Origin of the sequence: Mesorhizobium sp. M0522 (assembly GCF_040321085.1) — a bacterium.
Taxonomy (GTDB): Bacteria; Pseudomonadota; Alphaproteobacteria; order Rhizobiales; family Rhizobiaceae; genus Mesorhizobium.
On the sequence record NZ_JAMYQW010000031.1, the window covers coordinates 1 to 85,597 of the forward strand.

Annotated in this window: 75 protein-coding genes, 1 tRNA gene, 1 other RNA gene and 1 pseudogene; 46 read left to right on the top strand and 32 right to left on the bottom strand. The window is 60.3% G+C overall.

Features of this window, described 5'->3' with window-relative positions:
• Positions 1-117 precede the first annotated feature (117 nt).
• The 4 genes from NKI58_RS26315 to ffs form a co-directional block, all read right to left on the bottom strand.
• Positions 118-1,056 (bottom strand): cell wall hydrolase, encoded by a 939-nt coding sequence (locus NKI58_RS26315; RefSeq protein ID WP_352703399.1) that lies wholly within the window; start codon positions 1,054-1,056, stop codon positions 118-120.
• A gap of 289 nt (positions 1,057-1,345) precedes the next feature.
• Entirely contained in the window at positions 1,346-1,669 is a 324-nt protein-coding gene (locus tag NKI58_RS26320) for a YbaB/EbfC family nucleoid-associated protein (RefSeq protein ID WP_023676870.1), read from the bottom strand.
• Between the two features lie 31 nt (positions 1,670-1,700).
• Entirely contained in the window at positions 1,701-3,539 is a 1,839-nt protein-coding gene (locus tag NKI58_RS26325) for a DNA polymerase III subunit gamma/tau (protein WP_352703397.1), read from the bottom strand.
• A 104-nt stretch (positions 3,540-3,643) separates the two neighbouring features.
• Positions 3,644-3,740, bottom strand: an RNA gene (gene ffs, locus NKI58_RS26330) — signal recognition particle sRNA small type.
• A gap of 360 nt (positions 3,741-4,100) precedes the next feature.
• Between ffs and NKI58_RS26335 the strand changes: the two genes are divergently transcribed.
• The 3 genes from NKI58_RS26335 to NKI58_RS26345 are packed head-to-tail and all read left to right on the top strand — an operon-like array spanning position 4,101 to position 5,828.
• The gene (locus NKI58_RS26335; protein WP_023676868.1) at positions 4,101-4,520 is read left to right on the top strand and encodes an HIT family protein; all 420 of its coding nucleotides are present in this window, start codon (positions 4,101-4,103) and stop codon (positions 4,518-4,520) included.
• Positions 4,521-4,558: 38 nt separating this feature from the next.
• Positions 4,559-5,500, top strand: coding sequence for an NAD(+) diphosphatase (gene nudC, locus NKI58_RS26340; protein WP_352703395.1), 942 nt, complete (start codon positions 4,559-4,561; stop codon positions 5,498-5,500).
• A 25-nt stretch (positions 5,501-5,525) separates the two neighbouring features.
• Positions 5,526-5,828, top strand: coding sequence for a Dabb family protein (locus tag NKI58_RS26345; RefSeq protein ID WP_023676866.1), 303 nt, complete (start codon positions 5,526-5,528; stop codon positions 5,826-5,828).
• A gap of 25 nt (positions 5,829-5,853) precedes the next feature.
• Here NKI58_RS26345 and NKI58_RS26350 read toward each other — a convergent pair whose 3' ends face one another.
• From NKI58_RS26350 to NKI58_RS26375, 6 genes are all read right to left on the bottom strand, one after another.
• Positions 5,854-6,795 (bottom strand): 2-hydroxyacid dehydrogenase, encoded by a 942-nt coding sequence (locus NKI58_RS26350; RefSeq protein WP_352455091.1) that lies wholly within the window; start codon positions 6,793-6,795, stop codon positions 5,854-5,856.
• Positions 6,796-6,890: 95 nt separating this feature from the next.
• Positions 6,891-8,522, bottom strand: coding sequence for an ABC transporter ATP-binding protein (locus NKI58_RS26355; protein WP_352783799.1), 1,632 nt, complete (start codon positions 8,520-8,522; stop codon positions 6,891-6,893).
• The gene (locus NKI58_RS26360; RefSeq protein ID WP_352570302.1) at positions 8,519-9,658 is read right to left on the bottom strand and encodes an ABC transporter permease; all 1,140 of its coding nucleotides are present in this window, start codon (positions 9,656-9,658) and stop codon (positions 8,519-8,521) included. The genes NKI58_RS26355 and NKI58_RS26360 overlap by 4 nt, the downstream gene beginning before the upstream one ends.
• Positions 9,658-10,752, bottom strand: coding sequence for a microcin C ABC transporter permease YejB (locus NKI58_RS26365; RefSeq protein ID WP_352570300.1), 1,095 nt, complete (start codon positions 10,750-10,752; stop codon positions 9,658-9,660). The genes NKI58_RS26360 and NKI58_RS26365 overlap by 1 nt, the downstream gene beginning before the upstream one ends.
• A 30-nt stretch (positions 10,753-10,782) precedes the next feature.
• The gene (locus tag NKI58_RS26370; protein WP_352577505.1) at positions 10,783-12,651 is read right to left on the bottom strand and encodes an extracellular solute-binding protein; all 1,869 of its coding nucleotides are present in this window, start codon (positions 12,649-12,651) and stop codon (positions 10,783-10,785) included.
• Positions 12,651-14,534 (bottom strand): extracellular solute-binding protein, encoded by a 1,884-nt coding sequence (locus NKI58_RS26375; protein WP_352570296.1) that lies wholly within the window; start codon positions 14,532-14,534, stop codon positions 12,651-12,653. Before NKI58_RS26375 ends, NKI58_RS26370 begins: the two co-directional genes overlap by 1 nt.
• A 356-nt stretch (positions 14,535-14,890) precedes the next feature.
• Between NKI58_RS26375 and NKI58_RS26380 the strand changes: the two genes are divergently transcribed.
• The 6 genes from NKI58_RS26380 (at position 14,891) to NKI58_RS26405 (ending at position 20,100) form a co-directional block, all read left to right on the top strand.
• Positions 14,891-16,312 carry a tyrosine-type recombinase/integrase gene (locus NKI58_RS26380; RefSeq protein WP_352853913.1) on the top strand — a complete coding sequence of 474 codons (1,422 nt, stop codon included), beginning with the start codon at positions 14,891-14,893 and terminating at the stop codon, positions 16,310-16,312.
• Complete coding sequence (locus NKI58_RS26385; RefSeq protein ID WP_352853914.1) at positions 16,309-16,830, top strand: hypothetical protein; 522 nt, start codon at positions 16,309-16,311, stop codon at positions 16,828-16,830. The genes NKI58_RS26380 and NKI58_RS26385 overlap by 4 nt, the downstream gene beginning before the upstream one ends.
• Positions 16,831-16,917: 87 nt before the next feature.
• Entirely contained in the window at positions 16,918-17,187 is a 270-nt protein-coding gene (locus NKI58_RS26390) for a hypothetical protein (RefSeq protein WP_352853916.1), read from the top strand.
• Complete coding sequence (locus NKI58_RS26395) at positions 17,187-17,420, top strand: hypothetical protein (protein WP_352853918.1); 234 nt, start codon at positions 17,187-17,189, stop codon at positions 17,418-17,420. Before NKI58_RS26390 ends, NKI58_RS26395 begins: the two co-directional genes overlap by 1 nt.
• Before the next feature lie 49 nt (positions 17,421-17,469).
• Positions 17,470-17,784, top strand: coding sequence for a hypothetical protein (locus NKI58_RS26400; RefSeq protein ID WP_352853920.1), 315 nt, complete (start codon positions 17,470-17,472; stop codon positions 17,782-17,784).
• A gap of 129 nt (positions 17,785-17,913) precedes the next feature.
• The gene (locus NKI58_RS26405; protein ID WP_352853922.1) at positions 17,914-20,100 is read left to right on the top strand and encodes a hypothetical protein; all 2,187 of its coding nucleotides are present in this window, start codon (positions 17,914-17,916) and stop codon (positions 20,098-20,100) included.
• A gap of 153 nt (positions 20,101-20,253) precedes the next feature.
• Here NKI58_RS26405 and NKI58_RS26410 read toward each other — a convergent pair whose 3' ends face one another.
• Together NKI58_RS26410 and NKI58_RS26415 are read right to left on the bottom strand one after the other, a co-directional pair.
• Positions 20,254-20,895 (bottom strand): hypothetical protein, encoded by a 642-nt coding sequence (locus NKI58_RS26410; RefSeq protein ID WP_352853924.1) that lies wholly within the window; start codon positions 20,893-20,895, stop codon positions 20,254-20,256.
• Between the two features lie 48 nt (positions 20,896-20,943).
• Positions 20,944-21,195, bottom strand: coding sequence for a hypothetical protein (locus tag NKI58_RS26415; RefSeq protein WP_352853927.1), 252 nt, complete (start codon positions 21,193-21,195; stop codon positions 20,944-20,946).
• Positions 21,196-21,563: 368 nt separating this feature from the next.
• Between NKI58_RS26415 and NKI58_RS26420 the strand changes: the two genes are divergently transcribed.
• The 4 genes from NKI58_RS26420 (at position 21,564) to NKI58_RS26435 (ending at position 25,844) form a co-directional block, all read left to right on the top strand.
• Entirely contained in the window at positions 21,564-21,824 is a 261-nt protein-coding gene (locus NKI58_RS26420) for a hypothetical protein (RefSeq protein WP_352853929.1), read from the top strand.
• A 127-nt stretch (positions 21,825-21,951) separates the two neighbouring features.
• Positions 21,952-23,112: a cyclophane-forming radical SAM/SPASM peptide maturase GrrM/OscB gene (gene grrM / locus NKI58_RS26425; protein WP_352853931.1), complete on the top strand. Its 1,161-nt coding sequence runs from the start codon at positions 21,952-21,954 to the stop codon at positions 23,110-23,112.
• 362 nt (positions 23,113-23,474) lie between these two features.
• Positions 23,475-24,263 carry a hypothetical protein gene (locus NKI58_RS26430; protein ID WP_352853933.1) on the top strand — a complete coding sequence of 263 codons (789 nt, stop codon included), beginning with the start codon at positions 23,475-23,477 and terminating at the stop codon, positions 24,261-24,263.
• Positions 24,264-25,031: 768 nt separating this feature from the next.
• On the top strand, positions 25,032-25,844 hold the full coding sequence (locus tag NKI58_RS26435) for a caspase family protein (protein ID WP_352853935.1): 813 nt from the start codon (positions 25,032-25,034) through the stop codon (positions 25,842-25,844).
• Positions 25,845-25,954: 110 nt separating this feature from the next.
• On the opposite strand, the gene NKI58_RS26440 is transcribed toward NKI58_RS26435, so the two are convergent.
• Entirely contained in the window at positions 25,955-27,334 is a 1,380-nt protein-coding gene (locus NKI58_RS26440) for an ankyrin repeat domain-containing protein (RefSeq protein WP_352853938.1), read from the bottom strand.
• 9 nt (positions 27,335-27,343) lie between these two features.
• Positions 27,344-27,679, bottom strand: a complete 336-nt coding sequence (locus NKI58_RS26445) for a lipoprotein (RefSeq protein WP_352853939.1) — start codon at positions 27,677-27,679, stop codon at positions 27,344-27,346.
• 654 nt (positions 27,680-28,333) lie between these two features.
• On the opposite strand from NKI58_RS26445, the gene NKI58_RS26450 reads away from it, so the two are divergent.
• Entirely contained in the window at positions 28,334-28,720 is a 387-nt protein-coding gene (locus NKI58_RS26450; protein ID WP_352853941.1) for a hypothetical protein, read from the top strand.
• On the opposite strand, the gene tnpA is transcribed toward NKI58_RS26450, so the two are convergent.
• Positions 28,665-29,216, bottom strand: coding sequence for an IS66-like element accessory protein TnpA (gene tnpA, locus NKI58_RS35625; protein WP_502898845.1), 552 nt, complete (start codon positions 29,214-29,216; stop codon positions 28,665-28,667). The genes NKI58_RS26450 and tnpA overlap by 56 nt on opposite strands.
• A 1,100-nt stretch (positions 29,217-30,316) precedes the next feature.
• On the opposite strand from tnpA, the gene hsdR reads away from it, so the two are divergent.
• The 6 genes from hsdR (at position 30,317) to NKI58_RS26485 (ending at position 40,492) form a co-directional block, all read left to right on the top strand.
• A complete protein-coding gene (gene hsdR / locus NKI58_RS26460; RefSeq protein WP_352853943.1) occupies positions 30,317-33,715 on the top strand; it encodes a type I restriction-modification system endonuclease in 3,399 nt (1,132 codons plus the stop codon).
• A gap of 23 nt (positions 33,716-33,738) precedes the next feature.
• A complete protein-coding gene (locus tag NKI58_RS26465) occupies positions 33,739-35,316 on the top strand; it encodes a class I SAM-dependent DNA methyltransferase (protein ID WP_352853944.1) in 1,578 nt (525 codons plus the stop codon).
• Positions 35,316-36,956 carry a restriction endonuclease subunit S gene (locus NKI58_RS26470; protein ID WP_352853946.1) on the top strand — a complete coding sequence of 547 codons (1,641 nt, stop codon included), beginning with the start codon at positions 35,316-35,318 and terminating at the stop codon, positions 36,954-36,956. The genes NKI58_RS26465 and NKI58_RS26470 overlap by 1 nt, the downstream gene beginning before the upstream one ends.
• On the top strand, positions 36,956-38,587 hold the full coding sequence (locus tag NKI58_RS26475) for an AAA family ATPase (RefSeq protein ID WP_352853947.1): 1,632 nt from the start codon (positions 36,956-36,958) through the stop codon (positions 38,585-38,587). Before NKI58_RS26470 ends, NKI58_RS26475 begins: the two co-directional genes overlap by 1 nt.
• Positions 38,584-39,438, top strand: coding sequence for an HNH endonuclease family protein (locus tag NKI58_RS26480; protein ID WP_352853948.1), 855 nt, complete (start codon positions 38,584-38,586; stop codon positions 39,436-39,438). The genes NKI58_RS26475 and NKI58_RS26480 overlap by 4 nt, the downstream gene beginning before the upstream one ends.
• Before the next feature lie 124 nt (positions 39,439-39,562).
• Entirely contained in the window at positions 39,563-40,492 is a 930-nt protein-coding gene (locus NKI58_RS26485; RefSeq protein ID WP_352853950.1) for a DUF5655 domain-containing protein, read from the top strand.
• A 1,496-nt stretch (positions 40,493-41,988) separates the two neighbouring features.
• Here the strand turns inward: NKI58_RS26485 and NKI58_RS26490 are convergent.
• Complete coding sequence (locus NKI58_RS26490; protein WP_352570294.1) at positions 41,989-42,648, bottom strand: c-type cytochrome; 660 nt, start codon at positions 42,646-42,648, stop codon at positions 41,989-41,991.
• Between the two features lie 191 nt (positions 42,649-42,839).
• On the opposite strand from NKI58_RS26490, the gene NKI58_RS26495 reads away from it, so the two are divergent.
• Complete coding sequence (locus tag NKI58_RS26495; RefSeq protein ID WP_023676856.1) at positions 42,840-43,568, top strand: 3-deoxy-manno-octulosonate cytidylyltransferase; 729 nt, start codon at positions 42,840-42,842, stop codon at positions 43,566-43,568.
• Positions 43,569-43,601: 33 nt separating this feature from the next.
• Positions 43,602-44,465 (top strand): prephenate dehydratase, encoded by an 864-nt coding sequence (locus NKI58_RS26500; RefSeq protein ID WP_023676855.1) that lies wholly within the window; start codon positions 43,602-43,604, stop codon positions 44,463-44,465.
• A gap of 7 nt (positions 44,466-44,472) precedes the next feature.
• On the opposite strand, the gene NKI58_RS26505 is transcribed toward NKI58_RS26500, so the two are convergent.
• Together NKI58_RS26505 and NKI58_RS26510 are read right to left on the bottom strand one after the other, a co-directional pair.
• The gene (locus tag NKI58_RS26505; RefSeq protein WP_023676854.1) at positions 44,473-44,829 is read right to left on the bottom strand and encodes a hypothetical protein; all 357 of its coding nucleotides are present in this window, start codon (positions 44,827-44,829) and stop codon (positions 44,473-44,475) included.
• Between the two features lie 55 nt (positions 44,830-44,884).
• A complete protein-coding gene (locus NKI58_RS26510; protein WP_352635808.1) occupies positions 44,885-45,829 on the bottom strand; it encodes a methyltransferase domain-containing protein in 945 nt (314 codons plus the stop codon).
• Between the two features lie 107 nt (positions 45,830-45,936).
• On the opposite strand from NKI58_RS26510, the gene NKI58_RS26515 reads away from it, so the two are divergent.
• A complete protein-coding gene (locus NKI58_RS26515) occupies positions 45,937-46,947 on the top strand; it encodes a ligase-associated DNA damage response exonuclease (protein ID WP_352448565.1) in 1,011 nt (336 codons plus the stop codon).
• 241 nt (positions 46,948-47,188) lie between these two features.
• Entirely contained in the window at positions 47,189-48,790 is a 1,602-nt protein-coding gene (locus NKI58_RS26520; RefSeq protein ID WP_352783801.1) for a cisplatin damage response ATP-dependent DNA ligase, read from the top strand.
• A 102-nt stretch (positions 48,791-48,892) separates the two neighbouring features.
• On the opposite strand, the gene NKI58_RS26525 is transcribed toward NKI58_RS26520, so the two are convergent.
• Complete coding sequence (locus NKI58_RS26525; RefSeq protein WP_352783803.1) at positions 48,893-50,056, bottom strand: hypothetical protein; 1,164 nt, start codon at positions 50,054-50,056, stop codon at positions 48,893-48,895.
• 353 nt (positions 50,057-50,409) lie between these two features.
• Between NKI58_RS26525 and NKI58_RS26530 the strand changes: the two genes are divergently transcribed.
• Positions 50,410-50,485 (top strand) — tRNA-Thr (locus NKI58_RS26530).
• A gap of 36 nt (positions 50,486-50,521) precedes the next feature.
• On the opposite strand, the gene NKI58_RS26535 is transcribed toward NKI58_RS26530, so the two are convergent.
• The 5 genes from NKI58_RS26535 to NKI58_RS26555 form a co-directional block, all read right to left on the bottom strand.
• Positions 50,522-52,117, bottom strand: coding sequence for an indolepyruvate oxidoreductase subunit beta family protein (locus tag NKI58_RS26535; protein WP_352703367.1), 1,596 nt, complete (start codon positions 52,115-52,117; stop codon positions 50,522-50,524).
• Positions 52,110-54,263 (bottom strand): thiamine pyrophosphate-dependent enzyme, encoded by a 2,154-nt coding sequence (locus tag NKI58_RS26540; protein ID WP_352783805.1) that lies wholly within the window; start codon positions 54,261-54,263, stop codon positions 52,110-52,112. The genes NKI58_RS26535 and NKI58_RS26540 overlap by 8 nt, the downstream gene beginning before the upstream one ends.
• Before the next feature lie 42 nt (positions 54,264-54,305).
• Positions 54,306-54,785 (bottom strand): MarR family winged helix-turn-helix transcriptional regulator, encoded by a 480-nt coding sequence (locus tag NKI58_RS26545; protein WP_023676846.1) that lies wholly within the window; start codon positions 54,783-54,785, stop codon positions 54,306-54,308.
• Positions 54,785-56,356 carry a phytoene desaturase family protein gene (locus NKI58_RS26550; protein ID WP_352703363.1) on the bottom strand — a complete coding sequence of 524 codons (1,572 nt, stop codon included), beginning with the start codon at positions 56,354-56,356 and terminating at the stop codon, positions 54,785-54,787. Before NKI58_RS26550 ends, NKI58_RS26545 begins: the two co-directional genes overlap by 1 nt.
• A gap of 149 nt (positions 56,357-56,505) precedes the next feature.
• Complete coding sequence (locus NKI58_RS26555) at positions 56,506-57,297, bottom strand: cyclase family protein (RefSeq protein WP_352703360.1); 792 nt, start codon at positions 57,295-57,297, stop codon at positions 56,506-56,508.
• A 117-nt stretch (positions 57,298-57,414) separates the two neighbouring features.
• Between NKI58_RS26555 and NKI58_RS26560 the strand changes: the two genes are divergently transcribed.
• The 16 genes from NKI58_RS26560 to NKI58_RS26635 all read left to right on the top strand — a co-directional run bounded on the left by NKI58_RS26560 (position 57,415) and on the right by NKI58_RS26635 (position 74,324).
• Positions 57,415-58,989 (top strand): phytoene desaturase family protein, encoded by a 1,575-nt coding sequence (locus NKI58_RS26560; RefSeq protein ID WP_352783809.1) that lies wholly within the window; start codon positions 57,415-57,417, stop codon positions 58,987-58,989.
• Positions 58,990-59,096: 107 nt separating this feature from the next.
• Positions 59,097-60,623 carry an ABC transporter substrate-binding protein gene (locus NKI58_RS26565; RefSeq protein WP_352703356.1) on the top strand — a complete coding sequence of 509 codons (1,527 nt, stop codon included), beginning with the start codon at positions 59,097-59,099 and terminating at the stop codon, positions 60,621-60,623.
• A gap of 64 nt (positions 60,624-60,687) precedes the next feature.
• On the top strand, positions 60,688-61,695 hold the full coding sequence (locus tag NKI58_RS26570; protein ID WP_023676841.1) for an ABC transporter permease: 1,008 nt from the start codon (positions 60,688-60,690) through the stop codon (positions 61,693-61,695).
• Complete coding sequence (locus NKI58_RS26575; RefSeq protein WP_352703354.1) at positions 61,688-62,536, top strand: ABC transporter permease; 849 nt, start codon at positions 61,688-61,690, stop codon at positions 62,534-62,536. Before NKI58_RS26570 ends, NKI58_RS26575 begins: the two co-directional genes overlap by 8 nt.
• Positions 62,533-63,423: an ABC transporter ATP-binding protein gene (locus NKI58_RS26580; protein WP_352703352.1), complete on the top strand. Its 891-nt coding sequence runs from the start codon at positions 62,533-62,535 to the stop codon at positions 63,421-63,423. Before NKI58_RS26575 ends, NKI58_RS26580 begins: the two co-directional genes overlap by 4 nt.
• Positions 63,416-64,246, top strand: a complete 831-nt coding sequence (locus NKI58_RS26585) for an ATP-binding cassette domain-containing protein (RefSeq protein ID WP_352703350.1) — start codon at positions 63,416-63,418, stop codon at positions 64,244-64,246. Before NKI58_RS26580 ends, NKI58_RS26585 begins: the two co-directional genes overlap by 8 nt.
• Before the next feature lie 80 nt (positions 64,247-64,326).
• Positions 64,327-64,926, top strand: a complete 600-nt coding sequence (locus NKI58_RS26590; protein ID WP_352703347.1) for a VOC family protein — start codon at positions 64,327-64,329, stop codon at positions 64,924-64,926.
• A 143-nt stretch (positions 64,927-65,069) separates the two neighbouring features.
• A complete protein-coding gene (locus NKI58_RS26595; RefSeq protein WP_352853952.1) occupies positions 65,070-67,364 on the top strand; it encodes a bifunctional salicylyl-CoA 5-hydroxylase/oxidoreductase in 2,295 nt (764 codons plus the stop codon).
• Positions 67,361-68,134: an SDR family NAD(P)-dependent oxidoreductase gene (locus NKI58_RS26600; protein WP_352783810.1), complete on the top strand. Its 774-nt coding sequence runs from the start codon at positions 67,361-67,363 to the stop codon at positions 68,132-68,134. The genes NKI58_RS26595 and NKI58_RS26600 overlap by 4 nt, the downstream gene beginning before the upstream one ends.
• The gene (locus NKI58_RS26605) at positions 68,128-68,598 is read left to right on the top strand and encodes a MarR family winged helix-turn-helix transcriptional regulator (protein ID WP_023676834.1); all 471 of its coding nucleotides are present in this window, start codon (positions 68,128-68,130) and stop codon (positions 68,596-68,598) included. The genes NKI58_RS26600 and NKI58_RS26605 overlap by 7 nt, the downstream gene beginning before the upstream one ends.
• Entirely contained in the window at positions 68,595-69,407 is an 813-nt protein-coding gene (locus NKI58_RS26610) for an enoyl-CoA hydratase family protein (RefSeq protein ID WP_352703345.1), read from the top strand. Before NKI58_RS26605 ends, NKI58_RS26610 begins: the two co-directional genes overlap by 4 nt.
• 224 nt (positions 69,408-69,631) lie before the next feature.
• Entirely contained in the window at positions 69,632-70,780 is a 1,149-nt protein-coding gene (locus NKI58_RS26615; protein WP_352787724.1) for an acyl-CoA dehydrogenase family protein, read from the top strand.
• A 71-nt stretch (positions 70,781-70,851) separates the two neighbouring features.
• Positions 70,852-71,247, top strand: coding sequence for a RidA family protein (locus NKI58_RS26620; RefSeq protein ID WP_023676831.1), 396 nt, complete (start codon positions 70,852-70,854; stop codon positions 71,245-71,247).
• 178 nt (positions 71,248-71,425) lie between these two features.
• Complete coding sequence (locus tag NKI58_RS26625) at positions 71,426-72,217, top strand: ABC transporter substrate-binding protein (protein WP_352570264.1); 792 nt, start codon at positions 71,426-71,428, stop codon at positions 72,215-72,217.
• Between the two features lie 109 nt (positions 72,218-72,326).
• Positions 72,327-73,001 carry an amino acid ABC transporter permease gene (locus tag NKI58_RS26630; RefSeq protein ID WP_292656040.1) on the top strand — a complete coding sequence of 225 codons (675 nt, stop codon included), beginning with the start codon at positions 72,327-72,329 and terminating at the stop codon, positions 72,999-73,001.
• A gap of 30 nt (positions 73,002-73,031) precedes the next feature.
• Positions 73,032-74,324 carry a cysteine desulfurase-like protein gene (locus NKI58_RS26635; protein ID WP_352783815.1) on the top strand — a complete coding sequence of 431 codons (1,293 nt, stop codon included), beginning with the start codon at positions 73,032-73,034 and terminating at the stop codon, positions 74,322-74,324.
• Here NKI58_RS26635 and NKI58_RS26640 read toward each other — a convergent pair.
• Positions 74,255-75,127, bottom strand: coding sequence for an NAD(P)H-dependent oxidoreductase (locus NKI58_RS26640; protein ID WP_352591258.1), 873 nt, complete (start codon positions 75,125-75,127; stop codon positions 74,255-74,257). The two genes, NKI58_RS26635 and NKI58_RS26640, sit on opposite strands and share 70 nt — an antisense overlap.
• Positions 75,128-75,220: 93 nt before the next feature.
• On the opposite strand from NKI58_RS26640, the gene NKI58_RS26645 reads away from it, so the two are divergent.
• Positions 75,221-76,141, top strand: coding sequence for a LysR family transcriptional regulator (locus NKI58_RS26645; protein ID WP_352455059.1), 921 nt, complete (start codon positions 75,221-75,223; stop codon positions 76,139-76,141).
• A gap of 22 nt (positions 76,142-76,163) precedes the next feature.
• On the opposite strand, the gene NKI58_RS26650 is transcribed toward NKI58_RS26645, so the two are convergent.
• Genes NKI58_RS26650 through NKI58_RS26670 form a run of 5 tightly spaced genes read right to left on the bottom strand, consistent with a single transcriptional unit; the run spans position 76,164 to position 81,448 of the window.
• Positions 76,164-76,994 (bottom strand): dipeptide ABC transporter ATP-binding protein, encoded by an 831-nt coding sequence (locus NKI58_RS26650; protein WP_023676825.1) that lies wholly within the window; start codon positions 76,992-76,994, stop codon positions 76,164-76,166.
• Positions 76,991-77,866 carry an ABC transporter ATP-binding protein gene (locus NKI58_RS26655; RefSeq protein ID WP_352703337.1) on the bottom strand — a complete coding sequence of 292 codons (876 nt, stop codon included), beginning with the start codon at positions 77,864-77,866 and terminating at the stop codon, positions 76,991-76,993. The genes NKI58_RS26650 and NKI58_RS26655 overlap by 4 nt, the downstream gene beginning before the upstream one ends.
• A gap of 4 nt (positions 77,867-77,870) precedes the next feature.
• Positions 77,871-78,788 carry an ABC transporter permease subunit gene (locus NKI58_RS26660; protein ID WP_023676823.1) on the bottom strand — a complete coding sequence of 306 codons (918 nt, stop codon included), beginning with the start codon at positions 78,786-78,788 and terminating at the stop codon, positions 77,871-77,873.
• Between the two features lies 1 nt (position 78,789).
• Complete coding sequence (locus NKI58_RS26665) at positions 78,790-79,797, bottom strand: ABC transporter permease subunit (RefSeq protein WP_023676822.1); 1,008 nt, start codon at positions 79,795-79,797, stop codon at positions 78,790-78,792.
• Positions 79,798-79,855: 58 nt separating this feature from the next.
• Complete coding sequence (locus tag NKI58_RS26670) at positions 79,856-81,448, bottom strand: ABC transporter substrate-binding protein (protein ID WP_023676821.1); 1,593 nt, start codon at positions 81,446-81,448, stop codon at positions 79,856-79,858.
• A 13-nt stretch (positions 81,449-81,461) separates the two neighbouring features.
• Between NKI58_RS26670 and NKI58_RS26675 the strand changes: the two genes are divergently transcribed.
• The 4 genes from NKI58_RS26675 to NKI58_RS26690 all read left to right on the top strand — a co-directional run bounded on the left by NKI58_RS26675 (position 81,462) and on the right by NKI58_RS26690 (position 84,604).
• Positions 81,462-81,731, top strand: coding sequence for a hypothetical protein (locus NKI58_RS26675; protein WP_352570256.1), 270 nt, complete (start codon positions 81,462-81,464; stop codon positions 81,729-81,731).
• 126 nt (positions 81,732-81,857) lie between these two features.
• Positions 81,858-82,076 (top strand): hypothetical protein, encoded by a 219-nt coding sequence (locus NKI58_RS26680; protein WP_352577487.1) that lies wholly within the window; start codon positions 81,858-81,860, stop codon positions 82,074-82,076.
• A 61-nt stretch (positions 82,077-82,137) separates the two neighbouring features.
• The gene (locus NKI58_RS26685) at positions 82,138-83,883 is read left to right on the top strand and encodes a long-chain fatty acid--CoA ligase (protein ID WP_352577486.1); all 1,746 of its coding nucleotides are present in this window, start codon (positions 82,138-82,140) and stop codon (positions 83,881-83,883) included.
• An 85-nt stretch (positions 83,884-83,968) separates the two neighbouring features.
• On the top strand, positions 83,969-84,604 hold the full coding sequence (locus NKI58_RS26690; protein ID WP_352703590.1) for a class I SAM-dependent methyltransferase: 636 nt from the start codon (positions 83,969-83,971) through the stop codon (positions 84,602-84,604).
• 64 nt (positions 84,605-84,668) lie between these two features.
• Here NKI58_RS26690 and NKI58_RS26695 read toward each other — a convergent pair whose 3' ends face one another.
• Together NKI58_RS26695 and NKI58_RS26700 are read right to left on the bottom strand one after the other, a co-directional pair.
• The gene (locus NKI58_RS26695) at positions 84,669-85,094 is read right to left on the bottom strand and encodes a hypothetical protein (protein ID WP_352703334.1); all 426 of its coding nucleotides are present in this window, start codon (positions 85,092-85,094) and stop codon (positions 84,669-84,671) included.
• A gap of 124 nt (positions 85,095-85,218) precedes the next feature.
• A pseudogene (locus tag NKI58_RS26700) lies at positions 85,219-85,431 on the bottom strand (HAD family hydrolase); the annotation flags it as partial.
• Between the last annotated feature and the right edge of the window lie 166 nt (positions 85,432-85,597).

Genomic DNA, 85,597 nt, shown 5'->3' on the forward strand with positions numbered 1-85,597 from the left:
TCCGCCATCCCGAATCTCCCTGCTTCGACCATCATCACAGAATCACCAATCGGCTTCTGTGCAAAGGTCTCCTTGTGGGAGAAGGGAAGGCCGACGTCGCGGCCAGTGCTGCCGCCCTCAGTTTTCTTCCAGTGGCCGGGTCTGGCCGGCGATCATCGCGCCGATGGCGTCGGTGTTCTCGGGCGTCGCCTCGAACGACATTGTCGGCTCTGCCGGCGCGGCCTGGAAGGAGGTGACAGGCCGCTCGCTCACGGTTCCGCCAAAACGGGCCGCATCCGGCTCCTGCATTGGTTCCTGCAGCGCCACAAGCATCGGCTTTTCCGCCGTCGCCTTCTCCGGGGTCGCCATTCCGGCGGTCACCCTTGTCTGCTTTGCCGGCAGCGATGCAGCGGCGGTCACATAGGTTGCCCTGGCGAATGTCGGCTTGACCTCGCGTGCCGGCTCCGCCGAGGCGACAAGTATGGCCTGAGCGGCAGGCGCTTGCGGCTTGGCCTGGGCCATGGCGACCACCGGTTCGTCCGGCAGCGGCTGCCAGTTGCGGCCGCGCTTTTCATAGAAGGCATTGCCGCCGGCGACCATGGTGTAGTGCATGTTCTTGTAGGGGAAGCGCAGGCCGGCGGTGTGGAAGAACATGGTGTTCTTCAGCTTGGCTTTGCGCTCGCCCTTGAGCACCGCCTCGGCGGCTTCCTCGACGTCGGGCATCGCCTTCGAATTCATCGGCCGTGTCATGACGCCCGGCGCGAACTGCCCGCGCTCGCCGACGACCTGGCAGATGGTGTTGCCGTGATTGCCGGACCGCAGCCGGTTCATCACCACCGTGCCGACCGCAATCATGCCGTCACGGCTCGACCGGTTGGACTCGAAGAACATTGCCCGCTCCAGGCACTCCTTTTCCTTCGGCGTGGAATTGTAGGAGCGCGAGCTCAGGAAACTCGGCGTAATAGCATCGGTCAGGCTGGACATGCCGTGCGAGGCGGTCTGACTGCAAGCGGCCAAAAACAGCGGCGAGATAACGACGCCGAGCCGCAACGGCGTCTTCCATCGGGTAGAGATCAACAGGTGTCCCCTCAATTCTGCTGCCAGCCCGCCCCTGGTTGCGGCAAGAATGAGACACTTTCAGGCAAAAAGATGGCTAAAGCGTTATTAAGTGTGGGGAGTTGCCTAATAGACACAGCTGGCGGTAGAGCGAGCACTGGGCCGCTGCACTCTTCGGCCACTGTAACGGCATACCGATTGACTAGCGCGTCGCGTTCGACCGGCCTCATGCGACGCGCTTTAGGTTCTTGTTTTGATGCATGTCGTTATCGCAAAACCGCTGCACACTTTTGCGCGACATGCACTAGCCTTAGAACGGCAGTTTCATTCCCGGCGGGATCGGTAGGCCCGCGGTCAGCGCCCTGGTCTTCTCCTGCATGATCTGCTCGACCTTGGTCCTAGCGTCGTTGTGGGCAGCGAGAAGCAGGTCCTCGAGAATCTCGACCTCGTCTTCCTTGAACAGCGACGGGTCGATCTTCAGCGACTTCATCTCGAATTTGCCGGTCAGCGTGACGCTGACCAGGCCGCCGCCGGCCTGCCCGGTGGCTTCCAGCGTGGCGATCTCATCCTGCATGGCCTGGAACTTGGCCTGCATTTCCTTTGCCTTGCCCATCATGCCGAGAAGGTCTTTCATCGCACTGTCCTTTGCAGCTGGTCCTGGTTGTTCAGGTTTCGTCGTCGTCGGCCGGCGGCTCGACCGGCACTTCGGCCTCGTCGGCTTCCGGCGCGTCGGGAATGCGCACGTCGATGATCTTGGCACCGGGAAAGCGCGCCAGGATGGCGGCGACCGTCGGGTCGCTCTTGGCATCGAGGAAGGCGTTTTCGCGCTTTGTCGATTCCAGCTCGGCCAAGGTCTGGCCGCCCTCGTCCTTCGACAGCGACACCAGCCAGTTGCGGCCCGTCCAGGCGCGCAGCTTGGCGGTCAAATCATTGAGCAACATCTTCGGCGCATCGTCGGTCAGGCTGACGTCGATACGACCGGGCTCGATGCGCACCAGGCGCACGCAACGCTTCACCAGCACCTTGAAGGCCATGTCGCGCTGGACGTCGGCAAGGGCGACAATGTCGGCCAGCGATTTCACCGGCACCGGCGGCGCCTCGACCGCCGGCTCCGGCGGAGCAACGAAGTTGGTCGGCACGGGCTCGGCCTCGACCAGGCGCATCGTCTCGACCAGGCGCATTGTCTGGGCGCCGCCATTGGCGGTCGGCATCCGCGCCTGCGCCACGGCGCCGGCACCACCGCTTGCAGGCGCATGGTTTGCCGGGCCGGGGCTTGCCGGCGTGCCATTCACGCGCGGCGCAGCGCCCGGCAGGGTACCGCCGTTCTCCAGCGATTTCAGCGCCTCGTCCAGCGTCGGCAGGTCGGCGGCATGCGCCAACCGGATCAGCACCATCTCGGCGGCGCTGACCGGGCGGTTGGAGGTCTGCACCTCGGGAATGCCTTTCAAGAGCATCTGCCATGTCCGCGACAGCACCTTGACCGACAGCGTGCTGGCGAAATCGGCGCCGCGCCGGCGCTCGTCCTCGGACAGCGAGGCGTCGTCGATGGCAGCCGGCACGAAACGCAGACGGGTGACCAGATGGTTGAACTCGGCAAGGTCGGTCAGCACCGCGGCAGGATCGGCGCCGGTATCGTACTGGGCACGGAATTCGGCGAGTGCGGCGGCGACGTCGCCCTTCATGACATGTTCGAACAGGTCGACGATGCGGGCACGGTCGGCAAGGCCGAGCATAGCACGCACCGCTTCGGCGCTGACCGCGCCGCCGCCATGGGCGATCGCCTGGTCGAGGATCGACTGCGCATCGCGCATCGAACCTTCCGCCGCGCGCGCGATCATCGCCAGCGCATCGTCTTCGACTTCGATGCCCTCCAGACCGGCTATCCTGGCAAGGTCGGCCTTGATCATTGCCGCATCGATGCGCCTGAGGTCGAAACGCTGGCAGCGCGACAGGACGGTGATCGGCACCTTGCGGATTTCGGTGGTGGCGAAGATGAACTTGACGTGCGGCGGCGGCTCTTCCAGCGTCTTCAGCAGGCCGTTGAAGGCCTGGTTGGAAAGCATGTGCACTTCGTCGATGATGTAGACCTTGTAGCGCGCCGACACCGGGGCGTAGCGCACACGCTCGATGATGTCCCTGATGTCGTCGATGCCGGTATGCGAGGCGGCGTCCATCTCGATGACGTCGACATGCCGGCCTTCCATGATCGCCTGGCAATGCTCGCCGAGCACGGCAAGGTCGACTGACGGCTGATCGACGGTCGATGTTTTGTAGTTCAGGGCCCGCGCGAGTATGCGCGCGGTCGTCGTCTTGCCGACGCCACGCACGCCGGTCAGCATCCAGGCCTGGGCGATGCGGCCGGTGGCAAAGGCATTGGTCAAGGTGCGGACCATCGGCTCCTGGCCGATCAGTTCGGAGAAATTCGACGGTCGGTATTTGCGCGCCAGCACGCGGTAGGCGGCAGGCTTGTCCAATTTCCCGGCCTCGTTTCCGGCTTCGCTCATTCGCCCGTTAAGCTCCAAGGGCTGCCACTGGAGGCGGCCGATTCCTGCGCATAGTTTCGCCCGTACGGCTTGGCGCCGTCAATGTCGGGGCAAAAGGCGAAGAGGCGGGAGGCTGGAACAATGACCCGTTCCGGGCTCGTTAGGGCTGCTTCCTTCCGGACCTGACCCGGTTGGCGAGTGGACCGTCCACCACCAACCTCCCAGCCTCCATATCGGCAATCCGGCGATGAAATGCAAGTGCGGATGATAGGGGCCTTGAGCGACGGCGAAAGCTGAAACCAAAAAACCCGCCTCGGCGGGCGGGTCGTTGGTGCGAATAATCACCATAGCGAGATTAGTAGCATAGCTGCCGGCACAAAGCAAGAACAAAATGTGGCCGCGATCAAAATCGTCGACCTCGGCGGGGCAGCGCCAACCTGATGCAATTTGCCCGGGCCCTCACTTCTTCGCGCACAATCAGCGCCGCGACGGCCAATGTTGCTTGCTGCCCCTTGCGGCCCTTCGGAAGCCGCTCTAGCGTCGATGGAGGTCAAAAAACGTCAAAAAGTGTGGGAAACGCCAATGCTGCCGGGCCTCAAGGCCGGATTCACGCTTGACGCCCAGCTGGAAGCCGACAGCGAACAGCTGATGTGGCTCGGCCTGTGCGAATTGCGCGTCATGAACGACCGCCGCTGGCCATGGCTGCTGCTGGTGCCGCAGCGGCCGGGCATCGAGGAAATCCACGACATGACGCCGCTGGACCAGGCGATGCTGACCTTCGAGACCAACATGGTGGCGCTGGCGCTGAAGCGGGTGACCGGCTGCACCAAGATCAACACCGGCGCACTCGGCAACATCGTGCGCCAGCTGCATGTACACGTCATTGCGCGCTCGGAAGGCGATCCCGGCTGGCCCGGCCCGGTGTGGGGGCACGGCCTGCGCGAGCCCTATCAGCGCTCCGACCTTCGCAAGTTTGCGGAAAAGATCAAGGCAGCGCTATAAGCCTCTCCGGTGTCCACCTTGAACCTTCCCGAGTCTGCATGAGCTTTCGCCTGTATGACGCGCCCTTGCGCGAGCCGAGCCAGTTCGTCGGCTTCGCCGGCAACATTATCGACCGGCAGTCCGAAAACCGCGCCGACGATTCCGTCGAAAAGGCACTCGCCGATCCCTCGGCGCGGCTTTTGCTGATGCGTGGCGGCCGGCTCTATTTGAAGCTTGCGCAAGGCGCATTCGACCCCTGGTTCGGCGTGTCCGAATGCCGGCCGCTCGAAGCATCGCTCGAAAACGGCGTCCTGCTCGGTTTTTCCGAAGGCGGCCCGGTGCTGGCGGTGCCGGCCGGGGTCGAGCCCGAGCAGCTTCCCGAGACGATCAAGGCGATCGACTATCGCTCGGTCTATATGCAGGGGCTGATCGACGAAGCGGCGGCCGGCGCGCTGGCGCAAGGGGCGGCGCTGCTCGCCTGGCATGCCAGCCATCGCTTCTGCAGCAAATGCGGCACCGAAGCCGAGATGCGGGCGGGCGGTTACAAGCGGCATTGCCCGGCCTGCGGTACGGAGCACTTTCCGCGCACCGACCCGGTGGCGATCATGCTGACGGCAACACGCGAAAAATGCCTGCTCGGCCGCGGCCGGCATTTCGGGCCCGGCATGTATTCGGCGCTCGCCGGTTTCATCGAGCCGGGCGAGACGATCGAGGCGGCGGTGCGCCGCGAAACGCTGGAGGAAGCCGGCATCAGGCTCGGCCGCGTCGTCTACCACGCCAGCCAGCCCTGGCCGTTTCCCTATTCGCTGATGATCGGCTGCTTCGGCGAACCGCTCAACGACGATATCCACCCCGACCTCAACGAGCTGGAAGATTGCCGCTGGTTCTTTCGCGACGAGGTGCTCTCGATGCTGGCCCGCGAGCATCCGGGCGGCCTAGTGACACCGCCGAAGGGGGCGATCGCCTATAACCTCATCCGCGCCTGGGCTGACAGCGCGTGACACGAAGACATCGCAGGAGCAAAAAATGATCCGTCACACCGTCGTGTTCACGCTGAAACACCCGCCGCATTCGCTCGAGGAAAAACGGTTCCTCGCCGACGCCAAGAGGATTCTCACGGCGATAAAGGGCGTCACGCATTTCGAGCAGTTGCGGCAGGTCAGTCCCAAGAACGACTACCGCTTCGGCTTCTCGATGGAGTTCGCCGATCAGCGGGCCTATTCCGGCTACAACGACCATCCCGACCACGTCGCCTTCGTCCGCGACCGCTGGATCCCGGAAGTCGAGGCGTTTATGGAGATCGACTACGTGCCGCTCGGCTGGGGCTGAGACTGGAAAGCGGCGCTCTAAAAAATTAATACCCGGCGTCGCGATCCACCACATTTTCCAGCGCTTCGCCGCGCTCGAAAGCATCCATCTGACGCAGCATGATCGGCGCCAGGTGGACCGGATCGGAGGTTGCCGCCGCGTGCGGCGTCACGAACACTTTCGGATGGCTCCATAGCGGGCTGGTCTTCGGCAACGGCTCGACCTCGAAAACGTCGAGGCTGGCTTCCTTCAGCGTGCCGTCGTCCAGCGCGCGCAAAATGTCGGCGTCCTTCTGCAGCCTGCCGCGCCCGGCATTGATCAGCACTGAGCCGCCGAGGCCGTTGCGCTTCCGCAGCTCCTTCAGCACGCCGTGGTTGATGATACCGTGCGTCTGTGGCGTCAGCGGCAGCAGCACCACCAGGATGTCGGTGGCGTTTAGGAACGGGATCAGGCCGGCCTCGCCCGCGTAAGTCGAGACACCTTGCATCGGCCGATCGCTGCGCGACCAGCCATTGACGGGAAAGCCGAGCGACAACAGCACCGATGCCGCCGCGCGGCCAAGCGTGCCGAGCCCCATAATGCCGACCGAGATGTCGCTGGCCGGCCGCTGCTGCGGTTCATGCCAGATCTTCTTCTGCTGCTGGGCGCGGTAGAGCATGCCTTGGCGATGGTGGTCGAGCACCCGCCAGACGACGTATTCGGTCATGTACTGGGTCAGGTTGTCGGCCACCACCTTGACGACCGGTACGTCGGGCAAGGTGGGATCGGCGAAGATGTGGTCGACGCCGGCGCCGATCGAGAAGATGGCGCGCAGATTGGGCAGCGACGACAACAGGTTCGGCCGCTGTTTCCACACCACAGCATAGGTAATCGAGGGATCGCCGGCGCCATTCGGCTCGAGCACCACCTCGCGCTCCGCCGACAGCAGTTCGCGCCAGCGCAGCGGATGAATACCGGTGAGGGCAAGCAGGATGCGGCCTTTTTCCATTGCGGATTGTTTTTCCCTTTTTACCAACAGCGTTCGCGTCCCGACGCGCAAGGCGCGGCAGCGTTTTGATTTTGTGCATGATCTCTGGCGAAAATCTACTCGCTGACGATGCCGACCGGCGCCGTTTCGATCTTGAAGGCGGCCGAGATCAACGCCTTTGTATAGTCGGTCCGCGGGTTGCCGAAAATCTGTTCGGAAGGACCGGCCTCGACGATCCTGCCGTTGCGCATGACGATGACTTCGTTGGCGAGCGCGCGGATGACCCTCAGATCGTGGCTGATGAAGAGGTAGGCGAGGTCGTGCTTGGCCTGCAGGCTGCGCAAGAGGTCGACGACCTGCGCCTGCACGCTCATGTCGAGCGCCGAGGTCGGCTCGTCCAGCATGACGAAACGCGGGTTGAGCACCATGGCGCGCGCGATGGCGACGCGCTGGCGCTGGCCGCCGGAGAATTCGTGCGGATAGCGGTTGCGCGTCGCCGGATCGAGGCCGACTTCCCCGAGCACGTCGACGACACGCTCGTCGCGCCCATCAGGAGACAGCTTCGGCTCATGGATCTTCAACCCTTCCTCGATGATCTCGGCGACCGACATGCGCGGACTGAGCGAACCGAACGGATCCTGGAAGACGATCTGCAACTCGCGCCGCAACGGCCGCATTTCGTTGAAGGACAGCTGATCGATGCCGCGTCCGTTGAACTGGATGGTCCCGGTCGACGAGATCATCCTGGCCAGCGCCAGGCCGAGCGTCGTCTTGCCTGAGCCGGATTCGCCGACGACGCCAAGCGTCTGGCCGGCCCGCACGGTGACGTCGATGCCGTCGACCGCCTTCACATTGTCGACGGTGCGCCGGAAGAAGCCCTTCTTGATCGGAAACCAGACCTTGACGTCCTTGCCGACCATCACCGGCTTGGCGGCCTGGTTGGCCGCCGGCGGCTTGCCTTTCGGCTCGGCGGCAAGCAGATGCCGCGTGTAGGCGTGCTGCGGATTGGCGAATATCTCCTTGGTCGGGCCGGTCTCGACGATCTTGCCCCTGGTCATCACGCAGACCCGGTCGGCGATCTTCCTGACGATGCCGAGATCGTGGGTGATGAACAGCATCGACATGTTCTTGCGGCTTTTCAGGCCGGCGAGCAGCTCGAGGATCTGCGCCTGGACGGTGACGTCGAGCGCCGTCGTCGGCTCGTCGGCGATCAAAAGTTCAGGCTCGTTGGCCAGCGACATGGCGATCATGACGCGCTGGCGCTGGCCGCCGGAAAGCTGATGCGGATAGGCGTCGAGCCGTTTTTCCGGTTCGCGGATGCCGACCTCGTGCAGAAGTTCCAGCGTGCGCGCCTTGGCTTTGCGATCGCCCAGGCCCTGATGCAGCTTCAATACCTCGACGATCTGCTGCTCTATCGTGTGCAGCGGGTTGAGCGAGGTCATCGGCTCCTGGAAGATCATGGTGATCTTGTTGCCGCGCACGCGGCGCAGGTCTCTCTCGTCGGCGGCAAGCAGGTCGGCGCCGAGGAACAGGATCTTTCCCGACGGGTGGCTGGCGGTCGGATAGGGCAGCAGCTTCAGAACCGACAGCGCGGTGACCGACTTGCCGGAGCCGGATTCGCCGACCAGCGCCACCGTCTCGCCCCTGGCGAGGTCGAAGGAAATATGGTCGACGGCGATCGACTGGTCGCCGCCTTGCGTGAAGGCGACGCTGAGATCCTGGACCGAGAGCAGCGGGGTGTCGCTCATCTGAACGTCTTGCGCGGATCGAAGGCGTCGCGGGTGGCCTCGCCGACGAAGACCAGCAGCGACAGCATCAGCGAGATGACGACGAAGCCGGAAATGCCGAGCCAGGGCGCGTTGAGATTGCGCTGTGCCTGCTTCAGCAACTCACCCAGCGAGGCGGCGCCGGGCGGCAGGCCGAAGCCGAGATAGTCGAGCGAGGTCAGCGTCGAAATCGAGCCGCTGAGCAGGAAGGGCAGGAAGGTCAGCGTCGCCACCATGGCGTTGGGCAGCAGATGCCGGAACATAATGGTGACATTGGATACGCCGAGCGCGCGCGCCGCGTTGACATATTCGAAATTGCGGGCGCGCAGGAACTCGGCCCGCACCACGCCGACCAGTGCCACCCAGGAGAACAGCAGCATCAATCCGAGCAGGATGAAGAAGCCGGGCGGCAGGATGGCGGCGACGATCAAGAGCAGATACAGCACCGGGATCGCCGACCAGATCTCGATGAAACGCTGGAACAGGAGGTCGGTCCAGCCGCCGAAATAGCCCTGCAGAGCGCCGGCCGCCACGCCGATCAGCGCCGAGCCGGCGGTCAGGATCAGGCCGAACAGCACCGATATCCTGAAGCCGTAGATGACGCGCGCCAGCACGTCGCGGGCCTGGTCGTCGGTGCCCAGCCAGTTCCAGTTGCCGACGTTGCAATTGGGGTCTGCCTCGCCTTTCGGATACTGGTTGCAGCGCGTCTTCTTGTCGTAGAGCCAGGACGGCTTGGTCGGTGCTGCTTCGGGAATAGCGTTGTTGACGGTCTGGTAGGAGTAGCGCACCGGCGGCCAGACCATCCAGCCATTGGCGTTGATCTCGTCCTGGATCACCGGGTCGCGGTAGTCGGTGACCGCATAGAAGCCGCCGAACTTCTCCTCGGGATAAGCGACCAGGACCGGAAACAGGATCTCGCCCTTGTAGGAGGCGATGATCGGCTTGTCGTTGGCGACCAATTCCGAAACCAGCGACAGCACGAACAGGAACAGGAATATCCACAACGACCAGTAGCCGCGCCGGTTGGACTTGAAGTTCTGCAGGCGCCGCTGGTTGAGCGGCGACAGAAAGGGCCGCGCGATCCGTGCCGGCGCCGTTTCGGCTGTGGCCTGCGCCATCAGACGTCTCTCCGCTCGAAATCGATGCGTGGATCGACCCAGGTATAGATCAGATCGGACAAAAGCCCGACGAACAGGCCAAGCAGCGAGAAGATGAAGAGATTGGCGAACACCACCGGATAGTCGCGCTGCACCACCGAGTTGAAGCCGAGCAGGCCGAGGCCGTCGAGCGAAAATATGTTCTCGATCAGCAGCGAGCCGGTGAAGAAGGCCGAGATGAAAGCACCGGGAAAACCGGCGATGACGATCAGCATGGCGTTGCGGAAGACGTGGCCATAAAGCACCTGCCGCTCCGACAGGCCCTTGGCGCGGGCTGTGACCACATATTGCTTGCGGATTTCCTCGAGGAAGGAATTCTTGGTCAAAAGCGTCGTCGTGGCGAAGGCCGACAATACCAGCGCGGTCAGCGGCAAGGTCATATGCCAGAAATAGTCGACGATCCGCGCCGGCCACGACAGCTGGTCCCAATTGTCGGAGGTGATGCCGCGCAGCGGAAACCAGTCCCAGAACGAGCCGCCGGCAAACAGCACCATCAGCAATATGCCGAACAGAAACCCGGGAATGGCGTAGCCGACGATGACGACGCCGCTGGTCCAGACGTCGAAGGTGGAGCCGTCCTTGACCGCCTTGCGGATGCCGAGCGGGATCGAGATCAGATAGGACAAAAGCGTGATCCACAGCCCGATCGAGATCGACACCGGCATCTTTTCCAGGATCAGGTCGAGCACCGATATGTCGCGGAAATAGCTGTCGCCGAAATCGAAGCGGAGATAGTTCCACAGCATCATGCCGAAGCGCTCGAGCGGCGGCTTGTCGAAACCGAACTGCTTCTCCAGCTTCTTGATGAATTCCGGGTCGAGCCCTTGCGCGCCGCGGTATTTCGAGCCGACGTCGCCGGCGACGTCGAAATTGGCGCCGCCAGCATCACCGCCGCCGCCGCCGAGGCGATCGCTGCCGCCCTGGTTGGTCAGCCTGGCGATGACCTGCTCGACCGGCCCGCCCGGCGCGAACTGGATGACGGCGAACGACACCGCCATGATGCCGAACAGGGTCGGGATCATCAGCAGGATACGGCGCAGTATATAGGCGCCCATCAGGCTCTCTGCCTCGCTTGTGCGAAAATCTCAGGCTTTGCCAATTTTTGCCGCCTTGTCTTTGTCGAACCACCACAGCGTCTCGACCGGAAAGTCGTAATCCGGCTTTTGAGCGGGAAAGCCGAACATATCCCAGAAGGCAGCCCGGTGATTCGCCAGATGATATGTTGGAATCCAGTCTAGCCGCGCGCGCAAGACCCGATCGAGCGCGTTGAGCGCGGTGACGAGTTCGATCCGGCTCTGCGCCTTGCCGGCTGCCTCGATCAGCGCGTCGATGGCTTTGCTTTCCGTACCCGGATAATTGCGCATCCCCGGCGTTTTCGCCATCCGGGAATTGTAGAGGATTTCCAGGCCGTCGGCAGTAGGCGTCGCCCCGATCAACCAATGTAGCATGTTGAAATCGAAATCGTAGTTGCTTTGCCGCGCTTCAAATTGCGTCGAATCGACCTGCCGGATCGAAGCGTCGATGCCAATCGCCTTCATATTCTCGGACCACGGCGCGAAAATGCGAACGAGACCCTCGTCCTCGGCCAGCATTTCCACCCGCAGTCGCTCGCCCTTCTCATTGACGACGAAATTGCCCGCTCGCTTCCAGCCGGCTTCGGCAAGCAGTCTCGAAGCTTCGCGCAGCACCTTACGGTCGTGACCGGAACCGTCCGAGACGGGTTGCACCACCGGTTCGCCGAAGGTTTCCGGCGGCAACTCGGCTCGAAACGGCTCCAGCAGTTTCAATTCCTGGGGCGAGGGCGGGCCCTCGGCCTTGTAGTCCGATCGTTCGAAGTTCGATTGCGAGCGCTCGTAGGAGCCGAAAAACAGTACCCGCTTGGTCCATTCGAAATCGAAGCAATAGGCGATCGCCTGTCTCACGCGCACATCGCGGAATTGCGGCCGGCGCTGGTTCAGCGCGACAGCCTGCATGTCGGGCGATTTCTCGCCGGGAAATTCGCGTTTGACGACCCTGCCATCCTTCAGCGCTGGAAAGTCGTAGCCGGTCGCCCATACGCGCGCGGTGAACTCCTCGCGAAAATGCGTATCGCCTTTCTTGAACGCTTCAAACGCTGCCTGGCGATCAAGGTAGAAATCGATACGGATACGGTCGAAATTATTAAGCCCGCGGTTCACGGCGAGATCGCGCCCCCAATAATCGGCGACGCGTTCATATTCGATAGTCTGCCCGGCCACGACCCGTCCCATCTTGTACGGCCCGGAGCTGAGCGGCGGGGTCATCGTCGAGGCGTCGAAATCATTGGCCGTATAGAAGGCTTTGGACACGATCGGCATTACGGCGATCGCGAGGATATTCTGCGCCGACTGTTTGCCGTTGAAGGTAAGGCTGACAGTAAGCGGATCGATTGCGACCGCATCCGTCATATGCCGCAGCGCTTGGGAAAGGTTCGGGTGTCCCCGGTCTTTGTAGAGGTTCAAGGCGAAGGCAACGTCCTCAGCCGTCAGCGGCGAGCCGTCATGGAAGCGCGCTTGTGGCCGCAGGCTGAAGCGGAAGCCGTTGCGGTCCTGCGACAAGGTAACGAATTCGGCAAGCACGCCGTAGACCGCATCCGGCTCATCGAGCGCCCTTGCCATCAGCGAATCGAAACAGAGCTCGGTGCGCGGCGGCGAATCCCCCTTCAACACCAGCGAGTTCAACGTGTTGAAAGTCAGAAAGCTCTGATTGAGGGTGGAGTTCGGCGGGCCGAAATTCATCCGGCCGCCCTTGGGAGCGTCTGGATTGACATAGTCGAAATGCGTGAAATCCGGAGGATATTTGAGATCGCCGAAGGCAGACAGCCCGTGCAGTTTCACGCCGGTCGGGATGGCGGCGAAAGCCCGGCCGGGCAGCAGCGCTGCAGCGGCGGCCGCACCGCCAAGGGCGAGGAAATCGCGACGGGGCAGCGCAGCCATCAATTGCCACTCTTATATTTGGCGGCCAGCGCTTTTTCCTTGTCCGGGTCGATCCACCAGGAATTCTGGTCGACGCCGCTATAGGCGGGCTGTTTCTCCGGCATACCGAACTTGTTCCAGTAGGCCAGCCAAACCACGGCGCGGTAATATTGCGGCACGACATAGTAGTTCCACAGCAGCACCCGGTCGAGCGCATGGGTGGCGGCAACCAGATCGTCGCGGTCGGTGGCAAAGATGATGCGGTCGACCAGCGCATCGACGACCGGATTCTTGATGCCGGCGTAATTGCGCGATCCCGGCGAATCGGCGGCCTTGGAACTCCAGAAATCGCGCTGTTCATTGCCGGGAGAGTCCGACTGCCCGAGTATCGAAGTGACCACGTCAAAGTCGAAGTGGGTGACTCGGTTGATATACTGGGTTTGGTCGATCAGGCGCAGCGTTGCGTCGACGCCGATTTTGCGCAGATTGGCGATATACGGGCTGGCGATGACCTGGTCGGTGTCGTTCCAACCGAGGATCTCGAATTTGAACGGTTCGCCGGTCTTGGCGTTGACCATCTTGCCGCCCTTGATGATCCAGCCTGCCTTGGCGAACAGATCGACCGCGGTCTTCAGGTATTTGCGCTCAGCCTGCGGGTTGTCGTAGACCGGCAGCTTGAATTCCTGGGTAAAGACTTCAGGCGGCAGCTTGTCACGGTACTGCTCGAGGATTTCGAGTTCCTTGCCCTGCGGCAGGCCACTCGACGCCAGTTCGGTGCCCTGGAAATAGCTGCTGGTGCGGGTGTTGGAACCGAAGAACAGGGTCCGGTTCATCGTCTCGAAATCGAACGGATACATCAACGCGGCGCGCACCAGGCGATCCTGGAACAGCGGGCGCCTGGTGTTGAGCATGAAGGCCTGCATCGGTTCGGGCGACGCGGTCTTGAATTCCTTCTTGATGACGTCGCCGGCCTGAACTGCCGGGAAATTATAGGCCGTGTTCCAGCGCCTCGAACTGTTCTCCGGCTTGATGTCGTCCAGCCCGCCCTTGGTAAAGGCCTGCCAGGCGGCATTGTCGTCGAGAAAATAGGTGAAACGCTGCCTGTCGAAATTCTCGCGGCCGATTTTTACGGGCAGCTTGGCCGCCCAGTAATCGGGCACGCGCTGCCAGATGATTTCGGAGCCAGGCTTGAAGCTGGCGATCTTGTAGGCGGCGGAGCCGAGCGGCGGCTCCTGCGTCGGCTTTGTGACGTCGCGCTTCTTGCCGTTGGCGTCGGTGCCTTCCCACCAGTGCTTGGGCAGCACAACGAGATCGCCGATGATCTTCGGTAGCTCCCGGTTGCCCTTCTGGCTGAAGTGGAATTCGACCTCGCGGTCGGACACCGCGACGGAGTCGGTGACGTTTTCGAAATAGCGGCTGTACATCGGGCTGTTGGCCTTCAGCACCTGGAACGACCAGATCACGTCCTCGGTGGTGATCGGCTGGCCGTCATGCCATTTCGCCCGCGGATCGAGCCGGTAGGTCGCCGAGGAATAGTCGGCCGGATATTTGTAGGCGTCGGCGATCAGCGGATGGCTGGTGCTGCCCTCGTCGGTCGCCTGCTCCATCAACGTGTCGTAGAGCAGGCCGCCGCCGAACTGCGCGAAGCCGGCGGCCGGCGAACCCTGCACGATATAGGGGTTGAAGCTGTCGAACGTGCCGAGCACCACTGAGTTCACTGTGCCGCCCTTCGGCGCATCCGGATTGACGTAGTCGTAGTGCTGGAAGTTGTCGCCGTATTTGGATTCGCCGATCAGCGAGGAGGTCGTACGCCATTCGTCCGCGAAGGCCGCCTGCAATCCGCCGGCAAAAGCGGCCAGCATCAGCACTGATTTCAGAAGCGTCCGCGCTCGGCCAACCGTCATGCGTTCTCCTCTTCGCGATATAGCGCCGTCACCATAGCGTCTGGGCCCAATCTAGATCATTTGGCGGCGCTGAAAACCGCAACCGAGCGGCTTTGTCGTCGCATATGCATTTTTCCTAACGAAAAAGCCGGGCTGAACCCGACGAAAATATGTCCGGCGGTATCCATCGCTATTCATCGGTTTGCGTCGGTTCGGCTCGCTTTTCGCCAGCTAAGTGATTCAATTAATTAGTCAATTTGGTTTGACGCATCTTCCCTTCGAGCGCGGTTCACAACTATATTGCTCGCTATCAGACGGTAACAGCCGATCGAAAACGGTGTCTGATTCGGTCCCTAGTTTTAGCGAGGTCAAATGTCATGAGTATTCAGTTTAGCGTTCCGAAAGCCAAGGACGGTCTGACCGTCAAATCGATCGCGGGCTTCAAGCCACGGCCCGATGGCGGCTTCTATGAGGTCTCCGATATCGGTGAGACGAAGGCTCTCCATGTACGAGTGTCAGCCAGGGCGAAAGTCTTCTACATGAACGCGCGCTGGAAGAAGGGCGCCACTTCCGCGACCTCCCGCGCCATTGGCGAGTTTTCCGAGATCGACCGTGCTGGCTTCGTGACCCTCGCCCAAGCCCGCGACAAGGCCCGCGAATGGGAGGCTCTGCGCCGCGCCGGGATAGACCCTGCGAAGCAGGCCGCGGAAGAGAAGGAAGCCCAAGAGCGCGCTAAAGCCAAGGCGGAGGCCGACGCCGTTACCGCGCAAGCCGGAGTGTTCTCCGCCGTGGTCGAGGCCTATCTAGCCGACGCTGAGTTTCGGAAGCAGCGCCGGTTGACCGCGTCAGAAAGGGAAATTCGAACCGAATTGCTCGACCCGGAACGCAATGCATGGATGTCGAAGCTAATGCCCGAAGTCGAGGATGAGGACGTGTTTGCGCTCGTCGCGGCGATCCGGGACCGCAAGCGCACATATAGCTCTGGCCGCGAGAAGCTTGGTGCGCCTTATCAAGCCATCAATGTCTTCGATCATGTGAAGCGGATTTACGCTTGGGCGATGAACCCGGAGCGGCGGAAGAAGTTCGGCCTTCGATACAATCCGATCGTGCATTTGCAGAAGAAGGATTTCAAACTGAAGAAACATCCGCGTCAGAGGGTCCTTACTCCTGACGAAATCCGTGCCTTTTGGCTCGCGACCAAGGAGCTTGGATACCCTTATGGCCCGATGTACCGGCTCTTGCTCGTCACAGGTCAGCGGCTCAACGAGATCGCGCAGGCGTCTTGGCCGGAGTTCGATCTGCGCGAGAGTGTGTTGGTGGTCCCTTCCGAGCGTTTCAAAAGCAAAGCCATCCACCGTGTTGCGCTGAGCGATCTCGCGCTGGAAATCCTCGCCACCGTCCCGCGCTTCGAGAAAGGCAGTTTCCTCTTCTCCCTCAAGAACGGTCGCATACCAGCGCGCGCTTTCGGCACCACGAAGAAGAAGCTGGATGAATTGATGCTGGTGGAGTTGAAGAAGATCGCGGCTGAACGCGGCGACCCGGAACCGGCGTCCCTGACACCATTCGTGAATCACGATTTGCGCCGATCGGTCCGCACCCAGCTAGCCGCCCTGAAGGTTCCGTCTCTCGTCGCGGAAATGGTAATCGGGCACGATGTGAAGGGACTGGAGAGAGTGTACAATCAATATGAGTTTGAGAAGGAGAAGCGCGAAGCTCTCCAACTCTGGGCGGATCGGCTCCGGCTTATCGTTGATCCGCCGGCTGCGCCGAATGTCGTGCCGATGAGGAGGGCGTCTTGACCAGCATCGAGAAGACGCATGAGGCAATTCGGAAGCTCCTTGCGCCATGTCCCGATCGCGAGGAAGAGTTTCGAGGGGCGATCGTCGACGCCTTCGCCGGGACGATTTTGCGGCAGGCTGGCCGCGATAATGCCGCAGGCCCAACGTCGAAAGCCGTGAAGCTGAAAGCCCGGAAGCTGGCGAGCGACATTTTACGTGTCGAGCGTTCGGCTAAGGAGTTCGGGAAGTTCACCCATTTTGTAGGGCTGACTGGCGATTGGACCAGTTTCCTCCCCGCGCTGGTCGAGGTCCGGAAGCGTGCCGAGAAGGTCGCCAACACCAAGTCACCCCTGCCCAAACCCGACGCGAGCCGGAGACGGGAGGCTGAGCGCGAGGCAGACAACCTCATTTCGCAATTCCCCTTCAAGTCAGATCAAGGCGGAAAGAAGCGGGGCAAGTTGATTGAACTACTGTATGGCGGCCCGCTACCAAAGCGCCACGAGCGTAGCGACAAGGGCACTAAACGCGGATCAAGATAGTTCCCGATTAGCTCTCCGGCCGCGCGTACCTTCGGATCAAAGCGATATCGAACGACTTCGCACGCTTTTGATCGAAGGAGAAACGACATGGAAGCAGTAGCGGCATCTACCTCGCTGCCACAACGCGAGATGGTAGACCCACTCGCACCCGGACCAGATGACGACATCCCGAACATAACCCGCCACGACCTTCCCAAGTACGGTTACGACTGGGGAGACACTCAGCTTCGCGCTCTCATCAAGGCGGGCAAGTTCGTGGCTCCCTACCGGCTTTCAGCGCACAAGCGGCGCTGGACAAAACGCCTGCTCCGAGAGTTCCGTGCCACCACAAAGCCGAAGGGCGGAGGCGTGGCTTAATGTCCGAGACTGTCGCCACCACCGCTATGGGTCCCGACTATGTTGCGCATATCGCCGCTTGGCGCGCCACTTTTTGGAGATGTCTGTTTGCCGCCGACATCGCTGCCGCGCAACGACGTTATCGATTGACAGATGACGACATGGCCGCCGCTCGCGAGAAGGCGCTCGTCTTCCGCGAAGAGATGAAAGCCGCCGCGAGCCGGCAGCAGTCACCGCCTATCAATTTGCCCTAGCCGCGAGCCGAATGCGCGCTGCGGCCGATGCGCCACCGAGGATCAAGAAATGAAACCTGATGATGAGTTGGGGACCATCTATGGTCTGAGCGGGAAGGAGCTTCGCTCGACGCTGTCTCATCCGCTTAAATTGAAAGCGTTTTTGTATCGACTACAGATTGAGATCACTGGACCAAACCGTCACGAGGAGATCGGCGAACTTCATCGCCAAATCCGAAAGGCGACGGACTACTGCGGCACCGGTGGCTCGATGTTTTCATGGTGCGTGTACGGCGCGCATATCGATGCCTTCGAATTCTTCAGAGAGAAGTACGAAGCGTCACAAAATAAAGCCGCCGGAATAGAAAAACTGCCGGGACAGTAGATGCCACCCCGGCAGTGAACGTCTCTCGATAAATGCAGGTCAATGCGGCTCTGAATCTATCGGCTTTACTGAGGAGAGTAAAGCTGAGACGAAGAACGCCGCGCCTTAAGTGAATTGGATGCGGCGATAATGAATGACAATTATTTTGCGAGAACCCCTGCTTGGACAGCAGATACTAAAGTCGACGCCACTTATTATTACAAAGACCGGTTCGGAAACATCTCCTACCGGAAAGAACGTGGCCTTCCGAAGACATTCCGCGTTAGCCGGCCGTCGACCGAGCGTGGGCCAGAATGGGTTGACGGTTTAGATGGCACAGAGCGGTTGTTGTACCGCTTTCCTGAATATCTGGCCGCGCCCACCACTGCTCCCGTTTTCATAACGGAAGGGGAGAAGGACTGTGATGCGGTTCGAGGCATTGGCTGTGTCGCCGTGACTTGCGATGGGGGAACTGCGCCCGGAGTCTGGCACGACGAATTCTCCAAGGAGCTTGCTGGACGCGATATCATCATCCTGCCTGACAACGATCAGCCAGGGAAATGGCATGCCGAACGTGTCGCTCGATCAGTCAAGCGACATGGTGCGAAGAGTGTTCGCGTCTTGGAGCTCCCGGAACTACGGGATGACGGGGGTGATGCTAGCGATTGGATAGAAGCCTGTCGCGGCGAGTTCGGATACAAGAAGGGAAACCGGAAGAAGGACGGCAATACTTCAGCAGCCAATATTGCGATCAAGAAGGAACTGATGTCCTTGGCCGATCGCTGCGTGCCTTGGAAAATGACCATCGTCATTGCAGCCGGTAAAGAAGATCGGATGCTCGCTGACGCGGAGGAGGCGCTTAGCATAGAGCGACTGCCCGTATTCGATCGCGGCGGCATTCTGGTCACCCCTCGCATTGAAACGATCAAGGCGAGACGCGGCGGCACAGCAAAGGTTGGCCGTGCGGTCAAGCTGTCGGCCGTGAATCTAGCTGTCGAGTTCCTATCACCTGCCGCAAACTGGATCCGCTACGACCTCAAACAGAAGAAGTTTGTTCCTGCCAATCCGCCCCATCGAACTGCCGAAGCTTTGATCCAACGGAACGGTAGCCACAAGGTTCGCAAGCTCGCTGGCGTTATCTCGCATCCGACGTTCCGACCGAACGGCACCATACTAGGTGATGCCGGCTATGATCCAGATACGCAGTTGTTCCTAATTGACCCGCCGCAAATGCCACGCATTCCAGATAGGCCGGCTAGGAAGGACGCTGAGGAGTCGCTGTCACTACTAAGCAGCCTCCTTGTCAAATTCCCTTTCGTGGACGATGCGTCGCGATCTGTGGCGCTATCAGCAATCCTCTCAGTGATAGCTCGCGGGGCATGCGCTGCTGTTCCCATGCACGTATTCAATGCTCCCGTCGCAGGTACCGGGAAGTCCGTACTTGGCGATACGGTCGCGGCCATTGCGTTTGGCCAGCCTAGCCCCGTTATCTCCGCCGGATGGAATTCGGACGAACTCGAAAAGCGCATTGCGGCAGAAATGATTGCCGGCCAGGAGATAGTCTCGATCGACAACCTGAATGGAATTTTGCGGGGCGACGCCCTTTGCCAGATGCTCGATCGGCCTTCGGTTAACATACGGCCGTTGGGCCGGTCGGAGAGCATCACAATCTTGAACAGCTCGACGGTGCTCGCCAATGGCAACAATCTTGTTCTTTCCGGTGACATCGTACGGCGGGCAATTTCCTGTATGATGGACGCCGGCATGGAAGACCCGAACTTTCGAACATTCAGTTTCCATCCCGTGACGCGGGTGCTTGAAGATCGAGGCAAATACATTGCAGCGGCTCTGACCGTGGTGCGGGCATATTTCGTAGCTGGGATGCCTGAGCGATTGCCAAAACTCGGATCGTTCGAAGAATGGTCTGACCTCATAAGATCGGCACTCGTCTGGCTGGGCAAAGCCGATCCTTGCGCTACGATAGAAGCAGCTCGTGACAATGATCCCGAACGTTCAAACTTCGTCAGCGTCATGATCGCTCTCCGTGATGGTGTAGGATTCGAAAAGCCACTCAGCACAGGTGAATTGATTGGGGAAGCTATAGGCTCAGCATCCGGCCTCTTTGACGGGACGGTCACACGTGAGGCGATGAGGCTTGGTAAGCCGGCGTTGCGTGCCGCGCTGATGGTCATAGCGGGCGACCGTGGCGGCATATCGAACCTTCGCCTTGGGCATTGGCTAGCGCGCCACCATGGACGAATTGTTGATGGATGCCGTCTGGAAGGAATTACCGATAAGGTTGCCAACCAGAAGCGATGGAAAATCGTGCAGGTCTAAACGCCTTTGGCCAACGCTTCGGAATGAGATGACAGTTACCGGGGTTCCGGGGTTACCGGGGTTTTTTCGAGCGGGCTTTGGAATTTAGCTCCTCTCCCTTTTCTCAGCCTATGACCATAAATTCTCCGGTAACTCCGTATCTCCGGTAGTTCGTTACAGCCTCTCGGCTTCTGGAAAAACGCTGGTCATAAACCATGACTTAATGTCCGCCTGCAGGGCGGAATTTTCACATGATTCAAGATCGAAGAAATCGGTGCCTGCACCCTTGGCCCTCGCGGAGAGCAGGTGGCTCCGGGAAGGTACGGGTTCGTGGCGGGCCGGGTTGCGGTCCGCGCAGGCGCGCCGACCTGTCAGCGGACGCGACCATAATTGCCAAGGCAGTAAGCGATCAACAGGGTTGGGTAGCCGACTCAAATCGAAGAGATCTGTGCCTGGCAAATTGTTAGTGATCTTTTGCCTCAACGTGTCCAGGTCGCGTGCCAGAACTTCAGCCTGCTGCCTTCTCTCCTCGGCGAACTGCCTGAACTGTTCCCAATCTATGCTCGAGGGGTCCCGCATCCCTTTTTGTAATTGCTGCAATAGGATGTTCGTCAGCTCCTTAACGGCATTAAAAGCCTTCATCGTCTGCTCGAAAGCTAAGCGGGCCGCCTCTTCCTGTTCGTTCATATCGGCCGCTTTTGGATCCATCACGTCGCCGTTTTCCCATAGTTCTCCTATGAAGATGCAATCCCAAAACATCGATTTGCCCGAAGCGTCGGCGTCATCGGCTGCGCGCTCCCACATCCGCTCCCACATCCATTGTGTTCTAGGATGATTGTCTTCGGCCTTTATCGGAGGGCACTTTTACAGAGCTAGCTCAATCATCCTCTCCGACGACCTATGCGCCACATACTCGAAATACGGATTATCGCCTTCCTTCTTTCCACCCTCTTTGCGATCCACTATCCATGCGACGGCATTGTTGAGTTCTTCACTGCCGAAGCCCCATTCTTCGAGCATCATGACCTCAACCATGGTGTTATGGCGAGAGAACCCTTTGGCATTCATCGTTGCATTGATATTTGTGATGATGCCGGCCAGTCTAGTTTTTGCCACTAATAGCTGGTCAAGTTTGCAGTGTTTCGAAGATATTGCCGGGCTGACTTCCGGTAAATTCTCGCACGCTGCCAGCTAAAAATCGCATGGTCTGTTACCGGCTTTTCTTTCGACCTGCCTTGAGGGTGGCAGCCGGTTTGGATGAAGGCTGACGGATTGCCAAATCAAACATCTGATCGTCGGCGCAAGCTGTGCTTTGAAGTAGCGACCCCTCTGAATAATGGCAGCTGTTGTCTTTTTTTGCAACCAAAATCCAACAGTTAGCCGAAACGATCAATTTAAGTCGCACGAAAAGCACACTGCTACTTCGTGGTCCAGTTGCTTTGAAACACGCGGCGTGGTAACCTAACACAACGGAGGGTTTCACCATGTCGACGACGGGAAGCAAGGTGTTGATTGGAACGTTGGTTGCCGGTCTTGCTCATCCGATGGCAATCTCCCGAGCTGAAGCTTTGGCGTTCTCGCCGGATGACCGCCAAGCAACGTTTTTATCGCGAGTTGAAACTCTCCAGAAGGCATTTGAACAAATGCTTCCCGGAGAGACAGGGACAGATGTATCGCAGTTTAGAGACTTGCCGTGGTCTGATTTTCAAAAATGGGCGCAGTGCGGAACTGACGTTGTTTGTTAAACGAAAAAACTTTTTAAAGTGATTCTGTTCATAGGAGTGATTCTGTTCATAGGGCGGAAATTCTGGATTCGTGTTTGTATCATTTACGGCGCTCGGAAAGTGGGTATTTTTTTAGATAGGCATCAACGTGAGACGGCATCTTACCGTATTGCAGCCGACGCCATTCTGCAATATTAATTGCAGTTATTGCCACTTACCGCTTCGAAATACTCGCGGTAGAATGTCTTTTGGTATATTGAGGTCAGCCTTCCGATTTGTTTTGCGAGGTGGATTGAATTTCACTGAGTACGCGATGCTTTGGCACGCTGGAGAACCGACTACCGTTGGAGTCGACTTCTATAAGACTGCGACATCCATCCTTGAAGAGGAGGTACAGCCCGGTCAGCGTGTAGTTCAATCTATACAGACGAATGCCACACTGATTTCCGATCAATGGGTTGATTTCTTTCGCTCTGCAAATATTGAAGTCGGCGTAAGTATAGACGGGCCAAAGTTTCTTACAGATTTGCATCGAGTTAGGCGCAATAACGTTGGAACCTACGACGAGTCTGTAGCGGGTCTACGAATGCTTTTGGCAGGTGGCGTGCCTACAAGTGTCATAGCCGTTCTGACGCTCGATTCCATGAACCATCCTGATGAGATCTATGACTGGTGCCTTGAAGAGGGAATCACATCAATTGCATTCAATCCTGAAGAGACCGAGGGAGTGAACAAAACCAGCCTCCATGCGCCTGAGGCGGAATCCAGATACGCCGGATTTTTGTTCAGGTTCCTCGATCGATCGCGCGCCGATAGTTTTCGGATTAAGGTTCGGGAATTCGTCGGGTGTAGAAGTCGAATACTCGGGTATGCAAGTGACCGGTCGATCTTCAATCACCAGGTCGAGCCGTGGGCTATCATAAACATAGATTACCGGGGGAACGTATCGTCTTTTTCTCCTGAGCTTTTGGGGCATAAGGATAAACATTTTAGTGATTTCATCTTCGGAAACGTAGGCGATACCGACCTGGAAACCTGTAGAAAATCAGAAAGCTTTGAAAAGTTGGCGACCGCCATCGCACGAGGGGTCAGCGAGTGTTCTAATTCTTGCCAGTACTTTCAGTTTTGTGGAGGTGGCGCGCCTTCGAATAAATACTTTGAGGGGGGTGGATTTGAGATCACTGAAACGGTCGGTTGCCGGTTTGGGCAGCAGATCCCATTGGAGGTGATGCTGCAATTTCTCCAAGGACACATTTCAGAGCCAGCACTTGTGACCTTGGCACCGCGCGTTGGCGGAACGAGAATTTAGTCGAAGGAGATTACGGAGCCGCGGACTGGCTTAGAAAGGAGCGTCGACCTGGCTCGCAGCTCTGCCGACGTACGCGAAAACGGTCGTAATATAAAGCTGTCGGTCGCAACGCTGGAAAGCTCCGCCAGCAGAGTAGGGCGCCCAAGTCCACGAGTGCGAAAGTCTCCTAGTACGCTAAGCCGCGGACTCGACTTTCAGTTCAAGGCATGCTTAGGTAGATGTGAATTCTTCCCGATTGCAATGGAGGTGCGCTTCCTATGTATACGTCACGTCGGTCATTGCTTGGTGGATCGTTGGCTCTCGCTGGTACGACTTTAATTAGGTCGACCCGACAGTCCAGCGCGCAGGATGCCAATGTGTTGATGGCGGATGTCCCGCCTGACGTTACCTCTTTACTTGACTCTGGCGATGCGACATTTCCAATTAAAGTGCAGTTGGATCGAGTAATTGAGTTCGGATCCGCGTTGTATTACGTATTTATTTTGTTGCAAGAAGAACAGGGTCTGGGTGAGCCTCTGCTTGTTAAAAGACCCATTAACGGCGAAGCCATCATTATTGACGATTTCGAGGGTCTGCCGCAGATCCCCGTTCCCGCCAGCTTTGACGACGCCCAGAGCGTCGACCTTAGCCTGTTTGCGCTAAGCAGCGAGGAAGCGCTCGCAACTAGGCCACCTGGCCCAGTTATGGCAGACGCATCTGAGCGCCAGGACCGTAAACTCCGGGATGCAGCTGCGACGGCTATTGTTGCCGGGAGCGAACTGATTTCAAAGCAAGCCCGAGGAACCAACGGCGGACGATTGGCCTGCGCATGGGCCGTAAACCGCGTTGTAGAAAGAGCATTGGGCCGACCCATACTTGCCGGCCCGAGCGGCTTGGCAACCGCCAATCTGGTTAAGGTTCTTCGGGCAAAACATGTAAAAGTTCGCGAACCGGTTCCGGGATGCATCGTTATATCTCCAACACAATACCATCCTAGAGCGAACATAGGTCATGTGGGGGTCGTAGGAGCGAATAACGACATATTTTCCAATAGCTCACGGCAAGCTAAATGGGTTAGAAATTTCACAGTAGATTCTTGGAATAGGTATTATGGTGACCGAAAAAAACTCCCGGTTGAGTATTTTCGGCTGGACGAGGTGTATTTTCCGTAGAACATTCTTATTCACGATTGCGATGCTGGTAGCCAGCGAGGTGCTCTTTAGTGTTGTTTTGTTCGCGGAAGGTGCATTGGCTCAGAAGGCAGATAGACTAGATCGAATATCTATGCTTGGTGTAAGTTTTTATTTCGGAGATCCGCCCAAGTGCGAGGCCGGGGAGACCGAAGTGCGAATTGAGGCCACTGTGGGGCATTTTCAGCGTCAATTTGCATTGGAGGAGGTCTTGCAGGAACTAGCGCGGCAGGCGCGATCGATCTTTCGGGAATCCGGCGGACCTCCCATCGCTATTCATTCGATAACGATTATTGATGCTACGCCCGGGTTTCAGATAAACGCAGCTGCGCTTGCTTTGCGTTGCGTATCCGGAGAGTCACCCGATAACAACTTACTCGAGTCGATCAATAACTCCGACAGCGCGATAGTCTATAGCCTCTCTGGCCTCAGTCCCGACTCGATAGCGCTGTCAGTAGACCGCGCTAGGAAATTGGAGATTGGGCGTATTAATGTAGACAATGAACTTAGCAGGGTAATGTCCATTGTACGTCGAACGATGGGCAAGACCGACGAGGTATCTAGACCATGTCCATTTATACCCGACTATGGCATATATTTCGATACTGGCCCGTGGTTTTTGGTTTCGACTACATGCGAGTCGGGAGCAATCGCTCAGGAGACCGACGACTGGCGCGAGCTCAAGCAGCATTCACTAGTCGACCTAGACATAGCGTGGATTAAATCATTCACAGATAGAGGGTCAATAAAATGAAGTGGCTTGCATGTGCAGCGTTTGCCTTCTATTCATTGATGACAAACTTCGTATTTGCACAATCAATATCAATACACGCCGTATTGATAGGGGACACGCAAGACCCCACTATTGGACCGGGTGTGGCAGCCAATTTGTTGCAAATTAGCGCACTCCTAGCTGCAGCGCGAACCGAAGGAGGACTAAACATTAACGTTAGCATCGTTAAGGACGACAACTTTGATTGCGTGAACATACAGAAGGCCATCGACGATATCGTAGTTGAGAAGACTGACACTGTATTTATTTACTATGCCGGGCATGGCTTTCGGCGCTCAACAAGCCAGACGCAGTTTCCAGAGTTTGACTGCAGGCGTAGCAAGGATCCAGCCCGTGTGGAGCTTGCAAGGGTAGCTGACGGGTTGTTGCGCCCAGGAGGATCGGAACCACCACCGCGACTGCTCATCGTACTTGCCGATACCTGTAATACGCCGATACAGGAAGGACCACCTGCTCAGGCGCGCGGTCCAGCTTCGGTTGCTGATAGGCACGAGTCTTTCCGACGCCTATTGGTGGACTACTCGGGAACTATTCTAATGTCCGGATCTTCGCCCGGAGATCCCTCATGGTATCTGAGCTCCGGAGGCTTCTTCACTAAGCAATTCGTTTCCGCGTTTGCCGAGGAACTCTTGTCTCCTATCAACGATGTAAGGTGGGAGGATATCGTTACGCAAGCTACTCGCGATATATTTATTCCAACAACTACACCAACTGTGCAGAAACCTCAGGCAGTAACACTTGACCTGTTCGTCTCTGCTATGGCGCAGTAGGTTGCCTTTTCGCAGTGAGTTAACGATTTTGCTTTCGTGACGTTTCAGCTCGTTTGGGAATTACCAGCTGACGGGACAATGCGGATCTACAGCTGGCTAGCTCATAGATACTATTGCGGAGACTCACGCTTCCTCTCGAGCAATATTTTGATATTCGAGAAATCATTCCTTGCTGCAGAATAGTATTCTACGCTGTTTCCCAATAGGTCAATTCGTTTTGTATCGGCCCCCCTCGAAATAATATCTTGGATAACAGAAATATCCAGCCCATCTCTAGCAGCGATGGCTAGAATCGGGGTGCCATTTTCATCCGACGCGTTGCAATCACCGCCGGCATCCAACAGGAGCTTTATGATCTCGCCGCTCTTTTTCTTCAGTGTCACTTTTTCAAGTTCGCTCATTGCTCCGTATAAGCGAAGGGTCGCACTCTCGACTAACGCTCTATCAATCAGGGGTTTCAGGTTGCACTCACGATCACACCTTTTTCCTAGCGCTAACAGGAAGGAGACATTCTCAACCGCCTTTCCCCTAGACGCCAAACTTAGTGGGCTGTCGCCGCTTTTCGTAAGGCTCTCTAAGATCGGCTGAAGGCCATGATCAGCGACTCCTTCGAGAAGTTGGGCCAAGATCTCATTATCGTCATCCGCTGAAGCGTGGTGTATCGCACTCCAACCATCTGCATCAGTTACGTCGAGACGCGCACCCGCGTCCATTAGAAGGTCCATCGCAGTGATTTCGTGAACGGCAATCGCCAGCATGAGTGGCGTAAATCCATCCCAACCACCGCTTACCGAGCCAACCGCCGCTTGGGCGTTCAAATCCGATCCTGCTTTAATTAGTAATTGGATTATTTCAGTTCTCCGCTCGAGCACAGCAACGTGAAGTGGCGTCCTCCCTGAATACTTCGCGCCGCTTTCACCAGAGCTCGGTAGGGTATCCTCCCGCAGGTTCACATCAATTCCAGACGCAAGGATACGAGAGACACCCTCTAGGTCGCCAACGGCAATCGCATCAAAAAAACTACGCCGACTATCATTAGCGGGTACCCTATACCTTCCTCGCTCGAGAAAGCACCTTAGGGAGGACTGTCCTAAAATACTACTTTGAACAGTTGCCTTTCTCACGCCCTCTGGGAGTATCGAGTTTATAGGTTCAATGAGACCTATTGCATTTGGCATTAAACATATGGACTTGTCGTAAGCGCCGGCATCAACCAACTTATAGACTATGTCTTCTTCATTCATTACAACAGCTATAGACAAGGCTGACGCATCAACCTGACCACCGGCAAAGTTTATATATATTACCGCATGGGGATTCGCCCCGTTTTCAATTGCCTCTTGGACTCCATTTGCGTCTCGTCGAAGAATGGAGACTATCATACTTCTGTCGACGTCCGCATTATTTTCCACCGCATTCAACATAGCGGGAGAATATATTATAGGCAATAAAATACCTGCTCCAAATGCTATCCTAGAAAAGATCCGCACTTGGGGCCATCATTCGGTTGCGGCAGAATTTTTGGCGAAGGCCCCGCTCACCCGCTGACCATCAACTTCGACGGTGAAAGCCTTTTTCTCACCGGCAGGAACGGGAGTGCTTTGAACCTTTTCGCAAATTTTAGCCGCAACCGCCGAGAAGGCCGCTACACCGGCTGTGGCCGAAGGGACAAGCGACCCCAACGTCTGAGCGACCGGCAGCCAACCACATGAATCCAACACCGCCTTCCGAAGCCGAGCGTTGGGGTCCTCGGTAGCGGGTCCGACCGGGGTGGTGGAGCTGCATGCGGCCAAAAAAACAAGAGCAGATAGTGTGAATATGGCTTTGCGCATCATCGCACGCTCCTTAACCAAAGCCCTCATCAATTGTCCAACTGGGTTGGCCAAGTGCGCGGCTGCAAACCTGAGGTACATGCTCAGCTACCAAATGCGGGGTACAGTATCAGAGTTCTGTCGATTGGCAATGGTCCGTCTCTGATTTGTGACTTCTGTTGAGAGGTGTTGGGACAACTTTTCTGGGAATATTGCAATGTTGGACAGTGTAGGTACGTATAGCCGTGTAGATATTCATCGTCGAGCAATTTCAGCAACCTGCTGTTTTCGTCAGTGAGTTTCTCGATGAACGCGTCTATATCTCTCCAAATTTGCATAAATCAGGTACCGCGACGTAAGTATTTCGGTTGTAAGCTTAACATTATTCGGAACGGTCTCAATAGTAACATTCTCTCCTGTCGACCCTAATGTCACCCAATCACTCGCCACCGAAAGCCGTCTTGTGCGCGAACGCCTGAGAGATTGTCGTCACCGATAAATAACGGACTTCGATCTGCTTACCGGTTCCCCGATTTTCCGTTTTCATCAGTTTCTCACGTTCACCTTTGACGTTTGGCAGTGCTGCTGACGGCGATCCTCGCAGCTCTCAAAGATATCTCCATGTATTCCAGCCTACCAAACTCGTGTGGAGGGTCTGGTCAATATGAAAGAACCACAATGTCACAAGCAGCCCACGCAATCACACCACGTCAAATCCAGGATCAATATATCGCCTGGTTTGAAAACCTGATCGAACAGTTCACCACCAGGCAGCAAATCGAGGTTCGAGACGTCGAGATGTGCCGCGCCAAGAACGGAGTCTTCATCACGATCTCATTCGATCAAAATGCCATCGGGCAGGGTGACGATGGCAAGCGATGCACTGAGTTGGAGCGGTTCGCAGATATGTTCAATCGTGTGTGCCGGTCGATCGTTGGGAGGAATTTTCACAGGCCTTTATTCAACGGCCAACAGCCACTAGCAATCGGATGCCTGGACGGCAACGGGACTAGATATTGGAAGTCGATGGGCGAGATTGAAAACGTTCATGTTCATTCGATCTGACTGACGACGAATAAGACGGCAGGGAAGTTTCGGGAACTACTTTTCCGATCAACATTGGCTCGCATCGATCACAGGCAGACACTCGGTCCACAACGTCGATGTTCAACGTTTTAAGAGTGTCGATCAGCAAACAGGCACTGTGGTCGGATGCCCTCAGCGCACGGATCACCGCTGCAACCGTCTTCGAATCCGCCCCACGACCCACCCGCATTGCGATGCCGTCGATCTCGAGCTCGATCACACCCGCGTCTCGAGCCGGCTCCCGCTTCCTTGGCTGTGGCCGATGCTTCGCCGCAGGCTTCGGAGGCGCTGCCGTCACCACCGCCGGCACGAACATGGATTCCGATATCGCTGGCTCCCCCATCGGCCGGCGAGCAGCCCGACGCCAGGTGAATAATTGCTGCGGGGAAAGTCCATACCGGCGTGCCACAGCACAAACCGTCTCGCCCGCCTCGTAGCTCTCCGCCACTATCCCGGCGTTTCCTCCGGCGGCCACTCACGCCGCCGACCCGAACCAGTGAAGATCTCCAGCCGACGGATCGGCTCCTCGTCCTTGGACTTAAGCGTAAACTCTGAATCGTCATGCCGAAGCCCTCAAAGGCCTCGAACATCGCCCCTTACATCCACGCGCGAAAGGTGCCGCCGGGACAGCGCTTACTCTGGAAACTGAGTCCCAAAGGAGCACCAGCGCCCCAAAATTTGGCTGCGCCGGCCGCTCGGTGGCGATTTCCGCGCGGCTAACCGGTTAGGAACCGGTAGTTTTCGAATCGACTTTCTGTTTTAAATCAATGGCTTGTCGTGACTTAGTTCCTGTTGGCGCAGGTCTTAGACACCGCTTTTGACACCGGTCCCGGCCTTGAATGATAACGGGAGGGGAACGATAAGCTCGCGCGCGGGCGCGCGGGCGCGCGGTAGCGTGGATTGAACGTGGCGTGTCTCCGACGAGTCAAGGCGGTAAAGGCCTCGCCGTTGTCCGCTAGGGGCGGGATGTACCCAGCCTGTACTCAGCGCCCTTCCTTTGTTTGAGGATTGCAAGGGATCATTCCCATCACTAGATTCAACATCACCTCTGGCCCTGGTTGGCCCCGCCTTCGGAAAGCGGTCACTTCAGCTGGGAACACCCTGAGGCGCGTGCTTGGGCATGCGAAGGTCGAAGGCAGCGCCCTCGATGAGCGGAGCACCTCAGGTTCGAACGGGGTCTAGTGGAAGCGGTTCGAAACCCGGAAACTGGTCCGATGCTGCCATGAAGGCCGGGTAAGTCCGTCGATGGTGCGCTTCACGCAACCCCTAATGGGCTGCGCCGGCGTGGTCCAGAAAGGGCGTCCACAGATGTGGAAACGCACCACTGTGATCATCAGCGTCTAGATTAACTTGGCGGCTTGCCTTCTCGGCGTTGCTGCTATCTCAAGGTCTTGATCTGAACTTACAGGGAGGCGCTGAAAGAAATCTCAGCGCTTTCCTTATGGGCTGGCTTTGCATAGGCGAGAGAGCACGGTCGCCGCTCGTCGCGCTTTCGGTGGTATTAAAGGCGTCCCGCTTTCGATAGTGTCCAGCGAATGCGGAACGCTCTCCAGCCAAGTAGTGGTGCTAACATATATGCGATCGGCAAACTTTGAGTTCTTAGAAGTTTATCACGAGCAGCTGGTACAGCTCGGATATTTCGCCGAACGCTTTTTCGCCGAAGACCCAAACACCTCGTTGATCAAGTCGCGACAGTTCGCGGAACTCATCACCAAAGAAACTGCCGCTAGAACGGCAAACTATGCGTTGGGCGATAGAGAAGCATTCTCAGAACTGCTGCGGCGATTGCGAACTGATCGTGTGATCCCTCAAGAGGTGTTGGAGATCATCCACGCCATCAGAAAGCAGGGGAACACTGCCGTCCACGAATTCACTGGCAGTCACAGCGAAGCGCTGTCAAACTTAAAGCTTGCCCGCGCATTAGCCATTTGGTTCCACAGGACATTCGGCGGCGACCCACGCTTTAAGCCGGGGCCGTTCGTACCGCCACAGTCCCCCAAGAATGACGAAAAATCAGTGCAAGTCGAGCTGCAGCGATTGCGTGACGCAGTGATCAACGCAGAAGCAGAGGCGCGCCAGCACGCCGAAAACAGCGAAGAGCACAAGAAGGCGCTTCAGGCTGTCTCTGAGATCGCGAAGCAAGCGACGGAAGAGAGCAGGATATGGCAGGAACTGGCCGCCGAACAGGAGAGGCAGCAGTCGGTTCTCAATAAACAATTGCGCAAACTGCAGGAGGAAGCGGAAGCGGCGCCAGTTCAAACAACCTTGTCCTTCGTCACCGCCGCCCACAATGCGGGTGATGCAATCGAACTCGATGAGGGTGCGACCCGCGCGCTAGTTGACGTGAAGTTGTCGGAAGCAGGCTGGGAAGTCGACAGCCGACTGATCCGACACGCTGCGGGTTCACGACCTGCGCCAGGAAAAAATAGGGCGATTGCCGAATGGCCGACGAGCTCGGGGCCTGTCGATTATGCCCTATTCGTCGGTCTCAGATGCGTGGCTGTTGTTGAAGCAAAGCGCATCGCTAGGGATGTGCCAGCCGTTCTCGAACAAGCGAAGCGTTATGCTCAAGATGTCATTTTAGATCGAGAATGCGTAGACCCAGAGTCGCCATGGCAGCATGGACTGGAAAAGCCGTTTCAAGTTCCCTTTGCGTTGGCGACCAACGGCAGGCCATACATCCGGCAATTCGCGAACAAATCCGGGATATGGTTTTGGGACGGACGTCGGGAGACCAACCATCCGATTGCGCTTCCTCAATGGTTTTCTCCACAGGATTTAGCCTCGAAGCTGGAGCAAAATCATCAACCGACAGCATACGAGTTGGCCGAAGACACAATCGGCTTTGCGGCGCTGCGTCGGTATCAACAAGCCGCAATAAGCGCTGTCGAAGAAGCGATACAAAATGGCCAACAGCAGATCCTCATCGCCATGGCTACCGGGACTGGCAAGACGCGTACATGCATCGGCCTGATGTACCGACTGCTCAAACAGAAACGGTTCCGACGCATACTGTTCTTGGTGGACCGGACGGCTTTGGGCGAACAGACAACCGATGCGTTGAACACCACTGAAATCGAAGGATTCCTCAATTTCTCGCAAATTTACAAAGTCGCCGGGTTACAAAAGCGGCTGCCCGACAAAGAGGATCAAGTGCACGTTGCAACCGTGCAGTCCTTGGTCGCACGAATTCTGAATGAGGATGATCCAGAAAAGCGGCCAACTCCTGGCATGTATGATTGCATCATCGTTGATGAGGCGCACCGAGGCTACACGCTTGACGCCGAGTTGATCGAGACCGCAAGCAGTTTTCGAAACATTGCCGATTATCTCTCGAAATACCGTCAGGTTCTCGAGTACTTCGACGCGTTCAAGATCGGGCTCACCGCTACGCCAGCAATCCATACAACGGAAATCTTTGGTCGCCCGGTTTTCAGCTATTCCTATCGACGAGCGGTGATTGACGGCTGGTTAGTCGATCACCTTCCGCCCAAACGGATAACAACTGCTCTTTCCGAAGCAGGCATACGGTTCGAAGGCGGCGAAGAGGTGGAGATCATTGATCCGAAAAGCGGACAGATCGACCTGTTTGCCTTGCCAGACATGGTCGAGTTCGAGGTCGAGCAATTCAACAAACGAGTCTACTCGGAGTCATTCAACCGCGTTGTTTGCGAGGCCCTAGCCTCGGAAATTGATATCGACCATCCGGGTAAGACACTGATCTTCGCGGCCCGGGATGACCATGCGGACACTGTGGTACGACTCCTCAAGCAAGCGTTGCAAGCCGAGCACGGGGCGATACCGAATGACATGGTGATGAAAATCACCGGCTCTGTCGACAATACCCAAGACAAGATTCTCCGGTTCCGCAATGACGCCCTCCCCAAATATGTGGTCACCGTTGATCTGCTGACCACTGGGGTCGACATTCCCAAAATCTGCAATTTGGTTTTCCTCAGGCGCGTGAACAGCCGCATTCTCTATGACCAGATGATCGGCCGTGCGACCCGCTTGTGCCGCGATATCGGCAAAGAGCATTTCCGGATTTTCGATGCGGTCGATCTATACGCGCATCTTCAGGAACTGTCGGACATGCGGCCGATCGTGACCCAGCCGAAAGTTCCCCTAAGCGAACTCATCGAAGATCTACGAAGCGCTTCTTCCCCAGATGACCAAAGGTGGATTGCTGACCAGATCATCGTCATTGTCAGGGCAAAAGCCCGCCACCTCGATAAGGGTCAGGCGGCGCTGGTGCAATCCGTGGCAAAGCTTCCAGCCACCGGTCTTGCCGACAAACTCAACAACATGACTCCAGAGGAAATGAAGGCGTGGTTCGCGGCGCATCCGAGCGTCTCGCAAGTTCTTGATGCAAGACCTGCAAGCTCGGGTCGACCGGGCGGGATCATGATTTCCGAGCACCGCGATGAACTGATCAGCGTTGACGACTATTTTGGGAACAATGCCACACCGGAAGATTACATCGACGGGTTCGAGCGGTTCATCAGGCAGAACATGAACACCGTCCCGGCAATTGTGGCCGTGACCCAAAAACCGCGTGACCTGACGCGCAAGGAACTCCGCGATCTGGCTACGCTTCTCGATGACAATGGATACTCCGAAACGAGTCTCCGCACCGCATACGGCCGCGCGCGCAATTCTGACATTGCCGCGCATATCATTGGCTATGTGCGCCAAGCTGCGCTCGGCGACCCTCTAGTCCCTTACGAAACACGCGTGGAAAATGCCCTGCGCAGGATCGAAGGCTCTCGGCCTTGGAACGCGTCACAGAAGCGTTGGCTGAAGCGTATTGGCCGGGCGCTGAAGGAAACGCCTGTCGCTGATGTCGATACGCTCAACGAGGGAGCATTTGCTGGACAGGGCGGCTTCGTTCAGATTCAAAGAGAGTTCGGCGAAGAGCTTGAATCGGCACTTCGCCAAATCAACGAAGCCATTTGGTCGACACCGGCTGCATGAAGCGGTTGCTGAGGGAACGGAAAATGAACGCGAATGACATCGTCGGCAAGCTTTGGCGCTTATGCACGATCCTGCGAAAGGATGGCATTACCTACCAGCAATATGTGACCGAGCTCACATACCTGCTTTTTCTCAAAATGATGAAAGAGCTAGGTAAGGAGGAAGAGGCGAAAAATGACCGGAAGCTCGTCAATATTCCCAAGGGAATGCGCTGGGAAGACCTGTTAAGAGCCAGTGGCATGGAGCAACTCCAGCTTTACCGCGAGATGCTCACTGCGCTCGGAAATCCGCGCTCTCGTGTGTCGAGCAATGGCAAGCTGGTATTGCCCCCAAATGCAGAGGTTGAATCATCGGAGGGGGAGAAGGCCAGGAAGGAATACGAAAAGGCACAGGCGCTACCGCGTACCGTGCAAGCGATCTTCTCCAATTCATCAACCTTCCTCCGCGAACCGGCAAATCTGAGTGAGTTGGTCCACGAGATCGACAAGCTCCACTGGTTCTCGACTGAACGCGACCAGTTTGGCGACCTCTACGAGGGCTTGCTCCAAAAGAACGCGGAAGAGACCAAGCGCGGTGCCGGGCAGTACTTCACGCCCCGCGTCCTGATCGATGCCATCGTCGAGTTGATGAAGCCGCAACCGGGCGAGATCATCCAAGACCCGGCGGCCGGGACGGGTGGATTCTTAATCGCTGCTGACCGGTACATGAAAGCTCGAACGGACGATTATTTCGATCTAGTGCAGAAGGCCCAATATTTCCAGGCTACACAAGCCTTTCATGGCATGGAGAATGTCGCTGGCACTTATCGTCTACTCTTGATGAATCTCTACCTACACGGCATCGATCCGGCCCATGTCGACCTTGGCGATACACTGTCACCCAAAGGCGCGGACATGGAGGCCGCGAAGGTAATCCTCACCAATCCGCCATTTGGGCCATCGGGCGGCAAGCCAACACGCGACGACCTTTCGGTCACCAAGACCGTATCGTCGTATCAACTGCCGTTTGTCGAGCATTGTATCCGTAATCTCCAGCCGGGCGGTCGAGCGGCCATGGTGCTGCCTGACAATGTGCTGTTCGAAGATGGACGAGGAAAGCAGCTGAGGCAGAAGATGATGCGCGAATGCAATGTACACACGATTCTGCGCTTGCCGACCGGAATTTTTTACGCGCAAGGCGTCAAGACCAATGTCGTCTTTCTCCAGCGGGGTACGAAAGACATCGCTCGGCTTAAGGAAGACGAGACCAAGGCGGTCTGGATTTATGACCTGCGCGCGCGAATGCCTCAGTTCGGTAAGACAACGCAGTTCTCGGCGGCTCATCTCCAGAGCTTCATCAAAGCCTATGGCGACGATCCAAATGGGGGGGCAAAGCGCAAGGACGAAGGACCGGAAGGCCGATTCTGCAAATTTAATCGTGACGAGATCGTTGTGCGCGGCGACAATCTCGACATCAAATGGCTAACCGACGCCGAAGATGTGGACGAGGATATGCTGACCGAGCCAGTCGACATCGCGGCAAAGATCGTGGGTCATCTCGGAAACGCTATGGTCGAGATTCAGGCGCTGCAGGACGAGCTGGCAGGCGAGGAGGCGTCCTAATGGCAGAGCTGCCGAGGGGATGGGTGGAAACCAATTTGGGGGAAGTAGTTGAGCCCGTTCAAACTATGCACCCCCTAGAACTAAGCCGCTCTACCTTCCGATACGTCGACATAGGTTCGATCGATAATAAATCAAACCTAATTGTCGAACCGAAAACAGTTTCCGTGGGCGAGGCTCCCTCCCGTGCGCGACGATTGATCCGCTCTGGTGACGTGCTTTTCTCGACCGTAAGGACTTATCTCAAAAATATCGCTATGGTCGACGAGGCGCTCGATGGTGAAATTACATCTACAGGCATCGCAGTTCTTCGAACGAACGGCGGTATCGATCCTCGATACCTGTTCCACTATGTTCGCAGCGACGACTTCATCGCACGAATGAGCCGCAAGCAAGATGGAACACTCTACCCTGCCATTACCGACAAGGATCTCCTGGCAAGCGAGATACCTCTCCCTCCGTTGGCTGAGCAAAGACGCATCGCTGCTAAGGCGGACGGTTTGCTAGCGCGCATCACCAGTTCCCGGGGGGAATTGAACCGGTGTCAGGTGCTTCTGGAAAAAGTGCACGAACAAACGCTTTACGCAGCAGTCTCAGGTGAAATCACTGCGACCTGGCGTCGGGCCGGAAAATTACCTGAACCACAAAGAGTGCGACTGGACGATTTCGTTCGAGATACTTCTTACGGAACTGCTGCTAAGTCCGGGCGAAGTGGTGACATACCCGTATTGCGTATGGGAAACATAAAGAATGGTACACTCGATTGGTCTGATCTGGTCTATACGTCCAATGCGCCTGAGATCAACAAATATGCCCTCGTAGAAGGGGACGTGCTCTTCAATCGAACGAACAGTCCCGAGCTTGTTGGAAAGTCCGCGTACTATGATGGTTCTCGGCAAGCGATATATGCTGGCTACCTAATCCGCATCCGTTGCTCGAAAGAGCTAGACCCACGCTATCTCACCTATTGCCTAAACAGCCCACAAGGCAGGAACTATTCGTGGAAAGTGAAAAGCGACGGCGTAAGCCAATCCAACATTAATGCGAAGAAGTTGCGTGCGTTCGAGTTTGTTCTGCCATCGATCAGAGAGCAGCGAGCAATCGTTCGGCTGCTGGAGCAGAGCCTTAAGCGCGTGAACACAGTCAGAAGGGAGATCGGCCTGGCTGCTGGAGCACTTGAGAGTATCGAGCAGCAAATTCTCACCAAGGCCTTTCGCGGCGAGTTAGTACCCCAAGACCCTAATGACGAGCCGGCGAGCGTGTTGCTGAAACGCATCAATGCGGAACGCTCTGGAGGCAAGCGAATGCGCATTGAGGCAAGCAAGGAAGCATTGCCCCCTGCCAAGAAACCATTCCGAAGCCGCAAACCAAGGACCGAGCCGATGCCGAAGAACCGCGCTGATGACGACGTTTGGCACCAGCCCTATTTGGCTGGGTTGCTGCGCATGGAAACCCTTCTCGAGGACATCGACCTGTCGGCTGAGCTTGGGCATGAAAACGATGCACCGCGCAGCGCGGAAGCGATTGCCCGAGCCCTGTTTAAGAAATCCAGTTTGGAGATCGCCGATTTCTACAAACAGCTCGCATGGGAAATCCAAGCCGGGCACATTCTTGAAATCGACGGAAGGCTGAAGGCAGCCTGATGCGCCTCGACCGCGTTTACATAGACGGGTTTAAGAACCTCAAAGGGTTCGAAATCGACTTCGACGAGGAGCAGCTGACAGCTGTGATTATCGGCCAGAACGGTTCCGGCAAGTCGAACCTCATCGAGGCGATAGCGACAGTCTTCCACGATGTCGATCTCAACCGGAAAACCCGGTTCACCTACGAAGTCGATTATTGGCTCAACGGGCGAAAAATTCGGTTGAGCAACCGGCAAGGACGCGCCAGCATTTTCACTGTAGACAAAACCTCCGATTGGAGTGACGCCACCACGCTTAGTCGCAAGGAATTCGAAACTGGCAAGGATAACTACTTTCCGGCTCTAGTGTTTGGTTACTACTCAGGTACCAGTAGACGTCTTGAAGCGATTTTCGATGATCACCAGAAGAGGTATTACGACAAAATCAAGAGAGAAGATGAATTGGACGCTTGTACGCTGGCAGAAAGAGAGCGGCGTATGTTTTATTGTCGAACAATCCATGGGTCTTTTGCGTTATTGGCATTGCAGGCGAAAACAGAACTGCAGCACGTCGATGTTGCCGACTTTCTTCAGGATAAGCTTGGTATCACAGGTTTCCACTCTGCGCTTGCGGTTTTGAAACAACCATCTTGGTTCGATCCTTCGAAGGAAGGCCGTGGGCGCCGCAGCTTTTCGACGCTTGAAAAGCAAGCAGAAGCACTATGGGGCGCGTTGGGCCCGGCAGGTAAGTTTGTCCGAAGTCTGAAGGAAAATTCTTTCCTACCTATTGCGTTTCAAGCCGATGAGATCGACGACTACCGAAAGAACGCGCGCAAAGAATCCCAGTATGCCTGCTTCATTCGCGATGGCCACGCACTCATTAATTTGGCTGAGCCCTACGATGATCGCGAGCTCTTTACTGCACTTGAAGCAGTGGACATCTCGGATCTGATCCGCCGTTTTGAAGTGTGGGTATCCCGCGGTGACGACAAATCCGGCGACGTCGGTTTCAGTGATCTTTCCGAGGGCGAACGCCAGCTTCTCATGGTGCTCGGGTTAATCCGGATTTGTCGCGGAAGGGACGCGCTCTTTTTGCTAGATGAGCCGGATACTCATTTGAATCCCATTTGGCAGCACACGTACCTCGATCTTATAAGCGAATGGGCAGGTCTCGCGTCTGATGCGCAGAATTTGCACATCGTGCTAACTTCCCACAACCCCCTCACCATCGCGGCTCTAGAAAAGCGGCAGGTTCGTATCCTCAGCCGCGACGACGAAGGCAAGACCACCTCCGCAGAGCCTTATGTGGACCCTCGCGGTATGGGATTTACCGCCACATTGACCGAAATATTTGGGCTGCCCACCACTCTCGATACGGGAACTCAAGAGCTCGTTGATCAGCGTAATGTATTGGCGCGGATCGACAAAAGAACTGAAGCACAGGACGCTAACCTGTTGCAGATCACCGACAAGCTAAATCGGCTGGGTTTCATGCTGGAAGACAGAGAGCCACTCTATCAGGATTTTTTACGTGCTTGGAGCGACGTGAAATATGCAAATCGCCCTCCCATGACACCCGAACAGGCAGACCTCCGCGCACGGGCAATGCGAAACCTTATTACAGAACTTACAAGTGACAAGAGCAAACATTGATCTACGTTAGAATCGACTCCAGTCTCATCCCGGAAAAAATATTAAGGGTAGCTGCGCGTGCTAAGGCAACGCTCGAAGGGTTGCCTGAGGATCAACGCGCGGAATTCATAAAAAAGAAATCGCATATCTGGCGAAGCTTCGCAAAATACTTGCGTAAAATGTCCCACGGAAAGTGCTGGTATTCAGAAAGCGATGATCCGCAATCGTTTTTCGATGTCGATCATTTCCGCCCAAAGCTAGAGGCAATACGTGATTACAAAAATACCGATGGCGGTTACCCTTGGCTAGCTTTCTCCTGGAATAACTTTCGGTATGCAGCCGGACGATCAAACCGCCTAAGCTCCCATGAAGAAACAGACGAGGTTTTTGGGAAAGGGAGTTGGTTTCCACTTGTAGAAGGGAGTCCTACAGCAACTTGGAGTGATCGCTGTATTGGCGACGAAAGACCGCTTTTGCTCGATCCCATAAGTCGAGACGACGCCGATTTGCTAGCGATCGACGTAAAAAACAAAGTCGGTCATATCTCACCGAGCACGCTTTGTGTCGGCAAGACGTCTCTGGCTCGCGTTGAGCGGACTGCCCAGTTGTACGGACTCGACCTACCCAATCTGATCGCCGCGCGCAAACGCGTCATGCGCGAGGTCGCCGACCTATACGACACCCTTCTCGAGCTGCTTGCTGTGGGCACGGCGCACCCCGTCGCAGGCGACATGTTGCCAGTGCATAAGCTAAAGAAATCTATCAAAGAGAAAACCATGCCGAGCTCACGGTTTTCGAAGGCGGCACGAGCCCAACTTTGGTTGTTGCCGGGCGGTGCCGAACTTTGTGCCCAACCAGAAGAGTTCGCATGAGGGATAGGCAATCTAAGGCACAGCTGGTCCGACCGGTGCCGAAGTATCGAATCGGCCGCGGACCGGAGGCCGACCGTCTCATCGATTTCCTTCAAGAAGTCGCTCGAAATTGGGGAGCCGAAGAGTGAGCGACATAAAGCTTTTCCGCACCGACAGTAGTGCCGTAGCCGAACTCCGTGGCAGCGCTGTCACGCTTGAAAGGTCGCTCCAGACCCTTATTGAACGCAATATGGAAGCGTTTCTCGGCGTCCGCTTCCTGGCCACTGAGTTTTCGACAACGAACGGCGGGCGTATGGACTCGCTCGGCATCGACGAGAATGGCTCGCCCGTAATCATCGAATACAAGCGGGCCAGCAACGAAAACATAATCAACCAGGGCTTGTTTTACCTCGACTGGCTAATGGATCATCGGCGCGATTTCGAATGGCTGGTGATGGAACGCTACGGTGCAGATCAGGCGAAAGTGGTCGACTGGGGTACCCCTAGGCTGATCTGCATCGCCGGAGACTTCACCAAATACGACGCCCATGCCGTCAATCAGATGAACCGCAATATCGAACTCGTGCGCTATCGCCGCTTCGGCGAAGAGCTTTTGTTGTTCGAACTTCTGACCTCCGCTTCGGAGCGCTCCACCAGAGAGATTCTAAACGACGGCGAAATCGGTAGCGAGCCGCTGTTGCAGCGTCCTCGTTCCCGACAGAAGACGGTTACACAATATCTCGCGGACGCTGATCAAGGCCTTCTCGACCTCTACGAGGCGATCAAAGCGTATCTGCTTGCGCTCGGCGACGATGTACAAATCAAGACGTTGGACAATTATGTCGCCTTTCGGCGCCTAAAGAACTTCGCCTGTGTCGAGGTGAAGCCCCAGATTAGGCACATCAAGGTTTTCGCCAAGGTCGACCCCGGCAGCATAAAGCTTGAGCCTGGGTTTACGCGCGATGTCCGCAACATCGGTCACTTCGGAACCGGCGATCTCGAAATCATTGTGACTGATACGGCGACATTCGAGAAGGCAAAGACCCTAATGGATCGCAGCTATGATGGCGCTTGATCGGGCGGTCTGCACCTGAGTCGCCGCTATTTACTATGCTCGAAGCTGTCGCTGTGGCGCGGTGAATGTGATTCCTTGCCGCGGTCGCTGCAGTGGACGACCATATCGGTGACCGACTCGGCGTGGGCGGAATGTCAGAGCCAGTCCGCACTAGACGAAGATCGCCATCAGGCCCAGGTCTGCAGGACAAGCGCGGCCGACCGGCGCACCGAAAGGCTGGCGAGAATGCCCTACCAGAATCAAGGTCACATTTCGTCCCGGATTATCGTCATGCCGTGTGCAGAATGGGTGTTGCTCCCGATTGGCGGAGCGACATCACGGAGTGAAGAAATGCAACCTTATAGAAATGAATGGGTCCGCGCCAAGGTGGAGCTCGTAAACGGATGGAACTCCAACCACTAGAACCACACCACCGTCCGCTACGCTATCGTCGACTGCGACAAGACACGGCCGGCGTCCGGGTGGCGGGGAGTTGCCGGAGCCGTCATCGCGGCTGCAAAGTCCAAGAAGGGCCGCACAGCGATCAACGATGCCATAGCGCGCATCGAGACAATTGGGCCTGCCTATTTAAAGGCGCGTGACGAAGGGCTGATAGACACCGTATCGAACAATGACCTTTGGCACGTCTCCCAGCTCGTCGCCTTCTACGCTGGCATCTCTTACCGGATCGGCTTGGAGTGGGACGACGCCAGCTATTCCCCAACCAGCACTGCTTACGGCATATTGAGCTCTAAATTCGACGGCGAGGTGAGTGTTGACGAAGCGGAACTAGAAGCCGAAGCCGCCTAGCCTCTCCTTCGTAACTCTCCTCAGCCCCCGCCTGCCTAGGACGCGCGCGGGGGCTGCTCCGCACCCGATACGCTAGCCGCGACCTCGCACACGCCTACGGCCCTCCCTGCAAACGAAGAAGGCCGCTTTTGAGGGCGGCCTTCGACGTTACAGCGAGGTCATCAGGAGAGTGACGACCGTTAGGACGAACCGGGCACTGACCCGGATTCTGATCCCCTTCCCATACAGGACAATGACGTCCATCGGGCTGGCTCCATATGAGAGCCGGGCGCGCTCCAGCTGTTAAACTGGGCACAGATCGATCGTGCGATGAAATTCCTTCCGCTTTTGCTTCTGCTGCTGCTGCTGCGGTGCTTACTCAAACCGCGTTTGATGCGGTCTATCTCTCTTCCTCACCCGCGTTTGATGGCGGGGATTGCTCGTCGAGCTTCTGACTGTGGTTGGCCTCGCGATTGGCGGTTGAAAGCTTCGCGCCGGCTCCGTTCTGATGCTCTCCGAGTTCGAGTATCAATATACACGATTGCGCATAAGAACAAAACCGGAATATTGGTCGGTGTATAAATCGGTCCCTAATCGGCCAATCTCGGAAGAGGGCGAAAAACTCCGCCCCATATAAATCAACAACTTAGGGCGATTTCGCAGCGGATCCGCCATGAAAAAAGCCGGGCTGAACCCGGCTTTTTCAAGGATTATGCCATACAGTTTTGTTATTTTGCGGGCGCAGCCGGCGCCGGAGCGGCTGGCGCCGCGCCTTCTGCCGGCTTGGCAGGGGCCGCACCTTCGGGCGGCTTGGCGGCCTCATTTTCGGCCGAGGCGCCGGGCGCCGGCAGCGGCTTCGGATTGTCCGACAGCGTGCGCAGATAGGCGATGACGTTGGCGCGGTCCTCATCCTTCGGCAGACCGGCGAAGCCCATCGCGGTGCCCTTTACGAACTTCTTCGGCGAGGTGATGAAGTGGTTTAGATTGTCGTAGGTCCACTTCTCGCTGCCGCCCTTGGAGAACTCCTTCATGCCGGCCGAATAGGCAAAGCCCTCATGCTCGGCGACCGGACGGTCGATGATGTCCCAGAGATCGGGGCCGACCTTGTTGGGGCCACCCTTTTCGCCGGAGTGGCAAGCCTGGCATTTCTTGAAGATGGCGGCGCCCGCTTCGGCGTTGGCAGTGGTCAGCAGCTCGGCAATCGGCTTCACGGCCGCGGCGGGAGCGGCCGGGCCGCCTTCGGCGGGCTCGGTCGCCTCGATGGCGAAGCCGGGCTTTTCCGGCGCCGGCGAGGCAAACAGCGCGTCGGACACGATGCCAACGGAAAAGACGATGAACACGGTGCCGAGGAGACCGGCGAGCAGCTTGTTGACTTCGTTGGAATCCATACGCCCCAGGCTCCCTTTCCGGCGGACCGATCCGTCCACTCCGTCCGTCGGTATCGTGAACCACCCTGCGAGGCGGTCAAATCGCGCGGAAACTAGGTCTTTTGCTCCGGCGTTGCAACACCTATAAGGGCGCTGCCAGTGAGACCTTTTGCCACTTTTGTCCTCCTCTTTTTCGAGCCCCTGCCCGCCTCATGTCCACCCTCATCCTGATCCCGGCCCGCATGGCCTCGACCCGCCTGCCGGGCAAGCCGCTCGCCGACATTGCCGGCACTCCAATGATCGTCCACGTCGCCCGCCGCGCTGCCGAGGCCGGGCTCGGCCGGGTCGTCGTCGCCACCGATACGCAAGGCGTTGCGGAGGCGGTGCGCGCGCATGGTTTCGAGGCGGTGATGACGCGGGCGGACCACGAAACCGGTTCCGACCGCATCTTCGAAGCGCTGACCATTCTCGACCCTGGCAACAGCGTCGAGACCATCGTCAATGTGCAGGGCGATCTGCCGACCATCGACCCCCTTGTTATCGGCGCCGCGCTGAAGCCTTTCGAGAACGCAGCGGTCGACATCGCCACGCTCTGCGTCGAGATCGTACGCGACGAGGAAAAGACCAATCCGAACGTCGTCAAGCTGGTCGGCTCGCCACTCTCGACGACGCGGCTCAGGGCGCTCTATTTCACCCGCGCCACCGCCCCTTGGGGCGAAGGCCCGCTCTACCATCACATCGGCCTCTATGCCTATCGCCGCGCCGCACTCGAACGCTTCGTTGCGCTAAGGCCGTCGCCGCTGGAGCGCCGCGAGCGGCTGGAGCAGTTGCGGGCGCTGGAGGCCGGCATGCGCATCGATGCGGAGATCGTCCAGTCGGTGCCGCTTGGCGTCGATACGCCGGACGATCTCGAACGCGCCAGGGCGCTCCTTTCCAACTAAGAAATTCTTCCCCCAATTCCCGAGACTCTGCGCATGCCTGAAAAGACCAACAAAATATCCTTCCAGGGCGAGCCGGGCGCCAATTCCGACACCGCCTGCCGCAACATGTTCCCGTCGATGGAGCCGTTGCCGTGCCCGACCTTCGAGGACGCCTTCAACGCCGTCGAGACCGGCAAGGCCGATCTGGCGATGATCCCGATCGAGAACACCATTGCCGGCCGCGTCGCCGACATTCATCACCTCTTGCCGGAATCGAAGCTGCACATCATCGGCGAATACTTTCTGCCGATCCACTTCCAGCTGATGGTGCTGCGCGGCGTCAGGCGCGACGAGATCAGGACCGTGCACAGCCACATCCACGCGCTCGGCCAATGCCGCAAATACATCCGCAAGAACGGCTGGAAGGCGACGGTTGCCGGCGACACCGCGGGCGCCGCCAAGATGGTCGCCGCGATGAAGGACCGCACCATGGCCGCGCTGGCGCCGGCGCTGGCCTCGACCCTCTACGGACTCGACATCATCGAGGAGAATGTCGAGGACACCGACAGCAACGTCACCCGCTTCGTCGTGCTGACCAAGAACAAGCAATGGGCCGAGCGCCCCTCGGCCGACGCCAGGATGATGACGACCTTCATCTTCCGCGTCCGCAACGTGCCGGCGGCGCTCTACAAGGCGATGGGCGGGTTTGCCACCAACGGCATCAACATGACCAAGCTGGAAAGCTACCAGCTCGGCGCGTTTACGGCGACGCTGTTCTACGCCGACATAGAGGGCCATCCCGACGATCCGCTGGTGAAGCTGGCACTCGACGAGTTGCGCTTTTTCTCGCGCGAAATGCGCATTCTCGGCGTCTATCCCGCCAGCGCCTCGCGCGAGCAGTGGAAGGTGGCGGATTAGGATCCGGTCAGGTCAGGCCGAGCTTGTTCTGCTTGGCCGGCTTGCCGCATTCGCGGCGGGCAATCGACCGGTTCATGGCGTCGATCTTGCCGCTTGCCTGGTCGGCATCGCGCTTGGCTTTCGAGCGCATATCCGGCGTGAACGGGCCAAAGCCCGTCGCCGGGTTGGAGAAGGACGGCTTGGCGTCCACCGGCAGATGATATTGCTGCGCCAGGCCGTTTCGTTGCGCCAGCAATTGATCGCAAGGCACCTTGTCATATTGCAGCGAGGACTGGACGTTTTCGTCCTGCCGTTCGGACATCGAATTGCCGACGCAGCCGGCCATCGCCAGGCAAGATGCCAAGACCGTCATGTTCCAGCGCATGAACGTGCTCCTTGTCGTTCGCAGCTGCGGCTTCTCATGCGCAGCGGCAGAAGTCTTAGCCAGATTTTACGCTGCCGGAAAGCAAGCTTGCCACTACGGCCAGCCCTTCGACCGGTTGGCGGCGATCCTGCCGGATGATCGTTGCCTGCAGCGACAGGACTGAAAAGCCGTCGGCGTCCAGAACCCGCTCTACATAGCTTTGGGAATGCGCGTAGCGGCGGGACGGCAGCAGGGCGAAGCCGGCGCTGTCAGACGATTCTCCGCCCGGGAGCGTCTCGACGGAGAACGCAAACAGACCGCCGCCGGCAAGCATTCCGGCAATCTTGTTCACCACCTTTTCGAGTGCGCCGACATAGATGAACACATCGGCCGCCGTCACCAGATCGGCTTTCGGGCCAGAATAGCAAAAATCCTGCAGGTCCGTCTTGACGAGCAGATCGTAGACGCCTTTGGCGCGCGCCTGCCTCAGCATGGCGGCCGAGATGTCGTAACCCTCCAGCCGGTCGGCGATCGGCCGCAGCTTCTGGCCCATGAGGCCGGTGCCGCAGCCGAGATCGAGCGCCAGCGAAAACCGGCCCGGCCGTGCTGCCTGGATGGCGCGGTCGAGGCATTCGGGCAGACGATAGCCGAGCCTGTCGACCAGTTCAGCCTCGAAACTCCCGGCATAGTGGTCGTACAGCGTCTCGACAAAGGCGCTGGGCGGCGCCTGGGCCGCCGCTGCCCTGCCGATCAATTGCAGCTTGAGCACCGCGCCGAGCCTGTCCGCCGGGTCGAGCCGCAGTGCCGTCGTCCAGGCCTGCGCGGCACGATCGCGCGCGCCCGCCGCTTCCTGCATCTCGCCGAGGCGGAACCAGCCGGCTGGCCATTGCGGCGCCAGTTCGAGCGCGCCGAGCAGCAATTCCGCCGCTGCCGCATGATCGCCGGATGCATAGAGCATTTCGGCATAGTCGGCGCGGCGGTCGGCGGTCAAATCGCCGGACGAGGTCTGGAGCGGTTTCATGCGATCGGGTTCCGCCGGGTGTTTGCAGCCGGCTTGCGCTCTATGCTGGAGTCAGCAGTGACATACAACAGGCTTCCCGCGCCGGAATTAGCGCCTATCTTGGGGCCATGCGCGCCAGCGACCTGCTTCATCCCCGGCCGGAAGGGCTGTATTGCCCGCCCGGCGATTTCTTCATCGACCCGGTGCGGCCGGTCAACCGGGCGCTGATCACACATGGCCATTCCGACCATGCCCGCTCCGGCCACCGCTCGGTGATGGCGACGCAGCAGACGCTCGACATCATGGGGCTGCGCTACGGCGACAGTTTTGCCGGAACGACGCAAGCCGCCGTGCTCGGCGAGACGATTGCGCTTGGCGGTGTGGCCGTCAGCTTTCACCCGGCTGGTCATGTGCTTGGCTCGGCCCAGATCAAGGTCGCGCATCAGGGTACGTGCATCGTCGCGTCCGGCGACTATAAACGCCAGAAGGACGCGACCTGCGAGCCGTTCGAGCCGCTCAAGTGTGACGTCTTCATCACCGAGGCGACGTTCGGTCTGCCGGTGTTTCGGCATCCGCCCGATACCGAAGAGATCGCCCGGCTGCTGAAATCGACCGAGCAGTTTCCCGAGCGAACGCATCTGGTCGGCGCCTATGCGCTGGGCAAGGCGCAGCGCGTCATGCGGCTGCTGCGCGATGCCGGCTACGAAAAGCCGATCTACATCCACGGCGCGCTGGCCAAGCTCAGCGAGTATTACCAGAGCCAGAATATCGATCTCGGCACATTGGAACCGGCGACCGTCGAGACCGGCCAAAAAAGCGACTTTGCCGGCGCCATCGTCGTCGGCCCGCCATCCGCCTTCGCCGATCGCTGGGCGCGGCGTTTTCCCGATCCGATGTCGTGCTTCGCCTCAGGCTGGATGCGCATCCGCCAGCGCGCCAAGCAGGGCGGCGTCGAGCTGCCGCTGATCATCTCCGATCACTCCGACTGGGACGAACTGACGGCGACGATCAAGGAGACCGGCGCCGAGGAAATCTGGGTAACGCATGGCCGCGAGGAGGCGCTGGTGCGCTGGTGCGAACTCGAAGGCATCGCCGCCAGGCCGCTGCATCTCGTCGGCTATGAGGACGAGGGCGATTGATGGTGTTTTTGAATCCAGCAATCGCCGGTACGGCGCTCTGCGGCGCCCCCCTCTGTCCTGCCGGACATCTCCCCCTCAAGGGGGGAGATCGGCAGCTTTGGTTTTGCCGCTCATCCTGCAACGTTGGAAATTGGCGAAAGCAGTCGCGACAGCAAATCTCCCTCCTTGAGGGGGAGATGTCCGGCAGGACAGAGGGGGGCGCGACAGAACGCAAGCCTTTCCCATTGGCGTCGCTCCTCCGATGAACCGCTTCGCCGAGCTTCTCGACCGGCTGGTGCTGACGCCGTCGCGCAACGGCAAGCTGACGCTTTTGACCGACTATTTCCGCAGCGTCGAGGATCCGGACCGCGGGCTGGCGCTGGCGGCCATCACCGGCGATCTGTCCATCGCCGCGGTCAAGCCGGCAATGCTGCGCACTCTGGTGATCGAGCGCATGGATCCGGTGCTGTTCGGCTATTCCTACGACTATGTCGGCGACCTGGCCGAGACCGTGTCGCTGGTCTGGCCGCAATCGCCTCTCGACATTGCGAACCACGCGCCGACGCTGGCCGAGGTGGTGGCCAAGCTGCAGGCGGCGAGCCGCTCCGACGGGCCGCAGGTGCTGGCCCGGCTGCTCGACAGCGCCAGCACGTCGGCGCGCTTCGCCATCATAAAGCTGGTCACCGGCGGCCTGCGCATCGGCGTCTCGGCGCGGCTGGCCAAGCAGGCGCTGGCCGATTTCGGCAAGGTCGATATCGCCGAGATCGAGGAACTCTGGCACGGGCTGACGCCGCCCTATATCGGGCTGTTCGCCTGGCTGGAGGGCAAAGCGGAAAAACCCAGGAAAACGGCACTGGCGCTGTTCAGGCCAGTGATGCTGTCGAATGCCGTCGGCGACGGCGACCTCGAAAAGCTCGACCCGGCCGACTACGCGGCCGAATGGAAATGGGACGGTATCCGCGTCCAGGCGGTTTGCGAAGGCGGCATTCGCCGGCTCTATTCGCGCACCGGTGACGATGTCTCCGGCGCTTTTCCGGATCTTGCGGAGGCGATGGATTTTTCAGGCGCCCTCGACGGCGAGCTTCTGGTCGGTGACCCCAGGCAGGCGACGGGCACGTTCTCGGACCTGCAGCAGCGGCTGAACCGCAAGAGCGTGTCACCCAAGATCCAGCAGCAATACCCCGCCTTCATACGCTGCTACGATGCGCTGCAGATTGGTGACGAGGATTTGCGCGGACTTCCCTTCCGCGAACGGCGCGGCCGGCTCGAGGCCTTCGTCAGGACACTCGATCCGGGCCGCTTCGATCTGTCGCCGCTGGTCGAATTCACCAACTGGCAGGCACTCGAGGAATTGCGCCGCAAGCCGCTGCATCCGGTCATCGAAGGCGTCATGCTGAAGCGCTGGGATTCGCCCTATGTGGCCGGGCGGCCGAAGGGCCCGTGGTTCAAATGGAAGCGCGATCCGCACACGGTCGACGCGGTGCTGATGTATGCCCAGCGCGGCCACGGCAAGCGTTCGAGCTTCTATTCCGACTACACATTCGGCGTCTGGTCCGGGCCGGAAGGATCGGAGGAGCTGGTGCCGGTGGGAAAGGCCTATTTCGGCTTCACCGACGAGGAACTGAGGCAGATCGACAAATATGTCCGCGACAATACGATCGAGCGCTTTGGCCCGGTCCGCTCGGTGCGTGCCGACCGCAGGAACGGGCTGGTGCTTGAGGTAGCCTTCGAAGGGCTCAACCGCTCGACGCGGCACAAATCCGGCGTTGCCATGCGCTTTCCGCGCATTTCGCGGTTGCGTTGGGACAAGCCGGCAGCCGAAGCCGACCGCATCGAGACGCTGCAGGCGCTGCTCGATAGTTAATGCATGTCGCGCAAAAAGTTTGCAGCGGTTTTGCGGTAACGACATGCATCAAAACAAGAACCTAAAGTGCGTCGCATGAGGCCGGTCCGAACGCGACGTGCTTTAGGGAACGACTGAAACGCGGATCTCGTAGATGTCGACCGACTTGCCCTGCTTGTCGAAGTCGGAATTGATGGCGATGGTGCCGGCAGCACCCGGACGCTTGTCGGGAAAGCGCACGTCGAACAGATATTCATTGCGCTCGCGACCGACGGCATAGCGCTTGCGGCCGCAGTCGCCGAGTTCGCCGAAATTGCAATCGACGGAAATCTGCGTCTCCTGCCCCTCCTCGGAGCGCGCGATGATGTCGAATGTGGCATGCTTGCCGGCTAGTTTTTCCAACACGCCTTGCCCGACGTCGAAGCTGATGCCCGAGCCGGATGCACCCGAGCGGATGCGCAGGAAGGAACCGCTTTCGTCCTGGATGACGTCGGCCTTGGCGTCCGACGGTGCATTGACCTGCGTCGGGTCACCCGGCGAAAAAACGTTGATCCAGTCGCGCGCCTCGTCCTGCTCGCCCTGCTTCGGCGGCGAAGCGGTGTCGTCCGGCGTGAAATCTTCGCCGTCGACCGTTGGCGGCGCTTCCGGTGGCGCTGTGTCGAGCTCGGTCGCCGATTTGAAGACGCCGGTCTGGTTGGCGAAATAAAGGCCGATGCCGGCGGCTGCGAGCAGCGTCACACCGAAGAAGATCGCGGTCAAGGGCAGGCGCCGCCGTCTCGCCCGCCGGTCGTCGCGGTCGGGCGTCACTTCCGCGTCGTCGGTTTCGACGTCGGCTTCGGTCGGAACCGAGGCCCCCATGTCGATCACCGGCACCTCGGGAACAGGCGCGTCGGGCATGATGTCGGGGACGACCGGCAGGACGCGCGACCGGGGCGCTTCGGATTCGGGCGGCTGCGCCGGACCGTCAACGACGACATCGGGCGACGGCGCGGGCTCGGCTTCGGTTTCAGTTTCAGCCGGAGACTCCACCGCCGGTGCTGCCTGCAAACTGTCGGTCGGCGCGGCGACGTCGGCAACCGCCGGCAGGAATTCCGATTCGATTTCGGTGATCTTCGCCTGGACCGCCTTGCGGCGCTTGATGGCGACCTCCACGGTGACGTTTGGATTGGCCTGCAGGGCACGGTCGAGTGCCGCGAAAGCCGATCGATAGACCCGCTCGCGAAACGCCCGGTCGTCGGCATTGCCTTTCTCGAAGGCATTGCGGATCGCTTTTTCGATCGCGTCCAAGCGAATTCCCTCTGCAATTTCACTCACTTTGTCATGATCGTTAGCCGCAGGCGACCAATCAATCAACAAGCGAGCGGCCGCATTCTGCCTTGCCGAGGGGTACAAAACCGATTTCGGCGGTTTTCGGTAAAGGAATCAACATTTTTCGCTGATTTTCCGGTCACGGCCAACGTGGCGGTCGCGCGGCGTGCCGATGCGGCATCACGCGGCCAATGGTAGATCCGCGCGGCGGCTGCCCTTACGCCCGGCCGGAGGCGGCACGAATTGCCTCGTCCTGAAATCGCGACTGCCATCTTGAATTCGCGGCCGGTTGCGTCTATCACGCAGCCCATCCTGGAAGCTCGGCTTCCCGGGCCGCTTTAGCTCAGTTGGTAGAGCACATCATTCGTAATGATGGGGTCAGGTGTTCGAGTCACCTAAGCGGCACCAAAATTCTCGATGAATTAAACGGGACCATTTCACAGATCAACTCGATGGAACGTCGCTATCACCCAGCGACGCCACGGTCTTCAGCGCGCCGTCGAGCATGTCGCCCTTCTCGTCCTTCAGCGCGGCTTCGCGCAGGCGCCGGATCCAGTCGGCGGCGTCCGGGCGGCCCTTGACCAGGTCGAGTGCCGACAGCACCCGGTCGAATTTCGACTGCGCGCGGGCGTGGGTGTCGCTGTAGCCCTTGATCAGCCGGCGGCAGTTGAGGATCTCCGTGCCAAGCGCGTAGTCCTGGCCGACTTGGCCCAGCGCCAGCGCATACCAGCGCTCGAGATGCGCGGTCTCGACCTTGTGGCGCAGCAGGCGGCGGCGCCAGCGGCGCAGGCCGCCGATGAACCACAAAGCGGCAAAGCCGGCGAAACTGTCGGTGCGGATATGGCGGCCGCGGTTGATGCGGCGGTCGAGGAAGGCGGCGAGCTTCGGCCGCGCCTCGATGTAGCTGCCGAGCCCGGCCGGCAGCGTGCCGCAGAATTCCTCGATGCGCGGATGGAAATATTCGGTCACCTGCAGGACCGAGCCGTCCTTGACGCCAACCTCACGGCGTACGCGTCGGTCGCGGCTAGAGCGCGTCTTCAGGTCGGCGACGCGGATCATGTCGTCGTAGCACATGGCGTTGGCCAGATGCTTGGCGGCGGCGATCGACAGCGCGTAGGCGTGTTCGGCATCGTCCAGAGCGACGACCCGGTCGAGCCTATCGAGATACTCGCCGCCATAAGCAACGTCCTGATAGTCGACCACTTTTTTCAGGCCGCGAAGCGCCATGTCGGCGACAGGAGCCGGCAAAGCATCGACCCGGGCGGCCAGTTGCTGCCAGCCTCGCAAGAGACTTTGCGGGCCGCTCACCTTTGCCGTTGCGCCCGAGCCGGTTTCAGCGGCTGCCGGCCCTGCAGTCTTGTCGCCCGAAGGCGCACTCGCGATGCCGCGCGCCCGATCGTAGGCGGCGCCGAAGGCGGCGAGGCTGGCCTTGACACCACGGCCGCCGGCGCCGATCGCCTGCTCGTAGCTCTCGCGTGTAAACGGCAAGGCGTCGGAGCCGGCCAGCGCGCCGAGCAGGCTGGCCGAGATCATCGAGCCATTGTCGGCGGCGATCTTCTCCATATCGAAGGCGATGAAGCGCTTGGCCGCGGCTTCCGCCGTGGCATGCACCTTGGAGGACGAGGCGCGGCCGTCGCCGGGCTCGATCTTCTCCGAGACCGCGGCGATGCGGTGCGACGAGGCGATCAGCGTGGTGCGCTCGGGCGTGACGAAGCCGCGGATGATGGCGCGGCCGGCCTCCATCAGTTCGGCGGCAATCAGGATGTCGACGTCGCCCTGCGACGGCGACAGCGCGAAGACCGGCAGGCGGCCGGTGTCGCGGCACATTTCGACATAATAGATGGTGGCGCCGGTGCGCTGGGCGACGCCGGCGACCGAGGTCGATTGCGCGACGTAGCCGTTGCGCTCGGCGACGTCGGTGATCCAGTCGGCCAGCACGCCACCGCCCTGGCCGCCGACCGCCAGCACGGCGAGCTTGATGACGCGCTCGTCGTCCGGCGCGCCGGCCTTTGAACGGGTTGATGGAACGGCGTCAAGCATCGGCGAATATCAGGCGCCGGCTTTCACGGCGCCGCTGCAAGAGACTGATCGTGGCGCGACGCGCGGCTTCAAGGAAACGGTCCCAGCGGCTCGGATTGTGCACGACATCGGCGCGGTAGAAAGACGGGCACAGCACCGCAGCATCGGCAACCTCGCCGCAATTGCCGCAACCGACGCAGCTCTGGTCGATATGCGCCACCGGATCGTCGCGCAGCGGATCGTCGAGCGACTTCACCGAAAGCGACGGACAGCCGGACAGCCGCATGCAGGCATGGTCGCCGGTGCAGATGTCCTCGTCGACACCGAATTTCGGCTTGACTATGCGCGTCCCGCCCTTGATCGCCTTGTCGACCAGCGGCTTTTCGCGGCGCTGCCGGTTGAGCATGCATTCGGACGAGGCGACAATGACTTTCGGGCCCTTCTCGTCCGTCGTCAGCGCCTCGCGCAGCGTGTCTTGCATCTTGGTTACGTCGTAGGTGCGGTCGATGTGGCGCAGCCATTTGACGCCCATGCCCTTCACCGCCTCGGTGATCGGGTGCTTGGTCGACTTGGTCTTGTTGCCGGCGCGGGACGACAGGATGTCCTGCCCTCCGGTCGCGGCCGAATAGAAATTGTCGACGATGACGATGACGCCGTCGTTCTTGTTGAACACGGCATTGCCGACCGAGGAGGTCAGGCCGTTGTGCCAGAAGCCGCCGTCGCCGACGAAGGAGATCGAGCGGCGCTTGGCATCGGGCGAATTGAACGCCGAAGCCGAGGCCGGCCCCAGCCCGTAGCCCATGGTAGTGGCACCTAGCTCGAAAGGCGGCATGATCGAGAACAGATGGCAGCCAATGTCGGAGGCGATGTGGTGCTTGCCCAGCTCCTGCTCGACCAGCTTGGTGGCGGCGAAGATCGGCCGCTCCGGGCAACCGACGCAGAAGCCGGGCGGCCGGCCCGGGACGACGTTGATCAGGTCGGCGGTGTCGAGCCCGTCGCCGATCTTGTTCGGCGCGCGGACCTCGCTTGGCAGCAGATGCGGGATGGTGGAACGCAGGAACGATCCGATGCCGTCGAGCATCACCTGGCCGGTATATTCGCCGGCCATAGGCAGATGTTCCTTGCCGACGAGCTTGGTGCCGCGGCCGGCCTTGTGCAGCATCGCGGCAAAGGCCTGTTCGATGTAGTTGGGCTGGCCTTCCTCGACGACGAGAACGGCGTCCTTACCCTCGCAGAAGGACAGGAACTCGTCATCGACTAAGGGATAGACGGCGTTGAGCACATAGAGCGGCACGTCGGTATCGCCATAGGTGTCGGCGAGGCCGAGCCGCTGCAGCGCCCGGATGACGGAATTGTACATGCCGCCCTGCATGACGATGCCGACTGCGCCGTGCTCCGGGCCGAAGAATTCGTTGATCTTGTTGGTGCGGATGAAATCCACCGCCGCCGGCCAGCGTTTCTGCACCTTTTCCTTCTCGTGCAGGAAGGACGCGGGCGGCAGCACGATGCGGCCGGTGTCGCGGCGCGGCGCCTCGAGCGCATCGGCCACAGTCATTGCCGGGTTCTTGTTGTCCTTGGCGATGAAATGGCCGTGGACATGGCAGCAGCGGATGCGGACCTGCAGCATGACCGGCGTGTTGGAAACCTCGGACAGCTCGAAGCCGTCCTCCACCGCCTTGACGATCGACGGCAGGTTCGGCCGCGGGTCGAGCAGCCAGACCTGGCTTTTCATGGCAAAGGCGTGGCTGCGCTCCTGCATGATCGAGGAGCCTTCGCCGTAATCCTCGCCGACGATGATCAATGCACCGCCGGTGACGCCGCCGGAAGCGAGATTGGCGAGCGCGTCGGAGGCGACATTGGTGCCGACCGTCGACTTGAAGGTCGCCGCGCCGCGGATAGGATAATGCACCGATGCCGCAAGCATGGCGGTGGCGGTCGCTTCCGAGGCGCTCGCCTCGAAATGCACGCCGAGCTCGCCCAGGATATCCTGCGCGTCGGCCAGCACGTCCATCAAATGGCTGATCGGCGCGCCCTGATAGCCGCCGACATAGCCGACGCCGCATTGCAGCAGCGCCTTGGTGATGGCGAGAATGCCTTCGCCGGAAAACTCCTCGCCGGCGCCGAGCCTGAGCTTTTCGACTTCCTTGGCAAAAGACCGTTCGGCCATTTTGGGCTCCTTCCGTTACCGCCCCGATGGCGGCGCGTAAGATCAGATGTCGTGCTTGCGAATGTTCTTCAGCATCTTCTGCAATGTCGCGATCAGCGCCGCGTATTCGGCATCGTCGACATCGTCGAACATTGCCTCGAAAGCGTCGTGCATGGCCGGCCAGGCGCGCGCGAACTCGGCGCGGCCATCGTCGGTCAGGAACACATGGCGGATACGGCTGTCGGTGACCCCCTGCTCGCGCCGCACAAACCCTTGCCCCTCCAGCGTGTCGAGCGTCCGGCTCAAGGTCGACTGCTCGATGACGGTATAGACCGAGAGATCGTTGACGGTGACGCCATCGGTGACCGACAACACGGCCAGCGTGCGCACCTGCGGAATGGTCAGGCCCTGCCTGCGGAAATTGTCGCGCAAGGTGGCGTTGTAGCGGCCCATGATGCGGTTCATCAGATAGGGCGCGAATTGCTGCAGGCCGATCTGGCCCAAAGTCGAGATGCGCTGGCGCTTTTCAACCTTCTGTTCCATCACAGCCTCCCCGCCAGGAGAAAGCCGGAGCCGCCGCCCAAGCCAGCACCCGGATGGGTCGAGGCACCGATGTGGTAGAGACCCCTGACCTCGGTGGCGTGATTGCGGCTCGTCTTGAACGGCCGCCACAGAAACGACTGGTCGATGGCCGAGGAACCGCCATAGGGGTCGCCGCCGACCAGATTGATGTTCATCGCTTCCAGGTCGGCCGGCGAACAGGCGCGGCGTGCGATGACGCTGTCCTTGAACCCATCGATATGGCTGGCGAGGATCGCTTCGGCACGGTCGGCATAGGCTTCGCGCAGCGCCTCGGTCCAGCGACCGTCTGCCGGTGTTTGCAGTTTGCCGGCGGCATCGCCCTTGATATGCCGTGGGGCCTCGGGCAGTTGCAGCCACAGGACCGCCTTGCCGTCCGGGCAGCGCGATGGGTCGAGCGCGTGCGGCTGGCCGACGCACATGGTCGGCACCTCCGGCAGCATGCCGCGCACGGCTTCGTTGCAGGCCTTCGAGACGCCGTCGAGCCCCGGCGTCAGATGCAGCAGCGCGACCTTGTCCAGGCCCTCGCCGCGCCATGCCGGCGGCTTGTCCAAGGCATAGTGGATCTGGAAATTGCCCTTGCCGTAGCGGTATTTTTGCGCTGCCTCGACGTCGGCTTTCGGCGCCGCGTCGCCGAGCAGCCGCTGGTAGAGCTGGGTCGGCGTGACCGAGCAGATGACGCTCTTGTTCATGTTGATCGTTTCGCCCGAAGCCAGCCGCACGCCGGCGGCGCGGCCTCCGCTTTGGACAATAGCCGCGACGTCGGCGCCGGTGCGGATTTCGCCGCCACGTTCCCTGATCAGGGCTTCGAAGGCGGCCAGCAGATTCCTGGCACCGCCCTTGACGATCGGCGCGCCGGCCGCCTCAAGCGCGAAGGCGATGACCTTGGCGATCTGGCCGGAGAACGCGTCCTCAGGCCCGAGGCCGGCATGCAGCACCCAGGGCGCCCACAGCGCGCGCATGGTTTCCGACTGGTAGGTGCTTTCCAGCCAACCGCGCGCCGGCACCAGCGCGCTGCCGAGAAAGGCGGCAAGGCCACGCGGGCCGCGCCGCCAGGCTTCACCCGCCAGCAGCCTGGCCGTCGGGTGGGACCACAGGCTGCCACCGAGCAGTCCGAACAGCAGACCGGCGTTGCGCTCGATCTCGCCGACATCGTTTGCGTGCCGGTCGCCGTCGCCCGCGGCAAGCGCATTGATCGCCGCCACATTGGCGATACGATCGGTGCGCAGGACGGCATGGCTGCCGTCCGGGCGTAGCACACCGGTCGGCGTGGAGGTGTTGCAAAACTCCAGGCCGTGCCGCGCCAGATCCTTGCCCAGCGCCGCATAGGCCGGCGAGGTGATGAACAGGACAAAGGTCGTCGCCATCACGTCGTGGATGAAGCCGGGCGCGGTGATTTCTTCGGTGCGCATGCAGCCGCCGATGCGGTCGTTGCGCTCGAGCACCAGCACCTTCGCCCCCTTGCCGCCAAGCATCGCCGAGCAGACCAGCGCGTTGATGCCGCTGCCGACGACGATGTGATCGGGAGCGCTCATCGATGCGTGCTCCTAGCCGGCAGGAGTTCAATTGCAGAGATTGGCGCTCTACGGCGCCGTAGAGCCGCAGCTTTGCAAGGCTGCCGCTCCCACTCCGTCACCACAGTGCCACTTCCGCACATGATCTTCTCCCGAAGACCGCAGCTACCCTATTGCCTTGGCGCCAACGCCAACGCGCGGATCGGGCTGCCGGTGCCGTGCTCGATCTTGAGCGGCGCCGCGATCAGGATCGCGCCTTTCGGCGGCAGCCGGTCGAGGTTGCAAAGGCTGGCGAGGCCGTAGCGGTTAGCCTTGTGCATCAGGCTATGCGCCGGGAACGGCGGCTCCATTCCCCCTGCTTTGCCAGCATCCGTGCCGATCGTCTCGCTGCCCCAGCCCTTGATGTCCTTGCTAATCAGATACTGGATGGCTTCGGCGGTCGGGCCAGGCGTGTGCGGTCCGGTCTCATTGGCGTTGAGGAACTCGGCTTCCGAGCCGTTGCGCTTATACCAGTCGGTGCGCATCACCACCCACTCGCCGGGGTTGATAGCGCCATGTTCGGCTTCCCATGCCTTGATGTGATCGACGGTGAGCAGGAAATCGTGATCGGCTGCCGCTTGCTTCGAACAGTCGATGACGTTGACCGGGCCGACAAAGTTCTGCGCCGGAATGGTGTCGGTGGCGCCGTCCGGATAATCCTTGCCGGTGATCCAGTGGTTGGGTGCGTCGAAATGGGTGCCCGAATGCTCGCCGAGCTTGAGCCAGTTCCAGGCCCACCACGGGCCATTCTTGTCATAGGCGGAGATGGCGTGGATCTCGATCTTCGGCGTGTCGACCGCCAGTTCCGGTGGCAGCTTGATCAGTGGCGTGTTGGGCCCGAGCGGCGCCGTCAGGTCGACCACCTGGATGGCGCCTGAAAGCAGCTGGCCGGCGACTTCGCCTAGAAGTTGTTGTGTGTCCATGGTCTCTGTTCCCTCTTTCTCGATGGTGCTGAAGGCTCTCGCGGCCCTTAATATCCTACTAGACGAAAACATATGCATCTGCAATTATCTTTAAGCATAAAGGAAATGGGACGGGGCGTGAGCGAGTTCGACGCCATATTTGTCGGGGCAGGCCACAACAGTCTGGCATGCGCCGCGCATCTGGCGCTCAAAGGCTGGAAAACGGCAGTTTTCGAGCGTAATGCAACGATCGGCGGCGCCGTCCAGACGCGCGAATTGACGCTTCCGGGCTTCCGGCACGATTTCGGCGCGATGAATCTCAGCCTGTTCGCCGGCTCGGCCTTTCACAAGAAATATGCAAATGAATTGAAAACCCACGGGCTGGAATTCGTGCCGATGGCCGACTGTTTTGCCAGCGCCTTCCCCGACGGTCGCTGGTTCGGCGTCAGCAGCGACCTGGAAAAGACCGCCTCGAGCATGGCCGCTTTTTCAGACACCGACGCACAGACATGGCGCCGTCTGGTTGCGGCATTCCCGGCGGAGGCCGAGCATCTGTTCCGGCTGCTGGGCTCGCCGATGAGCGGCCGTGCGCTCGCCGGCACCGCCTGGAACCTCTGGCGCAAGAAGGGTTTTGCCGGCGCGCTCGATACTGGTCGGTTGCTGCTTTCGTCACCCCGCGCCTGGCTCGAGGAGACTTTCCAGTCACCGCATGTCAGGGCGACGCTCGCCACCTGGGGCATGCATCTCGACTTCGCCCCCGATATCGCCGGCGGCGCGGTGTTCCCTTACCTCGAATCCATGGCCAACCAGTGCTTCGGTATGGTGCTCGGCAGAGGCGGCGCCGACACCATCATCCGCGCTCTGTCGGGCATGCTCACGGCCGCCGACGGCAAGATCGTCACCGGGGCTGATGTCGCCGAGATCACGGTTTCGGCCGGCAAAGCGACCGGCGTGCGGCTCGCTTCCGGCGAGACCCACACAGCCACCAAGGCCGTCATCGCCGGTGTCGCGCCCAAGGCGCTGACCGGGAAACTGTTGCCTAACGGATCGGGCGACACCGGCTTCGACACGGCCGTGAAAAAATTCCGCCACGCGCCGGGGACGTTGATGATCCATCTGGCGCTCGACGATCTGCCGGACTGGCGCGCCGGCGCCGAGCTTCGGCAGTTCGCCTATGTGCACCTTTCGCCGTCGCTCGACGCCATGTCGCTGACCTACCAGCAGGTGATGGCAGGCATGCTGCCGGATGAACCGGTGCTGGTCGTCGGCCAGCCGACGGCCGTCGATCCCTCGCGCGCGCCGGACGGCAAGCACGTACTTTGGGTGCAGGTGCGCATGCTGCCAGCCGAGATTGCAGGCGATGCAGCGGGCACGATCGCGGCGGCTCACTGGGACGAGGCTAGGGAGCACTACGCCGAGCGCGTCCTCGACATTATCGAGCGCTATGCGCCCGGCCTTCGTCGGAAGATCCTCGGCCGCGCCGTGTTCTCGCCCATCGACCTCGAACGCGAGAACCCGAACCTTGTCGGCGGCGACCAGATCTGCGGCAGCCATCATCTGGCGCAGAATTTCCTGTTCCGGCCGGCGCGCGGTTACGCCGGCTGGAACACGCCGGTCGGCAATCTGCACCTGACCGGGGCGGCAACATGGCCCGGCGCCGGCACCGGGGCGGCGTCGGGCTACATGCTCGCGCAACAACTTGGCGGGAGGTAGGCTCCATTTTTCATCTAGGGTGAAGGAGGACAAGGCGCGGTTGCCCAAGGAGCCTGAACCCACCGATTGACAACGACACCGCGCATAAAAGCAACAGGGGAACGACCATGACAATCAACAGACGAGAATTGCTCGGATATGGCGCGGCCGCACTTGGCGCCACGGCGCTCGGCCTGCCGCAAATCGCCAAGGCTGCCGGCGAACTGACCATCGCCTACAATGTCAATTTGCCGTCCTGGGACCCGACCACCGGGCCTTCGGCGGTCAACCCGACCATCCAGGGTCTCTACCAGTCGGTGTTCGACCAGTTCATCCCGCAGACGCCGGATCTCTCTTTCGCGCCCGGCCTGCTCACCGAATGGGGCTGGAACGAGGATCGCAGCAAGATCATGATGACGGTGCGCGAGGGCGTCACCTGGCATGACGGCTCGCCATTCACGGCCGAAGACGTGGTCTGGTCGCTGCAGCGGGCGGGCGATGAAAAGACCGGCAACCCGATCCAGTTCGTCTGGAAGAACGTCAACAACTTCAAGATCGACGGCAACAAGATCACCGGCGACGTCGTGCAATTCGACCCGGTGTATTTCAAGTGGATGTCGTTCCTGACCGGCTACATCATGCCGAAGGCCTATTACGAAAAGGTCGGCGCCGAGGGTTTTGAGAAAGCCCCGATCGGCACCGGGCCCTATATGGTCGACAAATTCGAGCGCAACGCCTTCCTGCGGCTCAAGGCCAACCCGAACTACTGGGGCGGCAAGCCGGCCTTCGAAAACGTAACCATCAAGTTCGTCACCGATGCGGCGAGCCGCGTCGCCGAGATCGAGTCCGGTTCCTCGCAGGTGACGCTGGAAATCCCCTATGAGGAATATGACCGCCTGATCGCCAAGGATGGACTTGCCGGCTCATGCAAGAACGTCTCCGACATCGGCATGATCTTCTTCAACGACATCGACGTGATGCTGGACAAGAACGTGCGCCAGGCGGCGGTGATGGCGGTCGACAAAAAGCTTTTGGTCGACCGGCTGCTGCGCGGTTACGGCCAGCCCATCGATACGCTGGAGACGCCGGAATACGAGGCCTACGATGCGTCGATCAAGGTGGAGCACAATCCGGACAAGGCCAAGGAACTGCTGGCCGCCTCCGGCTATTCGCCGGAAAAGCCGGTCAAGTTCACGATACAGACGACCAAGGGCTTCAAGCCCAAGGACTACGAGATGATCCAGGCGATCGTCGGCATGTGGCGCAAGGTCGGCATCGAGGCAACGATCGAGGTCTACGAGATCGCCAAGCACTACGAGCTGCGCGCCGCCGACAAGCTGGCGCCGGCGGCCTTCTACAATTGGGGCAATGCCATCGGCGATCCCACCACGTCGACCGGCTTTGCCATGTATGGCCCAAGTCCGCATTCGGTATGGGACAGCCAGGACCTGATCGACATGATCAATCCACTATGGGGCGAGAAGGACGAGGCCAAGCGCATTGCCGGCTGGAAGGCCGTCGACAAATACATCGCCGAACAGGCCTATGTGCTGCCGCTGATCCAGTATGCGCAGCCGATCGTGCATGCCAAGGGCGTCAATGTGGTGCAGCATGTGTCGGGCGCACTTCTGCCGGCGCTGATGAGCCCGGCCTGAGACAGTCTTCGGCTTGCCGCGCGCCGTCCGGAATGACGGCGCGCATTTTCCGCCACGGGCGACCATGCTGCTGCAAAGATTCCTGATCCGTCTTCTGACGATGGCGATCACGCTGTTCGGCGTGGCCGTCGTCGTCTTTATCGTCATCCGTGTCGCGCCGGGCGACCCGATCGCGATGATGCTGCCGCCCGGCGCGACCGATGCCGACATCGCTCGGCTGCGCGCGCTTTACGGGCTGGACAAGACCATCGTCCAGCAATTCTTCATCTGGCTGGCCGGTGTCGTCAGGGGCGATTTCGGCACGTCGATCTCACTGCGGCAGGACGTGCTTGGGCTGGTCTTCAATCGCCTCCCGGCCACGCTGGAACTCGCCATCGTCGCGCTTGTGATGGCGCTGGCGATCGGCGGCACGACGGCGATCCTCGGCGCGCGCGAACGCGGCACCGCGGTCGAAGCCGGCATCGACATTGCCAGCGGTGCGGCACTCTCGATTCCCGATTTCCTGTGGGGCCTGGTGCTGATCCTTCTGTTCGGCGTGCTGGTGCCTATCTTCGACATTTCTGGCCGGGTGTCGCCGCAGCTCGACCTGCCCTTCGCCACGCAATTCTATCTGTTCGAAAGCATCGTACGGCTGCGCTTCGACCTGACCAGGGACCTGCTGGCACACATGCTGATGCCGGCGATTGCGCTGGCGCTGCCACTGGCCGCGATCATCTCGCAGCTGCTGAAACAGTCGCTGAAGGAAGTGCTCGACCTCGACTACGTCGTGCTGGCGCGGGTAAAGGGCTTTTCGGAAACGCAGGTCATCCTGCGCGAGGCGCTGAAGAACGCGGCCCTGCCGACGCTGACGCTGGTCGGCGTGCAGTTCACCTTCCTGATCGGCGGCACGGTCATCGTCGAACGACTGTTTTCCTATGAAGGTCTCGGCAACATGGCGATCGATGCCGTCATCAACCGCGACCTGCCGCTGATCCAGGGCATCGTGCTGGTCTTCGCGCTGCTGTTTGTGCTGATCAACCTTGCCGTCGACATGATGTACGCCCTGCTCAATCCGAGGCTGCGCCATGGATGAGGCCCGCATTTCGAGACATGGCTCGCGGGCACGCCTGTGGCTGGCCGGCGGCTGGCTGCTGATTGCGCTGCTGGCCGCAATTTTTGCGCCGCTGGTCGCACCGCAGGACCCGCTGGCGCAGGATTTGATGCTGGAGCGCCTGCCGCCGTTCTGGCTCGATGGAGCCGAGCCCGGCTACTGGCTCGGCACCGATAGTCTCGGCCGCGATCTCCTGTCACGGCTGATCTTCGGCGCCCGCATCGCCTTCATCGTCGCCTTCGCCGCCGCCATCGCGGCCTGCCTGGTCGGCTCGACGCTCGGCCTGATCGTTGGTTATTTCGGCGGCTGGGCCGACCGCATCATCTCGCGCATCGTCGATGTCTGGATGGCGTTTCCGCCGGTGCTGTTTGCCATCCTTCTGGTCGCAGTGCTCGGTACCGGCTTGAGCTCGGTTATCATTGCCATTGCCGTCATCGACTGGACGCGCTTCTGCCGGGTGATCCGCGCCGAGACGTTGGGCCAGTCGCGCATGGACTATGTCGAGAACGCCCGCATCGCCGGCTACGGCCGCATCGGCATCATGCTGCGCGAAGTGCTGCCCAATGTGGTGCCGTCGATCGTCGCGCTGCTGTCGCTGGAGATGGGCATTGCCGTCATCGTCGAGGCGATCCTGTCCTTCGTCAATCTGTCGATCTCGACCGACGACCCAACCTGGGGCGGCATCATCGCCGAGGGCCGCCTGTCGATCCATCAGGCCTGGTGGGTGCTGGTGTTCCCGCTGGTCACGCTGATCCTGACGGTGCTGTCGTTCAGCCAGTTCGGCGAAGGTCTCAGGGCACGTTTCGATCCGGTGCTGCGATGAACGCGCTGGCGAAACCCTGCCTTGACATACGCAGCCTTAGCGCGGTGCTGCCTAATGGCTTGCGCGTGCTGCGCTCGGTGTCGCTCGCCGTCGAGCCCGGCGAGGTGCGCGCGCTGGTCGGCGAGAGCGGCGCCGGCAAGACGATGATCGGCAAGGCGGTGCTTGGCGTGCTGCCCTCGAGCGTGCGCATCGTCGAAGGCGATATGTTGCTCGAGGGCGAGGACCTCGGCAAGCTTCAGCCAAAGGCAAGGCGCACGCTGATCGGCGCGCGCACGGCGCTGATCCCGCAAGACCCGCTGACCGCGCTCAACCCGTCACGGCGAATCGGCCCGCAGATGACCGACCGGCTGGTGCGCATCCTCGGCTGGAGCGGCGAGAAGGCCGATGCACGCATCCGCCAATTGCTGGACGAGGTGCAAATCCGCGACCCCGAGCGTGTCCTCAAATGCTATCCGCACGAGCTGTCCGGCGGCATGCGCCAGCGCGTGCTGATCGCCGCGGCGTTTGCGGCCGAACCAAGGCTGATCGTCGCCGACGAGCCGACCACGGCGCTCGACGTGACTGTGCAGAAGCAGATCCTGCGGCTGATCGCGCAACTGCAGCGCGAGCACGGCACGGCGATCCTGTTCATTACCCATGATCTCGGCGTCGTCGCCAAGATCAGCCAGAAGGTCTCGGTGCTCTATGCCGGCAAGGTGGTCGAGGAGGCCGAAACGGCCGCTCTCTTCGCCGCTCCGCAGCACCCCTACACGCGAGCTCTGATGGCCGCGACGCCACGCTACACCGACCCCTTCGCCTCGCTGAAGCCGGTGGACGAGGCGGTGCTGGCCGGGCTTGCTTCGGAGATCGCCGCCGCCGATCAGGCCTGGAGGCGCCCGCATGGCTGAGCCGCTGTTTTCCGTGCGTGGGCTGAAGGTCGCGCTGCCCGACATGACGCGCAAGCCGCTGATCGGCCGCGCGCCCTTGGCCGAGATCCTGAAAGGGCTGGATTTCGACCTGCCAAAGGGATCGGTGACCGGCATCGTCGGCGAATCCGGCTCCGGCAAATCGACGCTTGGCCGCGCCTTAGTGCGGCTTCTGGAGCCGAGCGCCGGCAAGGTCATCTTCGACGGCCGCGACATCACACATCTGCCTGAGGCCGAGCTCCGGCCGCTGCGCCGCAATCTGCAGATGATCTTCCAGGATCCGATGTCGTCGCTCAACCCGCGCCGCACCATCTTCAGCATCATCGCAGCACCGCTCAAGCAGAACGGGCTTGGCGACAACCTCAGGGATCGTGTCGCGGAGGCGCTTCAGCGCGTCGGCCTGCCGCAAGGCTTCGCCAGCCGCTATCGTCATGAATTGTCGGGCGGCCAGCGCCAGCGCGTCGGCATTGCCCGCGCGCTGGCGCTGTCGCCGAAATTCGTGCTGGCCGACGAAATCGTCTCAGGCCTCGACGTGTCGACGCAGGCACAGATCCTGACGCTGCTGGAAAAACTCGCCGCCGAAATGGGCCTGACCGTTGCCTTCATCAGCCATGACCTGTCGGTGATCCGGCGGCTCTGCCGGCACGTGATCGTCATGCGCGAAGGCGCGATCGTCGAAGCCAGCGCGACCGACGCTTTGTTCGAGCAGCCGCAGCAGCCCTACACGCGCGATCTGCTCGCCGCCATTCCGCTGCCCGAGATCGATGATGCCTGGCTACTTCCCGCCGCAAAGGCGCCGGCATGAAACACAATCCTATTCGCACGCTAAAGAGCGGGCCTCGGGCGTGCGGCCGGCAAAATGTCCCGCGATGGAGGATGACTGACATGAAGAATGCAATCCGCTACGCAGTGCTCATCGCCACCGTGCTGGGAGGCATCGGCACCGCTTACGCCAGTTCCATTCCCGGCATGCGTGGCCACGACCACACCGGCGTCACCGTCCCCGACATGGAGCAGGCGGTCGATTTCTTCACCGAGGTGGTTGGCTGCAAGAAGGCGATGTCGTTCGGCCCGTTCGCCGACGACAAGGGCACATTCATGCAGGATCTGCTGGGCGTCGATCCCAAGGCGGTGATCGAGGAGATCACCCTGGTCCGCTGCGGACACGGGTCGAACATCGAGCTGTTCAAATACACCGCGCCGGACCAGAAGGACCTGACGCCTCGCAACAGCGACATAGGCGGCTTCCATATCGCCTTCTATGTCGACGACATCGCCGCCGCAAAAGCCTATCTTGACGGCAAGGGCGTCAAGACGCGGATGGGACCGCTGCCGGTTACCGAAGGCCCGGCCGCCGGCCAGACCATCCTCTACTTCCAGGCGCCCTGGGGCTTGCAGTTGGAAGCGATCAGCTATCCCAATGGCATGGCCTATGAAAAAGATGCGGAGACGGTGCTGTGGAGCCCGAAGAACCCGGAAAAATAGCCCGGGGCGTCCCTTGCCTGCGCAAGCCGACTGCCGGCAAGCTGGGTTTCTGGGGCGGATTGTTTCAATCCTGAAACTTCAAGCTTGAATTAATCCGTCTCAGGCGTAAACTCGACAAACAGAAGCGAAGAGGAGATCGCACGATGAAAGTTGCGGTTCTCGGCGGCGGACCAGCCGGGCTCTACTTTGCAATCTCGCTGAAGCTCAGGGATGCCGCGCATGAGGTCACGGTGTTCGAGCGCAACCGTGCCGATGACACGTTTGGCTGGGGCGTCGTGCTGTCGGCCGAAACGCTGGAGAACCTGACCAAAAACGACCCGGTCAGCGCCGTCTGGATCCGCAAGCATTTCGCCTATTGGGACGATATCGCCGTCATCCATGACGGCGTGCGCACGGTCTCGACCGGTCACGGCTTTTGCGGCATTGGCCGCAAGCGGCTGCTCACGTTGCTGCAGCGGCGCGCGCGCGAACTCGGCGTCAAGCTGGTCTTCGAAACCGACATCGCCGATCCCAAGCCATATATGGAGACGCACGACCTGGTTGTCGCCGCCGACGGGTTGAACTCGAAAGCGCGGAGCGCCTTCGTCGACGTGTTCAAGCCCGATATCGACATTCGTAGATGCAAGTTCGTCTGGCTCGGCACCCACCAGAAATTCGACGACGCCTTCACCTTCATCTTCGAAAAGACCGAGCATGGCTGGGTGTGGGCGCATGCCTACCAGTTCGACAGCGATACCGCGACCTTCATCGTCGAATGCAGCGAGCAGACCTGGCAGCGCTTCGGCTTCGGCGCGATGTCGCAGCAGGAATCGATTGCCGTCTGCGAGCGCATCTTTGCCCGTCATCTCGGCGGCCACGCGCTGATGACCAACGCCAATCATATCCGCGGCTCGGCGTGGATCAATTTCCCGCGCGTCTTGTGCGAACGCTGGTCCTACAAGAACCTGGGGCTGATGGGCGACGCGGCGGCGAGCGCGCATTTCTCGATCGGTTCCGGCACCAAGCTGGCGCTGGAAAGCGCGGTGGCGCTGGCCGACTATCTGGAGTCCGAGCCAGACCTCGAGGCCGCCTTTAGCAAATATGAGGACGCCCGCCGCACCGAAGTGCTGAAGCTGCAGTCGGCGGCGCGCAATTCGCTCGAATGGTTCGAGGAGGTCGAGCGCTATCTCGGCCTCGATCCGGTGCAGTTCAACTATTCGCTGCTGACGCGTTCGCAACGCATCAGTCACGAGAATTTGCGGCTGCGCGATGCCGAATGGCTGGCCGGCGCCGAGGAGTGGTTCCAGCGCCAGGCCGGCGCCGGGGGCAACAATCTGCGTCGCGCGCCGATGTTCGCGCCGTTCCGGCTGCGCGGCATGGCGCTGCAGAACCGCGTCGTCGTCTCGCCGATGGCGCAGTACAAAGCGGTCGACGGCTGTCCGACCGATTGGCATTTCGCCCATTACGCCGAACGGGCCAAAGGCGGCGCCGGTCTCCTCTACATCGAGATGACGTGCGTCAGCGCGGAGGGCCGCATCACGCCTGGCTGCCCCGGTTTCTATGCGCCCGAGCATGAGGTCGCCTGGAAGCGGCTGGTCGAGTTCGTCCATGCCGAAACCGAGGCCAAGATCTGCGCCCAGATCGGCCATTCCGGTGCCAAGGGGTCGACCAGGCTCGGCTGGCAGGGAACCGACGTGCCGCTGCCCTTAGGCAATTGGCCCGTCATGGCAGCGTCTTCCGTGCCGTGGTCGCGGGAAAACCAGGTGCCTAAGGCGATGGACCGCGCCGACATGGATATGGTGCGCGACCAGTTTGTCGCTTCGGCCGAGATGGCGGCGCGCTGCGGCTTCGACATGCTCGAAATCCACGCCGCGCACGGCTATCTCCTGTCCTCCTTCATCACGCCCTTGACCAACCGGCGCACCGACTCCTATGGCGGCTCGCTGGAAAACCGCATGCGCTACCCCTTGGAAATCTTTCATGCGGTGCGCGCCGCGTGGCCGGCCGAGAAGCCGATCTCGATGCGCATCTCCGCCAATGACTGGCTGGGCATCGAAGGCGTGACGCCGGCCGATGCCGTAGAGATCGCGCGGCTGCTGCATGAGGCCGGCGTAGACATCTGCGACGTATCGGCCGGCCAGACTTCGGCCGTGGCAAGACCGGTCTATGGCCGCATGTTCCAGACGCCGTTTTCCGATCGCATCCGCAACGAGGTCGGCATGGCGACGATGGCGGTCGGCAATATCTATGAGCCGGACCACGTCAACTCGATCCTGATGGCGGGCCGCGCCGATCTCGTCGCACTGGCTAGGCCGCATCTTGCCGATCCGTATTGGACGCTGCACGCGGCCGTCATGCTTGGCGATCGCGGCGTCAAATGGCCGGATCCCTATCTGCCCGGCCGCGACCAGCTCTACCGGCTGGCCGAACGCGAAGCGGCAGCGGGGTTGAAAGTATGAGTGCCGCGGCGACGATTTCGCCGCGTCATGCGCTGGTCACCGGCGGCGGCTCCGGCGTCGGCCGCGCGATCGCGCTGGCGCTGGCCGGCGCGGGCGTTGACGTGACCATCTGCGGCCGGCGCGTGGAGCCGCTTGCCGAGGTCGCCGCGGAGAACAAGTCCATCTTCGCCATTGCCGCCGACGTCACCGACGAGACGTCGATGGCGTCGCTCTACGAGGCCGCGGAAGCGGCACGCGGAGCGTTCGACATCGTCGTTGCCAATGCCGGCATGTCCGGCAGTGCCCCGGCGCAGCGGACCTCGCTGGCAGACTGGCAGCGCACGCTCGACGTCAACTTGACCGGTGCGTTCCTGACGGTGAAGCCGGCGTTGGCCGGCATGGCAGTGCGCAAGACTGGCCGTATCATCTTCGTCGCTTCCACCGCCGGACTGAAAGGCTATCCCTATGTCGCAGCTTACGTTGCCGCCAAGCATGGCGTCGTCGGCCTGATGCGGGCACTCGCCGTCGAGACCGCCAAGTCCGGCATAACAGTGAATGCCGTGTGCCCAGGGTTTGTCGAAACCGAGATGCTGGAGAGCACCGTCCAGCGCATCGTCCAAACGACCGGCCGCTCGTCCGAGCAGGCACGGACAAGCCTAGCCGCGACCAACCCGCAAGGCCGCTTCATCCAGCCGGAAGAAATTGCGGCCGCGGTACTTTATCTGTGTGGCGACGCCGCCCGGTCGATTACCGGGCAGACGATTTCGATCTCCGGAGGTGAGACATGGTAGCCGGTCCCCTGCCCGCCCCGTCCGGACCCGGCAAGGACCGCCTGCGGCTGTGGATACGCCTGCTGCGCGCCTCGCGCACCATCGAGGCCGAGCTGCGCGAACGACTGCGGCAAGAGTTCAACACAACGCTGCCACGCTTCGACGTGATGGCCGCGCTCTACCGCGCGCCGGAGGGCATGCTGATGAGCGATCTTTCGCGCTTCCTGCTGGTGTCCAACGGCAATGTCACCGGCATCATCGACCGGCTGGTCTCGGAAGGGTTGGTGATGCGGGCCCGACGCAATGGCGACCGCCGTACCTCGATGGTACGGCTGACGGAAGAGGGATCGAAGATTTTCGCCGTGATCGCCGCCGCGCATGAGAAATGGGTCGGCGAGTTGCTGGGCAATGTGAGCGAGGATGAGGCGCGCCGGCTGACCGGCATGCTGACCTCCTTCCGCAGCAATTGGGAGGGACGGGAATGACGAAGCTGGCCGGCCGCAAGCCGAAGCATTTCCTCTGGCAGGTCGAAGGCAAGATCGCAAAGATCCGGCTCGATCGGCCGGAGCGCAAGAACCCGCTGACCTTCGACAGCTATGCCGAATTGCGCGACATATTTCGCGACCTTGTCTACGCCGATGATATCGATGCTGTGGTGTTCCTGCCCAATGGCGGCAATTTCTGCTCGGGCGGCGATGTCCACGAAATCATCGGCCCACTGGTCAAGATGGACATGAAGGCGCTGCTCGCCTTCACCCGCATGACGGGCGATTTCGTCAAGGCGATGCTGAATTGCGGCAAGCCGATTATTGCGGCGGTCGACGGCGTGGCGGTCGGCGCCGGCGCGATTATCGCCATGGCCTCCGATATCCGCATCGCCACGCCCCAGGCCAAGACAGCATTCCTGTTCACCCGCGTCGGCCTTGCCGGCTGCGACATGGGGGCCTGCGCGATCCTGCCGCGCATCATTGGCCAGGGCCGCGCCGCCGAGCTGCTCTATACCGGCCGCACGATGAGTGCCGAGGAAGGCGAGCGCTGGGGCTTCTACAACCGGCTGGTCGATACCGCAACGCTTGAGGCCGACGCGCTCGACATGGCCGCGCGCATCGTTTCCGGCCCGACCTTCGCCCATGGCATGACCAAGACGCAGCTGAACCAGGAATGGTCGATGGGTCTCGACCAGGCGATCGAAGCGGAAGCGCAGGCGCAGGCGATCTGCATGCAGACCCGCGATTTCGAGCGGGCGTACACGGCTTTCGTGGCTAAGGAGAAGCCGGTGTTCGAGGGAAATTGAGATGATCGCTTCCACGCTGGCGGGACAGCACCCCCCTCTGGCCTGCCGGCCATCTCCCCCTCAAGGGGGGAGATTGGATATCAGGCCCGCTTTCGCCAATCTCCAACATCGCAGGGAGAGCCGTGGCAGCGAAGCCGCCAATCTCCCCCCTAGAGGGGGAGATGTCCAGCAGGACAGAGGGGGGCGCCGTGGAGCGCCAGGGCCGGAGAATTGTGGAGGCAGCAATGCCTGACCGTTCCTTCCTTACCTGGCCGTTCTTCGAGGACCATCACCGCGAGCTGGCGGAGCGGCTGGAGGCATGGTGCGCCAAGAACCTGCCGGTTGCGCATGACGATGTCGACGCCGCCTGTCGCGAGCTGGTGGCCAAGCTCGGTAAGGACGGCTGGCTAAAGCCGACGGCGCTCGATACCGACAACCCTGCAGCACTCGACGTGCGCACGCTCTGCCTCACGCGCGAGACGCTGGCCCGGCATGACGGGCTGGCCGATTTCGCCTTCGCGATGCAAGGGCTCGGCACAGGCGCACTCAGCCTGTTCGGCTCGCCCGAGCAGCAGCATTGGCTGACTAAGACACGGGCCGGTAAGGCGATTTCGGCTTTCGCGCTGTCGGAGCCGCGCTCGGGCTCGGACGTCGCCAATATGGAAATGACGGCCACGCGTGACCGCGACAGCTATCTCTTGTCCGGCGAAAAGACCTGGATCTCCAACGGCGGTATCGCTGACTTTTATGCTGTCTTTGCCCGCACCGGCGAAGCGCCCGGCGCCAAGGGGCTTTCCGCCTTTGTCGTGCCTTCCGAAACCGAGGGGCTGATCGTTGCCGAGCGGCTGGAGGTGATCGCGCCGCACCCGCTCGCCCGGCTGTCCTTCGACAATGCACGCATTCCAGCCTCGGCGCTGATCGGCAAACCCGGTGACGGTTTTCGCATCGCCATGTCCGTGCTCGACGTGTTCCGTTCGACCGTCGGCGCAGCGGCGCTCGGCTTTGCCCGGCGCGCGCTGGACGAAAGCATCACAAGAGTGGCCGAGCGCAGGCTGTTCGGTGCGCCGATGGCCGAGCTGCAGATGGTGCAGGGCCACATCGCCGACATGGCGCTGGATGTCGATGCCGCCGCGTTGCTGGTCTATCGTGCCGCCTGGACCAAGGACATGGGCGCGGGTCGGGTTACCCGCGAAGCCGCCATGGCCAAGCTGTTCGCTACCGACAAAGCGCAGGAGGTGATCGACAAGGCTGTGCAGCTGCATGGCGGCGATGGCGTCCGCAAGGGCCATATCGTCGAAAGCCTGTATCGCGAGATCCGGGCGCTGCGCATCTACGAGGGAGCGTCCGACGTGCAGAAGGTGGTGATTGCACGGCAAGTGATGGGAGCGGCCTGAGACAGGAGTTTGCGTGAAAATTATTGTCTTCGAGTTTTGAACGACCGGATTTGAGCATTGGGAGGTTTGACATGCACACCATCCTGCAGCCGGAAGGCTGGGCGAAACCCGTCGGCTACGCCAATGGCGTCGCCGCGCGTGGGCAGCTTGTCTTCGTCGGCGGGCAGGTCGGCTGGAACGGACAGGGCCGCTTCGAGACCGATGATCTTGTCGGCCAGGTGCGGCAGACGCTGGCCAATATTGTTGCTGTGCTCGCCGAGGCCGACGCCAAGCCGGAACATATCACCTCGATGACCTGGTACTTTACCGACAAGGCGGAATATTTGGCCAATCTCAAGGGGATCGGAGAGGTCTATCGCGAGGTGATCGGCCGGCATTTTCCGGCGATGGCCGCCATGCAGGTGATGGCGCTGGTCGAGGATCGCGCCAAGGTTGAGATCCAGGCCACGGCGGTTATTCCGGAGTGACGGCAACACGTGGCAATTTTTTAAGCTTAAAACTTTCGCCTTGAAAAGCGCGGTACTTTGGATAGCATCCAATGTCTTGCGACTGCCGTGCCGGGAGGGCTTTCCGGCAGTCCCGTCACTTGGCGCATCAAAACCGTGCGGGGCCAAACCCGTCCGATCACAACCAGAGGGAACGAAAATGAACTTCACCCGTCGCAACCTGCTGCTTCTTGCTGCTGCCATCGGCATCGCCGGCGGCCCGGCCTACGCCGAAGGCACGCTGAATGTCGGCGCCTATCCGACCAATCCGCCTTTTGAATACAAGAACGAGAGCGGCACGTTCGAGGGTTTCGAAGTCGACATCATCAATGAGGCGGCAAAGCGTATCGGCATGACCACCGACATCGCCGATCTCGGTTTCCAGGCGCTGTTCGCCGCCACCACCTCGAAGCGCATCGACGTCGCCATCTCGTCGATCACCATCACGCCGGAGCGGCTGAAGTCTCAGTCGTTCACGCAGCCCTACTATGATTCCGACATGGGCATCGCCGCGAAGGCCGACAGCCCGATCAAGGCCGAGGCCGACCTCAAGGGCAAGATCGTCGGCGTGCTGTCCGGCTCGACCGGCGAAGCCTGGGTCACGGCCCACCAGGAAGCGGACGGGTTCAGTGACGTCAAGGGCTACGACACGCAGCAGAATTTGCTGCTCGATCTCAGCTCCGGCCGCGTCGATGCGGCGGTCAGCGATATTCCGGGCCTGGAATATTCTTTCACCAGGATGAAGGATCTCGCCGTAAAAGAGCGCATCAAGACCGGCGAGCAGTACGGTCTGATGATGACCAAAGACCACCCGCTGCTCGGCAAGCTGAACGACGCGCTGACCGCGATGAAGAAGGACGGCACGCTGGCCGCGATCCACAAGAAGTGGTTCGGCAGCGACGCACCTGCCGATTCCTCGACCGTCAAGGAAATGCCTATGCCGAAGGCCTGAGCGGCAGTTCGCGCTTAAATGTCGTGCCGGCTTTCGATGCCGGCACGATTTCGGATTTCGGGCTCGGGCTCGAGCGTCGCGGGACGCCAAACGTTTCGGAAATGCTGCGATGTCGCTGCTGGACACCTTCTTCAACGCCGACGTCATGGTCTCCAGCCTGCCGGCGCTGCTGCGCGGTTTCCTGAACACCCTGCTGCTCGGAATCATGAGCATCGGCATCGGTATTCCCGTCGGCCTCGCGATCAGCCTGGTGCGACTCTATGCGCCAAAGCCGCTTCGGCTGCTGGCTGTCGGCTACATTGACATTTTCCGGGCGATGCCGGTGCTGGTCGTGCTGATCCTGATCTACTATGCGCTGCCGTTCCTCGGCATTCGCCTGTCATCGTGGACGTCCGCGGTGATGGCCTTCGCCATCATCATGGCGGCCTATTCGGCCGAGGTGTTCCGCTCCGGTATAGAGAGCATTCCGCGCGGCCAGTTCGAGGCGGCGCAGGCGCTCGGCCTGCCGTTCTTGCTGACCTTGCGCAAGGTAGTGCTGCCGCAGGCGATCCGCGTCGTCATTCCGCCAATGACCAGCAATTGCGTTTCGATGTTCAAGGATACTTCGCTCGCTTCCACCGTGGCGCTGCCCGAACTGCTGAAGGAAGCGACCAACGCGCAATCGCTCTATGCCAATCCTTCACCGCTGATCGGCGCGGCGCTGGTCTATCTCATCTTTCTCTGGCCGATGGTCCGTCTCGTCAGCCTCCTTGAACGCCGCTTTCAAACCGAAAAGACCCGCTGAATCTGTCAGCGCACTTCGCAGGAGACGACCTTGAACCAGCATCAGATTTCGAAAACCGGCGATGCCGCAGCTTTCCCGGTCGAGACGATCCGCGCCATGTTTCCCGCCTTGCAGCAAGCCGGGGACTTCGTCTTCATGGACAATGCCGCCGGCGCGCAGATCCCGCAAAGCGTGCTCGATGCAGTCACCAACCATTTGGTCGCGCATAATGTGCAGCGCGGCGGCCGCTATGGCCGCAGCGTCACCGTCGACCAAGCCGTCGCCGGCGCTCGCGAAAGCGTGGCCTTGCTGATCAACGCCACCAACCCGGCGGAGATCTGTTTCGGCATGAACGCCACTTCGTTCATCCGCCTGGTCAGCCTCGGCATCGGCCAGATGCTTTCCGAGCGCCCAAACGGGGAGCGTGACGAGATCGTCATCACCGACATGGATCACGACGCCAATATCGCGACGTGGCTGGCGCTGGCGCCCGCCGGCGCCAAGTTCAAATGGTGGCGGATGCGCGAGGACGGCAATCTGCATGTCGACGATTTGCGCCCGTTGGTCTCAGAGCGCACCCGGCTCGTCGCCTGCACGGTAACGGCGCATTCGATCGGCTCGATTGTCGACGTTGCCTCCGTGGCTGGGATTGCGCATGCGGCAGGCGCCGAAGTGTTCCTCGACTGCGTGCATTTTGGGCCGCACGGGTTGATCGATGTGCAGGCCTGGGATTCCGACTATCTGGTCTGCTCCGGCTACAAGAATTTCTCGCCGCATATGGGCTTCCTGTGGGGCCGCTTCGAAACTCTGAAGCGCCTGCCGACCTTCCGCGAAGATTTCATCCCCGACGAGCCGCCCTACAAGATCGAGGCCGGTACCTTCATTTACGAGAACGTCTCCGGCATGGATGCCGCGGTGCGCTACCTCGAATCGATCGGCCGCTATTTCTTGTCAGAGAATAACCGGTCGCGCCGCGACAACATCGTCGCCGGCATGAATGCCATCCGCGACTACGAACAGGTGCTGGCGCGCGAAATGCTGGCGGTGCTCAAAGATTGCGGCGCGACGATCTACGGCGTGGCCGAAGAGGCACGCCTCAGCGAGCGCGTGCCGACCTTCTGCTTCAATGTCGGCACGCTGTCGCCGCAGAGGATCGTCGAGGAAATGGCCGAGATGCAGATCGGCATTCGCGACGGCCACATGTATGCGCCGCGTCTGATGAAGCGGCTCAACCTCAGCATGGACAGCGGCGCCGTGCGCGCCTCGCTGGTGCATTACAATACGATCGAGGAAGTCCGGCGCTTCGGCGAGGCGCTGCGCACCATCATCGCCCGGCTGTCCTGATCGGACTGGGCGGCGGCGCCGGCGCGATCCTCGTGAAGCGCAAAGGCGGTCGCACCCGGGTTCTCCAAGCCGGGGCGCAATTGCATGCTTGGGATCAAGTAATCGCCGCCATTCTGCTGCCGATAACGAATGGGCCGCATTGTCTCGAGCGTTCGCATCCTTTCGCGCAGTCGCTCCGCGACAGGCTCGAAATCCGCCTCCCCGAAACGGTCCACCCTGTAAACCACGAACGGCGGAAGCACGTCGTAGCCCGGATAGTATAGAATCCCGTGATTGATCGGGAACAGCAGGTCGTCGATCGGGCCGTTGACGCCGCGGGCGGAATAATGCTCCTCCCAGCCGCCGGTGGTCACGATCAGCATTGCGCGCTTGCCGGCGAGCGTTCCCTCACCAAAGCGGTCACCCCACCGCTTGTCGCTGTGCTCGCCAACGCCATAGGCGAAGCCGTAGGCGTACACGCGATCGACCCAGCCCTTGAGGATCGCCGGCATGGCGTACCACCACAGCGGGAACTGGAGGATCAGGGTATCGGCCCATAGCAGCTTGTCGATCTCCACTTTGACGTCTTCGGTCAGAGTGCCGCTCGCAAAAGCTTTTTTGGAGGCGCCGGCCGGCAGGAAGCGTGCTTCAGGCGGCCACGACGGAAAGTCGGCACGGTCTACCTCGGCTTTCCAGCCATCGGCGTAGAGGTCAGACACCCGCACCTCATGGCCTTGGGCCTCAAGTTCCCCGATGGCGACGTCACGCAGTGCGCCGTTGAGCGAACGCGGTTCAGGATGAGCAAAAACAAGCAGGACTTTCATGGGTCTACTCCGAAGAAGGACGATAGACACCAAAGGTAGCCAGCCGTGGGCTGATCCACTATATGTAGGAAATGTATAAGATAATGCCGAATAATGGATAGATCGGACGTCACCCTTGAGCGCATGCGCACCTTCGTTCGCGTCGCCGAGCGCGGCAGCCTCTCGGCGGTGGCGCGCGAGCTCGGAGTTGGGCAGTCGACGGTCACACGGCATTTGCGAGAACTCGAGGAGGCCGTCGGAGTGCCCTTGCTCAGCAGGACCACCCGGCGCGTCACGATGACCGATGAAGGCAGCCGTTACTATGCCGACAGCGTCCAGATCCTGCGCCTCGTCGAGCAGGCCGGCGATGAGGCGCGGGGCACGCGCGGCGCGTCGGCCGGCACGATCCGGATATCCTGCACGGCGGCGCTCGGGGTCTTGCATGTCAGCCGGCTGATCTTCGCCTTTCAGGACCGCTATCCCTACATCGGCATCGATCTCAGCCTTACCGACGAGCGCATCAACCTTGTGCGGGAGGGCGTCGACATCGCGCTTCGCCTCGGCCCGCTCACCGACAGCTCAATGAAACTGCGGGCGCTCGGGCAATCCCGGCGTCTGCTGGTGGCGGCGCCGGCCTATCTGGCGGCGCGGGGCAGACCGGCTGTCCCGCAGGATCTGCCTGGCCATGAAGGCATCCGGATGTCGAACATCGCGGGAAGCGACACGCTCACCTTGCAGGGGCCGGGCGGCGAGACCTTTGCGGTGCCCTTTGGCGGCAGATTTCTGGTCGACCATGGGCTTGCTGCGCGCGAAGCCCTTGTCGCCGGACGCGGCATCGCACCCGCCCACCACTGGCTTGTCGACGATCTTCTGGCGGCCGACCGGCTGGAAGTGGTCCTGCCGGGCTATTTTCCGCCTCCCGTCCCGCTGAGCATGCTGATCGTTCCGGAGCGTGCGGGCATTGCCCGGGTGCGGCTGCTGGTCGACTTTCTCGCCGAGCAGATCTCCGGCATTCCGGGGATCGAGAAGCGGTAGCCGGCCGGCAAACCTCGCCGGATCAGGCGGCCTTCTTCTTGGCCAACCGTGCCTTGATGCTGGCAACGTCGGCACGCGGCGTCGCCGCGAACAGCGTCCTGGTGTAGCTGTGCTTGGGGTCGGCGAAGACCTCGTCGCGCGAGCCGTATTCGACCGCTTCGCCGAAGTACATTACCATCACGTCGTCGGCGATGTAGCGCACCACCGACAGGTCGTGGCTGATGAAAACATAGGTTAGCTGAAACTCGTCCTGCAGGTCGGCGAGCAGGTTCAGCACCTGCGCCTGCACCGAAAGATCAAGTGCCGAGACCGGCTCGTCCAGCACCAGAAGGCTGGGGTTGAGCATCAGCGCGCGGGCGATGGCGATCCGCTGGCGCTGGCCGCCCGAAAACATATGCGGGTAGCGATTAAAGTGCTCGGGGCCGAGACCGACCTTCTTTAGCATCTTCATGGCAAGATCGCGCCGCTCGTCGGCCGTGCTGTCGGTATTGATGAGCAGCGGCTCGCCAAGCACGTCGCCGATCTTCTGGCGTGGATTGAGCGAACCATAAGGGTTCTGGAAGACGATCTGGACCTTGCGGCGCATTTCCTTCGACAGGCCGTTCCTGCCGATGTCTACCTTCTTGCCGTCGATGAAAAGCTCGCCGGAGGTCGCCGGGTCGATCAGGGTGATGATGCGGGCGAGTGTTGACTTGCCGCAGCCGCTCTCGCCGACGATGGCCAGCGTCTTGCCCTTGTCGACGCTGAACGAAACACCCTTGACCGCATGAACCGTACGGGAGGGGCGGAAAAGCCCGCCACCGACATGATAGTCGCGCACGATGTTCTTGCCTTCGACTACCGTCACGCTCATGAGGCGGTTCCTCCTGCGGACCGGGCTGCGACTACAGATGGGGCCGGCTCAAACAGCATGTCGGAAACAGTAGGCAACCGGTCGCCGACGGCGTTTTCGGGCAGCGCCGACAGGAGCGCGCGCGTGTAGTTGCTCTTGGGGGACTCGAACAGCGACAGCACGTCGGCCTCTTCCATCTTGCGGCCCTTGTACTGGACGATGACACGGTCGGCGGTCTCGGCAACCACCCCCATATTGTGGGTGATCATGATCAGGCCCATGCCATATTTGGCCTGCAGGCCGACCAGTAGATCGAGGATCTGCTTCTGGATGGTGACGTCGAGCGCCGTGGTTGGCTCGTCGGCGATCAAAAGCTTGGGATTGCAGGCGATGGCGATGGCGATCATGACGCGCTGACACTGACCACCCGACATCTGGTGCGGGAAGGAGCCCAGCCGTTCCTCGGGGTCGGCGATGCCGACCAACTTCATCAATTCGATGGCACGCGCCCGGCGCTGGGCGCGGTCCATGCCCATATGGAAGCGCAGCACCTCCTCGATCTGGAAGCCGACGGTGAAGCACGGGTTGAGACTGGCGACCGGCTCCTGGAAGATCATCGAAATGTCCTTGCCGACGATCTTGCGCCGCTCGGATGGGCCGAGCTTGAGCAGGTCGATGCCGCCGAAGGCCATGCGGTCGGCCCTCACCGTCGCGGTGTTGGGCAAAAGCCCCATCACCGCCAGCATCGCCACCGACTTGCCCGAACCGGATTCGCCGACGATCGCCAGCACCTCGCGCGGTTCGACCGACAGGTCGATGCCTTGTACCGCCATGAATGGTCCAGCGGCGGTGTCGAAGGAAACGGTCAGGTTCTTAATCTCGAGAAGAGGCATTGGATTATGACCTCTTCAGCTTGGGATCGAAGGCATCGCGCAAGCCATCGCCGATCAGATTGATGGCAAGCACAGTGATCAGGATAGCAAGGCCGGGGAAGGTCACCACCCAAGGCGCGCGCAGGATGAACTCGCGCGCCGAGGCGAGCATCGTGCCCCATTCCGGCGTCGGCGGCTGCGCACCGACACCGAGGAAGCCGAGCGCCGCAGCCTCGAGAATAGCGTTGGAGAAGGACAACGTCGCCTGCACGATCAGCGGTGCCAGGCAGTTCGGCAGGATCGTCCTCACCATCAAGCGAAGATGACCGGCACCAGCCACCTTGGCGGAGATGACATATTCGCGGTTCTTTTCGGCCATCACGGCGGCGCGGGTGAGGCGCGCAAAATGCGGCTGCAGCACCAGCGCGATCGCCAGCATGGCATTGAAAAGGCCGGGGCCAAGGATCGCCACCAGCACCAGCGCCAGAAGCAGCGACGGGAAGGCCAGGATGATATCCATGATGCGCATGATCAGCGTGTCGACCCAGCCGCGGAAATAGCCGGCGAGCACGCCAAGCACGATGCCGCTGGTGAGCGAGAAGACAACGACCACCAGACCGATGAACAGCGAGAAACGCGCCCCGAAGATCAACCGTGAAAGCATGTCGCGGCCGACCGCGTCGGTGCCGAGCAGGAACATCGATTTGCCGCCTTCCTGCCAGGCAGGGGGTGCCAGCAGCGCATCGCGAAACTGCTCGTCGGGCGAATGTGGGGCGACGAACGGCGCAAAGATCGCCACCAGCACCAGCGCCGAAAACACGACAAGGCCGATGACCGCGCCGGTGTTCATCGAGAAGTAGTGCCAGAACTCGGCGAAAGCCCGTTGCCTGCCGCCTGTCGGGATGGAGGCGGCGGTAGCTTCGGCGGCGGATTCGTCGGTCATCTCACTGCACCCGGATGCGCGGATTGATGACGGCGTAGAGCACGTCGACGATCAGGTTCACCGCCATGACGATCAGCGCGATGATCAGCAATCCGCTCTGGACGACGACATAGTCGCGCTTGCCGATGGCATCGATCATCCATTTGCCGATGCCCGGCCAGGAAAAAATGGTCTCGGTCAGAATGGCGCCCGCCATCAAGGTGCCGACCTGCAGTCCAATGGTGGTGACTACCGGGATCAGCGCGTTGCGAAAAGCGTGCAGACCGATGACGCGGCGCGGCGCCAGGCCCTTGGCGCGCGCGGTGCGGACATAGTCCTCGCCCAGCACCTCGAGCATCGCCGAGCGCGTCTGGCGCGCTATGACGGCGAGCGGGATCGTCGCCAGCACGATCGACGGCAGGATCAAATGGCTGACGGCGGATTTGAAAGCGCCGCTCCTGCCGGAGATCAGGCTGTCGATGAGCATGAACCCGGTCGTCGGCCTGAAGAAATACTGCAGGCCGATACGGCCGGAAACCGGCGTCCAGCCGAGATAGCCGGAGAAGAAGATAATGAGCAGCAACCCCCACCAGAAGATCGGCATCGAATAGCCGGTCAGCGCGACACCCATCGTCGCCTGGTCGAACCACGAGCCACGCTTGACCGCGGCGAAGATACCGGCAGGAATGCCGAGCAGGACGGCGATGATCAACGCCACTGTCGCCAGTTCCAGCGTGGCTGGAAACAGCGCCTGGAATTCGCCGAGCACTGGCCGCTTGGTGGCAATAGATATGCCGAAATCGCCGGTCAGGACCCTGCCGATATATTCCAGGTATTGGATGACATAGGGCCGGTTGTAGCCAAACTGCTCGATGAGCTGGGCGTAGCGCTCGGGGCTGACGCCGCGCTCGCCCGCCAGGGCCAGGATAGGATCGCCGGGCAGAAGCCGGACGAAAGCAAACGCCGCCAGCGATATGCCGAACACGGTCGGGATGATCAAAGCGAGCTTGTGGAGGAGATAACGGAGCATCTTGCTTCATAGAACGGCGGCGCGGGAAGTCCAGCGCCGCCGTTCAATTTCTCAGGACTTATTCGGTGACGTCGACGCCGTCAAACCGATGAATGCCGAGCGGGTCCATAACGAAGCCCGACACCTTCTTGTTCATCGGCATGAAGACCTTGGAGTGGGCGATGGTCAGCCACGGAGCCTCACGCTTGAACACCACCTGAGCTTCCTCGTAGATCTTGGTGCGCTCGGCGACGTCCGTCGTTGCCTTGCCTTTTTTCAGCAGGGCTTCGAATTCCTGGTTGCACCAGATCGCATAATTGGACTGGCCGATGGCATCGCAACCGAGCAGGAAAAAGAAGTTGTCCGGATCGCCATTGTCACCGGTCCAGCCCAGTTGGAAGGCGCCGTCGCGATCCTTAGCCTTGCCGCGCTGGCGATACTCGGTCCATTCGTAACTGACGATCTCCGCCTTGACCCCGACGGCGGCATAATCGGCCTGGATCAACTCGGCGACGCGCTGGGCGTTCGGGTTGTAGGGGCGGCTGACCGGCATAGCCCAGATCTTCATCGACAGATCCTTGACGCCTGCATCGGCCAGCATCTTCTTGGCCGCCTCCGGATCATAGGGATCGTCCTTGATGTCCTTGTTATAGGACCACATGGTCGGCGGGATCGGGTTGATGGCCGGCGCACCGGCGCCCTGATAGACCGCGTCGATGATCGCCTTCTTGTTTACCGCCATGTTGAGGGCCTTGCGGACCTCGACCTTGTCGAAGGGCGGCTGCGTCGTGTTGTAAGCCATGTAGCCGATGTTCAGGCCTTCCTGCTCGTCGACCTTGAGGTTCGCGTCGGCCTGCAGTCCGGCAATGTCGGCCGGCGCCGGGTATGACATGATATCGCATTCGCCCGCCTTCAGCTTCTGCGCGCGCACGGCGGGGTCGGGCGTGATGGCGAAGATCAGATCATCGATCTTCTGGCGGCCGCCATAGTAGCCGTCCCATGCTGCATAGCGCACGACCGCATCGACCTGATAGTCGACGAACTGGAACGGACCAGTGCCGACCGGCTTCTGGGTGAACTGCTGCCTGGTGCCGGCCTTGTCGAGCTGGTCGGCATATTCCTTGGAAACGATCGAGGCGAAATCCATGCCGAGGTCCGGCAGGAAGGCGACTTCAGGCTTGTTCAGCACGAATTTCACCGTCAGGTCGTCGACCTTGACGATTTCCTTCAGGAGATCGGGGAAGCCCATGCCGGTGAAATATTCCCAGCCGGTGCCTTCCAGATAGCTGTACCACGGGCTTTCTTTCTTCCACTGGCGTTCGAAGGAAAAGATCACGTCGTCGGCGTTGAGGTCGCGCGTCGGCGTGAAATAATCGGTCGTCTGGAATTTCACACCCGGGCGAAGCTTGAAGGTGTATTCGAGACCGTCATCGGAAACCGTCCAGCTCTCGGCCAGGCCGGGCGAGATGGTGGTCTTGCCATGCTCGAACTCGACCAGGCGCGAATAGATGGTGCGCGACGAGGCATCGAAGTCGTTGCCGCCGCTCCATGGCGACGGGTCGAAGCCGGCCGGCGATGCCTCCGAGCAATAGACCAGTTGTTTTGCATTGGCCACGCCGCCGAGGACGCTTGCAGCCAGCAACGCGGCTGCAAAAGTCAGTTTCTTTTTCATTGAGCACTCCCTGATGTTCTTCCAAGCCCCTCTGTCAGGCTCGCGAAGGCCGCATATAAGCACCGTTTTTCTAGCTTTGGAACTGCTTGTTTGCCTAACCCACGGGAAGCAGAAAAAAATTCCGGCATGCGGCGAATTGTGGAAAAAACCAGCCGAATCCGCAGATCACGACATTATTAGCGACTTCAATTTTTTGTTGATCGGTAATGCCGCCAATCGGGGAATCGAGCCGTCCGGTTCAAGCGATGCGCGTCCGAAAACCGGTCCCGGCCAAGAGGTTTGACGGCAAGTCTTACCGCACTCCAGGTAGCGAGGCTTGCACGGCCGCTTGTGGCAATACATAGATAGATGGGCAGCGTGCCGGATTTTCCCAGGTTCCGGACATTGCGGCAAGCGTGGGATATCTTTGTTGATCAGGGCGGTGGTGGCGCGCAAGCATGCCGAAACAATAAGAACGATTGAGGGAGCGACAGGTGGCAAAACCGGCAAAGACAACCAACGCGGCGAAAGCAAAGGCCGAGGCAACATCGAAAGCGGTCAAGTCAAAAGCGGCCGCCGCCAAGCCGACGGCTACCGCGAAGGCAAGCGCGAAGCCGGCGGCGAAGACCACGGCTGGAACGGCTGCTAAACCGGCAACCGGCAAGACTGCGCCTGCTGCAAAATCTGCCGCCAAGCCGGCGGCGAAGGCAGTGCCGACAGCGCCACGACCGCCGGCAGGTCCGGCCAATAGATTACCGAAGGCGATCACCGCACTGGCCGCTGGCCTGCCTGAAAAACCGTGGCTCCAGAGTTACCCAAAAATCGTGCCGGCCGAGATTGGCGACCTGCCCTCCAGCTCGATCGGCGACTTTCTCGTTGCCGTGTGCAAGCAGTTTGCGAATCGGCCGGCCTTCGTCTGCATGGGCAAATCGATCACCTATGCCGACCTCGAGCGACAGTCGGCCGCCTTCGGCGCCTATCTGCAATCAACGGGGCTGCAGAAGGGCGCGCGCGTCGCGCTGATGATGCCGAATGTGCTGCAATATCCGGTGGCGATTATGGCAGTGCTTCGCGCCGGCTATGTCGTGGTCAACATCAATCCGCTCTACACGCCGCGCGAGCTGGAGCACCAGCTCAAGGATTCCGGCGCTCAAGCCATTGTCATCCTCGAAAATTTTGCCTGCACCTTGCAGGCGGTGATCGCCAGGACCGCGGTCAAGCATGTAGTGGTCGCCTCGATGGGCGACATGCTCGGCGGGCTCAAGGGAACGATCGTCAACTTCGTTGTACGCCGCATCAAGAAGATGGTGCCGGCATGGTCGCTGCCCGGCCATGTCAAGTTCAACGCCGCGCTGAAGGCCGGCACCGGCATGGCCTTCAGGCCCGCAAAGGTCGCGGCCGACGACATCGCCTTCCTGCAATACACGGGCGGCACGACCGGCATCTCCAAGGGCGCGATGCTTTTGCACAGCAACATTTTGGCGAACGTCGCGCAGAACGCACTGTGGGCCGAAGACGCTTTTACCGTCAAGCCGAAGCCGGCGCATCTGAACTTCCTCTGCGCGCTGCCGCTCTATCACATTTTTGCGCTGACGGCGAACGTGCTGGTAGGCATGCAGCAAGGCGCGCAGAATGTCCTCATCCCCAATCCGCGCGACATTCCCGGCTTCGTCAAGGAGCTGCAGAAATACCCGATTCACATCTTTCCGGGCCTCAACACGCTGTTCAATGCGCTGCTCAATAATGAGGATTTTCGCAAGCTCGATTTCAAGCCGCTGATCCTGACGCTGGGTGGCGGCATGCCGGTGCAGAGGGCCATCGCCGAACGATGGAAGGCGCTGACCGGCTGCCCGATCAGCGAGGCCTACGGGCTCACCGAGACCTCGCCGGGGACAACCATCAACAAATTCAGCGACGGCGTTTACACCGGCACGATCGGCCTGCCGCTGCCCTCGACCGAGATCGCCATCCGCGACGACGACGGCAACAATTTGCCGCTCGGCGAAGTCGGCGAAATCTGCATCCGCGGACCGCAGGTGATGGCCGGCTACTGGAACCGGCCGGACGAGACCGCCAAGGTGATGACCGAGGACGGCTTCTTCAAATCGGGCGACATGGGCTTCATGGACGAGCTTGGCTACACCAAGATCGTCGACCGCAAGAAGGACATGATCCTGGTTTCCGGCTTCAACGTCTATCCGAACGAACTCGAGGAAGTGGTGGCGCAGCATCCAGGCGTACTCGAAGTGGCGGCGATCGGCGTGCCGGACGAGCATTCGGGTGAAGTGCCGAAGCTGTTCGTCGTCAAGAAGGACCCGGCACTGACCGCCGACATGCTGACGGCTTATTGCCGCGAGAACCTGACCGGCTACAAGCGTCCCAGGTATATTGAGTTCCGCACCGAGCTGCCGAAGACACCGGTCGGCAAGATCCTGCGACGGGCGTTGCGGGGCTAGGCGCAGCTTGAGCGATTGCATCGCCGGCGCCAACGCCGTGAGTATAGGTTCGCGCCCGGACCCGGCAGAGTTCATCCGGGCGAACATGCGGATCGCCCCCGTGCCCGCGCTTCCCGAAATTCGGCTTTACACCGCCCATCCGGGAAGCGGGCTCAGGCGGCTTCTCGAATGGAACCAACATGCGACCGAAGAAGACGGACCTGAACCGGAGCCACCGTACTGGGCCTATGTCTGGGCCGGCGGCGCGGTGCTCGCCCGCTACATATTCGACCGGCCGGAGACCGTGGCCGGCCGTCGCGTACTCGACCTCGGCGCCGGCTCCGGCCTTGTAGGTATCGCCGCCGAGAAGGCCGGCGCAAGCGCGGTGATCGCGGCCGAGATCGATCACAACGCCGTTGCCGCGATCGGCCTCAACGCCGCGGCCAATAGTGTCACGATCAATATCGTCGACAAGGATATCACCACCGGTCCGCCACCACGGGTCGACGTCGTGGTTGCCGGCGACGTGTTCTACGGTCGCGAGGTTGCTCTACGGGTTATCCCATTCCTCGACCGCTGCCTAGTAGCCGGCATCAAGGTGCTGGTCGGCGACCCCCGCCGCACGGACCTGCCGCTGTCCCGGCTTCGGCTGCTCGCCGAATACCAAGTGCCGGATTTCGGCGACGCGAAGGGTGTGACCAGGCCGAGCGGCGTCTTTTCCTTCGAGCAGGACGATCGCTAGCGCCAGGATCAAAATCAAATCGCTATGAACGGCCGACTTCGACCCGTTGCGTACCAAGCAGTAGCTAGCGTTGCTCACCTGAAGTGCGCTTAGCCGAACCTTTATTGGCAACCGCTTCCTTCATCATTGCAAGCCATTGCAACCGCCAAGACGGAGAATTGCCCGGCAGGCTCGCCATACCAATCAGTACGCCCGCTTCCTCCCATGTGATTGGAGTTTGAGGGTCACTCAGTTCGCTGTAGATCATCCCCGCAGAAGCGCGCGGTCGCAGTTTGATGTTGCAGTTGATCAATACTGGATCATGGTAGCGAGCATAGGATGCTTGGCTATTTTGATCCGCCTCGTGGACAATCTGCAAAAGAAGTATGTGGTTATGGTCATCGTCATTAAAAGTAGCTGTGAGCGAGCCGCCATCCCTAAGCATTTCAATATCGACAAAGCGCGACAGGTTGGGGAGCATATCAGGCAGACAACATTGATCCGTGTGCACTCGCTTCTACCACGGCTAGTGCTATCCGACCATCCGCGATACCAACGGCAATGTCCGCTTCCACCCATCTCGGCCATTGTGGAAAAGCCCAAGTGATTTGCGTTTTGCCCCCGGGCCTCGGCCGTCAGGCCGTCTCTGTCACTCGTGCCGAAAGAAAATCAGGCAGGTCGGCCACCGAATCCAGAATGACGTCGGCTATCTGGGACAGCGATTCACGTGTGCCGGTGCCGGACAGCACGCCGACCGCCAGACCGCAGCCGCCGGCCCGCGCCATTTCAAGATCGTGACGGTTGTCGCCGACCATGGCGATTGCCGCGGGCCTGAGCCCCGCCAGATCCCGAGCGGCGTGTTTTCTTTGAACCGAAAGATTGCTGACATCGGCTCAAAACCAAATCATTCGAATGACTGAGTTCGACCCCTGTCGGTAGCTTTTCAAGTTGTCCGGTTTTTGTAGCACATCAGATGTCCGCTTCTGTTTGTTGCAGGAGGTGCGTCGAAGCGGT

Excerpts from the sequence above, each read along its gene's own strand:
- NKI58_RS26320 (WP_023676870.1), bottom strand. The coding sequence starts at position 1,669 with ATGAAAGACCTTCTCGGCATGATGGGCAAGGCAAAGGAAATGCAGGCC.
- NKI58_RS26325 (WP_352703397.1), bottom strand. The coding sequence starts at position 3,539 with ATGAGCGAAGCCGGAAACGAGGCCGGGAAATTGGACAAGCCTGCCGCC.
- NKI58_RS26335 (WP_023676868.1), top strand. The coding sequence starts at position 4,101 with ATGCTGCCGGGCCTCAAGGCCGGATTCACGCTTGACGCCCAGCTGGAA.
- nudC (WP_352703395.1), top strand. The coding sequence starts at position 4,559 with ATGAGCTTTCGCCTGTATGACGCGCCCTTGCGCGAGCCGAGCCAGTTC.
- NKI58_RS26345 (WP_023676866.1), top strand. The coding sequence starts at position 5,526 with ATGATCCGTCACACCGTCGTGTTCACGCTGAAACACCCGCCGCATTCG.
- NKI58_RS26350 (WP_352455091.1), bottom strand. The coding sequence starts at position 6,795 with ATGGAAAAAGGCCGCATCCTGCTTGCCCTCACCGGTATTCATCCGCTG.
- NKI58_RS26355 (WP_352783799.1), bottom strand. The coding sequence starts at position 8,522 with ATGAGCGACACCCCGCTGCTCTCGGTCCAGGATCTCAGCGTCGCCTTC.
- NKI58_RS26360 (WP_352570302.1), bottom strand. The coding sequence starts at position 9,658 with ATGGCGCAGGCCACAGCCGAAACGGCGCCGGCACGGATCGCGCGGCCC.
- NKI58_RS26365 (WP_352570300.1), bottom strand. The coding sequence starts at position 10,752 with ATGGGCGCCTATATACTGCGCCGTATCCTGCTGATGATCCCGACCCTG.
- NKI58_RS26370 (WP_352577505.1), bottom strand. The coding sequence starts at position 12,651 with ATGGCTGCGCTGCCCCGTCGCGATTTCCTCGCCCTTGGCGGTGCGGCC.
- NKI58_RS26375 (WP_352570296.1), bottom strand. The coding sequence starts at position 14,534 with ATGACGGTTGGCCGAGCGCGGACGCTTCTGAAATCAGTGCTGATGCTG.
- NKI58_RS26380 (WP_352853913.1), top strand. The coding sequence starts at position 14,891 with ATGAGTATTCAGTTTAGCGTTCCGAAAGCCAAGGACGGTCTGACCGTC.
- NKI58_RS26390 (WP_352853916.1), top strand. The coding sequence starts at position 16,918 with ATGGAAGCAGTAGCGGCATCTACCTCGCTGCCACAACGCGAGATGGTA.
- NKI58_RS26395 (WP_352853918.1), top strand. The coding sequence starts at position 17,187 with ATGTCCGAGACTGTCGCCACCACCGCTATGGGTCCCGACTATGTTGCG.
- NKI58_RS26400 (WP_352853920.1), top strand. The coding sequence starts at position 17,470 with ATGAAACCTGATGATGAGTTGGGGACCATCTATGGTCTGAGCGGGAAG.
- NKI58_RS26405 (WP_352853922.1), top strand. The coding sequence starts at position 17,914 with ATGAATGACAATTATTTTGCGAGAACCCCTGCTTGGACAGCAGATACT.
- NKI58_RS26410 (WP_352853924.1), bottom strand. The coding sequence starts at position 20,895 with ATGTGGGAGCGGATGTGGGAGCGCGCAGCCGATGACGCCGACGCTTCG.
- NKI58_RS26420 (WP_352853929.1), top strand. The coding sequence starts at position 21,564 with ATGTCGACGACGGGAAGCAAGGTGTTGATTGGAACGTTGGTTGCCGGT.
- NKI58_RS26430 (WP_352853933.1), top strand. The coding sequence starts at position 23,475 with ATGGCGGATGTCCCGCCTGACGTTACCTCTTTACTTGACTCTGGCGAT.
- NKI58_RS26435 (WP_352853935.1), top strand. The coding sequence starts at position 25,032 with ATGAAGTGGCTTGCATGTGCAGCGTTTGCCTTCTATTCATTGATGACA.
- NKI58_RS26445 (WP_352853939.1), bottom strand. The coding sequence starts at position 27,679 with ATGATGCGCAAAGCCATATTCACACTATCTGCTCTTGTTTTTTTGGCC.
- NKI58_RS26450 (WP_352853941.1), top strand. The coding sequence starts at position 28,334 with ATGTCACAAGCAGCCCACGCAATCACACCACGTCAAATCCAGGATCAA.
- hsdR (WP_352853943.1), top strand. The coding sequence starts at position 30,317 with ATGCGATCGGCAAACTTTGAGTTCTTAGAAGTTTATCACGAGCAGCTG.
- NKI58_RS26465 (WP_352853944.1), top strand. The coding sequence starts at position 33,739 with ATGAACGCGAATGACATCGTCGGCAAGCTTTGGCGCTTATGCACGATC.
- NKI58_RS26470 (WP_352853946.1), top strand. The coding sequence starts at position 35,316 with ATGGCAGAGCTGCCGAGGGGATGGGTGGAAACCAATTTGGGGGAAGTA.
- NKI58_RS26475 (WP_352853947.1), top strand. The coding sequence starts at position 36,956 with ATGCGCCTCGACCGCGTTTACATAGACGGGTTTAAGAACCTCAAAGGG.
- NKI58_RS26490 (WP_352570294.1), bottom strand. The coding sequence starts at position 42,648 with ATGGATTCCAACGAAGTCAACAAGCTGCTCGCCGGTCTCCTCGGCACC.
- NKI58_RS26495 (WP_023676856.1), top strand. The coding sequence starts at position 42,840 with ATGTCCACCCTCATCCTGATCCCGGCCCGCATGGCCTCGACCCGCCTG.
- NKI58_RS26500 (WP_023676855.1), top strand. The coding sequence starts at position 43,602 with ATGCCTGAAAAGACCAACAAAATATCCTTCCAGGGCGAGCCGGGCGCC.
- NKI58_RS26505 (WP_023676854.1), bottom strand. The coding sequence starts at position 44,829 with ATGCGCTGGAACATGACGGTCTTGGCATCTTGCCTGGCGATGGCCGGC.
- NKI58_RS26510 (WP_352635808.1), bottom strand. The coding sequence starts at position 45,829 with ATGAAACCGCTCCAGACCTCGTCCGGCGATTTGACCGCCGACCGCCGC.
- NKI58_RS26515 (WP_352448565.1), top strand. The coding sequence starts at position 45,937 with ATGCGCGCCAGCGACCTGCTTCATCCCCGGCCGGAAGGGCTGTATTGC.
- NKI58_RS26520 (WP_352783801.1), top strand. The coding sequence starts at position 47,189 with ATGAACCGCTTCGCCGAGCTTCTCGACCGGCTGGTGCTGACGCCGTCG.
- NKI58_RS26535 (WP_352703367.1), bottom strand. The coding sequence starts at position 52,117 with ATGCTTGACGCCGTTCCATCAACCCGTTCAAAGGCCGGCGCGCCGGAC.
- NKI58_RS26540 (WP_352783805.1), bottom strand. The coding sequence starts at position 54,263 with ATGGCCGAACGGTCTTTTGCCAAGGAAGTCGAAAAGCTCAGGCTCGGC.
- NKI58_RS26545 (WP_023676846.1), bottom strand. The coding sequence starts at position 54,785 with ATGGAACAGAAGGTTGAAAAGCGCCAGCGCATCTCGACTTTGGGCCAG.
- NKI58_RS26550 (WP_352703363.1), bottom strand. The coding sequence starts at position 56,356 with ATGAGCGCTCCCGATCACATCGTCGTCGGCAGCGGCATCAACGCGCTG.
- NKI58_RS26555 (WP_352703360.1), bottom strand. The coding sequence starts at position 57,297 with ATGGACACACAACAACTTCTAGGCGAAGTCGCCGGCCAGCTGCTTTCA.
- NKI58_RS26565 (WP_352703356.1), top strand. The coding sequence starts at position 59,097 with ATGACAATCAACAGACGAGAATTGCTCGGATATGGCGCGGCCGCACTT.
- NKI58_RS26570 (WP_023676841.1), top strand. The coding sequence starts at position 60,688 with ATGCTGCTGCAAAGATTCCTGATCCGTCTTCTGACGATGGCGATCACG.
- NKI58_RS26575 (WP_352703354.1), top strand. The coding sequence starts at position 61,688 with ATGGATGAGGCCCGCATTTCGAGACATGGCTCGCGGGCACGCCTGTGG.
- NKI58_RS26580 (WP_352703352.1), top strand. The coding sequence starts at position 62,533 with ATGAACGCGCTGGCGAAACCCTGCCTTGACATACGCAGCCTTAGCGCG.
- NKI58_RS26585 (WP_352703350.1), top strand. The coding sequence starts at position 63,416 with ATGGCTGAGCCGCTGTTTTCCGTGCGTGGGCTGAAGGTCGCGCTGCCC.
- NKI58_RS26590 (WP_352703347.1), top strand. The coding sequence starts at position 64,327 with ATGAAGAATGCAATCCGCTACGCAGTGCTCATCGCCACCGTGCTGGGA.
- NKI58_RS26595 (WP_352853952.1), top strand. The coding sequence starts at position 65,070 with ATGAAAGTTGCGGTTCTCGGCGGCGGACCAGCCGGGCTCTACTTTGCA.
- NKI58_RS26600 (WP_352783810.1), top strand. The coding sequence starts at position 67,361 with ATGAGTGCCGCGGCGACGATTTCGCCGCGTCATGCGCTGGTCACCGGC.
- NKI58_RS26605 (WP_023676834.1), top strand. The coding sequence starts at position 68,128 with ATGGTAGCCGGTCCCCTGCCCGCCCCGTCCGGACCCGGCAAGGACCGC.
- NKI58_RS26610 (WP_352703345.1), top strand. The coding sequence starts at position 68,595 with ATGACGAAGCTGGCCGGCCGCAAGCCGAAGCATTTCCTCTGGCAGGTC.
- NKI58_RS26615 (WP_352787724.1), top strand. The coding sequence starts at position 69,632 with ATGCCTGACCGTTCCTTCCTTACCTGGCCGTTCTTCGAGGACCATCAC.
- NKI58_RS26620 (WP_023676831.1), top strand. The coding sequence starts at position 70,852 with ATGCACACCATCCTGCAGCCGGAAGGCTGGGCGAAACCCGTCGGCTAC.
- NKI58_RS26625 (WP_352570264.1), top strand. The coding sequence starts at position 71,426 with ATGAACTTCACCCGTCGCAACCTGCTGCTTCTTGCTGCTGCCATCGGC.
- NKI58_RS26630 (WP_292656040.1), top strand. The coding sequence starts at position 72,327 with ATGTCGCTGCTGGACACCTTCTTCAACGCCGACGTCATGGTCTCCAGC.
- NKI58_RS26640 (WP_352591258.1), bottom strand. The coding sequence starts at position 75,127 with ATGAAAGTCCTGCTTGTTTTTGCTCATCCTGAACCGCGTTCGCTCAAC.
- NKI58_RS26645 (WP_352455059.1), top strand. The coding sequence starts at position 75,221 with ATGGATAGATCGGACGTCACCCTTGAGCGCATGCGCACCTTCGTTCGC.
- NKI58_RS26650 (WP_023676825.1), bottom strand. The coding sequence starts at position 76,994 with ATGAGCGTGACGGTAGTCGAAGGCAAGAACATCGTGCGCGACTATCAT.
- NKI58_RS26655 (WP_352703337.1), bottom strand. The coding sequence starts at position 77,866 with ATGCCTCTTCTCGAGATTAAGAACCTGACCGTTTCCTTCGACACCGCC.
- NKI58_RS26660 (WP_023676823.1), bottom strand. The coding sequence starts at position 78,788 with ATGACCGACGAATCCGCCGCCGAAGCTACCGCCGCCTCCATCCCGACA.
- NKI58_RS26665 (WP_023676822.1), bottom strand. The coding sequence starts at position 79,797 with ATGCTCCGTTATCTCCTCCACAAGCTCGCTTTGATCATCCCGACCGTG.
- NKI58_RS26670 (WP_023676821.1), bottom strand. The coding sequence starts at position 81,448 with ATGAAAAAGAAACTGACTTTTGCAGCCGCGTTGCTGGCTGCAAGCGTC.
- NKI58_RS26675 (WP_352570256.1), top strand. The coding sequence starts at position 81,462 with ATGTTCTTCCAAGCCCCTCTGTCAGGCTCGCGAAGGCCGCATATAAGC.
- NKI58_RS26690 (WP_352703590.1), top strand. The coding sequence starts at position 83,969 with ATGCGGATCGCCCCCGTGCCCGCGCTTCCCGAAATTCGGCTTTACACC.